This is a genomic window from Paenarthrobacter sp. C1 (assembly GCF_049315185.1).
Taxonomy (GTDB): Bacteria; Actinomycetota; Actinomycetes; order Actinomycetales; family Micrococcaceae; genus Arthrobacter; species Arthrobacter nicotinovorans.
In genome coordinates this window covers 4,004,118-4,114,542 of sequence record NZ_CP186052.1, presented here as the reverse complement: position 1 = coordinate 4,114,542, position 110,425 = coordinate 4,004,118, and the positions used below count along the sequence as shown (strand labels likewise).

Sequence of the window (110,425 nt, the reverse complement as noted above, 5' to 3'; positions counted from 1 at the left end):
GCTCTCCCAGGCTGAGGAAATCCTCAACGGGGTAGAGGTGCCGGCTGAAGAGTCGGTAGCCTCCGGTGCCGCAGCTGAAGCCCAGGCAGCGGAGCTCCGCAACGATCTCCTTCGCCTCCAGGCTGAGTACGTCAACTACCGCAAGCGCGTCGAACGCGACCGCGCCGTAGCAGGGGAGATGGCCGTCATCGGCGTCCTGAACTCCCTGCTCCCGGTGCTGGACGACGTCGACGCCGCACGCCAGCACGGTGACCTCGAGGACGGCCCCTTCGCCGCGATCGCCACCAAACTGGAGAACGCACTGAAGACGTACGGACTGGAACGCATCGCGGACACGGGTGTCGAATTCGACCCCACCATCCACGAAGCACTCATCCAGCAGCCCGGCGAGGACATCCAGGTTGACACCGTCAGCCAGGTGCTGCGCTCCGGATACCGCTCAGGCGAGCGTGTCCTGCGTGCAGCCCAAGTGATCGTGGCTGTCCCGGCGTAACCTCCGCCTTCGCGGATGAGGGGGCCCCGCCCCTACGCGTGGCGGCTAAGTCCTACGGACTCGGCCGCCACGCTCCGGCAGGCCCGATGCCACTCCCGGGCCCCCTCATCCGCTACGGCTTAGAGGTAGTCTCGCCGTACGCTTTGTTTGTTTTAGAAAGGAAACGCTCTTGGCCAGCCAGGACTGGGTTGAAAAGGATTTTTACGCGATCCTTGGTATCGCCAAGGACGCGTCCGACGCGGATATCAAGAAGGCTTACCGCAAGCTAGCCCGGCAGTACCACCCGGATACGAATTCCGGGGATGCTGCTGCGGAGAAGAAGTTCAAGGACATTTCCGAGGCTTACTCGGTGTTGTCGAGTCCTGAGGACCGGCAGCAGTATGACGCCATCCGTGCCATGGGTGGCGGGGCCCGGTTTGCTCCGGGAGCCGGGCGTGGCGGTGCGGGTGCCAACGGTGGGTTCGAGGACCTCTTTGGCGGCCTGTTCGGCGGCGGACCAGGCGCCCGTCAGCCTGCGGGCGGAGGCATCCCTCCGGAGTTTGCCGACTTGTTCGGCGGCGGATTCGGCGGTGCCGGCCAGACCGGTTTCCAGCGGGCTCCGCAGAAAGGTTCGGACCGCACGGCGACCACCACCATTTCCTTCGCCGGCTCCATCAAAGGCACCACGGTGAGCCTGCGCGAAAGCAACGGCAACGTGATCGACGTCAAGATTCCAGCCGGGATCAAGGACGGGCAGAAGGTCCGTCAGCGTGGCAAGGGCAACGTCGGCCCTGCAGGCAACGGTGATCTCATCATCACCGTGAGCGTGAAGCCCCACGATTTCTTCCAGCGCGACGGCGACAACATCCGCATCCACGTGCCTGTCACGTTCGCGGAAGCGGCGCTCGGCGCCACCATTGAGGTTCCAACGCTCGACGGCGACACCGTCAAGTTGCGTGTACCGGCGGGCACACCCTCTGGCCGTACCTTGAGGGTCAAGGGCCGTGGCGTGAAGACGTCAAAGGCGACCGGCGATCTCCTGGTGACCATCGACGTCGCGGTTCCCCAAAACCTGAACAAAGAAGCGGAAGAAGCTGTCAAGGCGTTCGCTGCTGCCACCACTGACGCGAACCCGCGTCGCGACCTGGCCGCGAAGGCCCGGTTGTAAGGAGGCAGGTCATGGCAATCGACGTCAACCAGCCGATCTTTGTCATCTCCGTCGCTGCGGAGCTCGCTGACATGCATCCGCAGACGTTGCGCCAGTACGACCGTCTGGGCATCGTCTCGCCCAGCCGCGCCCCCGGCAAATCCCGCCGCTACTCCCAGAACGACGTCAATAAACTGCGGGAGGTCCAGCGCCTTTCGCAGTCTGGCGTCTCCCTCGAGGGCATCAAGCGCATCCTTGACCTTGAGAACCAGGTGGCCGCGCTGCAGTACCGGGTGGCTGAACTGACCGAGGAACTGTCACGGCGCCGCACGCCGATGGATGCGCGCATCTTCGCGGCGGGAGCTGCCGGCGACGTCGTCAGCCTTGCCCGCGGGCAGCGGCCACGGGGTCGTTCCCAGGCAGTTGTCGTGTGGCGGCCGCGGCCGGCGGAGGACCGTTGATCCCCGCATCAATGCAGCTGGAGCAGGCTTAGCTAGACCAGCCCTCCGCGTTCGCCGATCGCCGCTTCCAAGGACCGGAGGACGGCAAAGGGGACTATCCCGCTGGTCCTCGGGTTCTGCGGACTGGGGTTGTTGCGGATCTCGAAGCGGTATTCGCCGGAGGGGCCCGAGGCTTCAATGACGTGGCTGGTCAGTGAGGCCTTCGGGTCGGCCGTCAGCCGCACCTGCACGCCGTCCCAATCCCCGACGGCCTCAGCCACGGCCGCTGCGACGTTGAGTGAGCGCGGAAACAGCCGTGCCGCTTCCTGGGCTGAGCCGAGGAAGACCTCCAGCGGTTCTGTGGTCGCTCGGATCCCATCGGCTTGCTCCTGTTCCATCCAAGGTTGGACCAGCGTTTCAGGAAGTTTGGTGGTGGAAACCACCACGGAATCGTAGGCGGCTTCCCTTGCGCCGGCTTCAAGGAGGTCGAGCCCGCCCACTGCGCCCGACGTCAGGAACAATCTCCCTGGACCGCACGCGTTCAAGCGTGCTGCCAGGCCCTGGTCGGCAAGGGCGCCGATGGAGGTGATCAGGAAATCTACGCCCGCGCCCAGGATCTTTTCAGCGTATTCAGCCACGGCGGACTGCCCCGCGCACTCCACGATCAGCTCGCAGCACTCCAGGGCCGCTTCCAAGGTCAGCGAAGGGAAGGGGCGTTCGACGGCGGGACGCCCGGTTCCGTTGTCGGTGCGGCTGATGATGCCGGCCAGTTCTGCGCCCACCACCTTGCCCAGGGAGATGTCCTCGGCGACGCGCGCGCCGATGGCTCCGTAGCCGATGATTCCTATGCGGTGGGACGTCATTCCTGTTTCACTTTCCGGCGTCAGCGGTGGGTACTGACTGTCCGTCCTCGAATTGGTCGATGGAAGCGGAAACCTTCCTGAGGAGCCCGCTGAGCTGGGTGATTTCCTTGGCGTTCAGCCCGGCCAGCATCTGGCGCTGTGTGGCGAGGTGCTCCTCGAAAATGGAGTCGATGACGTCTTTGCCGTGCGGGGTCAATTGCGCATAGACGACGCGTCGGTCGGTACGCGTGCGCACCCGCTCGATGAGGTTTTGTTCCTCCATGCGGTCCAGCCTGAACGTGATCCCGCCGGTGGTAAGCATTGACGAACTTGCCAGCTCGCCGGCTGTCTTGCGGTGTGGTTCACCGGAGCGGCGCAGGTTTGCCAGCACGTCAAAGGAGGCCAGTGTGAGTCCGTATTTTTCGAAAACTGAGTTTTCAATGACGCGCTGTTTGATGATGATCTGGGCCAAGCGCCCGAAGACGCCGATGGTACCGGCGTCCAGTCCGGGCTTCTCCCGGGCCCAATCCTCGAGGATGCTGTCCACTGTGTCGCTGGTGTCCGGTTGCTTACCCATGGTGGTCCATTCTCATCGTGGTTGCCCTTTTCATAAATAACTTAGCACTGACTTTCTCAGTACGAGGAAGATTGGTGCGTGAGTCCATCGGGTTTGTCCTGCTTGTCACTCAGATCTGGTTATCTTAGAGTTGAGATAACTAGATCCAAAGAGATAGTTGAATGCGGCGTCATCGAAGACGTCCGCAACAAGGCAGTAGCAACGAGAGAGGTCCATCATGAGTGAAGCTGTTGCAGCAACGGAGACCACACCCGAACTTGAAGCGATGATTGATTCGTCCATCGCTTCAAGGGATACGCGGCAGGTCGATTTCGACACCCTGAAGTTCCAAACGAAGGCCGGCGCCAAGTTCCGTCGTGGTCAGGTCCGTTACATCGGTTCAGGCGCCACGGGGGACCATTCCGGTGATACCAATGTCCTCCAAGCGGAGCATTTCACCTTCTCCAACATGGTTCTCCCGGCGGGATGCGTAGGTCCGGAACATACTCATCCCGATGTGGAAGAAGTGTTCTTCGTTCTTGAGGGACAGGTTGAATTCAGCGTTCACGATGTCGAAGACGGGACCAAGAAGGCGAGCCGGGTTCTGGGTTACCGCGATTTGATCCGTGTACCTGCCGGTGTACCCAGGAGCCTTCGAACGGTCAGCGACGAAGACGCATTGATCTGCGTCATTATCGGCTCCAGGAAGCCGGAGATTCCTTTCTACCCGCCGTCCTCCGAAATGCACGGGGTAACCCGGTAGTACGAGTCGGCAACCAAGTACGCCCGGAGCCTACTGGCAGGCTCCGGGCGTACTTGTGTGTGACCGCGATACCTCAAGCGACAACCGGGTCCTGAAGCTACAGGGCTTCCAGTTTGGCGGCTTGCTCGCGTGCATCGGCCTGATGGATTCTGCGGATCCTCGCTACGCCGAGATCGTGCTGGTACAGATTTTCTTCCCTGTCTGCGTCAGCTGCCAGGGCCTCAAGAACCTCGCGGTCCTGTTCCAGGACCACCCAGTGTTTTTCCTCCAGGGTTGCCTTGTACATGAACCTCCACACATCCCGTTCCCAGTCGGATACACGCCGGGTACGCCAGTGGAAGACGGCGGACGTCTCCTGGTCGATCGGCGTCGACATTCCCACGATTCCGAAAACGCCGCCTGGTCCCGCCGACCGGGCGTACGGAATTTCCAGGTCAACGTAGTCCATGCCCTCGCGGCAGAACTCAACCCAGTCGAAATTGACGCCGCGCTGATCTGTTTTCTCGAAGAAGAATCCCCGTTCCGTCTCACGGATCCGGAACCGCGCACTGGTATCGCCGCCGGACATTGAATGTGATTCACGGTGCAGGAAGGCGCCATGCATGGGGTCCAGAACGTTGTCCATGTAGAAGCGCCAAGGGCCCCTCCACTCGGCATAGTTGGAAAACCAGGCGACGGCGGGATCAGCCAGCCGGTCCGGGACCTTGAATTCCGGTACCTCGGAATCCTCCGTGAGCGGCATGAACGCAAAGATCGTGTCTGCTGCTTCAACAACGGAAAGCGACACCGTGGCAGTCTTGCCTTCCAAGGCACAGCCGGGCATCCCTGGAACGGAAACCACTTTTCCGGTCCCATCCACTTGGACGCCGTGGTACTTGCAAGCAATCCTGTCTCCTAGGTGCTGGCCCACAGACAACGGTGCACTACGGTGAGGGCACCGGTCCTCGAGCATGCGGACCTGCCCCCGGGCGTCACGGAACAGCAGCCAGTCGATGTTCAGCCTTTTGACCTTGACCATGGCTCCCGCACCGACGAACCGCGAGGGGATGATGGGGTACCAGCGGTCGCGAAGGCCACTGGCGGCCAATTCGGCGGCATCCATGTGATGGCGTACGCCCACTGCGTACTTCTTCTTTCCGGCTGGTCGTGATACCGGGGCGCCTGCTTGTCCGGAGGTCGGAGCTGTTGTGATGGTCATGGGCTATTCTCCTAGTCGTCGCATTTCGGCACGGAAGCTTTCTTCGTTCCAGGGCTCGCCGTTCGGTGCGTGCAAGCCGAGGGTGTTGAGTCCCGCAATGACTCCTTCCAAGTCATGCGTCCCCCCGCCAAAGATCTCTGCCAACGCTCCTGACAGCTTCTTCTCGTAGGGACCAAGGGGTTTCCCCAGGCGTGACTGGGCTGGATCCAGATACAGTTCAGGCATTTCCATCCTTTTCGGGTCGGGCGAAGGCGTGCAGGCCTTCTGCGATCTTGATGAACGATGTGGCCCACTCATTGAAGGAACCGGGACGGTTTCGGTGAGCGGGGATCCCGCAATGGTCGATGATGACGAAGACCCCGTTCCGGATGCCTCCGGCCACGCTCTGGGCTTTTGAGATGTCCGTATCGAGGGTTGGTGCTGCTGCAATCACCAGCGTGGGAGCTTGTACCTCGGACATCACGCCGGCCAGCTGGAGATCCTGGGGGTCCACCTCCGGGTCGCCCAGGATGAGGCTCATCACCAGCCCGGGATGGGTTGATCCCAGAATGACGGCGCCCAGGACATCCGGGCCGGTTGCCACGATGTGTACCGGACCGTTCTCCGCTTTCTTCAAGGCAACAGCAGCAGACTCTGCCCAGCCCCGGGCGCTCCCAGCAGCAGCGGAAGCCTGCTCCTCGGCCCACACCCGGGCGCCTAAGTCATCACGCTGGAAAGAGAACCACGAGTCCGTAGTGCCGGAACCACTCAGGCAGACAACGGGGTACTTGGGCATGGACAGCCCATCCGGGGAATCTGTGTCCATGACACGGCCGAGGCCAGGGTCGCTGAAATTCAAAGTTTCCATTCAGGCCTCCTCGTGCCCGGGCTGCGGGATGTGGACGGGAGGAACAAAAGGTCCCGGCTGGGGGACCAGCGCTGTGACGTCAACTTCGATGACGGCCGGTCCGCGGACGTCCAATGCTTCAACCAAGGCTTGGTCGAAGGTCCCCGGTGACTCTACGCGCCAAAACGTCAGGCTGAGCGAACGCGACAACAGCTCGAAGTCGGGAGTTCTGAGATCCACTCCCGCCCGCGCAAATCCATTGGCCTCCTGGAGGTTTCGGAGCACACCGTAACCGCCGTCGTTGAACACCAGCACCACACACCATGCGCCTGAACCGGCCAAGGAAGCGAGCTCTCCAAGGTGGACGGCCAGGCCGCCGTCGCCCACCATTACTGCAGTGGGAACCTCCGGCCGCGCGCAAGCAGCGCCGATGCCCATGGCCAGGCCTTGGCCGATGCCACCACCAACGGGAAAGACGTTGGTTTCCCTTGCGTAGATCGGAAGCAGCCGATTGCCCCACTGGCTGGAAGGAATCGTCACGTCCCTGGCGATGACCGATTCGCGGTGGAACCTTTGACGGATGCTTTCGCAGACCTCGGCGTATCCACCGATGTAACCGGAGAGCTGTTCCCGGACGGAGTAGCGGACCTGGCGGACCCTCTTCGGCCAGGACCCTGCGGCCGGATCGGCGTCGGACTGAAGCGGGCCCCGCCGGGCGTCCAGCTGCCCGTTGATGGCGGCCAGGATGCTCCGCGCGTCACCAAGCAGCCCAACATCGGCGGGATAGACGCGGCCGATGGCGTCGGCGTCGATGTCTATTTGGATATGGGGCGCGGGCAACGCCAGGTGGTAGTGCTTGGTTTCGTTGGATCGGAAGTGCGTGCCGATGCTGAGCAGCAGATCCGCCTCCGCCAGCAACCTTGATGCCTCCGGCGTAGTGGCAAAATTCCCGATGACCAGATTGTGGTCTTCGGGAACAACGCCCCGCCCGGAGTTGCTGCTCAGCAGCCCGGCTCCCAGACGCTCCATGAGGGAGGCCAGCGCTTCGCCTGCTCCGGCAGCCCCGCCACCTGCCCAGATCACCGGGCGCTTGGACGCGGCCAACAATTCGACTGCCTCGTTGAGGGCTTCGGCATCCACCTCGGGGGGAAGCCGCTCAGCGGCTTCGATGGCCCGCTGCTCATCGGGGCGCGCCAGGTATTGCAGGTCAGTGGGCCATTCGATGCTGGAGGGGGAATGCGGCAGCGACTGCAGGTGGGCAATGGCCTCCTCCAGATCGGCTTCGGCGTCCTTGCAGTTGAAGATGGTGCGCGCGTATCCGGAGACGGCGTCCAGCATTTGCAGTTGGCGTGGAACCTCGTGGATAACCCCGCGGTTCCCGCCGAGAAATTCACTGTCGATCTGGCCGGTAATGTGCAGGACGCGGCTTCCCGCCGTCAACGCCTCCACCATGGAGCCGGCCGCATTGCCGGCTCCGGTACCGGTGCTGGTCAGGGCAACACCGAACTTGCCGCTTGCCCTGGCGTAAGCATCGGCTGCATTCACCGCGGCGGCTTCGTGGCGCATGGGGATGAAGGTAAGTTCACGGTCCACGGCTTCCACCAGGGGGAGGTTGTGGATGCTGATGACGCCGAAGGCGGTGTCGATCCCGTGACGGCGCATCACCCTGACCAGTACGTCCCCGCCGTTGGGTCCGTTGGTTGATTGTTTCTGTGACATCGAGTCCCTTTCGTAGCTTGAGTGGTTGTCAGACGTACCGGTTCACGCCGCCGCCGACTTCCACCGTGGTTCCGGTGGTATAGCCGCTCAGTGGCGAAAGCAGCGTGACGATGTGGAAAGCCACTTCCTCCGCTGTGCCGAACCGGCCGAGTCCGATGCCCCTGTCCTTGGCTATTTCGGCACTCCAGTCGGCGTATCCGAGGTCGGACATCGCGATTTCGAAGCGCCGTCGCCACTGGCCTGTATCGATGAGCCCGAGCATCACTGAGTTCACGCGGATGCCGTCCGATGCCAGGTCCTCGGCGATCGAGTGCGTCAGGTTGAGCAGCCCGGCACGGGCTGCAGACGTCGCCGCAAGGCGAAGTTCCGGTTGCCGGGCCAGGATGGCGTTGACGTTGACTATCGCCGCGCCCGGCCGGCGGGTCGTCGACGACGGCGGTTGGCTTACCTCGACGGCGGACGCCGAGCGGGCAAGCGACGCGCGCGCGGAGCGGATCATGTTCCACGCCCCGAAAATCTTGAGGTCGAACTCTTCCCGGAATTGCTCGTCTGTGGTGTCTTCCAGTGTTGCCATCAGCGATCGTCCTGCGTTGCAGACCAGTCCGTCGATGCCACCGAAGCGCTTCAGTGTGGTGGTGATGAAGGCATCGGCAGCGTTCCGGTCCGTGACATCGCAGGATTCCAAAAGGATGGAATCCGGGTCGGCCCAAGAGAATTCGCTGAACGCTTCCTCAAGCCGGTCCACGTCCCGTGCGCATGCTGCTACCCGGGCTCCTTCGCCCAGGAGAAGCCGTGCGGTGGCGAGGCCAACGCCTGAGCTGGCTCCCGTCACCACCACTGTCCGATCTTTCAACTGCAGGTCCACGTACGGTTCTCCTTCTTTTTGATGTTCAAGGGGGTCCTCACTGCGCTGGCTACTGACCCATGACGAATCCGCCATCAACAACGATGTTTTGGCCGGTAATGAAAGCTGCTGAATCCGAGATCAGGAACTGCACCACGCCGGCCACATCGTCAGGAGTCTGCTCCCGGGCCAGGACCCGGCGGTCCTGGTAGAGCTGGAAGCGGTCAGCCGGGACCCGTTCGGTTGCTTCCACCCGGGTCAGCCCGGGAGCCACGGCATTGATCCTGACGCCGGCCGGGCCGGCGTCGCGGGCCATCGTCCGGGTCATGGACAGCACCGCTCCCTTCGACCCCACATAGTGCACAAGCCGGGGTGAGCCATACAGCGCAGCGTCCGAGGCAATGTTCACGATGGAACTGCCGGATTTCACCGCTAACTGCGGATAGAAATGCTTGCTCATCAACCACGTGCCAAAGGCATTGACGGTCATGACCCGTTGGAAGAAGTCGTCATCGAGTTCCCAAAACGCGTCCCCTCCCACCCCGTCGGCAAGCGCCGCATTGTTGACCAGGGCGTGAGCGCCCCCCAGTCTTTCCACAGCCGTGGCCAGCGCTGAGACGGAGGAGGCATCGGAGATGTCCGTGATGATCGCTGTTGCCGAGAGGCCCCGCGATCGCAGGGTGTCCTGGGCCGATTCTGCCAATTGCGGGCTTTTCTCGGCGAGCACAACGTGGTCCCCTCCAACGGCGAGCCGTTCGGCGATGCTGAATCCCAGCCCCCGGCCGGATCCGCTGACCACAACGAGCCGGCTCATGCCTGGCCCGCCCAGAAACGGAGCACGGCGTCGGCCATCAGCCCGGGCTGCTCCTGCAGTGCGGCGTGCCCTGCATCCTCAAGGATTTCGAACCCGGCTCCAGGGATGAGCTTTGACACCAAACGGGACTCCTCGACGCCCGTGACGAAGTCGTCCCGGCCGACGACGACGAAGGAAGGGACTTTGAGCGCAGTCAGGACAACTGTGTTGTTGGTCCGGGCCATCATCCGCGCCGCTGCCGAGTATCCCGGCAGGCGGACCGCCGCCATCTCGCGGCGCACGGTGTCGGCCACCGTCGTCGGCGTCACGGGGGAGACCAATCTGCGGAAGCGCCTGGCGGCAAAAACTTCAGGTCCGACGTCGCGGAGTTCATTGATCCGTTTGAGCATTCTGTCCGCCGATTCCTTCGTCAGGCAGGACCCTCGGGTGCTGCTGGCAAGGACCAAAGAGCGCACCAGCTCCGGATACCGTGCTGCCATCTGCGTGCCGATGACGCCACCCCATGACGTGCCAAAGACGTGGACGGGACCGCTGCCCAGCTCCGTAATCAATGCAGCCGCCACGTCCACATGGTCGTCGTGGACGGACGCGTCCGTGGATTGACCGTAGCCTGGCGCGTCCCAGGAGATGGTGCGGTAACCGTTGTTGCTCAATCGTTCCGCCAGGAGGGCGCATGAGTTGGCGTTGCCGCCGATCCCGTGCATCATCAGGACCGGGACCCCGGAACCGCGCATTTCAATGGATATGCCTTCGGACGACATCCAACGCATGGCCTTGTCAGTGGGTGGCATGGACAGCCTCCATGCTCAGGAAATAGTCACCGGATTCAGGCTGTACCAAGTCGCGGTACCCGGGATCGGCAATGCCCGCCATTGCACTGCGGACGGTTGCCGTGGGCGGTCCCGCGGTTCCCCATTGGTCGGACAGCTCAGGGGTTCGTCTCCATGTGCGGCAGAGCCAACTGTCTTCATCCACTTGGGCAACTTCCGAGGTGTATTCACAAACCAGGTTGTTTGGATCGGTGAAGTAGGAGAAGGTATTGTCGCCGGGGCCGTGCCGGCCAGGCCCCCACTGCGGGGCGATACCGTGCGATTTCAGGCTTCCTATCCCGCGCATGAAGTGGTCGATGCTTTGCATCTCGTAGGCAACGTGGTTGACGGAGGACCACGGCGCTTGGTTGAAGGCGATGACATGATGCTCGGCATTGCACCGGAGGAAAGCCATTTGGTGCTCCGACCAGTCGGAGATCCGCATGCCAAGCACTTGCGTATAGAAATCGGTGGCACGATCAATGTCCACCGTGTTCAGGACAACGTGGGCAATTTTCCGCGGCAGGGCGCGCCTGCCGCCGGGTTCCTGTGAGACCACTGCGTGGACGTTCGCGGACAGTTCCAGCAGCCGCCCTTCGGGGTCCACCAATTGCAGCCCGTAGCCGCCGGCTGCGTCATCCAGGGGACCGGGCTCCCGGAACAGCGGAATGCCAAGGGCTGCGAGTTTGACTGCCGCGACGTCCACGTCCCGTGGAGTGGAGAGGGCGAACGAGATGGAGCCGAGCCCGTTCTGCTCGGCCTGTTCCAGGCGAAGTATGTGGTGGTCCGAACCTGTTCCCCGCAGCCAGAACCTGTCGCTGTCTTCCTCCACGGTGGAGAGGCCCCAGACTTCATGGTAAAAATCCTTGGCTGCGACGGCCCGGGGGACCTTGAGGGAAACCGATCGGAGCGATCGGAGCTTGCATACGGGTTCAGCGGCGAAAAAAGTCATGGACAACCTTCCGGATTGAGTTGGGTGGGCGGATTGAGGATCAGAGGTCCAGGACGAGCTCCCGTGAGCGGCAACGGGAAACACAGACGAACATGGATCTGCTTTCGGCTTGTTCGGCTGGGCTCAGGAGGAAATCCCGGTGGTCGACGTCGCCTTCGACGACACCCACCTCGCACGTGCCGCAAATTCCTTCCGTGCAGGAACTCGGGACGTCGACTCCGGCCTGGTTGAGGGCATCCAGGACCGAGATGTCGGGGCCGACAGTGATGCGCTGGCCGGTGCTCTTGCACACGACATCAAAGCCGGTACTCTCCTCGGCGGTCGCGGAAGCAGGGACCGGGGCCTTGAACCGCTCCAGCCTGAGCCGGGAGGGGTCTTCGAGGGCAGCTTCAACGGCTTTCATGAGAGGTTCCGGACCACACACGTAGACGAGCGCATTTGCGTCGAGGGAACCTACCGCACCGGCAATATCCGCGAAGGTGCCATTGGCTTCGTCATCCGCATGGACTGTCACACGGTCCTGCGGCATGCCGGCTATTTCATCCAGGAACGCCATGGTGGCCCTGGACCGGCCAGTGTAAAGGAGAGACCAGTCCGCGCCATCACTTTCCAGCTGGCGGGCCATGGCGATGATTGGCGTTATGCCCACCCCACCTGCCACCAGTACGTAGCTTCCGGCCTCCTCCAATGAGAAGTTCGTCCGGGGACCCTCCACGTCAAGCAACGAGCCCACTGGGAGGTTCTCGTGAACAAACTTGCTTCCACCACGGGAGTCGGGGGTGCGGAGCACGGCCACCGTCCATGACGTTGAACTCGACGGATCCGAACACAGTGAATATTCCCGGGTGAGTCCATTGGGAAGGCGGAGGCTCAGGTGTGCCCCGGGAACCCACGAGGGAAGAGGGGCTCCTGACGGGTCGGTCAACGTGAGGCTGGTGACGCCGTCGGCCTCCCACTTTTTCTGGTGTACACGCAAAGTGCGGCGTGCAGGGCTGGTGCTCACTGAAGTGCCTTTCATTATTGTTCGACGGCGGGTTGCTGGGCCGCCCAGTCGATGGGCTTTCCGGACAGGTCCAGGTAGATGCTCTTTTGCCGCATATAGGAGCGGATGCCTTCGCGGCCCTTTTCGATGCCCAGCCCGCTTTCCTTGGACCCGCTGAACGGCGTCGAAATGCTGAACTGCTTGTAGGTGTTGATCCACACCGTTCCCGCCTGGATGGCTTTGGCTGTGCGCCATGCGCGGCGATAATCGCTCGTCCAAACACCGCACGCGAGACCAAAGACGGTGTCGTTTGCTTCCCGGACGAGGTCGGTTTCGTCGTCGAAAGGCAGGACCACTGCCACCGGTCCAAAGATCTCCTCCTGGCAAATGGCGGCCGAATTCGACACCCCGCTCAGGATGGTTGGCAGGAAGTAGGCTCCGGCATGCAGCGCCTCATCTTCCGGAGGCCCGCCACCACACAGCACAGTGGCCCCGTCCCGCCACGCAGCGTCCACCATGGCAGCCACACTGTCCCTGTGCTCGTGCGTCACCATGGGGCCCACTTGCGTGGCAGGATCGGAACCGGGACCAACGCGGAGCCGTTTGGCCCCATCGACAAGCCGGTTCAGGACTTCCTCAAAGATCGAACGTTGGATGAAGACCCTCGAACCGGCAATGCAACTCTGGCCGGTCGAAGAGAAGATTCCGTACAGGATGCCGGCCACGGCCTGGTCAAGATCGGCATCGGCGAACACAATCGTGGGCGACTTGCCGCCCAACTCCAACGTGATGGGCATGATCTTTTCAGCGGCAACCGCGCCCAGGGTCCGTCCGGTGGAGGTGCCACCCGTGAACGAGATCTTGCCGACCTGCGGATGGCGCGCCAGAGCGTCACCCACCGTCCGTCCCGGTCCCGGCAGTACGGAGAGCAGCCCGGGCGGCAGGCCGGCGTCGTCACAAATTCGGGCCAAGAGGAGCGAAACCCAAGGCGCCCACACCGGGGGCTTGATGATCACGGCGTTGCCTGCCGCAAGGGCTGGCGCAACCTTCTGGGCGTCGCTGGCGATCGGCGAGTTCCACGGCGTGATGGCACCCACCACGCCCACGGGCTCGTACATCGAAACAGAGAGGTAGTCGCCGCGGGAGGGAGTCAGAGCGTCCTCCAACGTTTCCAAGGCAGCCGCCGTGAAGCGGAAGGTGCCCGCGGCGCTGACGGCGAGGGCTCGGGTTTCAGCGAGCGTCTTTCCGGTGTCGAGGGTCTGCAGCTCAGCAATTCTTTCCGCATTGCCCAGGATGGCGTCACTGATCCGATGCAGCACTGAGGCCCGTTCGTGGGGGAGCATCCGCGCCCAACCACTGTTCTCGACCGCTTTCAAGCCTGCCTGGACGGCGGCATCGACATCATCGACCGTGGCTCCGTGCAACGTTGCGAAGCACGCGCCCGTGGCTGGATCGATTGACTCGATGAGCTTTCCGGCTCCTTGCCGCCACGTGCCTCCGACGTAAATCTCATCGGGTGTTGCAGGGGAGGGGCGCATCGTCTTGCTCGGCGCAGCTCCGGTTTTGTCGGGGTTCATGATCGAGTTCCGTCCGTCATTGATGGTGCGAAAGGGGAGGTCCACTGCCTGGCCGGCCTCAATGGCTGCGGAGCAGGGACGCGACGTGGGCGCGAAGCTCCACGAACCGGGGTTCCTGCTTGGTAGCCACTTGGTCCCTTGGCCGGGGAAGGTCCACCTCAACCGTCTCCGCGACAACGCTTGGAGGCGCTGAAAGGGCTATGACGTGGTCCGCCAGATAGATGCTCTCGTCGATGTCGTGGGTGACGACCAGGACCGTCACCCCCAAGGAAGCGTGGATGTCCAACAGGAGGTCTTCAAGATCGGACCGGGTCTGGGCGTCCACTGACGCGTACGGCTCGTCCATCAGCAAGAGCTTGGGGTTCGATGCCAGTGCCCTCGCGATGGCGGCACGCTGCTGCATTCCGCCGGACATTTGCCACGGGTACAGCTTTTCCTTGCCAGTGAGTCCCACCGCGTCGATCGCCTCTTGTACTCTTTGGCGTCTTTCTTCCACCGGGACGCTCCGCAAAGGAAAAGCGATGTTCTTATCGACGCGCATCCAGGGAAAGAGGGAACGTGAGTAGTCCTGAAAGACCATAGCGAGTCCGTCGGGCACACCTTTGACGGGTTTGCCGTTGAAGGTCACGGTTCCCTGGGTGGGGGTATCCAAGCCACTGATGATGCGCAGGAGTGTGGATTTACCGCAGCCCGAGGGGCCCACGATGACGCTGATCTTCCCGTGGGGGATGCTTGCTGTGATGCTCTTGACGGCCAGATTCTGTCCGTAGGATTTGGTGACCGCCTGCAGTTCGAGTTCAATGGCCTGCTCTGTGCTGGTTGCGCTAGTCATGTTGTTGTGTCGCTCCTCGGTGCCAGGACAAAGCCCGGCGTTCGACGATGTGGAATAAGACATTGAGAGCCACGCCCAGGAGACCAAGGACGATCAGGATGGCCCAGAAATTCGTGTAGTCGAAGGTCCGCTGTGTGGTGACCAGGAGGTAACCCAGTCCGTTCTTGGATTTCTGTAGTTCCGAAATGATCATGATGATGAGGGACAGCGACAACGATGTCCGTACACCAGCAAAGATTTTGGGCGAGGCGCCGGGCAGGATGACGTTGAAGAGCACATCCAAGGGGCGGATTTTGAAGACCGCCGCTGCCTGAAGCCGTTGATGGCCGATCGAGTTCACCCCGTCGATCGTGTTGAACAGAATGGGCCACACAACGCCGAAAGCGATGAGAAAGATCTTGGGGCTATCCCCGGTTCCGAACAGAAGGAAGAACACTCCCAGCAGTGCTGGACTGGGAAGAGAGCGGCCAAGGTGGATCAGGGGCTGGAAGAGCGAAGCCAGCACGGGAACGGAACCCAACGCAATGCCGGCCGCCACCCCGGCGGCTGTTGCCAGGGCCAGGCCTGCCATTGCCCTGGCGAGGCTCGGAATAAGGTGCTGGAAGGTAGCCTCGCCCAGGAAGAGCGATGAGATGTCGGGGCTGAGGAACTCATCGCCGGCGCGCACGAGCGCCGCCCAGGGACTGGCAATAAACAGGCCCGTGCCCGGTCCAGCGGACAGCGCCCACCAAATGCCAACGAGAACGGCCGGAACCACAAGCCGCAGAAGTATCCGGTCAGCTGCGATGCCGGAGCCATGCATGCGCGGTGCACGCGACTTAACGGCGGTGGTCATTGTGCCAGTCCTTTCTTCCAACTGAAGGCTGCTCGATCCACGACTGCGAAGGCGGTGTTGATCAGGACGCCGAGAACCCCGGCGATGAGAGTGGCGGCGTACACGGCGTCCAGGTTCCCGGCGTTGGTGCTGGCGAGAAGGATGTAGCCGCCGATTCCTTGTCCGCTGCCAATCAGCAACTCGGCGCTGACTGTCACGATCAACCCGATGGAAGCTGCCACCCTGACGCCGGTGAAAGCGAAGGGCAGGGCACTCATGAGCCTTATGCGCATCAGAAGTCCCAACGTTCCGACGCCCAATGTTTTGGCGGTAGCCACGGCAGTGGCGTCGGTGCCCCGGACGCCGTACATCGTGTTGAGGAGAATGGGCCACACGCTGGACAGGGCTACCGTGATGGCGATGGGTGCCACGCCTGCGCCAAGCAACAGCACGAGGATGGGTCCGACGGCGATCGACGGCAGGGTTCGGAAGACTTCCACGGGATATTCAAACGCCACGAATACCCTCGGGAAGGCGCCCATCAGGCCTCCGAGCAGGACGCCGGCCACGGCTGCGACTCCGAGCCCAAGCAACCACTCACCAATGGTGGTGACCATTTGGTTGAGAAAGACGGTGTTGGCCGCCAGCCCCGCAGCTTCACCGAAGACGCGGGTGGGGACGGGAAGGCCAGGCTTGGAGATCGCCCCGCTTTGGAGCAGGAGCTCCCACGCCGCCAGGATGCCGAGAGTCCCGAGGACACCAAGGACGAAGATCCTGGTGGGGCCGATGGGGGCCCTAAGGAGCCTCACTGCTTCCCCGGCGTGGTGTAGGTGGACTTGCCGGCATCAAACTTCTTGATGATGTCCTGCTTGATCAGGATGTCCGCCACAGACTGGACTTTCTCCACGCTCATGGCGGTTTCGAAGTGGGGAAGGGCCATGGTGCCGGCAACTTCCGCGGGCACTTTGGCGATGCTTGGCAGCCACTGCCGGAAGTCGGCTTCCTTGCCGGTGATGTCTTTGCCCGCCGCGTAGACGGCATCAACGAACGCCGCCGTGGTGTCGGGGTTGTCCTTAACAAAGTTGTTGCTCGCCACGAAGGTGGAGATGGGAAGGCCGGCGTTGGGGCCGCTGGAAAGGTCGACGACGCGCCGCAGGCCCGCCTTTTCGGCCGCCGAAGCAAAGGGCTCCGGAAGGTAGCCGGCCTCGATGGATCCCGCTTGCACGCCGGCGATCATTTCATTGAACGGAACCTCTACCCATGAGGGCTCAACATTGAGCCCCTGAGAGGAAACGAGGTTCCGGAAAGTTACGTCACCGATGGTGTTGGTGGTGTTGATGCCGATCGTTTTGCCGTCGAGGTCGGTGATTGCTTTGACGGGCGAGTCAGCCTTGACGAAGACGCCGAGGGACTGTGGTCCGAGGCTGCTCGTTAGGACCACCGTGGTGACCGGGGCCCCGCCCTCAACCGCGATGGCGGAAGAGACGGTGTTGGAAAAGCTGAGGTCCAGCTGGCCGGCGACGGCCTGCTGGATACCGATCGGTCCGCCCTGGATTGGTGTCAGAGTGACATCCAGGCCGGCCTTGTCGAAGTACCCGTGGTCTTTCGCCCAATAGACGGCGGCGTAGTCCGCAAGAGGAAGCACGCCGACATTCAAGCTGGTCTTTTCCAGCTTCCCGTCTGCAGTGCCGCCACCTTGGCTGGCCGGTTGTCCACAAGCCGTGAGGGTCATGCCAAGAGCGCTCACAAGTGCAAGCGATGCAAGGAGAGTCTTCCGCATCCGTGTGTTTCCTGTCGCGTCGAGGGTGGCCAAGCACGAGGAAGGATCCAAAGTGGCTTGACGTGAATTTACTCAGTACCAATTGTCTTAGTACTAAGATCTTTTGACTTGACCGATTCTTGCGGATTTTGTGATGCAGGTCAACATACGGGTTTTGTTCGGTGGAGATGTTGGCGGCTGGATTGTGGCACAGGTTGTGGCAGGTTAAGTGCGGTACCGTGCCAATTCGTGACGCTGCCTGCTTGGTTTTGGGCGCGCTCATCCTGGGCCGAACGTCGGAAAGGGAACTGGTCCCGCGACTTTTCTGCCCACTCGCCCGGTGGCAGCAGCATCCGGACAGCGAAGGCCCTGCCTGCCATCCCGGCGACGAGCCTGCTGCCATCAGGAGGAGGCCCGTTCAGTCCGCCACTGTGTCGCCGTGTCTGTGCGCTACTTTCCACACGCCGTCCTCACGGCGGTAAACCTGGGTCGCCCTCAGTGTGTATGTGCGGGCAGTGCCATTCAGGGTGACGGAGGTATGTTCCAAACCTGCCGTGTAGGCCATGTCCCCGATCACGTCGTAGGCCTGGAGTTCGAACTCATAGGACGTGCAGTCGGAAAAGCCGGCCCCCAGCGCTTCGAAGAGTTGATCGAGTTCCCGTTGTCCGTAGGCATTACGGAAAGCACCAAGCACGCTCACTGGCTCCTTGCGGGACCACAGCGCGCGCCGCGGAGCCGGATCACCGTTGTGGAGAGCCTGTTCTGCCTGATAGAGGGCGGATTTGATCCATGCGAGGAAGTCGTCTTTGTCGCTCATAGCCCCAGTATCCTCGCGGGCTGCCAGCCGGTGAAGGAGCAGTGGCCGGAAGGCTGGATCGGGCAGATAATGAAGTCAAAGCACGGCAAGCAGCGTCCGTGCCGGTAGGTGAGCAGCAATGCCGCGACAGGCAAACCTGCCCGTGTGGTGAGGAAGAATCCGGTGTCCTTGTCGGATGAAGAGCGCAGGAGCCTGGAGGAACTGGAGCGGGACCTGGCTGCGACGGATCCAGACCTCGCGCATGAACTGACGTCGGGCCGTCTTCGGGGAGCGAGGGCCCGCGCTGCTCTGGGCGTGCTTGCCGTACTCGGCGGCTTCGTGATGGTGATCGCAGGGATCATCACCCAACTGCTGGTGCTCGGTGTGGTGGGCTTTTTGCTGGCGGGTTCGGGGGCGTACCTGCTATTTGCCGGGACGTCGTTCCGGCGGCGCGGTGGCAGGCACGGCCACGGTCCTGCGACGTAGCGGGTGCAAGCAGCCTGAAGGCAGGCCCTCCGAGCTGGGCTCCTGCGCCCGCAGGCTTGCTAGGGGACAGGAGGTACCGGAGGCTGAACCGGGGTCTCCGTTTTCCTGGCAGGTTCAGGCTCACCGGGAGGCATCATTGTCCGCCATGCCAAGACGGCTCCGGCACCGATGACGCCCGCCAAAAGCGCAATCAACCAGCCCCATAGACGCGATGCAGGCTTCCTGGTCTGACGGGACAACGCGCGCGTAGCCCTCTTCACGGCCTTGGCGGCAGTGCGTCGGGCTTCTTTGGCGGTCTTCCTGTTCCCGGTAAGTGTGAGCATGACGCCGTGAACCACGGACGGGACGTCGGCATGGTTGATCCGGGCCAAGGCCCACCGCACCACGGCATCGCTCTGTGAGCTGCTTCCCTCCGCCGCGTGGGTTACCCATTCCCGGGCGAGATCCTGGACTGCAGGCAAGATGCTCTGCGGTTTGTACATTGCGCAACCCCTAACGGAGAGATGGCCTCGTGTGCCAGCCTACGCTGTGGGCTTGGTACGCAACAGGGAACACTAGTCCCGGATCACCGCGGCCAGCTCCACGGGCTTCTCCAGGCCGGCCCATTGTCCACTCAGGATCAGCTCGTGGTGAAGTTCCGGTGCCGCAGCGGTGGTCGCTGAAGCGTCTGCTGCCACATCCAGCACCCGGGTCACTTTCAACCGCAGCTCGCCTGCATTAATGATGGTCACGCCACTCCCCGATACCGGCGCCGAGGCACTCAAGTCGGGCACGCCGCCGTCGAGCGTTCCGCTGCCCTTGACCGTTACGCTGCTGGGGCGGGCTTCGGGCTCGCCCTCCACCAGCAGGGCCGCCTCTTCCTGGCCGGTGAGGATGGCCGTGGCCAGGGCCTTGACGTAAACCGGGTCGGCGCAGGCGTCGTAGACCCAGCGCTTGCCGAGGACCGAATGGTCCATGGTGCCGATCAGCCATTCCTCGGCGCCACCCAACTCGTGTCCGCGATAGCTGAGGGGAACCTGGTAGATCCGCTCGCCCGCAGCCACCACGTGTGTTTCGAGGCCGACCTCGCCGGCGGGATCGTCGAAGCGGTAGGCGCCGATGAGTTCCGGGGTACCGTCCTGGATGAACCACGGCTGCGTCGGCAGATAGTCAGCGATGATTTCGAGCTTGGTGGGGGACAGGTTTGCTTTGTGTATGATCGCCATGTCCCCCAGCCTAGGGCAGCCCGGATCCTGTCTCTAAGCAGGGTTCGATGCGTGGGCTCGGCTCTGCTCTGTTTACAATCAAAGGGACGTCGACCACTGAGGGAATCATGAAGAAACTCACCACTGTCCTGATCGCTGCCGGGCTGCTTGTCTCGGCTTCCGCTTGTTCCGCTCAGCAGCAGCTGACCACCAAGGAAACCTGCGACCGCGTGAACGTCGCCGCGGCCGGCGGCATCTCGCAAAACCCGAGCCGGACCCTTTCCACCCGTGCAGCGAACGCTGTCCGGCCCATTGAGTCCGTGGCCTCCGACGAAATGAAGCCCGTGGTCACCGCCATCCTCGAATACCTGGACGAGCAGTCCAAGGAGAACCCGAACGAAGAACGGATGGGTGAACTGACCACCGCTTTCCAGGAAGCCGGAGCCAAGTTCGGCCAGCTCTGCACCGCTGGACAGTAGTACTTCCGCTTCCAACGCTCTCCCACCTGATGCTCCCGCGGGCTTGATGGTGGGGGAGCGTTTTTTTGCTGCGCCCGCGCCCTCCGTTTCGATGCGTGGCTGCACGTTCGATGCGGCGCGCGGCATCTTTGGCAGCGATCCAACGAACCGGGCTACCCAAGTTCCGGAACGGTTGCAGTAGGCTCTCCGAATGACCCAACCCGACGCAAAAAAGCGCCTTCTCGCAGCCTATGACCAGCAGCTTCGCACGGATGCGGAGACTTCGGACGCCCTCACGGTCACCGGGAATGGTCCGCTCCGGCTGGCCACGTTCATGGGTGGGCGCGGGTTCATCACTTACCGGGACTTGGGCGGGGCGGGCCGGGATGGCATTCGTCGCCTGGTTGCCGAAGCGATCGCCTATTTCGAAGACCAGCCCGGAATCAGCCGGGTCGAGTGGAAGACGCGCGGGCATGATCACGCCCCGGGACTCCACGAAGCACTTGTCGATATGGGCTTCACCGCTGATCCGCCTGAGTCGATCATGATCGGCGAAGCCCAGGCGTTGAGTGCGGACGTGCCGCTTCCCGACGGCGTGACGTTGCGTCGCGTCGTCGACGAACCGGACGTGCGGGCGATGACAGCGATGCAGGATGAAGTCTTCGGCGAGCCGGTTTCGAACGACATGGCTGATGCCCTGCTGCATCGGATGTCCCTGGACGACACCATGGAACTGTGGGTCGCCGAGGCGGAGGGCCGCGTCATCAGTGCCGGGCGCCTCGATCCCGTGGCCGGAACCGAATTTGCCGGTATTTGGGGAGGTGCAACCCGTCCGGAGTGGCGTGGCCGCGGGATTTACCGGGCACTCACTGCCCGCCGCGCCCAGTCAGCCTTGGCTCAGGGCAAAGCATTTATCCAGAGCGACTCAACCGAGTACTCACGCCCGATTCTGGAACGCTCGGGATTGGTTAAGGTTTCGACGACGACGCCGTACCGCTGGGTGCGCGGCTGACCTCCGCATTGCTTTGGGTGATGGTTGCAATGTATAGATGTATACAAGTACACCTTCTGGACAACCTTCTGGACGACCTTCTGGACGACCTTCTGAACAGCGGCGGCAATTTTGGCAGATCCACAACCCCGGAACACTGGAGCGCACCTCGTTTACAACGAGCTGAAGCGGCGAATCCTCAGCCTCGAACTCAAACCCGGTGAACGCATCTACGAGCCGGCAATGGCCACGGAGCTCCAGGTCAGCCGGACCCCGCTCCGGGAAGCGATCCGTCGGCTGATCTCCGAAAGCCTGCTTGAGCAGCAACCCACTGGTGGAGTGCTTGTTCCGCTGCTGGACGAGAAAGCCATTTCCGAGTTGTACGACGTCCGGGCCGCCTTGGAGTCCCTCATGGCACGGGAAGCATGCGCCAATGCCACTGCAAAGGACCTCGAAGAGCTTCAAGGGATCGTGGCCCGCAATGCCGCGTTGGTGGACTTTGCCGATGAAGCCATGAAGTACGGGGTTGCCCTGCACGCCGCCATCGCCAAAATCGCCGGAAACTCCTGGGCACAGCGCTTTCATGAGCAGATCGCCAGCCAGGTTGAACGGTACCGGTACTTCACCAACAACGCCCCCGAACGTCGTGAAGAGGCGCTCGCCAATCACCGGCTACTGGTGGACGCCATTGCCTCCAAGGACGCGGAGAAGGCGGCCCGGGTTGCCTTCGACCACGTCATTGGTGCCCGCGACGAGACGTTGCGGGTCATTTCCCACAAGGGCCTCGACGTCCAATGATCGGCGAACTGGGCCGACGCTCGTCCACGGCACTGCTTGTCCACTCGGCATTGATCCAGGCAGTGACCTTCCTGGTCCGCCCTGCTGCCACCTATCGGGCCCTTGAACTTGATGTTCCGCCGTTTGCGTTGGGTGTCCTCGCAGCCAGCTATGCGGTTTTCCCGTTGCTGCTGGCGCTGCCCATCGGCGGACTTGTGGACAGATTGGGTGAGCGTCGCCTCATGGCGATCGGGGCCGCCGTCGTTCTTGGTTGTTCTGCTTTCCTGCTGTTTTGGGGAACGTCGGTGGCTGCGCTGGTGGCCGGCACAGCGCTTCTTGGGGCGGGGCAATTGGCGTGCGTGGTAGGCCAACAGGCGGTGGTGGCGAACAACGCGGCGTCGTCGCGCCTGGACTCGGCATTCGGGTATCTGACGTTCGCCGCCTCACTGGGCCAGGCCCTCGGCCCGTTGGCCATCTCAATGGTGGGCGGCGCGACCGTGCACCCGAACACCGAGGCCATCTTCATCCTTTCGGTCGGCATGAGCCTGGTGCTGTTCTTGACCACGTTCGTGATTTCCCGCAAAGTCAGCGGCCGGACAAACAGGGCCAAAGCCAGGAACGCGCCCAAGGGCGGGGCGATCGCGTTGCTGAGAACACCGGGCGTCGCCCGGGCGCTTGCCACGAGCGCGACGGTTCTGGCCGTCGTCGACCTGACCGTCGTTTACCTTCCCGCCCTCGGTGCCGAACGCGGCCTGACGGCGGCCACCGTGGGTCTGATGCTGACTGTCCGTGCGCTGTTCTCCATGGTTTCCCGCATCGGCCTCGGCAGCATGTCGCGCAAGCTGGGACGTATGAAGCTGCTGGTCCTGAGCCTGGCCATCTCCACCGTGGCCCTGGCAGTGGCGGCCATTCCGATGCCGGCCTGGCTGCTGTTCGTTGTCATGGCGTTCCTGGGCCTGGGGTTGGGAATCGGGCAGCCCCTGACCATGTCGTGGCTTTCAGCGCAGGCCCCCGCCGGCCAACGGGGTCGCGCGCTGGCCTTGAGATTGGCGGGCAACAGGGTTGGCCAAGTGGTGCTGCCCAGCGCCATCGGCGTTGTCGCCGTCGGAATGGGCGCGGCGGGAGTGTTCCTGGCGTCTGCAGTTGCCGTGGGCGGAACGATGCTGCTGCTGCGGGGTGTCCGACTGGACGACTGATTTCGCCGTCACGTTCTGCCCCTTGGCCGCACTGCTAATTAGGCGGGAAAGTAAGGGGGCGGTTCGCAATGGAGAAATGCACGGTGTTCGTGATGGCGGATCCGGATGCCTTGCCGGTGCGGTACTACAAGGCGTGGGAGTACTTCCTGCCGGGCGATGAAGTCGACGTCAGGCACGCCGGTGGTGCCCCCACCCCCGGTGTGGTCGTGGCGGTCATGCCGGACGGCAGCGGAATATGGGTCTACATCAACGGCGTCGGGCAACGGCTTTTCGGCGTGGAGGAAGACGTGGACATCACGGTCATCGGGACTCCGGCAGGCGCCGACCGGGAGAAAGCATGAAATCGCACCTGGTGGCGGCAGCGCGCCCCGTCCCTACTCCGCGAACAGCGCAGCCAGGTCCTCAGCGGTCAACGATCCGCCGGCCAACGCGTCGCCTTCCATTACATCCGCGAACAACTGCGACTTCTTGGCCTTCAGCGCCATGACCTTCTCTTCGATGGTGTCCTTCGCGACGAGCCGGTAGACCATCACGTTCCGGGCCTGTCCAATGCGGTGCGTGCGGTCCACGGCTTGTGCCTCCGACGCGGGGTTCCACCAAGGATCCAGCAGGAACACGTAGTCCGCCTCGGTCAGGTTGAGCCCGAAGCCGCCGGCCTTCAACGAAATCAGGAACACCGGTGCTGAACCGTTCTTGAACTCGCTCACGACGTCGCCGCGGTTGCGGGTGCTGCCGTCGAGGTAGCAGTACTCCACGCCTTCCTCGTCCAAGCGCTCGCGGACCTTCCCTAGGAAGCCGGTGAACTGGCTGAAGATCAGCGTGCGGTGGCCCTCGGAGATCACGTCCTCCAGTTGCTCAAACAACACGTCGAGCTTGGATGAGCGCACGCCGGACAGCGAGGAATCCACCAACGAGGCGTCCAGGCTCAGCTGCCGGAGCAGGGTCAGGGACTGGAAGATCGTGAAGCGGTTCTTGTTGACGTCGTCGATCAGTCCCAGGATCTTCTGCCGTTCGCGCTGAAGATGCGTTTGGTAGACCTTCTGGTGCCGCGGGTTCAACACCACTTCAAGGACCTGTTCCTGCTTCGGCGGCAGGTCCTTGATGACCTGCTCTTTGGTACGGCGCATCATGAGCGGACGGACCCGACGCCGGAGCTTGCCCAGTTGCGCGGAGTCACCGTTCTTCTCCACGGGCTTTTGGTAGTTTTCGGCGAACCTCTTGGGGCTCGGGAACAGGCCCGGCGCCACGATGGAGGTCAGTGCCCAGAACTCCATGAGGTTGTTCTCCAGCGGGGTGCCCGTGATGGCCAGCTTGAACCTTGCCGGGAGCTTCCGAGCGCACTGGTACGCCTTGGACTGGTGGTTTTTCACGAACTGGGCCTCGTCGAGCATCAGCCCGGCCCACTGGAACGAGGCGTAGGCATCGTAGTCAATGCGGAAGAGCGCGTACGAGGTGATGACGACGTCGGCACCCGTCAGTGCTTCCGACGGCGCCATGCCGCTCTTCGCGAAAGTCTCACCAACGGTGCGGACCACCAGCCCGGGGGCAAAGCGCTCCGCTTCAAGTGCCCAGTTGCTGACAACACTGGTGGGCGCAACCACCAGGAAAGGAGCCCGGGGGATCACGTCAGCAGAGGCACCCTGCGCAGCGGTCGCTGTCTCAGCGGCCAGGTCCTTCGCCGCGCAGATCAGCGCGATTGCCTGCACGGTCTTGCCCAGGCCCATGTCGTCGGCGAGCACACCGCCGAGGCTGTGCTTGTACAGGAAGCTGAGCCAGTTGAAACCCTCGAGCTGGTACGGACGAAGCTCAGCGTTAAGTCCGGCCGGCAGCGGCAGTCCGGTCACGCCGTCGTCGAGCAGTCCGCCTACAGCCTCGCGCCACGCGGCGGCCTGTTCATCCACGATCCCCAGCTGCGCCAGCTCGTCCCAGAGCCCGGCCTGGAAACGGCTGATCTGCAGGGTGCCGTCCTTGTTGTCCGGGTTGTCCTGCAGGGAACGGGCTTCGTCGATCAGGGCCCGCAGCTGGTGGAGTTCGGGCAGATCCAGCGAGAAGTAGGCGCCGCTGGGCAGCAGCATGCGGCTCATCCCGGCTGCGAGTGCCGAGAACACGGCGGCGAATGAGACGGGTTCGCCTTCGAGTGTGATGACGATACCGAGGTCGAACCAGTCGCCGCTGGCCGTCTCCTTGGTGGAGATGGACACAACAGGTGCTTCGGCGGCTTCGCGGTAGTCGGCGATGTCGCCGGATGTTTCAACGACGACGTCGGGCAGGTCCTTGAGCGCGGGCAGCACCTCTTCCGTGAAGGCCAGCGTGTCCAGTCCACCCAGTTCAGCGGTAGCTGCCAGGCGCGGAGCACCCCAGCCGCCGGTGGCGGACTCGGCGAGCGCCGGGACCACGTCCCACGGCCGGCCGAGTGACTCCAGGATTCGGGCTTCTTCGGGATCGTCGCGGTAGCCGCGGTCGTCGGGGTGGCGCCAGAGTGGCTGGGCCGTGACGAGGGTGCCGGACTTGTAGTGCCACTCCCAGTGCAGCCGAACCTTGTGGTCGTTGCCGTAATTGGCCAGCAGGGACAGTGTGGGGACCGCCAAGGTGGGCAGTTCGACGGACTCGTCAGCGGCCTGCACTGGCGTCGATTGCCGCAGCTTGGGGTAGAACGAGGTGAGGAAGCGGCTTTCGTCTTCGGCCGGGATCTGGAGTGTCTGGCCTTCGGTGACGAATTCCAGCAGCTCGTCGCTGATGCCGCCCTCGATCGGTGCGAGGGTGATCAGGTTTTTCTGCTGTGGCACGCCGGGCAGGGTGTCGCCGGCGTGGGTGAAGAAGATGCCGTTGGCCGGCTTTCCCAGGAAGCCAACGGTTCCCGGGTCCACCGCTTCCCCGCCCAAGGTGACGGACGGCGCGAGCTGCAGCCCGCCGTCGGGCGTTGTGCTTTCGGTTCCGTCCGCGTCAAGGCGCGCCAAACTAAGTCCGACGACGGCGGACTGGGTCTCGACGCGGACGGGCTCGCTCCCAGCGGAGTGGATGAGGGGGATGCCGGCTTTCGCGGCGTCGGCCAGGAGGGTCCACAGGTTCTTGGCGGCGAAGTCGTTGAGGCTCAGCCACATTGCCCCGGAGGGTTGCTGGCGTCCGTTGCTGGAACCGTGCGCGGCCAGGAATGTTTGGAGCCACTCGACGTGGACTTCATTGAATTCGCGCCGGAAGCTGATGTAGCTGAGGTTGTTCCAGGACACGTCGCCGCGGATCCATTTGCCTTTGGCGCCCATCATGACGGGGCGGGCCTTGAGCTGGCGGACGCTGCGCATGGGGTCGCGGCGTCCTGTGTAGGAGAAGTGGGCCGCGGGCTCTTCAATTTCGAATTGGAGGGCGAGCGGGATTCCTGCCGCGCTGGGTGCGGTTCCGGGCTTGGCGATCAGCCTGTTGAGGGCTTGTTCCCAGGCAGGCCGGGCCGAGCCGCCCTGTTCCATGGCGCCGTGCCGCGACGTTTGGATTCCGGGCGCCTGCGACAGGAGCTGGGAACGGATGGTGGGGTGGTCCTCGGCGGTGAAGAGCAGCGCGGCGACGTGCTTGCAGTCCTTCCGGACCGGGCAACTGCAGATACCCACAGTGCAGCTCCAGCCGGCGGGCTTGCGGACCAGTTTGGCCGACGTCGAATAGGGTTGCGGGCCGCTGCCCCGAACCTTGCCGAGGAGGAGCCCGGTTGCCGCGTCGAAGGAAATCCCGCTCACGCGGCTGCCCATGGCATAGGCCAGTCCGGCCGCCAGGGAGCGGTCGTTAATGGCAGGAGTCTGAATGGCCAGTTCCCAGGATTCGTCTGTGTGGGACGGCATGCGTCGGGCTACTTTCGGCAGGAGGTTATCTGCTCAATCTTAGTCAGCAGAAAACAGCTCCCAAACTTCGCCCTCCGTTAACCTCAACCTCGATTGCCGCGCCGCTCCCACGCGTACGTTGAAAGTGTCCGGAGCACCATCAGCTTTCAGCAGTGAGGATTCCCCATGACTACCAACGAGTACCCCGTCGTCCTGAACAAGACCGGATTCGAAGCCGGCAATGCGGATGTTGTGGATTCCAACGTCAACGTCGTGAACCAGATGTACCAGGAGCTCCTCAACAGCGACGAAATCGCGCTCCCTGCGCTCAACAGCTACTTTGTGGATTTCTACCTGACGCAAGCGCTGTCCGGCGGCTTCGCCCAGTACGTCTTCACCGCGCCGGAGCGTGAGGAAGTTGATGAGTATGTCCGCGCCGGGCTCGAAGCCATGGGCGCTGAGCGGCACCTGGATCTCTTCAACCGAACGGCTGCGGCGTTTGACGCGCTGACGGAAGAGGAAGCAGAGGCCTACCTGGACGGCGAACTGGATGAGTCCGAGACTCCCGTTCCCGCGGTTGTGGCCTTGGACGAACTCGACGGCGAGTTCGAAGCCTTGCTTGAGGAAGAGGACATCATCGATCTCAACGCTGCCTACCTGCGCGACCAGTCCGAGCTCCTGGTTCTTTCCGAGGATGAAATCGAGGAACACATCGCTGCCCGCGTGGCCCAAATCCCGGACCTGGCCGAGCGCCAGGCAGAGGCAGAAGAGGAAGCACTCGCCAACGCTCCCGAGTTCGAGGTCATCATCCGCGAATTGTGCGACGTGGCCGGCTACTCCTTGGAGAAGATCACCATGGGCAATCCCAACTACGAGCACGACGGCGTGAAGACCCTCGCCTGGCACTTCTCCACCGACCACGGGGACTACCTCATGATCGAGGACGACGACGAGGCCTTCATGATCCACCCGGAGACGAAGGAAATCATCGCGGCCGTGGAGTTCGAAGAGTCTGAGGAATTCGCGGACGCCTAAACCGCCCCGATGTAGCCGAAAACGCCGGAGCGCTGCGGATTCGCCGTGGCGCTCCGGCGATTTCGGCGCGCTCCGGCGTTCTGGACGTGCTCCCGCGTTGTGGGGCTAGCTTGTCCTGGCCCGGCTGAGCTTGACGAAACCCCAAACTATGGAGGCCTGCCAGCAGACGAGCAGGCCGATCCAGATCCAGTCAAAGCCGCGGTTTGCCGCGTTGATGGCCATGGCTATCAGCCCCAAAGTCCAAGCGACCTCCTGCAATGCAAGGAATCCCAGGTTTGGCGGTGTCTTCGCTGTGTTTTTCGCTGCCATCTTCCCTCCCCAATGAGTAAATGGCAGTCTAACGGACGGGCGAAACCGTACCGGGCTCAGTATCCGGATGCCGCGGCGCCCTTGACCATCTCCCCGCTCGGGCTGACCAGGTACCAGACGCCGCCCACGCCCTGTCCGGTGACGTCGCCGGCCGCTTTGTCCTTGGCGTAGTAGTACAGGGGCATGCCGTTGAGGGTGACTTGCTTCTTCCCGTCAGGCGTTGCGATGGTGCCCACCGTTCCGGTGACGCCGTCAACGCCGGGCGCGTCCGACGTCGTGGTGAAGACGGGCCAGGCCTGCAGGCAGGCGCCGGTGCACGCGCTGGTGCCCGAGTCCTTCACGTCCTTGGTAAAGAAGTAGAGGCTCATCCCTTTGCTGTCCACCACGATCTGCCCCGCGCTGGACGACGCCGTCTTCATCTCAGCACCAGCTGCGGTGCTGGCGGCCGGGGACGAGGACGCCGCGGACGGGGGAGCGGAAGTACTTGTTCCCGAACTGCCGCCGCACCCCGCCAGTGCTGCCGCAACGATCAATGCACCCAATCCAAAGCCAACTTTGTTCTTCATGTCCAGCTCCTTGAGACGAGCCGGTCGGGAGGGCCGGCGCTAACCCCTACGACGCCGGACGGGTGAGAATGGTTCATGCTTGCTGAACCTTTTTGGGGCTCGGCGCGTCGTATAGGCGAAGGGCTGCGGAAACAGGACGAGGAGGTGCCGATGCCGTTGGACGAAGACGTGGTGGCTGCGATTTACCGCGATCACGGCACGGCGCTGAAGAGGTTTGTCATCAGCTGTACCTCGGACTCCCATCAGGCCGACGACGTTGTGCAGGAAACCATCCTCAGGGTTTGGCAGCATGCACCACAGATCACAGGAAGCCTGCGCAGCTACCTCTTCCGGACAGCGCGGAACGTCATCATCGACAACTACCGCAAAGCCCAGAGGCGTCCGCACGAGACCGGCGAATACGACCTCCCGGACAACGCAGCCGCCGAACGCGTGGACGAGCTCCTGAACCGAGTACTCATGGAAGAGGCGTTGCTCCGGCTCAGCGTCGAGCACCGCGAGGTCCTGGTGGCCTTGCACTATCAACGGTTCACCGTGGTGGAGGCGGCGCTTCAGCTGAACATCCCGGCCGGAACAGTGAAATCCCGGGCTTTCTACGCAGTGAAGGCCCTCCGAACAATCCTCGATGAAATGGGGGTGGAACGATGAACGGCAACCCCGTCCACCAATTGCTGGGCGCCTACCTCCTGGGAGGTTTGGAACCCGGCGAAGCCCGCACGTTTGAGGACCACCTCGAATCATGCGCTGACTGTCGGCGTGAACTGGAAGAACTCGCCAGCTTGCCTGCACTCCTGGACGCCGTGCCCGCTGCCGACGCGGTGGCCCTCACCGCCGCCGGGGCCACACCCCTTGCACCGCTGGCAATGGAACCGGAGCCGCTCCCGGAAAAGGTCCTGGTTGACCTGGCGGTCCGAAGGCGGAAATCACGACGCCGGTGGGCAGCTTTTGTTGGCGCTGTCGCCGCTGCTTGCCTCGCGGTCGGGTTCCTGGCCGGACCGTTGTTGAACCAGCCTCCGAAACCGGATGCCAGCTATTCGGTGCAGTCGGACGGCGGTTTGCAGCTGACGGTGGACATGGTCAAGAAGACCTGGGGCACTGAGCTTGAAGTTGAGGGCCGGAGCATGCCGCTTGAGGGCACTCTCTATCTTTGGGTCAAGGGCCGCGACGGCGCCGAAGAGCGCACCTGCGGCTGGACGGCCACGCCGAGTGGACGGATCAAGATCACCGGTGCCACACCCGTTCAGTTGGCGGGGATCGCCGGGGTTGAGCTGCGTGACGAGGCCCAGAAGACGGTGGCGTCCATTTCGGTGCCGTGAAACCAGGTGCCTTAAACCAGGTGCCGTGAAGCTAGGCGCCGGCGCCTTGGGCTTTCAACTCAGCCACCAACGCAGGGTCCTCGCAAGCACGGGCGAACGCTTCGATCCGTCGTTCGATCTCCCTGCCCAGGAGCCAGCCGCCGACTCTCTCGGCGACGGGCTTGATGAGAGCCGGCCGGCACGAAAAGGTGTACTTCCAGACTGCCCGGGTGCCGCCGTCGTCCGGGGTGAACCGCCAGCCGCCGCCGAAGTTCTCAAAAAACCACGGACCGGACACCATGGTCATGCCCACATTTCGCGGGGGAGCGTAGGAGACGTATTCGCTGACCATCTTCAATCCCATGCGCGAAACGGTCCGGGTCCGCACACCCTTTCCGGCTGCTTGGGCACCATCCATGAATGCCTGCGCGGAAATGAAAGGATCCCACTTGAGCCGGAACGCGCCGGTTGTCTGGGAGAGGGCAAAAGCTGTTTCAGGATCCAAACGGATGAAGCGTTCCGCGCGTACCTGTGGCATCAGAATCCCTGCCCTGATCCGAGTACCAGGAACACCATGAAGGCAATGCCGAAGACGTTGACCGCCATGATCGCCAGCCCGATGATTCCAGTGATGCGTCCGGCGTTCATACGCCCGGCCCGGAAGACGGCAATGAGGCCACTGATGACGGCCACAATGGACAGCAGGACGGCCACCCCGGCCAGAACCAGGGCTCCGATCCACCAGGCGTCGTTATCCGGGTTGTAACGGCTTAGTGACGAGGCGATGGCCGCAAGGCCAAGGGGAATACTGACCACCGCGGCAATCGGCGACAAGACTGCGGAGACGATGCTGGTGATGCCGGCGCCCAGACCCCGGGTGCCTTGTCTCTGCGGCTGTTGGTAGTAGTCGATCGGTGGCTGGTAGCTCATGATTCCCCCAAAGTCCGTTGGCTAAAGCTTGCGGTACGTGAGGTCGAAGATCATACGCCCGGCCTCGTGCGCTTTGTTCTCAAAGCTCGTGCGGATCCGGCCCTCGAACCGGGGAGCCCAGCCGCCTTCTTCGTCCACTCCCTCATTCGGGCCGGTGTGCTCGGTACTGACCGGCGCGCGGCCCTCCCTGACGGGCGCACCGCCCACAACGGACTCGACGCCGGACTGCCACACTTGCGTCAACGGGCTCTCCTCGCCGCTGCGCTCGCCTTCGTGCATGTTCTCGAACTCCGTGGATCCCGCCAGGACTTCCCGGACGTGCACGGCATAGTTGGACCAGTCCGTGGCGATCCTCCAGTAGCCGCCCTTCTGGAGGGCTTTGGCAGCAACGGAGGCGAAGGCCGGCTGGATGAGACGGCGCTTGTGGTGCCGTGCCTTGTGCCAGGGGTCAGGGAAGAACACCCATAGTTCGCTGACCGACCCTGCAGGCAGCATCGATTCGAGGACCTCGGGTGCGTTGGCTTCCACCACGCGCACGTTGGTCAGGCCCCGGCTGTTGATCTTGATGATGGTGTTGGCCAGCCCGGGTGTGTAAACCTCGACGGCAAGGAAGTCCTTGTCCGGGTTCTGCTCGGCGGCGTGAACCACGGCGTCGCCCAGTCCGGAACCGATCTCGACAATCAAGGGCGCCTTCCGCCCGAAGACAGCCTCGGCGTCGAAGGTGTAATCCGGGTGCACGGAGGTGTTGGCGACATGACGGGGGACCTGGATGGCCCAGCGCTCCGCGTGCTCTTCCCAAGCCGCCTGCCTCCGACCCTGCAGGCGTGTGCCGCGGCGCACGAAACTGACCGGGCGGCCACCGTAGGTACCGAAGGAAGCCTGGCTGCCGGGGGTGACAGGGCGCGGGGAATCTGGGGTTTCACTCATCCTTTCCAGAATACTTGGGTTCGGGCAGGGGGCTCTGCCGAGGGGGCGGGCGCTTGTCTTTGGACGAAGCATCACCATCAAAATAAGGGGAGTGTTAGGCTCGGCTCCAATGACGCGCTTACTGGTCTTGGAGGCGCTCACTGGTCTTGGGGGAAAGCATGGGAAGCTTGCGGTCATTTGCGTTCAAGTCGGCGGCACTGGGCGCCTTGTTGTTGGGCTCGACGACCTTGGGCGCGGCTCCCGCTGCAGCGGACTACCAGGATTGGGTTCCGCCGATCTTCGGCATGCCCTACGTGGGTTCCGAACTGACCATCGGCAGCGCCGACCATGGGCTGCAGGTGTGCCCGCCCACAGCTGAGGCCCCGCATGGCTTCGTCATGGAGTGGCTGAGCAACGGCGAGCCACTGCCTGCCGGGCGTCAGGGCGAATCCCTGAAACTGCTCCCCGAAGACCGTGGAAACCGTATTTCGTTCACAGCCCACGGCGTGTGCTCCGAAGAGGAAGTTTTCAGGAGCGATGAAACAGCTCCGATCGCCGCCTCCAGCCGTTCCATGGGCTGGACCGGGCGCGGCAACTTTGAGCTCCTGGGCCGCACGGATAACGGCACGTTGGTCCTCTATCCGCATGCTTATACGTCCGAATACCGAATGTGTCCTTCCGGCGCCGGGTGCACCTATTACAACCACACGATCGAAGAACCAAGAGTGGTTGGCCGGGGCTTCGGCATTTTCGACATCGTTTTCTCCACCGGTGATTTCGACGGCGACGGAAACAACGACCTCCTGGGCCGTGACAGCGCTGGAACCCTGCACATCTATCCAGGCGATGGGGAGGGCGGCTGGCTTCCGCCCAGGCAAGTTGGCTGGGGCTGGAACATCTTTGACACTGTCGTCGGCCCGGGGGACTTCGACGGTGACGGAAACAACGACGTCCTGGCCCGGGACTCCGCCGGAGACCTCTACCTATACCCGGGAGACGGCGACGGCGGCTGGCTGACGCCATCACGCGTTGGGACCGGCTGGGACGTGATGAACAAGATCGCCACCCCCGGCGATACCGACGGCGATGGCGCTGTGGACATCTATGCCAGGGACGGCGCCGGCATCCTGCACCAGTACCCCGCAGACGGAAACGGTGGCTGGAAGCCGCCGTCGATCGCGGGCCACGGTTGGGAGCTCATGACCGAAATCAGCGGAGCCGGCGTCTACGAACCGCTCTACGGAAACCGGTACTCGGCCCTGAAACCCCTCAACGACATTGTGGCGATCGATGAAACAGGCGATATGCGGCTCTTCCTGAATTCGGAGTTCGGAGCGGGCCTGTTCGGAAACACGCACATAGGCGTGGGCTGGGGTTACTTCGACACCCTGATCTAGCCCGCAACTGAGGTCGCGTGCTGGTCACAATGACCCCATCACGCGTCCCCAACACGTGGCTGACAGAATAGGACGTGTGACCTCCTCGAAGATGCCCGGCTACCCAGAGAAATCCGTCCTGCCCGAGATTGCGGCCGATGCAGAGATCGATGAAGAACCGGCCGCCGGCCCCACGCAGCTCCGGGGCAGGAGAGGCCTGGTCTACCTGGGCATCTGCCTGGTACTGATCGGGCTGAACCTCCGAACGGTCTTCTCCAGCTTCTCCGCGGTCCTTCCGGAAATAACGTCCGACGCCGGTCTGCCGGGTTGGTCGCTGGTAGTCCTCACCACGGTGCCGGTCACTTTGCTTGGCGTCTTCGCGCCCCTTGCCCCCATCCTGGCCCGCAGGTTCGGCGCGGAACGGGTGCTCCTGGGCGCCATGGCTGTCCTCACTGCGGGCCTGCTGCTCAGGCCCGTGGACGTACCCGGAGTGGGCCATCTCCCGGGGCTTCTCGCGGGCACGGCGGCCTGTGGTGCTGCGATTGCGCTGTGCAACGTGCTCCTGCCGGGCGTGGTCAAGAGGGATTTCCCGCACCGCCTCGGCTTGATGGGCGGCCTCTACACCACAGCGATCTGCGCGTCCGCGGCCTTGGGCGCGGGGTTCACGTATCCGGTCTTTACGGCAACCGGCCAGTGGACTTCGGCGCTGTGGTTCTGGGTGGTGCCTGCCGCCGTCGTGCTTTTGCTGTTCCTGCCGCTGGCCATCAAGCAACCGTCGGTAAGGCACCAAGCCGTCCATGGTGGCGTGAACGTCTGGAAATCGGCCGTGGCCTGGCAAGTGACGATGTTCATGGTGCTGCAGGCGATGATGTCCTTCAGCGTGTTCGCGTGGATGGCGCCGATCCTGCGCGACCGGGGCATCGACGGTGCAACGGCCGGGCTCATTGTTTCGGTGTCGATCGTGCTGCAGATGCTCGGCTCCCTGTTTGCCCCGGCCCTGGCGACGCGTTTCAAGGATCAACGGATCATCAACATGGTGGTGGCGTTGATGACCGGCGGTGGTTTCGCACTGACGATCTTCGGTCCCACTGAACTGATCTGGGTCTGGACGGGTCTCAACGGGCTGGGGCAAGGCTCGCTCACAGCAGTGGCCCTCACCATGATCATGGTTCGCACCCGCGACGCCCACACGGCCGCGCACCTTTCGGGAATGATGCAGGGCGTGGGCTACGGGGTTGGTTCGGTCGGCACTCTCATGGTGGGGCAACTCCATCAGGCCACCGGCGGGTTCGCAGCCGCCGGAATCCTGTTCCTGGTGGTCGGTTCGCTCGCGGCTTTCTTCGGCTACCGGGCCGGCCGCGACCGCTTCGTTTAACGTTGCGAGGCCCACTCTGCGTCCCCACCGCCCGGGTTTGGGAATAGCGTGCAGAGCGGGCCTCGCAACGAAGTAGCTAGACGGTCAGGTCCTTGCCCTTCGTCTCCGGGATGGAGACAGCGAACGCGATACCCACCAGCAGCAGGATCACGGCGTACACATTGAAGAGGTAGCCCTGTCCGATGGTGCCGAGCCAGGTCTGCAGGTACGGGGCCGTGCCACCGAAAACCGCCACGCAGATGGAGTACGGAACGCCGACGCCGATGGTGCGGATGTGGGTCGGGAACAGTTCGGCGTACACGGCAGGGACGATCGCTGCGCTGCCGGCGATGAAGAACAGCATCACGGACATCGACACCGCCAACTGCCACGGAGAGTCCTTGAGCAGCCACGTCATGGGGAAGTGCAGCAATGCAGCGCCAGCGGAGGAGGCGATCAGCACCGGCTTGCGTCCGATCCGGTCCGACATTTTGCCCCAGAACGGCAGCGCCGCGATGAACACCACGTTGGCAATCACGCCGGCCCACAACGCCGCGCCGCGGTCCATCTTCAACGAGGTTGCGGCGTAGCTCGGTGCCACGACGCCCCAGATGTAGTAGACAACCGTCAGGCCAACGGTGAGGCCGATGACCTGCAGGGCCTGCTTGCGGTACTTGACGATCTGCGGCCAGATGGCCAGGCGCTTCTCCTGCGGAGCTTCGGCCTCAAACGCTTCGGTTTCCTTCATCTTGGCCCGCATGAACAGTGCGTAGATGCCCAGTGCGCCGCCGATCAGGAACGGGATGCGCCAACCCCAGGCGCTCATGTCGCCCTTGCTCAGGACAGCGGTGAGGATGGCACCCAGCAGCGTCCCGGCCAGGATTCCGGCGGTGCCGGAGGTGTAGATGAGGGTCGCCCAGAAGCCTCGGTGTTCCTTGGGTGCCATCTCGGACAGGTACGTTTGCGACGACGGCAGCTCGCCACCGTGGGCGAGGCCCTGGATGAGCCGGGCAACCAGCAACATCACCGAGGCGAAGGCGCCGACCGATTCGAACGTGGGCGCGACACCGATGAGGAGGCTGCCCACAGCTCCGAGTGCCACAGCGACGGTCATGGACGTCTTGCGGCCGATCCTGTCACCGATCCAGCCGAACACGAACCCGCCGAACGGCCGGGCAACGAACCCGACGGCGAAGATCGCCAACGTGGACAGCACGGCTGAGGTGGGGTCGGCGCTGCTGAACAACGCGCTCGCGATGAACGGCGAGAACGTGGCGTAGATGGCCCAGTCGTACCACTCGACGGCGTTGCCGATGCCGGTGCCGACCAATGTCCGCACATGCGACTTGTGGGCCTTGACGTCCGTGGACGTTCCAACGGTGGTGGTCATGTGATTCTCCAAGGGGGGTGGGGAGGCTAGTTGCCGGAGAGGGTTGCGATGCGGGATACGGCGAGCTCTGCATACAGCGCGGCACCGTCGGTGAGGACGCCGTCGTCGAACGTGGCGTAAGGGGAGTGGTTGAACGGCGACGTCGTGTGGTCGGCTCCGGGAGCGACGGCACTGAGGCCCACGAACGTGCCGGGGACCTCGGCGAGGACGCGGGAGAAGTCCTCCGAACCGCTCAGGGGAGTGGCCATGCGGGTGTACCGGGACTCGCCGAACATCCCGGCGATGACCTTTTCGGCGGTGGCGGTCTCGTCGTCGTTGTTGATGGTGAGGGGGTATTCCTCCTGGTAATGCACGTCAGCCTCCAGGCCGTGGGCTGCGGCAATACCGTGCAGCAGCCGGGGTACTGCTTCCATCATCTTCCGGCGGGACTCCTCGGAGAAGGTCCGGATGGTGGCTTCGATCCGTGCGGTCTCGGGAATCACGTTGCGCTTGGTTCCGGCGTGCAGGACGCCGACGGTCAGGACGACGGGGTCGAACATGTTGAACTGCCGCGTGACCATCACCTGCAGGGCGGTGACCATTTCGGCGGCGGCTGTGACGGGATCCTTGGCGGAGTGGGGCGCTGAACCGTGGCCCCCCGCGCCCAGCACGGTCACCACGAGGCCGTCCGAGGAGCTGAGCATGACTCCGGGTTTGGTGACGAACTGCCCGTGCGGCTCCAGTGAGGAGAAGACGTGCATCCCGTAGGCGGTGTCCGCGCGTCGGCCCGCGGCGTCTAGGACGCCCTCCTTGATCATGTAGCTGGCACCGTCGAAGCCTTCTTCGCCCGGCTGGAACATCAGGATGACGTCGCCGGCCAGTTGCTCCCTGCGCTCGGCCAGGAGGGTGGCAGCGCCGGCGAGCATGGAGGTGTGGAGGTCGTGGCCGCAGGCGTGCATCGCGCCGTCCACGCGGGAGGTGTAGTCAACGCCGGTGTTCTCCTGCACGGGGAGACCATCCATGTCGGCGCGCAGGAGGACCACGGGCTTCTCAGCCGAAGCGTGGGCCGCACCTCCTCGCAGTACTGCGGTGACCGACGTCGTTTCCTTCCCCAGGGTGATCTCGTACGGAAGTCCGTCCAGTGCCTTGAGCACCTTCTCCTGCGTGCGGGGGAGCTGCAATCCGATCTCCGGTTCGCGGTGGAGGTCGTGGCGGAGGCGGACGATGTCCCCTTGCAGTTCTTTGGCGTCGGCGGCGAGTGTCATGAAGTCTCCTGATCCATAAGGTGATGTGTTCCTTATGCCATTTTGTGGTGACCTGCTTCACATGCTCGAAAACAACTGTAAATATGCATTTTGCTGCTTGCAGCACACGATTCATGCACGCTTCTGGGAGAATCAGCTCATGGAACTCAGCGAAGAAGATCTGCGTTTGGTCAACGCCTTGCAGATATCGCCCCGGATCAGTTGGTCCGACGCCGGCAGCGTCCTGGGCGTCCACGCCACCACCCTGGCATCCCGCTGGGACCGCCTGAGGGCTGCGGGCGCTGCCTGGACCACGGCGCATCTGATGGGCGATCCCAAGGACATGTGCTTGGCCATGGTGGACATCGACTGCGAAATGCACCTCAGGCCCGAGGTGACCGCCGCCGTCGCGCAACTGCCCGAGGTCATCACAGTGGAAGAAGCTGCCAGTAACCGCGACCTGACACTGACGGTCATCACCCAGGACCTGGAACAGTTCAGCACGCAGGTGTTGCCTCGGCTCAAGGAAGTACGGGGACTCACCAAGTACCACACGGCTCTCTGTACACGGATCCACACCAGCGGCTACGCGTGGCGGCTCAATGTGCTCAGCAAGGCGGAACAGCAGGCATTGCGGTCGCTGGCGGGACCTGAATCCGCCAACCCTTCTTCTCCCGACACCGTCGTGGCGCCCTTGCCGGAGACGCACCTGGCGCTCATCCCGTTCCTTGCCCGGGACGGCCGCGCCACTGCGGCCGAGATCGCTCGGGCGCTGGACCGGAATCCAGCCACCGTGCAGCGCCAACTGGGACGCGTCCTGGCCAGCCGCATGCTGTCCTTCCGCTGCGAAATAGCCCAGCAGTACTCAGGCTTCCCCATCACCGTCCAATGGTTCGCCAATGTCCCGGCAGGTCAGCACGAGGCCGCAGCCACCGAGCTCAGGGCCATCCGCAACATCCGCTTCTCCGCATCCACCACGGGGCGCACCAACTTCACCATGATCATGTGGCTGCGCTCCCTGGCGGATGTCATGGAAATGGAGCTCACCATCCAGCAGCGGATCCCCGGCATTGAATTGGTGGAAAGCGTGGTGATGCTCAATACGGCAAAACGGGTGGGGTGGATGCTGAACCCGGACTCGACCGCCACGGGAACAGTCGTACCGCCCTACGGAGACCTGCTGCCGGAGGGCGCCTAAGCCCGCTTCGTGGCCCTCAGGACAGTGTCCAGGGTGGTGCCCGATTCACCGCTGGGACCCGAAGCCGTCCGCGCCCTGTCCGTCAGCACGTGGACGAACCACGGCTCGGTATCTAGCCGCAGGGCTCCCGCCAGCTGCTCCGGAGTGAAGAAAAGCCCGGCCTCGTGGTGGTGCTGGCTCCAGGACGGCAGGCCGTGCGGGTGATGCCCCACCACCAGCAATGTCCCGCCAGGCGCCACAGCCCCGGCGGCCGAGGTGACCGAATCACGCCACGGCAGCAGGGGCGAATGCAGGAACTGTGCCGAGACCAGATCGAAGTCCGGCTGCGGCTCCCATTCCGTCAGGTCCTGCTGCTGCCACGTGATCCGGTCAGCGACGCCTGCTTCCTCGGCGTGCGCGGCCGCGCGTTCAAGCGCGACGGCGGACACGTCCAGGGCGGTAACCGTCCAGCCCTGCTTCGCGAGCCAGATAGCGTCCCCGCCTTCCCCGCAGCCCAAATCGAGGGCCTTGCCGGGCTTCAGGTCCTTGGCTTCGGCCACCAGCTGCGCGTTCGGATTCCCGCTCCAGATCTTCGGCCGCTCCCGATACATGCCGTCCCACATGTCCACGGCGTTGTCCGCATCTTTATGGAGGTTCAAGCCACCTTGCTGGGCGCCTTCGTGGGTGTGTTGGCCGTGCTGGTGGGTGCCGCCGTCGTGCGTGTGTTCAGTCATGACCCAAGCGTGCCAAGAGGCTGCAGCGGAAGGCAATGCCTTTTGCTGTTTCGGCAAAGCCGGCAGGCAGTTTGGCTCTGCAGTCAGTTTGGCTAGTCCGGCAGCATCCACCGTTGTGCCCCGGCGCCCGACGCACCGAGTTCGTCCGACGGGTTCTGGAGCGTGCACGATTTCAAGCTCAGGCAACCGCAGCCAATACACCCGTCGAGGTCGTTGCGCAGGTGCTGCAAGGCCGCGATCCGTTGGTCGAGTTCCTCCCGCCAGCGCAACGACAACCTGCTCCAATCCCTCTTGGTGGGCGTGCGGCCTTCGGGCAATGAGTTCAGCGCCTCCCGGATGTCCTTGAGCGGCAGTCCCACCCGTTGCGAGGTCTTGATGAACGCGACGCGCCGGAGTGTGTCACGCCGGTACCGCCGTTGGTTGCCTGCTGTCCGCTCGGCTTCGATAAGCCCGTTGCGTTCGTAGAAATGAAGGGCCGACGGCGACACTCCGCTGCGCTCGGAGAGCTCACCAATGGTCAGTGGCCGGTGGGCGGAGGCGGTGGGCATGGACCTTCTTCCGGTAGGGGTGTGCTGGATTGACCTCAACATTAGTTGAGGTTCTAGGCTGGCGTCCATGACCTCAGACACCTCAACGGCCGGAATTCTGGGCCGCCCGTACCTCCTTGCCACCGTGGGGGCCTGCGCGCTGGTATTCCTCAGCGCGTTCGAGTCCCTCGCAGTGACAACCGTCATGCCGCTCGTGAGCCGGGACCTGGACGGAGCCAGTCTCTACGCGCTTGCCTTCGCCGGACCACTGGCTACGGGCGTGATGGGTATGGTGGCGGCCGGCAACTGGTCCGACCGTCGAGGGCCGGCGGCGCCCCTGTACTCCTCGGTGGCACTGTTCGTTGCCGGCCTGCTGATCGCCGGCATGGCCGGAACCATGGAGATCCTGGTGCTCGGGCGCTTGGTACAGGGCCTGGGCGGCGGCGCGATGACCGTTGCCCTCTACGTGCTGGTGGCCCGTGTGTACCCACCCGGGCTGCACCCGAAAATCTTTGCCGCCTTCGCCGCGTCCTGGGTGGTTCCGTCGCTCGTTGGTCCGTTCGCCGCAGGTGTCGTGGCCCAGCTGAGCAGCTGGCACTGGGTCTTCCTGGGTGTCGTGGGCCTGGTGGTGCCAGCGCTGCTGATGGTGGTGCCGGCAGTCCGGGGCATGTCGTCCGAGCCTCCCGCCGAAACGGTTCCGTGGGCTCTCGGGCGCATGGGATGGGCGGCGCTCGCAGCTGTTGCCGTCCTCGGGCTTAACCTCTCCGCTGAGGTGCCGGGAGTTGGTGGGGTGATTGCCGTCGTCGCACTTGTCCTTGCCGTGGTGGCTGTCCGGCCGCTGGTGCCGCGCGGGACACTGACCGCCCGGCGGGGACTGCCCAGTGTGATCCTGGTCCGGGGCCTGGCGTCGGCGGCGTTCTTCGGGGCCGAGGTCTACCTGCCGTACCTGCTGACCGAACGCTATTCATTCACGCCCACGTTTGCCGGGCTGACACTGACCGGTGCGGCACTGGCGTGGGCCGGGGCGTCGGCGATCCAGGGGCGGCTTGGAACGCGTCTGGCTGATGACCTCGCCATCAAGATCGGTGCCTCGCTGGTGCTGGTGGCCATTGTCCTCACCCTCGTGACGGCCGCGCTGGCGCTGTCCGCCGCCGTTGCCATTGGCGGGTGGATCCTTGCCGGCGGCGGGATGGGACTGATGTACCCGCGCTTGTCCGTCATGACGTTGGCGCTGTCCACCGAGGAGAACCAGGGCTTCAACAGTGCGGCCATGTCCATCTCCGACTCCCTGGGCGGTGCGCTGTCCCTCGCCGCTACAGGACTGGTCTTTGCGGCATTCACGACGACGAACCCGTTTGCGGCGGTCTTCGCACTTACGGCGGTGATCGCCGTCGTCGGGGTTCTGATGGCGCCGAGGGTCGCCGCCCGCGCGGCCGCAACCAAGTCCCCGAACGTCGAACCGGAGCTCTCGCACCACGCCTGACCCGTTGTGGGGCCCGCTTTGCGCGCTTTGCAGGCCCGGAAGCACGCATAGCAGGCCCCGCAACGCCGGCCGGGTTAGTTGTGGGGCCCGCTTTGCGCGCTTTGCAGGCCCCGAAGCACGCATAGCAGGCCCCGCAACGCTGGCCGATGCAAGGTTCCACCCCCATCACTGCTAAGCTAGGAACACTTGATGTGCGGTGACGCCCTGAAGCAGGTGGCCTGAAAGGCTGCGCGACGGGGCATTTTTCATGTGAGAGGCACATCCTGCGTCGATGAACGCGTTCTATTTGGTCCCGGCCACCGCTGTTGCAGCGAACCGGTAGACCACCTGACTTTTCCTCGGCGAACCCCTGGCCCAACCGGCGTCGGGGGCCGATGTCCGCAACTGGACACCGCCCGAAAGACATGAAGTTTATGACTACTTTTGCTGCCCTTGGCACGCCCAAGGCCATTGCTGATTCCCTCGCTGCAGACGGCATCGAAGAGGCATTCCCCATCCAGGTGAAGACCCTCCCGGACACCCTCGCAGGCCGCGACGTCCTGGGCCGTGGCCGCACCGGCTCCGGCAAGACCATCGCTTTCGCCATCCCGCTCGTGGCCCGCTTGGCCGAGCGCGAAGCCAAGCATTTCCGCAAGCCCGGCCGCCCCATGGGCCTGGTCCTTGCACCGACGCGTGAACTGGCAACCCAGATCAACGCCACCATCGAACCGCTGGCCAAGGCCATGGGCCTGAACACCACGGTCATCTACGGCGGCATCTCCCAGGCACGCCAGGAGAAGGCGCTGCGCGCCGGCGTCGACATCGTCATCGCCTGCCCGGGCCGCCTCGAAGACCTGATCCGCCAGCGCATCCTGACCCTCGAAGCCGTTGAGGTCACCGTGCTGGACGAGGCCGACCACATGGCCGACCTCGGCTTCCTCCCGGTGGTCAAGAAGCTCATGGACATGACCCCCACCCAGGGTCAGCGCCTGCTCTTCTCCGCGACGCTGGACAACGGTGTTGACAAGCTGGTCAACCGTTACCTGTCCAACCCGCTGACACACTCCGTGGACGATCCCCAGGCCGCTGTCACCACCATGGAACACCACGTCCTGGTGGTCAACGACCAGACTGTCAAGAAGCAGCTCATTGTTGAATTGGCTTCCGGCGCCGGCCGCCGCGTCCTCTTCATGCGGACCAAGCACCACGCCCGCAAGCTTGCCAAGACCCTCACCGACGCCGGCATCCCCGCCGTCGACCTGCATGGCAACCTGTCGCAGAACGCCCGCGACCGCAACCTTGCCGAGTTCTCCAACGGTGACGTCCGCGTCCTGGTGGCAACCGACGTCGCAGCCCGCGGCGTGCACGTTGACGACGTCGAACTCGTCATCCACGTGGACCCGCCCACAGAGCACAAGGCATACCTGCACCGCTCCGGCCGTACGGCCCGCGCAGGTTCCGATGGCACCGTGGTCACGCTGACCCTTCCGGAGCAGCAGAGCGACGTCAAGAAGCTCATGAAGGCTGCCGGCGTCGACGTTTCGTTTGAGCGCGTCACTGCCAACTCGCCGTTGGTTGCCGACCTCGTTGGCGAAATCGCCGACAAGGTCGATCCCCGCACCCGTGCAGCACTCCTCGCGGCGAAAGCCCCGCAGGGCGGCGGTACGTCCACCGGCGCGAACGCACAGCGCAAGCGTGCACGCCGTTCCACACAGGCTGCTCCCACGGCCGGCGGCCGTGGTGGTCGCAACGGACGCGGAAAGGTCGCGGCTGAGCCGGTTCGCACCGACGTCAACCGCGCCGAGCGTCGCGCAGCAATGAACGACGACGTCGCCCGCAGCTCACGTGGCCGCGGCAAGTCCGGTGCCACTCACCGCAACGACGTCCCGGGCTCGCAGGGCCAGGGCGGCCGCAGTGGTCGTCCGGCTACCGGCCAGCGCGCAGCTTCGGCTCCTCGCACGGCATCCACCACCTCTACGCGTACCGGTGGGAACAAGGCCGTATGGTCCTCCGCTACGGGTGCTACGTCCGGTGGATCCTACGGTTCGGGTTCCGGCAACTCCGGTCGCGGTGGATCCGGCGCAGGCCGTCCGGCACGCAGCGGTCCCCGCCGCGCTTCGGCTCCTGCTTCGAACGAGCGCCGCGGCCGCTAACCTCCCGTTGTGAGGCCCGCTCTACGCGCTTTCCGGAAGGAATGGAGCGCAGAGCAGGCCCCGCAACTTCAGGTACTACCAGCCCCGGGCGCGCCACTCCTCAAGGTGTGGCCGCTCGGCTCCGAGGGTCGTGGGCAATCCATGGCCCGGGTGCACCAGGGTATCGTCCGGATAGGCGTCGAACAGTCGTTCCGACACGTCGTTCAACAGAGAAGTGAAGCGTGCAGGATCTTTCTGTGTGTTGCCGACGCCTCCCGGAAACAGCGAGTCTCCACTGAAAATGTGGGCCGGCCCGTCCGGATCCTGGTACACGAAGGCGATCGAGCCAGGGGTATGTCCACGCAGGTGGACCGCCGTGAGCTCGATGTCGTCGAACCGCTCAACGTCGCCGTGACCAATCCGGACATCCACCGGAACCGGCAACGCATCGGCGTCGTCCTCTCCCGCTGACGTGGTGGCCCCGGTGACTTCCACCAGCTCCGCCAGCGCACGGACGTGATCCCAGTGCTGGTGGGTGGTTGCTATCCGGACCAGCTTGATGGGCTCGGCCGAATCGCCCGCGGACTCCGACAGAAGCTGCTGGATGGCTGGAAGGTCGTCGGCGGCGTCGATCAACACCTGCGCCCCTGTGGACTTTGACGTCAACAGGTACACGTTGTTGTTCATCTCGCTGACCGAAATGCTGCGAATGGTGACGTCACGTAGTGAGTGAATAAGCGAATCCATTCGTTCAGCCTACGTTCTTGGCTTCGCGGCCCTGCGAGACCCAATTGGGGTTGGCGGAGCGTGAACCCACGACGGCGGCAGCGGCTTGGTCGAGCACCTCAAGGTGCGCTGTTCCCAGTTGCAGGGACAGTGCGCCGAGATTCTCGTCGATCCGGTACGTCTTGCGCGTGCCGGGGATGGGGACCACCGAAATCCCGAGGCGCTGACCTTGGGCGAAAAGCCAAGCCAGGGCTACTTGGGCAGGAGTTGCATCCAGCCCACTGGCTACCTCGCGAACCGCGGCTACAACGGCCTGGTTTGCATCAAGTGCCTCGTCGCCAAAACGGGGGATCTTATGGCGGAAGTCATTTTCGCCAAGATCGCCCGCGCTGACAGTTCCCGTAAGGAACCCACGGCCCAGCGGCGAATACGGCACAAACCCTACGCCAAGCTCCTTGGCTGCAGGAACAACGTTGAGCTCAACATCCCTGCTCCAGATTGACCATTCACTCTGGACCGCGGCAATGGGATGGACGGCGTTGGCCTGCCTGAGCTCCTCGGCTGTCACTTCCGACAAGCCGAGGTGCCGGACCTTGCCCTCACGGACCAGCTCCGCCATTGCCTCCACGGTTTCCACTATCGGAACGCGGAGGTCACGGCGATGCATGTAGTAGAGGTCAATGACGTCAGTGTCCAAGCGGCGGAGGCTCGCTTCCGCCGCTTGCCTGACGTACGGTGCATCCCCGCGGACTCCCGTGTATCCGTCCGCGGGGTTGCCCTCAATTCCAAACTTCGTGGCTACCTGGATCTCGTCGCGGCGCTCCTTGAGGAGCCTGCCCACGAGTTCCTCGTTGCTGCCCGCGCCATACACATCTGCGGTGTCGATGAACGTGATGCCCGCGTCCACGGCGTGCCTGAGTGTTTGCAGGCCTTCCTCTGGGTCGATCCCGCCATAGACCGGGGTCAGGGCCATTCCGCCGAAACCGAGGGGGCTGACCGTGAGGCCATCTCCGAGCTGAACTGCAGTCATGAACGTCTCCAATGCGTGTTTGGGTGCTCTTGAAGGCGTGAACCCGATGGCGCGCTGGGGTATTCCTGCGATTTCTGCGAGCACCGCCTGGCCTCGCGTGGCCTTGCCTGGCTGATTCGATGGTTCGCTGCACAGTGTGCCGTGCGAGCGGCATGGTGTGCAGCGAACCATCGAAACAGGGCGCCAGGGAGCGGGCGCTACTCGGGCTTGGCTACAGCTTTCTCTGCGGGCAGCGCCTTCAGGCCGGCGGCACATCCCACGATTCCGGCGATAAAGAGGAGTTTCAGCGGGCTTGCCGATTCGACGCCCGTGATCATGGCCCAGCCAACGGTCAGCGCCGCGCCGATACCCACCCATACCGCGTAAGCAGTGCCAAGGGGGATGCGCTTCACCGCGATGCCCAGTCCCAGCATGCTCAGTACTGCGGTGACGGCGAAGACCAGTGTGGGCATGAGTTGCGTGAAGCCATTGGAGAGCCCCAAAGCGGTGGCCCACACGGCTTCGAGGAGCGCCGACGCCAGGAGGATGGCCCAGAAGATTCCGTTACCGGTGTTCTTGGTTTTTGTCGTCATGGCTATGCCACCACCTTCAGGCCGACCACACATGCACCGATTCCGGCAAGCAGCAGCAGCCGGGCCGTCGTCGCGCGTTCAACTTTGGTGACCATCGCGTAAGCCGCGGTGAGCACCACGCCTACCCCCACCCACACGGCGTAGGCCGTGCCCGTTGGGATGGATTGCATTGCGATCGCCAGCCCGCCCATGCTCGCAATGACTGCGACCAGGAAAACGACTGTTGGGACGGGTTTACGGAAGCCCTTGGAACGGTGCAGAGCTGCGGCCCAGACGGCCTCGAGAGCACCGGAAAGAATGAGAATTATCCACGACATGACATTTCCTTTGGCCAGTCTTGTCGCGTGCCGGGTACTGAACCGTCGTCCGGAGGTTCCAGAGCGGAACCTTCATTTCAGGCTAGCAACTCCGGCGCGGGGTGGCCACTTCTGGTGGTTAACGTCACCAGATCAGGCGTCAGCCGGCTCCACATGGTCGATCGAGATCACTGCGATAAAGCCCCGCCCGGAGATCTCAGGGCTGCGGGTATCCGAACCCACGACGGCGTCATAGCGAGCCAACTCGACAGGTTCCCCGGGGCTGGTTGCCGGAGCGCCGCCGTCGGACTTTTCCTCAGCAGCCGGCTCTTCCTCGACTCCGGCGCCGGGCGCAACTGTCGCCTTGCCCTCCAGCAGAACAGCCAACTGCCCCTCGAACACCGGGTGAGCCCGTTTCTTGGAGATCTCAACGATCGACGTGTAGCCCTTGAACGCGCCTTCGCGGGCGATGACGTTCAAGTCACGGATATCGCCGGTGGGGAGAGTCGCCGAGGATGCTGCCTCGCCGGAGAAACGGAACGGACGGTATTTCTCGAGCGGGTGCTCGGAGCCGTCCACGGTGAGGAGCAGCAGTTCGCCGTCGATGATGGTGATGACCCGCTCCATGCCCGGGAAAACGGAGAATTCTCCGGCTTTGGAGACGTCGGCGATGCTGACACGCCAATCCCAGGCGCCGTCCTGCGCAGAGGCTGCCTGCGGGTGGCTCGCGAGTTCGCGCGTCACCCCGCCGCCATTGCGCCACGGTTCGGGACGGATGTCAGCAAAACGGATAATCTCCATCCGACCAGCCTAATGGTGGACGCAGGTTCTCCGATGGCAACGCGGCTTGCTAACGTCATATGTGGAAAACGTCGTTTGGGTAGTGAGGGAGGCGCTGGATGTTCGTCAAAGTATGCGGCTTGAGCACGCCCGAATCAGTACGTGAAGCCGTCGACGCCGGTGCTGACGCCGTCGGTTTCGTCCTCACCACCAGCCCGCGGGAGGTCAGCCCGGACCAGGTTCGTATCCTGCTCCCGCTGGTGCCCGCCGGGGTTCATGCCGTGGGCGTTTTCCGGCATGAAGCCGCCGCCGATGCCGTAGCGACGGCCCGCGCGGCAGGACTTTCGTGGGTGCAGCTGCACGGTCGCCGTACTGCCGACGACGTCAAAACAGTGCACGACGCCGGCATGCGGCTCATCCGGGCCGTCACCATGGGTGCCTCCCAGGACGAGTTCGCGGATCTGGGCGAAGACGTGTTCCTGATCGACGCCGCAGTGCCGGGGTCGGGGGAGTCCTGGGACTACGCCTCAGTGCGTGACAAGGGGCTCGAGAGCCGGGCGTGGTTGCTCGCCGGTGGTCTGGAACCCGGCAACGTGGCCTTCGCCGCAGCCGCTGCCGGCGCTTGGGGAGTGGACGTTTCCTCCGGTGTCGAGTCTTCGCGGGGTGTGAAGAACCTGGCTAAGATCCGCGCCTTCGTCACAGCCGCCAAAGCCTGACCCTCCCTCACATCCCTATGGTTTCAACCGGTCCCTTCCTCACGTCCCGCGTGTTTCGGCCGGACGCTTCTTCACGTTCCGCGTGTTTGAACTGGACGCTTCTTCACGTCCCAGGTGTTTCAACCCGATCCTTCTTCACTTCCCGGTGTTTCGGCCGGACGCTTCTTCATTTTCCGCGTGTTTGAACGGGACGCTTCTTCACTTCCCGGGTGTTTCGGCCGGACGATTCCTCAAATCCAGGGCGCTTCGGTAGGGGTGTGGAAGAGGGTTGGTGGGAAGGGCGTGGGGTGTGGAAGAGGGTTGGTGGGAAGGGCGTGGGGTGTGGAAGAGGGTTGGGGGGAAGCCATAGGGATGTGAGCGAGCGTCGGGTTGGGCGGCTGAAGTCAGGGAAGATTCAGGGCAGACCCCTAGGCATTTTGTCAGCCCCGCAGGAGAGAATGAGGACATGAAAACGATCCTTAACGTCATCTGGCTTGTCTTCGGCGGGTTCTGGTTGGCCCTGGGCTACTTCGCGGCAGGCATTATTTGCTGCGTGCTCATCGTGACCATTCCTTGGGGCATCGCTTCGTTCCGGATCGGGGCGTACTGCTTGTGGCCTTTCGGGCGGATGGTGGTTGAGAAGCCGGGCGGCACAGGGGTGTTCGCGCTCCTGGGCAACGTCATCTGGTTGCTGGTGGCGGGTATCTGGATTGCCATCGGTCACGTGGTCACCGCGTTTGCCATGGCCATCACCATCATTGGGATCCCGCTGGCCATCGCCAACCTGAAGTTGATCCCGGTGTCGCTGATGCCGCTCGGCAAGCAGATTGTGCCCACCAACCAGCCGTTCGTCAGCACCTACCGCTAAGGTGCGGCCCCGCTAGGACGCAACAACCGCCCCGGTGCGCAGATCGAAACGGAACGTCCGCTCCACACGCACGCTCCCGCCGTCGGCCTCCACCGTGAAGGCGAGTTCCAGCGTGCTGTGCTCGAGGTCCGACGCCGTAATGGTGTAGGTCGGCGTGAAGTAGAGGACATGCTCGCCGGGTAACAGGTCCGCGGGCGGGAAACCGCCCGCGTTCTGGTGCGGTCCGCGAAGTACGACGCCGGCAGCCGGCTCAGTGCCTCCGTTGCGGACCCGTCCGGTGAAGGCAAGGATGTCCCCGGCTTTGTAGCCGGGGACGATGGGTCCGTAGTTGAGATCCTGGGCTTCCCGGGTGCCGAGAACCTGGTCTCCGGCGTAGCCCTGCCCGATTTCTTTCCACGTTTGGACATCCCATTGGCCGTCGCTGTTGGACGGGATCACGTGGAAGTCGCCGGCGTTCTGCCACACGGCGGGCCGGCCTGGGGTGGTGGACCGCAGTTCCATGTCGAAGACCAGGCATGTGGGCCCAAGCGTAACCCGGGGTGAAGCGGAGAGTTGCCCCGCCAGCTGCTCGGCAGGAATGGACGCGAACACAATCTCCCGGTATCCCTGCCGTTCATAGAGAACCCCGATATTCCCGTTCGGCAGCCGCGCCACGGTGGAGTAGGCCGAGCTTCCCGGGCACAGCAGCAGCTTTGCCGGCCAGGTGGCGCCGTTGTCGGGGGAGAGACTCAGCATGGTGTTCCGACGCAGATGAGGGTCCTGGTTGTTGCTCGCCAGCAGCCAGGATGAAGTCTCCGGCGCCACGAAGGTACCATGCGGCTGACCATCGAAGCGCGTCAGGGACCCGTTGTCGCTGGGATCCGGCAAATCCGGAACAGGCTGCAGCGGGCTCCACGTTTGGCCGCCGTCCTCGGACACTGCAGCCAAGCGGCAGGGCGTGGCCCGTGAATGCAGGAGCAACCGGCCATCGTCCAAGCACACTACTTTGTTCTCGTTCGGCCCCACGCCTGAGGTACCCGGACCGATCAGCTCGCCCAAAGTCCAGGTCTCACCATGATCGTCGCTGAACGCAGACGCGGCCGTGATGGCACCGTCCACCAGCAGCACAAACTGTTGCACCAACCGGCCCGCAAAAGGTCCGGTGTGGATCTGGATTCCCTGTCCGGCGGCGGCGAACAGGCCAGTGACAGCGCCGCGCTTAAGTTGCGCGGTGAGCCGGCGGTGCTGCCAGGTGTCGCCGTCGTCGTCGGAGAAGCTGACGTCCGCGTGCTGCACGTCGTCATCCGGCTCCAATCCGGCAACTGCTTCAAAGAAACCTGCGTGGGTCCCGGCGGCATGGAACATGAAGATGCGCCCGGTGTCGGAGTCCACCAGCAGGCTTGGATCGCCGAAGCCGTGGAGTCCCGAACCGGTGCGAACCAGCTGCTGTGGCTCCCACGTGACTCCGTTGTCGTAGCTGCGGCGCAGGAGGAGATCGATGGGATTGGGGAGGTCGTCCAGGTTGGGCCTGCCGTCATAGGCGGCTAAAAGAGTGCCCCGGGTGCTGATAGCAAGGGCGGGGATGCGGTATTGCCGGTAGCCGCCCACGCCGCGCACAGCCAGGACGTGCTCTACATCGGGGACGGCTAGGGGAACCGATGAGCGGGAAGGGTCCAAGAGGTAGGAGGTCACACCTCTATGCTAGCTGGACGCCAACACTCCCCGATAGGCACCGTCCTGCAAGAGAGCAATTGCGGAACCTGCGTCCAGCTCCGCCGCGATGACGACATCACCCGCAAAACCGGCGTCGATCAGTTCCCGGCCACTGGAACATCCCCGCAGAGTGCCCGCAAGATGCGGTTCCGCAGCATCGAAGGCGGCAGCAGCAGCGGCCGCTTCCGGGGAAAAATTGTGACGCCCGGCAGCCGCGAGCCCGGCAATGAACGCCCCGGCTCCAAGCTCGTCCTCCAAAGCCGGCCGCAGGCTACCGTTGCCCCACTTCTCACCCGCAGCGATGACGGCAATAACGGCACCATGAGGCAGTGTGGCCTGCACCCAATCGGCCGTGGCAGCGGCGTTGCGGAGTGAAACGGCCACCACCTGACGGGCTGAACCGGCCAATTCATGGCTGATGGTGGACCCGTTGGGGGAGGGCAGAACGACCCGGTCGAGTACCGGCGCAGCACTGAGGCTCACGGGCGACAAGCTCAGCCCTTCCGAACCCCGCGGCCCCGCCAATGCGGCCCGGTGGCGGGCCGCGAACTCGCTTGCACCCGCGTCCCTCAGCGGATAGGGAAACACCACCGCCCCGCGATCCACCGCGACGCTCACGCACGTGGTGAACGACAGGACGTCGACCACCACCGCAAGGTCAGCTCCGGGCACTACTGCACGGGCGCCGTCGAGCCCCCATTCAAACCGGACCGAGTACGGAAGCTGCCGTTGCGGCGCTCCGGGTTCGCTGGGCACGCCGCTCACGCGAGTTCGCCCGCTAGGTTCCGGCGGGCGGCGTCGAGCCAGAGGCCCTTGGCCCGTTCGCTGTGGAACAGCGGGTCCAGGCTTAGCAGATGGCGTACGACGGCGGCGCGACCCTTCGCGAAGTCATCGTCGCTGACGTGGGCGTAGTCTTCGCGGACGGCGGCCAGGTAACGTGCGTAGGCCTGTTCGTCGCCGCCAAGGACAGAGAGGTCGGCGTCGCAGAGGAGGGCGCCGGCATGGTCACCGGGCTCAGGGGAGTGGGTGGAAGTGAGCCTGACGAGCCGGGCCACCTCGGCCACATCGGCAGCGGCGAGGCCAGCAGCCGTGAGCCGGTCCTCCGCCAGGATGGCTGAGTCTTCCTCATCCTGACCAGCAACACCTTCATAAACGGCGTCGTGAAACCAAGCCGCCAAGGAGACGGTCCGTGCAGGCAGGGCGGGTTCTGTCAGAGTGTCCAGGGCTTCAAGAACTGCCAGGAGGTGTGTGCGGCTGTGGTATTTCCTGCCGTCCTCGCCCCACCGCTCCAACAGCTCCAGGCCCAGCTCCTCATGGCCGGGGAAGATACTGTTCCAACGCTCCATCAACGGAACTGTCAAAGCTTTACTCCGTTCCCGCGCGGGAATTCGTAGGCCGCTGGCGATGAGTTTGCGGACCAGGATTCTGGCCTCCACGGGGATTGCGCCGGCGAGCACGAGGTCGTCGTAGCGGCGTTCCGGGACGTCATAGTGGTCCCCGTCGAAGGCCCTCTCCGGAACCCCGGCGGCAGCCGCGAACGCATGGAGCTCATCCAGCGACGTGTCCGAGACTAGATGCGAAAAAACTGTCCCGTGCGCGGGCCACAGGGGCGGATCGACGTAGATGGCCATGGCCAAAGTGTAGTCCCGGGAGATCCCTCCCAGTCGCCGGACGGGACGCCTGCAAAGAGGCTTCCGGTCACGGCAACGGGGAAGGAACGCACCCGTGGGACATCATCTATGGCGCCGCCTATCCCAACAACAGCCGGGCACGCTCTGAAGCATCGTGGCGTATCTGCTTAACCGCGGCCACCTCCGTCTCCAGTTCCTTCATGCGCGTGGTCAAGTACTTGTCCAACACCGCGGTGATCTTCGCGTCGAATCCGGTGCTTTCGCGGCAGCCCGCATCGGTGACAGCGATCTTCAGTTCTTTCTGGCCGCCGGCGTCCAATCCCGCAGAGACCGCTTCGCCCGGGTGGCTGTAGGGGAAGGCCGTTGTGGACATGCATTCTTTCCAGGAGTCGACGGCGGTCTGGATCCCGGCGTCCTGGCCTGCAGCGTTGGTGGCGACCATCAGCGAGTTGAAAGCCAATGCGGTGGCCCTCATGTAGTTGTCGGCAGTCCCATAGATGGCGGTGATGCCCTCGGCTTTGCAGCCTCCCCACAGCATTCCCGTACCTGCTGAGGACTGGACTATATTCTGTTCAGGCGAGCCACTGCCGTTGAGGGCCTGCTGAAAAGCGGGATCGGCCATGAGTTTGCCGAGGTCGGAGTCCGGGGCGGGCTCGCCCGGTCCCTTGGGCTTGGTTGAGGCGTATCCCGAAGCCCGTGCAGTCTCAACGCTGAGCGTATCGAAGCCTACGTGCTGTTTGAGATCCACGGATTGCTGTCCTGCGGAAACCGGTGTGTAGTCGTATCCAGCCTTGGCCATGCACCGACGCACGGCTTCGGCCACCCCGTTTTCGGCCGCGGAATCCGCGGACGCGAACTGCTCGGCTGCCAGAGTCACGCCGGACACCGGATGCTCCGCCGGTTTGGTCAGCATGGAGGAGACTCCTGGCGTGGCCGCGGCAGCCAATGTCGCGGCAGCCCCGGCAGTAAGAATCAGTACCCCAATGGTTTTCTTTTTCATCGTTTCTCCTCTGGACGAATTATGGTCGGTTTTTGGCAATGCGGTGGCCGGCCCTGGTGTTCCAGGGCCTGGTTTGGAGCGTGATGATCTAGCCGATCAGCCTGTTTTGGTACGCGAAGGCAACCAGCTGGATCCGGTTTTTGAGTTTGAGCTTGGACAGGATGTTCCCGATGTGGGATTTCACCGTGGCGTCGCTGAGAACCAGGGACGCGGCGATCTCCCCGTTGGCCAGGCCTTTGGCCGCCAGCATGAAGACATCGTGCTCCCGGGCTGACAGGGGTACCAAGACTGCCGTGTTGGACTCTGCGGGAGTGGTGTAGTCCCTGAGCAGTTCATTCGTAGCCGAAGGAGCCATGACCGCGTGCCCGGAGTGAACGGTGCGGATGGTGGCGAGCAGGAATTCCGGTGTCGCATCCTTGGTGAGGAAACCGCCGGCGCCGGCTTGGATGGCGCGGACCACGGCTTCGTCGTGCTGGATGGTGGTGAGCACAATGACCTTCGTACGGCCGCTGCTTTCGGTGATGCGGCGCGTGGCGGTGATCCCGTCCATGACCGGCATCCGGATGTCCATCAGCATCACGTCCGGTCCGACGTCCGCCGCGAGGGCAACAGCCTGCTCACCGTCAGTGGCTTCGCCTACCAGGTCCAGGTCAGGCTGGCTGCCAAGGATCATCTTCAAACCAGCGCTGAACAGGGGTTGATCGTCAACCAATGCGACGCGGATCGGGGTGTCGTTCATGGCAGGATTGCCTCCACTTCGAAGAGTTGGCCGTTGGTGACCGTAGTGAGCCGCCCGCCCGCCGCCGTCGCGCGTTCACGCATACCCGGGATGCCGCGGCCGGTTCCCGACGGCGGCAGTTCAGTCCCGCCGTCGGCCAGCCTTGAGCGGATCTTCAGACGCAGGCCGCGGGGTTCGCGGGCAACCGTCACCACTGCGCCGGCCTCGCGGTCCCCATGTTTGAACGCATTCGTCAGGCTTTCCTGGACGATTCTGTAGACGGTGAGGTCCTCTACCGGGGAGAGACCCTCCAGCCCGGCCGTGTGCAGCTCGACAGGCATCCCGCTGCTCTCCAGGCGTTCGGCCAGGGCCGGCAATTCCGAGGTTCCGGGCGCGGGGCCCTCCAGTTCCGAGCCGAAACTTTGCACGAGCCGCCGGGTTTCCTGCAGTGCGCTCCTTGCCGAAGACGCAATGACGTTGGCCGCCTCCTCCACCAGTTCCGGCTCAGTCCGGTGGACGTAGCGGATCCCTTCCGCCTGGGCTGTGATGACGGCGAGGGAATGCGCAAGGACGTCATGCAGCTCCCGGGCGATCCTGTTGCGCTCTTGTTCGATCACCAAGGCGCCCGCCGTTGATTCGAGCCGGGACTCCGCCTGTTCCTTCGCCATCCGGTTGGCAACGGCCTGCCGTACCGACGCAGCGGCAGCCCATCCAGCGAGGTTGAGGGCCGAGAATGAGGCGAACACCAGGAAGGCGTACACAGCAATGCGGAAGGGGCTCGCTTCGGTCAGCTGTTTGCCGAAAACAAAGTTGATCCACGCGGTGTCGGCGAACCAGTTCACGGTGACCAGCCCGGCTGCGGTCACGGCCGCAACGGGCAGTGGCCACCGCTGCGGTTCTTTCCAACCGAGAGTGGCGAAAAAGAAGAGCACCGGCAAGCACACATAGGGCGTGGCGTCGGACAACATCACGCTCGGGAAGATGCCAAACGCCTGGAAGCCCAAGGCAGCGAAGGCGAAGACGATGGCGGGAACGGGGACCAGTTCGGCGGCTGCAACCGCCGCCGTGAGGGCGACCAGGACCGCGCTCGCCGAATCGAAACTGCGTTCCTCCAGGACCATGAGTGCCACAAGCATGCCAAGGCCCGCCAAGGGTGCGGCTGCGGGGCGGAGGGCCTGGATTCTCGGTGACATTCTTCAACCCTAGGGTGAGCGGTCCGGGCTCGGGCCCCGTTTGGCCCTGGTTCATCCGGGCGGGGGAGCAAGTTCGTCCGAGGTACTGAGAGGCGCGACATGCCGATGGGGGTGCGGCGGCGCGCGGCTCCCGGAGCACAGTCATATTGCGTTTGCGGAGTAGCGCAGCCCACATAAGCGCATTTGCGGGCCTACACTGAATCCATGCCGCAAATACGAATTTCCGAGGCCGCCCGCTTCCTAGGTGTCAGTGACGACACAGTGAGGCGTTGGACAGAGAACGGGACGCTCACTCCGCAGAAGGATCCTGCTGGCCGATTGGCGGTTGATGGCCTGGAACTCGCGACTTTGGCGCGCAGCCAGTCCCACCTTCCGGACGACCCCTCCCGTTCCGGAAGTTCAGCGCGGAACCGCTTCGTCGGCCTGGTTACCGGCATCACCGCAGACAAGGTCATGGCCCAGGTGGAGCTCCAGTGTGGCCCGTTCCGGGTGGTGTCGCTCATGAGCAGTGAAGCCGTCCGGGAGCTTGGGCTGGAACTCGGCTCAGTGGCCACCGCCGTGGTCAAGGCCACCACCGTCATCATCGAAACACCCCAGGGAAAGAGCATCATATGAAGACCCTCCGCATGAAGAAGAGCATCCTGGGTATCTCCGTAGCCGTGGGATTGGCTGGGGCCCTCACTGCCTGTGGCACCACGGCCCCCGCTGCGGCCCCATCGAGCACCAACAGCACGTCCCAGTTGAGCGGGACAGTGACCGTCTTCGCGGCGGCCTCGCTGAAGTCCACGTTCACCCAGCTGGCCAAGGATTTCGAAGCCAGGAACCCAGGCACCAAAGTGAAACTGAGCTTCGCGGGCTCCTCCGATCTCGTCACGCAGATAACCCAGGGGGCCCCGGCCGATGTGTTCGCCTCGGCTGACACCAAGAACATGGCCAGGCTCTCCGACGCAAACCTCGTGGACGGCGCTGCCACCAACTTCGCCACGAACGCCCTTGAGATCGCCGTCCCACCCGGCAACCCGGCGTCGATCGCGTCCTTCGCGGATTTGGCCAAAGCGGACGTCAAGGTGGTCACCTGCGCCAGCCAGGTTCCCTGCGGCGCGGCAACGGACACGGTTGAGAAGGCCAGCGGCATAACGTTGAGCCCCGTCAGCGAGGAATCATCGGTGACCGACGTGCTCGGCAAGGTCACCTCGGGCGAGGCCGACGCCGGCTTGGTCTACGTCACGGACGTGAAGGGAGCCGGCGACAAGGTCAAAGGCATTCCTTTCGCTGAATCGGACAAGGCGGTCAACACGTACCCGATCGCCACGGTAGGCTCCAGCAAGAACAAGGCGCTGGCAGCGGCTTTCGTGGCCGCAGTGACCAGCGACAAGGGCAGGAAGGTTCTGGGAGACGCCGGTTTCGGCGCACCGTAAGGAGAGCATGAAGACCACCACCGGCTACCATGGCGTCCCCCGATGGATCTATGCCGTGGCAGCAGCGGGCGGCCTCCTGGTGGTCCTTCCGCTGGCGGCCATGCTGCTGCGCGTCAACTGGCCGCAGTTCGTTCCCCTGATCACCTCGGAGTCTTCCCTGGCCGCGTTGGGCCTGAGCCTGCGGACCTCTGCCGCCAGCACGGTCCTCTGCATCGTGTTGGGCGTGCCGCTGGCGCTGGTGCTGGCACGCGGCGAGTTCCCCGGACAGAAACTCCTGAGGTCCTTCGTCCTGTTGCCGCTGGTGCTGCCGCCGGTGGTGGGGGGCATCGCGTTGCTGTATACCTTTGGCCGTCAGGGCCTGCTGGGGAAGTCGCTGGAGATGGCCGGCGTCCAGATCGCGTTTTCGACCACCGCGGTGGTCCTGGCGCAGACCTTCGTAGCCCTACCCTTCCTGGTGGTCAGTTTGGAGGGTGCCTTGAGGTCGGCAGGAAACCGGTATGAAGCCGTGGCTGCGACCCTCGGGGCGAAACCCACCACCGTCCTTCGCCGCGTCACCCTTCCGTTGGTCCTGCCGGGGCTGGCATCGGGCGCTGTGTTGTCGTTCGCGCGCAGCTTGGGGGAGTTCGGAGCTACCCTGACGTTCGCGGGCAGCCTGGAAGGCGTCACGCGCACCCTGCCGCTGGAAATCTACTTGCAGCGCGAGACCGACGCCGACTCCGCCGTCGCGCTGTCCCTTGTCCTGGTGGCGGTGGCGGTCGCGGTGGTGGGGCTCAGTTACGGTGGCCGTCGGCGCGCGGCTGCGGCGGTCCAGGCATGAGCTTCGAACTGCGGGCCAGCCTCCGTGCCCGGAACTTCGACATGTCGCTCAGTCTCGCTGACGGTGAAACCGTGGCCATCCTCGGTCCCAACGGGGCGGGCAAATCAACGTTGTTGGGCGTGATCGCCGGGCTGTTGCGGCCCGATTCCGGCTCGGCCAGGATTGCCGGGCGGCAGTTGTTCAACCTCGACGCCGGCACCCACCATTGGGACGCGCCCCACCTGCGCGGTACGGCGCTTCTGGCCCAGGAAGCGCTGCTGTTCCCGCACCTGAGCGTGGTGGACAACGTGGCGTTCGGCCCCCGCAGTGCCGGGGCTTCCAAGGCTGCGGCCCGGGAAACTGCGCAGCGTTGGCTGGCGGAGGTTGACGCTTCGTCCCTCGCCGACAGGAAGCCTGCCCAGCTCTCCGGAGGCCAGGCGCAGCGGGTTGCCGTGGCTCGCGCCCTGGCCGCCGAGCCGGAACTGCTGCTCCTCGACGAACCCATGGCTGCCCTGGACATCCACGCGGCACCGCTGCTGCGCCGTGTGCTCAAACGCGTGTTGAAGGACCGGAAGGCCATCATCGTCACGCACGACGTCCTGGACGCCTACATGCTGGCAGACCGTGTGGTGGTGGTGGAAAACGGCCGGATCGTCGAAGAGGGCCCTACCCGCCAGGTCCTTGAACGGCCCAGGAGCCACTTTGCCGCCGGGCTCGCCGGACTGAACCTCGTCGGCGGTACTCTGGGCCGGGAGGGAATCACGACGCCGGATGGCCGGGTTTTCGCTGGACAGCACGATCCCGGCTGGTCACCCGTTCCTGGCCAGGCAGGCGTGGCGGCGTTCCCGCCGTCGAGCGTTTCCGTCTTCCTGGGTGATGTGCACGGAAGCCCGCGTAACTCCTATGCGGTGACCATCACGGACCTTGAGCCGCACGGCGACCAGGTCCGGGTGCGCGCCAGCGCCGGCACCGACGGCGCGTTGTCCGCCGACATCACGCCGGCAGCCTCCGCAGACCTCGGCCTTGCCCCCGGGATGGAGGTGCGGTTCGTGGTGAAGTCCGCGCTGGTGTCGGTCTACCCGGCGTGAGCCTTAGTCCCGGCTTCAACCGACGGAGGCCGCCGGCACTACGCCGACGGCCCCCGCTCCCGTTTGGGGGATGTTGTGCCAGAACAGGCGGATAGCATCACCGGCCGTCCCAATTACACGCAGCTCATCGGGACTCTTGAACTCTCGTGAAGCTGTAGTGCCGTTGGCGACATCGAGTTCGGCTTTGGAAACTTAGCCTCGCTTGCCGTCGGTCGTTAGGGCTGCGATGAGATCCGGCTCCGTTTCGGGTGATACGGAATCTTTGACGAACCCGTAGGTGTTGCCGTTAGCGTTCCTCGGATACTCGGGAGTCGGCTTGTTCCGGGAAGACGCGACGGAAGAAACTGAGCCACCCGCGGCTACGGCCATGGACGCGCCAGCTCCTAGGCCCAGAACTGCGCCAAAGTCACGGCAATCCCGTAGCTTCGCTTCGGCATGCTTCTAATACTCATGATTTCCCTACCAATTTCCCTGGAGAACATGAAAATATTGGGGCGCTTATTTTCTGTTGTATTTTCTGGATATCACCCGGGCGCCATAAATACTCCCACCTGTGTGGCGCCGTCGCTGAGGTAAACAGGAATTTCCCGTGGAGGTCTGGGAAGGTTCCTGGCTGCTTCTTCGGGAGTTGTCGGTTCGGTCCCCTGCATCTGTGCCGAGTAGGCGTAGCCCTTTGCTCCGTTCGTGGCTACCACTGCGAGCAAGTCCGGGACGCCGCGCCCTGGTACCTCGACGCCGTAGGTCTCGCCCTTCGCATTTAGTTCCCATTCGGTGGCAACTTGAGAGACATACCTGACACTGATTTGCCACCTGTTTCCAGGCTCAGTCGTAATGGTCACCCCTCGTGCTGATGGATCCAAGGGCACGACATACTTTGACCATGCGCCGGGTGTGCCCAAATCTGCCGATGAACACGTGACGTAGGCTCCACCCGGGAAGTTGAACTTACCGACACTGAGGCAGGTCAATTCCACCTCAACCCCGGTAGCCCCTTCCGGGGCTGGTCCAGGGTCCGCTGTTGCTGTGCCGGTGTAGATGGCGGTCGATGGGGTGCTTAGGGCAGCAGTCGTGGGTACACCGGGCGGGGAGAAGAGCCCTGCAGCCGTTGCACCTGCGCCACCCAGCATCCCCGCGCCAGCCAAAGCCCCGGCGAACAAGAACCAACGTCGCCTCTGGGTCCGCGGTTTTGAACTGCTTCGAACCTGAGCAAGGAGTACCTCACGAAGCGCCCGGTCAAATTGCGGATCAATGTGCTTCATGTCGGATCTCCTTTCAGTGCTGGCGAGTGGACGTGAGGAAGTGGCTGCGGCAGCGCAGCCTTCAGCCGCTTGCGTGCGCGGTACATGCGGACCTTTGCGGCCCCCGGTGAAATTCCTATAGCCTCAGCCGCCACCGCCAGGGGCAGCTCTTCGAACACGACAAGGCTGACGAGCCTCAGGTCCAGTGGCTTTAGGACAGTCAGGGCCTGTGCGACCTTCTCAGTCATCAAATCGTGGTTCGAATAAGCCGGGTCCAGCTCCGCTTCGAACGTGCTGTTGCGGGGAATGGCTTCCAGGAGCCTCCGGTGGCGAACCTTTGACCGCTGTAGATTCCTGGCAATGTTTGTGGTCGTCACCAAAAGCCACGGAAGGATCGAGTCGTCAACCAGTCGCACCCTCTCACGACGGCGCCAAAGCTCAAAGAATGCGGCCGCCGTGGCATCCTCGGCATCGTGCGTTCCGACAGTCAGGCGATAAGCATGACGAAACACACGACTGCGGTGACGGTCGTACAAGACACCAAAGGCCTCCGCATCGCCTTTGAGGCTGTCTGCCCACAGGACGCCATCCCCCGGCTGAACGTTCTCCATGCCCTGTATTGTCCGGGAGGCTGCTGATGGTTACACATCGGCAGAAGATTTTTTTTGCGAGCCCGCCGCACACTTACCTACTCCCGGCTTCAACCGACGGAGGCCGCCGGCACTACGCCGACGGCCCCCGCTCCCGTTAGGATTCCAAGCCGGCACATCTTCCCGGAGGAACAGGGAACGGCCTACACGTGTCTGTGGGCACAACAACGTTGGCCCTACGTGCGCAGGGCAAGCACAGGACAGATTCTCTGCTACTCCCGGTACATCCGCTCCGCATAGGACGGCCCGTAGTAGGTCTCGAGATCTTCCAGCGGCGTCTCCGGCTGGGTGTACGCCTGGGCGAGCACCGCGATGCTAGGAAGGTCTTCGGATTCCCACGTTTCCGGCTGCCACAGGCCGCTGCGCATGAAGGCCTTGCCGCAGTGCGTGAACACTTCCTCCACCGAAACCACGACGGCGGCACGCGGCCGGTGCCCCTTGACCACCATCTGATCGAAGAAGTCGGCGTCACGCACAATCCGAGCTGTGCCGTTGATTCGCAGGGTGTCCGTCCGGCCGGGCACCACGGAGAGGATGCCGACGTTGGGGTTCTCCAGGATGTTGTGGAAACCGAAAGCGAGCTTGTTGCCCGGGCGCTCGGGGATGGCGATGGTGTGCTCGTCCAGGACGTGGATGAAGCCGGCCGGGTCCCCTTTGGGCGAGGCGTCCACGCGGCCGTTCGCGTCCGTCGTCGAGAGGACGCAGAAGGGGCTGGCAGCCAGCCATTGGCGGTCGAATTCACTGAGCGCGGTGCGGACCTTCTTACGCACGCGCTCAAGGGGCAATCCGATCAGGGCTTCGAGTTCATCAGCGGTGGAAATGGTGTCCATGCCCCCAGCCTAACCGGGCAGCTATGGACACTGGTTTCGCCGTGGGCAAACATGGAAGCAATGACCACGAAATCAAACTTGAGCGTAGTAGACTCAACTTTGAACGTATTGGTCACACTCCAGAAAGGGAGCACTCTTTGGACGTCAAATTCACTACCAAAAGCCAGGAGGCCCTTTCTGCGGCCGCCATGAACGCCTCAACGGCCGGGAACCCCCAGCTGGAGCCGGCGCACCTGCTCAAAGCCCTCATGGACCAGCGGGAGGGTGTTGCCGTGGCTCTTCTGCGTGCCACTGGCGCTGATCCTGATGCGGTGAGCGTGCAGGCGAGCTCGGCCATCAAGGCACTGCCGTCGTCGTCGGGCACCTCGGTGCAGCAGGCACAGCTGTCCCGCCAGTCCATGCAGGCCATCCAGGCAGCACAGAACGAGGCCGACAAACTCGGCGATTCCTTCGTCTCCACCGAGCACCTGCTGCTGGCGCTCTCCGCCGGAAGTGACGCCGTCGGGAAGTTAATGCGCGACGCCGGTGCCTCCCACGAGGCGCTGCTCGCCGCCCTGCCCGGTGTCCGGGGTGACCGAAAGGTCGACTCCCCGGATCCCGAAAACACCTTCCAGGCTCTGGAGAAGTTCGGCACGGACCTGACCGCCGTGGCCCGTTCGGGCAAGCTGGACCCCGTCATCGGGCGCGACAGCGAGATTCGGCGCGTGGTTCAGGTGCTGAGCCGCCGCACCAAGAACAACCCGGTGCTGATCGGTGAGCCCGGCGTCGGCAAGACCGCCGTCGTCGAGGGCCTCGCCCAGCGCATGGTGGCCGGCGACGTCCCTGAAAGCCTGCGCGGCAAGACCCTCATCGCCCTGGACCTCGCTTCCATGGTGGCCGGTGCCAAGTATCGCGGCGAATTCGAGGAACGGCTCAAGGCTGTGCTCGAGGAGATCAAGAACAGCAACGGGCAGATCGTCACGTTCATCGACGAAATCCACACGGTAGTGGGCGCCGGAGCCACCGGCGAGAGCGCCATGGATGCCGGCAACATGCTCAAGCCCATGCTGGCCCGCGGCGAACTGCGGCTCATCGGTGCCACCACCTTGGACGAGTACCGCGAGAACATCGAGAAGGACCCGGCCCTGGAACGCCGATTCCAGCAGGTTTACGTTGGCGAGCCCAGCGTCGAGGACACCATCGGCATTCTCCGCGGTCTGAAGGAACGCTACGAGGCACACCACAAGGTCGCCATCGCAGACTCCGCCCTGGTTGCTGCGGCCACGCTGTCCAACCGCTACATTTCGGGTCGGCAGCTGCCTGACAAAGCCATCGACCTCGTGGACGAGGCTGCGTCCCGACTCCGCATGGAGATCGATTCCGCCCCGGAAGAGATCGACCAGCTCCGCCGCGCCGTCGACCGTTTGACCATGGAGGAACTGGCGCTCCAGAACGAGACCGACCCCGCCTCCGTCGAGCGGCTCGCCGCAATCCGCGCCGACATGGCGGACAAGAAGGAAGAACTCAACGCGCTCAACGCCCGTTGGGAGGCTGAGAAGGCCGGGCTGAACCGCGTGGGTGACCTGAAGGCCAAGATCGACGAGCTGCGTTCGGCCGCCGACAAGCACCAACGCGAAGGCGACCTCGAATCGGCGTCGCGGATCCTGTACGGCGAACTGCCCGCACTGGAACGTGAGTTGAGCGCCGCAGCCGAGGAAGAGTCTGCCCGCGGCGGTTCGAAGCCCGAGCTGATGGTGGCGGAAGATGTCACCGCCGACGACATTGCCGAGGTCATTTCGGCCTGGACAGGTATCCCCGCCGGCCGCATGCTCCAAGGCGAGTCCCAGAAGCTGCTTCACATGGAAGAAGAGCTGGGCAAGCGGCTCATCGGACAGAGCAAGGCAGTGCAGGCCGTTTCCGATGCTGTGCGGCGTGCCCGTGCCGGCATCAGCGACCCCAACCGCCCCACCGGTTCGTTCCTGTTCCTGGGTCCCACCGGCGTCGGTAAGACGGAGCTGGCCAAAGCCTTGGCCGACTTCCTCTTCGACGACGAACGCGCCATGATCCGGATCGACATGTCCGAGTACAGCGAGAAGCACGCCGTGGCCCGCCTGGTCGGTGCCCCTCCGGGATACGTTGGCTACGAAGAAGGAGGCCAGCTCACCGAGGCCGTACGTCGCCGCCCGTATTCCGTGGTTCTGCTGGACGAAGTCGAAAAGGCCCACCCCGAGGTCTTCGACATCCTCCTGCAGGTTCTCGACGACGGTCGCCTCACCGATGGCCAGGGCCGCACCGTGGACTTCCGCAACACCATCCTGGTGCTGACGTCCAACTCGGGAAGCCAGTTCCTGGTGGACCCGTCGCTGGACGCCAAAGCCAAGCGCGACGCCGTCATGGCAGTGGTCCAGGCATCCTTCAAGCCGGAGTTCCTGAACCGCCTGGACGAGATCGTGCTGTTCGATCCGCTGTCCGTCGAGGAACTTGCGCGGATCGTTGAGCTGCATGTGGCCGAACTGGGCAACCGTCTCCGCGATCGCCGCCTCAGCCTCGAGGTGACCGATGGCGCCCGCGCCTGGCTCGCGATGTCCGGCTACGATCCCGCGTACGGCGCCCGGCCGCTGCGCCGCCTGGTCCAGCGCGAGATCGGTGACCGCCTGGCCAAGGAGATCCTGGCAGGGGAGATCAGCGACGGCGACACCGTGCTGGTCGATACCGCGGCTGATGTGGACGAGCTCACCATCGAGGGTTTTGAGGCGCTCTCAAACCCCGACGGCGGTGCCCCCGCAGGCACGGGCCTCACCGTCCGCAGGAAGTAGCTCCGTCCGGCGCTACTTGTCGAGGAGGTTTTCCTTGATGGTGTTGCCGGAGTCCACCACGATGAAGCAATCAACACGGCGGTCGCCCCTATCCCAGCTGGTGCTGCTGGGGTACACGTTCTGCTGGAGCAGGATGTAGTTGGCGGCCGCTTTGTTGAGCTTCACTGTTTTACATACTTCCCTGCCCTTGTCCCGCAAAGCGGTGGCGCCGGGGAAGGACTCGTCGGCTCCGTAGCTGAAGACTGCGCCGAGCTGGGCCGAGTGTTCTGTTCCGCACTCCACGGCCCTGGCTTCAGTGGCTTTGGGGTCGAAGCTGGCGAAGCAGTCGCCTACCTGGAAATCCTTGGCGTTCGTGTCGCGGGGAAGGGGGCCGGGGGTGGACGTCGCGCTGGGGCTTGCCACGGAGGCTTCGGGGCGGGTGCCGAGAAGGTTAAGCAGGACCCAGATCACCACCCCGATCAGGACCAGGACACCGAGCACGATTCCACCAATGACAAGGCGTTGACGCTTGATCGGATCGCCGTGCTGCTCGGGCTGCCACTCCTGGCCCATGCCCGGCTCGTGCCCTGGGTAGGGCTGGGTTTGGTAGGGCTGTCCCGCAGTGGGCTGCTGGGGCGGATATGGCTGCTGCCACGGGTAGTGCGGGTCCGTGCCGGTGGGCGGTTCAGCAGCCGCTGAAACGTCGCTGTGAACGTCGCTGTGAGCAGGGTCGGGAGCGTCGTCGCCGTCGGTGGCTGCGGTAGCCTCGCCGCTTTCCGGTGGCAGCGCGGGGTCCGGCTGCTCGCTCGGATTCGGTACGAAGTCAGGATCAAGCTCGGGTGCGGGATCCGGCTGGAGGCCTGATGGTGTCGTCAGCGGGGCCGAGTGCGGGGCCGAGTGCGGCTGCTCACCGGAAGCCGGGGGAGGTGTTTCGGGCGTGGGGGATGACCCCTCTTTGCCTTGATCGTGTGGCGAACCATCACGCGGTGAGGTGTTGTCCTGGCTCATATTCCGGGGTGTGCCTTTCCTGCTGTGGAGCCGCATTGAGGCCGACTCTACCCAATTTTCGGCGGGCTTGGAGGTCTCTGCCGTTGGTTTTGGCGGTGTTGGCCCCGGACTCGGGGTTGGAGTGGCGCACAGGCACCCCTGAAAGCATGTAATCTAGACATACGACAAATTGACCAAACATTCCGGGGCCTCACCGATAGCCAAGGTGACCACCTCCGGTCCAAGTACAAAAGGGGGTCACGCCATGGGGCGCGGCCGTCAAAAGGCAAAAGCTACCAAGCAGGCTCGGGACATCAAGTACTACTCCCCGAACACTGACTATTCGGCACTTGAGCGGGAGCTCACGGGTCCGTCCAGTCGTGTCAAGAGCCACTTCCCCGACGATCCCCCGGAGCCGGACTATTCGGCCTACGAGGACAAGTACGCGGAAGATGATGACGACGAGGTAGACACCCGCCGTATCGTATAGCTGTCGCAACCAACAGGTGCCGCTGGCACTGAGTTGCGTACCGCCGTCGTACATAAGGTCATCGCGCATCCCCGGATGCCGTACATCTTTTGAAAAGGGCCCTCAGGGCACGCCGCTCATTGGCGTACCCTGGGGGTCCTTTTCTGCGTAGGCTGGAGTTTCCAGCGCAGCATGCGCTGGGTCAACTATCCCGCAGCTGAGTCGGCCAATGAGCCGCGCACAGATGGAAGCAGGAGTACACAGGCACCATGACCACCCGAAACCATTACGCCAGCGGAGAGCCATGCTGGGCGGACCTGCAGACCAGGGACGTCACGGCGGCCAAGGATTTCTACCAGCGCGTTTTCGGCTGGACGTACAAGGACCTGCCCACTCCCGATGGACGCAGTTACTCCCAGGCCTTCGTGAAGGACCAGTTGGTGGCAGTGATCGCTCCGCAGAACTCCATGCAGGAAGCGGCGGGAACCCGCGGCCAATGGAACATCTACCTCGCTGCCACGGACACTGAGGAAGTGGCCGAGGATGCTGCCCATGCCGGCGGGAAGCTCCAGTTCGGGTCGGAGGCTGTCGCGGATACCGGGGTACTGGCGTTCATCGAGGCCGCAGGTGGCGGAACCACCGGTATTTGGCAGGCCGGAACGCACCTCGGCAGCCACCTCTACAACGAACCCGGAGCGCTGGCCTGGGCCGAACTCCTGACGCCCGAGCCCCAGGCCGCCGTCGGATTCCTCCAGCAGCTGTTCGGATACGAGGTCACCGAATACCCCCAGGACGACGGCGGCAGCTACAGCACGCTGATGGTGAACGGTGAGGAAGTGGCTGGCGTGGTCCCTGCCGGAGAGGGCGAGGAAGCCGGATGGCAGGTGTACTTCGGAGTGGACGATGTCCGCAAAGCCGCCGATGCAGCTGTTGCCGCCGGGGGAGAGCTGCTGGTTGAACCCGATGCCCGGCCGGAGGCGGGGTCGCTCGCTACCATCCAGGATCCGCAGGGCGGTGTGCTGAGCCTGATCCAGGTGTGAAGCACAGCGGGCCGTGGCCATTGATGACGCGCATATTCACTGAGGCCGCGGACATGGACTGACGCTGCCCGGATGTGGGTGTCGGCCGTCCGGATCCTTGGCACCAACGAATATGGGTGTCGCCAGTGACAGCCCACAGGCAATAAAAAGAGCGGCCAGGCAGTTGAGACTGCCGGGCCGCTCCTTTTATAAGGCGATATGCCGCTTAGGCGTAGGCGTTCACCAAACGGACAGCGCCGCCGTCGACGCCCTTGGCACCCTGGACGTAGTCCGGGCCGGTCTTGTCGATCGAGTCGCTGTCAGCCGAAACTGTGCCCATGATCCAGGACGGCAGGCCGCGGTCGTTCAGGCGGGCTACGGCGGCGTCCGCTGCTTCGGCGGAAACGATGGCCACCATGCCCACACCGAGGTTCAGCGTGCGCTCAAGGTCGGCCAGCGGGACGTTGCCGAGCTCGGAGACCAGCTTGAAGATGGCCGGGAGTTCCCAGGTGTTGCGGTCCACCGTGGCGACGAGGCCCTGCGGGAGGACGCGTGCCAGGTTGGCAGCGAGGCCACCACCGGTGACGTGGCTGAAGCCGTGAACGGCGTTGGCCGAGTGCACCGGGAAGGCGCGGGCCAGGTCCAGGCAGTCAGCTGCGTAGACGCGGGTGGGCTCCAGGAGCTCTTCGCCCAGCGTGCGGCCGAGCTCGGAAACCTGGCGGTCCAGTGCCCAACCTGCGTGGTTGATGACGCGGCGGACCAGGGAGTAGCCGTTGGAGTGCAGGCCCGAGGAAGCCATGCCGATCACGACATCGCCGGCACGGACGCGGTCCGGGCCGAGCAGCGCGTCAGCCTCGACGACACCGGTGGCGGCACCTGCGACGTCGTACTCGTGCTCGCCCAGCAGGCCCGGGTGCTCAGCGGTTTCGCCACCCACCAGGGCGGTACCGGCCACGGAGCACGCAGCAGCGATGCCACGGACGATGTCTGCGATGCGCTCGGGAACAACCTTGCCGCAGGCGATGTAATCCGTCATGTACAGCGGTTCTGCACCGACAACGACGATATCGTCCACGACCATGCCCACGAGGTCGAAACCGATGGTGTCGTGGATGTCCATGGCCTGCGCGATGGCAACCTTGGTGCCGACACCGTCCGTGGACGTGGCCAGCAGCGGCTTCTTGAAGGTGAGCAGCTTGGAGACGTCGTACAGGCCGGCAAAACCGCCGACGCCGCCAATCACCGACGAGTTGTGGGTCGCCTTGACAGCGTCCTTCATGAGTTCGACGGCGCGGTCTCCCGCTTCGACGTCGACACCGGCCGAAGCGTAGGTGATGCCGGCGTTGTTCTCAGCGGCGGGGGTTGCGGAGGTCATACAGACTCTTTCTTGTCGGCGTCGGTCAAACGATCAGCGTCGGTCAGCAAATTCTCGAATTCGGCGTCAGGCCCGGGATCGCAGCCTGTGGCGCCCGGCTTCTCGGCCGGATCCTCGGAAGCGTCCACCGAATCGGCCTCGGCAGCCGGTTCCAGTCCGCCAAGATCGGTCCGTTCCAGCAGGTTCTTGCCGAGCTTGTCCGCGTGCGGCAGCTCGATCGGGTACTTGCCGGTGAAGCATGCCGTGCAGAGGCGTTCGCGCGGCTGCTGGGTGGCGCCGATCATGCCGTCTTCGGAGATATAGGCCAGCGAGTCAGCGCCGATGGCCTGGGAGATCTCCTCGATGGTGGCGCCGTTGGCGATGAGCTCCGCGCGGGAGGCGAAGTCGATGCCGTAGAAGCAGGGCCACTGGACCGGGGGAGAGGAAATCTTGACGTGTACCTCAGCGGCGCCGGCTTCACGGAGCATGCGTACAATGGCGCGCTGGGTGTTGCCGCGGACGATCGAGTCATCCACCACCACAATGCGCTTGCCGCGGATCACGGATTCCAAAGCGTTGAGCTTGAGCCGGATACCGAGCTGGCGCAGGGTCTGCGAAGGCTGGATGAACGTACGGCCCACGTAGGCGTTCTTGACGAAGCCGTGCGCGAACGGGATCCCGGACTGCTCGGCATAGCCAACAGCGGCGGGGGTACCGGACTCGGGAACCGGGATCACGAGGTCTGCCTCGTGCGTGTTTTCGCGGGCCAGCTGGCGACCCATTTCAACGCGGGCCTCGTACACGGAGCGGCCGGCAATGGCAGCATCCGGGCGGGCGAGGTACACGTACTCGAAGACACAGCCGGCAGGGGTTGCCTCGGCGAAACGCTGGGAGCGGACGCCGTCCTCGTCGATCGCGATGAATTCGCCGGGCTCGATCTCGCGGATGAAGCTTGCACCAACGGTCGCCAGACCGGCCTGCTCGGAAGCGACAACCCAGCCGCGTTCCAGGCGGCCCAGGCACAGCGGGCGGATGCCGTAGGTATCGCGGGCTGCGTAGAGGGTTCCTTCATCCATGAAGACGAAGCAGAAGCCACCCTTGATCTTGGGCAGCAGCTCCAGTGCGGTCTGCTCCAGGGTCTTGCCCTCTTCGCCCTCAAGGAGAGCGGTCACCAGTGCGGTGTCGGAGGTGTTGCCCTGCTTCATTTCACCGGTCAGCTGGCCGTCGTTGCGCTCAAGGATCATTTCCCGGAGCTCAGCGGTGTTGGTCAGGTTGCCGTTGTGGGCCAGGGCAACCGTACCGGTTGCTGTCGCACCGAGGGTCGGCTGCGCGTTGGCCCAGTGGCTTGCACCGGTGGTGGAGTACCGGCAGTGGCCTACGGCCAGGTGCCCGGTGAGGGTGTTGAGGGTCGTCTCGTCGAAGACCTGGGACACAAGGCCCATGTCTTTGTAGACGTTGATGCGCTTGCCGTCACTGGTAGCAATACCAGCCGATTCTTGTCCGCGGTGCTGCAGCGCATACAGCCCGTAATAGGTGAGTTTTGCTACTTCTTCACCGGGAGCCCAAACCCCGAAGACGCCACAAGCGTCCTGGGGGCCTTTTTCGCCGGGGAGAAGATCATGAGAAAGTTTTCCGTCGCCACGTGCCACTGGTCGATTGTCTCATGTTGTGGCCGTGGTACGTTCCCCCGATTCCTATATGACCCCGCGAAGGGGCAAAGATCAGGCGTGTCCGGCCGAAAATGCGGTGTGTCTCACAGTGGCTCCCCTCAAAAGAGGCGGGCCGGGCGCCCGACCTAGCGGACGTCGTCGTTCTCGGGTCCTTCGTCCGGAACCGAATCCGGGACGGCTTCGACGACGGCCCGCTCGGAGTGCTTGACGCTGACGCGGTCCAGGATCAGGGCCAGGACCGAGAAGAGGATGACGCCGCCGCCGGCGCAGACAATCAGGAAGAAGCCAAAGACCGTGCCGGCATCGAAGGCGGGGTCCGCCGGGCGGCCGTAGGCGATGATTGCGGCCACGATCGCGCCCACCACCGCGCCCAAAATCATGAAGGGAACGAACTTGGGTGCCCGGCGAACGGTGATTTCGCGGCGGGCGGTGTTGGGGGTGGTGTCCTCTGAAGCCATGTCTTCAAGCGTACCGTTCCTCGCCGATGCGACGGTTAATGCCAATGTTCGCGGGGAACATTGGCATTAACCGTCACATCGGCGGGGCGGGTTAGCTGCCGCGGTACGTCGAGAACGCGAACGGGCTCAGCAGCAGGGGCACGTGGTAGTGCTCGCCGGCGTCGGAAACTGTGAAGTGGAGGTCCACTTCCGGGAAGAACGTCTCCGTGCCCAGGCCTTCGTAGTAGGCACCTGTGGCGAAGTTCAGGCGGTAGGCGCCACCGGGAATCCGTTCGGGGCCCAGGTTCTTGATCCGGCCGTCGGCGTCGGTTTCGCCCTTGCCCACCAAGGTCCAGTCGTCGCCGTCGCGGACGTAAAGCACGACGGCGACACCCGCCGCCGGGCGGCCGGAACCGGTGTCCAGAATGTGTGTGGTGACTTGTGAAACGCTCATGCGTTGACTCCTTCGCTGATCAGTCCGGAGAGCCGCAGCAGTGCGATCTCCCGCAGCTGGCCGGCCACGATTGTGTCTTCTTCTTCGGGGGTGTGGGTGAGGCGTTCCTGGAGGGCGGCGAGCATCTCCTGTGCGCTGCGGCCTGCAGCACGGATCAGGAAGACCCTGTCGAACTTCTCCTCGTACGCGCGGTTGCCTTCGGCCAGCGCTGCTGTCGTCTGGCTGTCACCCGGGTCCACACCGGCCTGCTCCGAACGCGACATCGCGGCTTCGGTGGTTTGGGCCTTGGGTCGTTCACCGATCCGGGGGTGGTGGGCCATGGCTGACTCCACCTCGGCAGGGGTGAACGGCTCGGCGGCGCGCTGGGCCTGTCCCAGGAGTTCGTCGACGTTGGCGTAGGGGCGCGCGTCAACGATGGTGTCCACCCAGCGGCTGATGTCCAGGCAGGGGGTCAAGGTCTTGATGGCCTCGTCCCGGTCAGCCGTGTTGAATACTGCAAGCTCCATGCTTGTCATCCTCGTGCAAAATGCTGGCATCCATGGTGTGGGCTATGCGGAACTCCCGCTTTATCGGGAGGAAGTCTGGTGCTTCAAGCTTCCGCATCATGGAACTGTTATTTCAGCATACGTAATTCAGTTAAGCCGAGCGGCCCGCCCGGTGTCAAGAGACTACCTCGCGATGACGCCGTGTGCGCGCTGTCAGGTAGAGCCGATGCGCGGTGATGACCAAGGCCAACCAGGCGATGCCGATGGCCCACGCGGCCAGGACGTCGGTCAGCCAGTGATGGCCAAGATAGACGCGGCTCAAGCCCATGGTGAAGGCGAAGGCTGCCGCCACGACCACCGTGACCACCCGTGCCCGCGTGGTGTTGAGCCGCAGGATGATCAGGTAGGCCACGATGCCTGCGATCACGATCGAGTTCAGGGAGTGTCCGCTGGGGAAGGAGGCTGAATGCTCATAGGGCGGAATTGCGTCGGCTTGGTCGGGGCGGGTCCGGCCGAAGATCGGCTTGCCCAGGATGGTGATCACCAGGGAGCCCAGTCCGGCCGCGAGCATCAGGATGACGGGTGTCCATGAGCGGCGCCGTGTGGCCAGGAAGATCATGATGCCCACGGCAATGATGGGCATGCCCACAGTGCCGCCGATATTTGTGTAGGCCGTGATGGCCGCGTCCACAGCGGGGGACCGGACCGACTTGGCAGCTTCCAGTACGGGGTGGTCGAAGCCTGCGACCCCATCCGCTTCGGTCACTGACTCATACACTTCGCCGAACGCCCAAGCCAACGTCAGGGTGACGCCCAGGCCCACCGCCAGGGTGATGATGAGTGCGGCATATGGGCCCAGGAGTCCTGTGACCCATTCGGCGCCCCGGGCCAAGGTCCGGCCTGCGGGGGACTTCCAGCGCGTCAGGTCCTGTCCGGCAACGAAGCGGTCCTGGTGCACTTCGCCCCGTATGCCCTTTTCTGCGGGCCCGTTTCCTTCAGTCGTCACTTGCGTCCCCTATCGTGGCGGCTTCGGTATTGGTGAGTAACCTTAGCAGTTTGGATTCGGGGGAACCTGGGGGCGGGTCACGGTGCCGGCTGGCCCACTTTGACCACCAGCGTCTCCTGGGGCTGGAGGTCGCTGCCGTCCGGGCCCAGGGGTCGTAGCTGTGGCACCGGCTGACCCGTAGCGTGGGCGAGTAGGACGGAGTGGCGTTCGTTGATGCCGAACGCGTTCCGCTCGCCCCATTGCCGGAGGCTGAGGATCAGTGTGAAGAGGTCGAGCCCGGCACTTGTGAGCTCGTACTCGCTCCGTGTTCCGCGATCGTTGGGAATCCGGGCGAGGATCCCCCTGTCCACCAGGAGTCGCAGGCGGTCCGAGAGGATGTTCTTGGCCACGCCCAGGGACTTCTGGAACTCCGAGAACCGCCGTTTGCCGTCCAATGAGTCCCGGATGATCAGCAAGGTCCACTTATCGCCTACCAAGTCGGCCGTTCTGGCGACGGGGCACTCGGGGTCTGTCCAGTCGATGTCGATTGGTTGCAACATGAAACCATTCTGCCATAGGGTGAGATGGTTGCATATTGAAACCATCTTGTGGGAGGCGCTCTATGAGGAACGGCATTCAGACAAGCACCCCGGCGGGACTGGGCCGTCGCCACTTGCTGTTGCTCGCCGTCGTCGCCGGGTTCATGGTGTCGAACCTCTACTACGGGCAACCCCTGCTTGAACGCATCGGAGCGGATGTGGGAATTCCTGTTGCCGGCGTGGGCTGGGTGGTGGCGTCGGCCCAGGCCGGGTATCTCCTCGGCCTGGTCCTCGTGGTGCCGCTGGGTGACCTGGTGAACCGCCGGGCCCTCATCGCCTTGCAGGTCGGGGCCACCTCGGCAGGGGCCACGGCCGTAGCCCTGGCGTCCTCCCCGGCTGCCCTTCTCGTCGGCTTCATGTTCCTGGGCCTGGCATCGTCCGTGGTGCAGACCATCGTGGCGTTCACCGCCGCCTCAAGCACCCCCGCGCAAAGGGGAGGAAACATCGGAACCGTCACTGCCGGCGTCGTGAGTGGCATCATCCTGGCGCGGACAGTGGCGGGAGGTATGACGGATCTCTGGGGCTGGCGCTCGGTCTATGTCCTCGCGGCCGGAGCTGGGGCGGTCCTCGCCGTCGCGGTCTTCCGTGCCCTGCCGTCCGACAACCGCGACCGGGGAGGGGTGCGCTACTGGCGGGCCGTTTGCTCCGTCGTCGTGCTGACCCGGAACAATCCCGTATTCCGCACCCGGGCCCTGATTACCATGCTGCTCTTTGCGTCCTTCGGCGTGCTGTGGAGCGGTATGTCGCTGCTCCTGGGCAGCCCGGCCTGGAACCTGCCTCCGGGTGCTATCGGGCTCTTCGGGCTGGCCGGGCTAGTGGGGATACTGGCGGCGTCCAAGGCGGGTGCTGCGGCGGACAGGGGCTGGGGGCAGCACGTCACAGGGGTGAGCCTCTTTGCTCTCCTGGGTTCATGGCTCGCCTTGTCCATGGGAAGTTGGTCGCTGCTGTGGTTCATCGCCGGAATCATCGTCCTGGACGCTGCGGTGCAGGCTGTCCACGTCAGCAGCCAGACCATGATCGTGGCCGGGGCTGAAGAGTCAGCCAGCAGCATTATTGGGAGCTACATGGTGTTCTATTCAGTAGGCAGCGCGGCTGGGGCTGCGGCTGTAGCGCCGGTGTTTGACGCCTGGGGCTGGGCTGGAGCCAGCGTGCTCGGGGCGGTCTTCGCATTGCTTGCGCTCGCGGTGTGGGGTGCGGACAGGGTCCGGCACGCCAAGAAGCCGGCGGGCTTGGTTCGCAACAGCCCAGCATGCTGGGGCAGAATGACCTCAACCAGCTGAAGGAGTTCGCCATGCCAGACATTCTGACGTCCAGGTTCCTGTTCGGTCCCGGCCCAAGCAATTGCTACCCCGAAGCCATGGCCGCATTGGCGTACCCCGTACTGGGTCATCTCGACCCTGTGTTCATCGAGCGCCTCGACCACACTTGCGAGGGACTCCGAACCGTCTGGGGCACCTCCAACGCGCGTACTCTTCCGTTGAGTGCCACCGGTTCAGGCGGGATGGAAGCAGCCTTCGTGAACACAGTGTCCGACGGCGACGTGGCAGTCATCGCTGTCAACGGACTATTCGGGGCGCGCATGTGCGAGGTCGCCCGGCGCTGCGGGGCAACGGTTGTTCGCGTGGATCACGAGTGGGGCCAGCCTGTGGACGCCGACCGCGTTCTCTCAGCGCACCCCAATCCCAAGGTCATCGCCGCGGTTCACGCCGAGACCTCCGTGGGTGTGCTCTCCGACATCGCTGCCCTCGGTGCGGGCAAGGGCGACGCCCTGCTCATCACCGACGCCGTCACGTCCATCGGCGGACTGGAGCTGTTGGCAGACGACTGGGGGATCGACGTCGGATACGCCGGAACCCAGAAGTGCCTCGGTGTTCCGCCGGGCCTCTCGCCGTTCACGGTGTCCGACCGCGCCTTCGAACGCCGTGTCAAGGACCCCCGCTCCTGGTACCTCGACATTGGCCTGCTCGGCGGTTACGTTGGCGCGGCGAGCGGAGCCCGGACGTACCACCACACTGCGCCGGTCACGATGATCGCAGGCCTCGAAGCCGCACTGGACCGCATCCTGGCGGAGGGCCTGGACGTTGTGCAGGCGCGGCACCGGGCGGCGGGCACCGCTTTGCAGGACGGGTTGCAGGAAATGGGGCTCGAGCTGTTTGCCGCCGAGGGCTCCCGACTGCCGAGCCTCACCACGGTCAAAGTGCCCGACGGCGTCAACTCGGCTGCCGTCCGCGCCTACCTCCTGGAGAACTTCAGCATGGAGATCGGCTCGGGGGTTGGGGAGTTCGCGGATACGGTGTGGCGCATCGGCATGATGGGCCCGAACGCCAACAGTGCCTCGGTGACCCTGGTGCTCGGTGCGCTGAAGGAAGCGATCGCCAAGGCCTGACGCTCGCTCACATCCCGCGTGTTTGGTCCTGACGCTTGCTCACGTTCTGGGTGTTTGGTCCTGACGCTTGCTCACATCCCGCGTGTTTGGTCCTGACGCTTGCTCACGTTCCTCGGGTTTGGTCCTGACGCTTGCTCACGTTCCTCGGGTTTGGTCCTGACGCTTGCTCACATCCCGCGTGTTTGAACTCGACGTCTGCTCGTCTTCCGGGCCGTGCTGCGGTTACCTGGATACCCGGTTCACTGGAACGCTCGACGGCGGATCCTCCGGGCGCTCCCACGCTGCGTTGCGCTTGGCGAAGGGTCAAGAAAACGCGTTTCGGCTCAAAAGCCGAGGTTGTGACGGAGGGTTGCGTTCAAACACCCAGAACGTGAGGAAGGGCTGGGTTGAAGCGCTTGGGTTGTGAGCAAGGGTTGGGTTGAAGCGCTTGGGATGTGAGTAAGGGTTGGGTTGAAGCACTTGGGATGTGAGGGAGCGTCCGGTTGAAGCACTTGGGATGTGAGGGAGCGTCCGGTTGAAGCACTTGGGTTGTGAGCAAGCGTCCGGCCCAAGCACCCGGGATGTGAGCAAGGGTCAGGTGTTGCGGGTCAGGATCCAGGTGTTCGTGCCGTCCTGGCGCTCGAACGTCACCGTCGTCACCAAAGCTTCGATCAGCGCCAGCCCACGTCCGGACTCTGCCTCCGCATCGGGCATCGAGGCCTGCATGTCGTCGGCGAACGGTTCCCGGGCATTAAAGGCACTCACCCGGGCAATGAGTCGGGCCGGGCGGACGCTGATGTCGACGTCGATCTCCACCGGCTTCTCAGCCACGGGAAGCGCGTGCTGGACGATGTTCGCCGCTGCTTCGATCACGGCGGTGGCGAACGTCATCCTGTCCATGTCGGGCACAAAGGAGGCGTCGTCCCACAGGGAGTCGAGCTCGTTGTGGATGGCTTCGATGGCGTCTTCGTTGGAGGGCCCGTGGTATCCCCGCCGGGCGAGTATGTCAGTCATCGCCGAACGCGGCTTCGGCCGTGGGGTAGGCAGTGAGGACGCGATCCATGTTGGTCAGTTCCAGGACCATTTTGACCTGCGGTTGAACGGCCGCGATCCGAAGGTCACCACCGGCCTGGCGTGCAGCTTTGAGGCAGCCAATGAGCGCCCCCAGGCCCGAGGAATCCATGAAGTCCGTTTCGGCCAGGTTGACCACGACGCGGCTGGACCCGCCGGCCACCACCTCATTCACTACCTCACGCAGCTTGGGCGCGGCCACCATGTTCAGCCGGCCCACGCTCTTCACCTCCGCGTAGGAGTCCTTGACCTCATAGCTAAACGGCATCTGCTTTCCTTTCCTCCGGGCGTTCCGGCCCACCATGCTCGGGCCCATTTTCAGGCACAAAACCCTTGTACAAAACTGCCTTGACCAGCACGCTCAGGACCACGAGGTCGAACGCCACCCAGGCCACGTTCACCAGTGTCCCCAGAGGCTCGGACATTCCGGCGAGCAACCGGATTAGGCCGACAATCAACGCAACAGTCAGCAGCACAGCCACGATGATCTGCGGGCGGATGAGGCTCCAACTCGGGCCGCCGCTCTGCCGCGCCTTGGGGGTGACCGCGAACCCAAGGGGACGGCCGAACCAAACGTTGCGGGCCGCCGTCGTGCAGGCCTTGATCCAGGTGGGGAACAGCGCGAGGCTGTATTGCTGCCCCCGCCAGGTGGGAATCCCGTGCCCGGCCACCAGGAACAGGAGCTGGTTGACCACCATGAACGGGATGAAGCGGATGAAGAAGTCGTAGCTCAAGCTGCTGACCGGAAGGATGCCCAGCGTCAGGTAGATGATGGGAGCGGCGAAGTAAATAACGGCCGCGAAGCCGCTGAGGTAGCTCCACATGGTGGAGAAGTACATGAGCCGTTGGCCCCACGACAGACGACGCTGCACCAGGGGGTTCTCGCGGAGCAGGACCTGGATGGTGCCTTGGGCCCAGCGGAGGCGTTGGGTGAGCATGGTCTTGATGTCCTCGGGCGCCAGTCCGTTGGCCAGGATTTCGTGGTGGTACACGCTCTTCCAGCCCAGGCCATGCAGGCGCATTGCGGTGGCCATGTCCTCGGTGACGGAGATGGTGGCCAGGGGCATGATCGGCTGGGCTTCGTCGGTGCGTTCCACCGAGATGGCGTCCAGGACGGCGTGGACGGACTCGAGCGCACCCAGAGGGGACCAGTCGCGCCCTGACATACGGTCGACGACGTCACTCGCCACGGTGGTGACGCCCGACTCACCGACGTGGGCGAGTTCCATCGCGGCGATTTCTTCGAGGTCGGATTGGAGCGCGGAGAAGTCGGCGGCCACGAGGGTTCGGACGGCGTCGTCCACTTTGCGGCGGACCCGGTAGGTGATCTCGCTCAGGGATGCTCCGGCTTCGAGTTCCTTCTGGGCGGATTCCGTGGCGGCCTCAACCTCGTTCAGCATCTGCTCTACCAGCGGGTTCTCAGCCTCAGCAGAGCGACGCGCCTTCTTGATGGCGGTCCGGGACGCTGCGAGGGCGCGGCGGACGCTCTTCTCCGTGGCCTTCACGTAGCCCACCAGGCCCAGCTGCATGAGCGCTTCCCTGCGCAGGATCGCGTTGGAGCCGCAGAAGAACGCGGCGTTCCAGCCGTCCTTGCCCTGCTGGATGGGGCCGTAGAACAGGGGTGCCTGGCTGCCCAGGGGATCGTCGGCGGGGACGTTGATGAAGTACTGCGGGGTCTGGACCAGGGCCACGCGGTCGTCGTTGAAGTAGCCCAGCGTCTTGTCCAGGATGTCCGGCTCGGGGATCTGGTCGGCGTCGAGGATCAACAGGTACTCGCCCGAGGTGATCATGAGCGCGTTGTTCAGGTTGCCGGCTTTGGCGTGCCGCGGCATGTCGGGCGTCCAGTCCGCGCCGCGCGTCACGTAGCCGATCCCGTGCGATTCGGCGAGTTGGCGCATCTCGGGGCGATCGCCGTCGTCGAGGATCCAGGTGCTGTGCGGCCAGGTGATCTTCTTGGCGGCCAGGGCTGTGGTCAGCACGAGGTCCAGCGGTTCGTTGTAAGTGGTGATGAAGACGTCCACTGTGGCCTTGTCCGGGGCCGGGGGCGGCGGTTTGCGGAACTTGATGTTCCAGACCGTCAGGCCGAACAACATCACGTCAATCAGGCTGTACGTCTCCGCAATCACCAGCGGGACGGCGATCCACCACGCATCCCAGTTGAGCGACGCCATCCAGCGCCACGCCACATAGTTGACGCCCAGAATCACTGTCAGGACAACGATCAACCGAGTCCAGAATCGTGTCACATTCCCCCCCTTTTGCGGCTTTAGTGCGTAGCGTCAGGTCTGCGGCGGACGACGACGGCGGTCACGTCGTCTTCGGCTGTTGCCGCGGGTGCCAGCTCCAGCAGGGCGGCGCACACTTCGTCCGAGGTAGTCCCGGTACGCGCGGCTTTCTCGACGTTCCGCAGGAAGTCCTCCAGGGAGTCGTGGGCGTCCAGCACACCATCGCTGACGATCACCAGGGAATCTCCCGGCTCCAGGTCCAGCTCCGAAGCCGGCCAGTGCTGTCCGTCCAGGATGCCGACGGGCGGACCGGCGGAGATGAGCCTCTGTGCCGCCCCCTCAGCCGGAATGTGCAGCGCGAGTCCGTGGCCGGCGTCGATATAGCTGAGCTTTCCGGACGCGCTGTCCAGCCGGGCGTGGAACATCGTGGCGAACGAGCCTGACTGGTCGAGGTCGGCGGCGATGGTGAGGCTGGCGGAACCGAAGGCGTCATCAATGGCGGGCGTGTCAGCGACGGACCGCATCACGGCACGGACGGTGGCTGCGATCAGGGCGGCGCCCATTCCCTTGCCCATGGCGTCGGCGAAGGTCAGGTGCATGCCGTCGCGGGTCTGGTACCAGTCGTAGAAGTCCCCGCCAACGCTGCGCGTCGGACGGAAGGCGCCGGCGACGTCGTATCCGTCCAGTCGGACTGTTTCGCGCGGGAGGAGGCTTTGCTGCACAACTGCCGCGCGCTCGAGTTCGTCGCTTTGCCGCGTGTCTTCGGCGGGAGCAGCGGGTGTGCGGGCCCGACGGAACAGCGCGCGGATGCGGGCTTGGAGTTCTTTGGGGCTGAAGGGCTTGTTGATGTAGTCATCCGCGCCGGTGTCCAGGCCGTTGAGGCGGTCAATTTCGTCGGCCCGGGCGGTGAGCATCAGGACGTAGGCATCCGAGAATTCGCGGAGGCGGCGGCAAACCTCCATGCCGTCGATGTCGGGGAGGTTGATGTCCAGGGTCACCAGTTCGGCGTTGGTCCTGCGGACGGCCTCGACGCCGGAAAGACCGTCGGGTGCCTCGGTCACCACGAAGTCGAGCTGCTCGAGGACGAGTACGAGGAGGCCGCGGATGTCGGCGTCATCTTCGACGACGACAGCATGGCGAGGGGGCGAGGTTGAGACCATGGCTCCATTAACTAATGATGCTGGGTATTTGTCACGTTTAGTCATGACATATGTAACGCCCGCTCATATGGGTGAGCGGGCGTTACAGGATTTGTTCAGTTATCTGCCCGAGGGTTTCGCTCAAGCGCGCGGGATGTGAGCGAGCGTCGGGTTGAAGCGCGCGGGATGTGAGCGAGGGTTAGACGCCCAGCTCTTCCTTGAGCGCCTGGACGTGGCCCTGCGCAGAAACCTGGTACTGGGTGAGCTTCACGGTGCCTTCGCCGTCGAGGACAACGGTGGAGCGGACCAGGCCTTCGACGATTTCGCCGTCAACCAGCTTCTCGCCCCAGGCGCCGTAGGCCAGTGCAACCTTGTGGTCTTCGTCGGAGAGCAGCGGGAAGGTCAGGGCCAATTCGCCGGTGAACTTGGCGAGGGCCTCGGGGCCGTCCGGGGAGATCCCGATGACGTCGTAGCCGTTGCCCTGCAGGCTGGCGAGGTTGTCGCGGAAGTCGCAGGCCTCGGTGGTGCAGCCGGGGGTGGCTGCCTTCGGGTAGAAGTACACAATGACGTTGCGTCCGCGGTAGTCGGACAGCGAGACCTTGGTGCCGTCGGCGTCGAGCAGCGCAAAGTCAGGTGCTTGCGTTCCGACGAGGAGTTTCTGGGTCATGGCGATCCTTTACGTTTCACCGGCAAACGGCCGGCATTGGTCATTCAAAAAACGGATTGTCTAGAAGACAGAACAGCGAAGTTAGATGCTGTATTCCGCAGGTCCGCGCACTGTGGCATAGGGCCCTGGCACGAACTGGTAGCCGCCACCACGGACGGTGGCGACGGTGTGTCGGGCGGAGCCTAGCTTCCGCCGCACCCTTCCAACATAAACGTCGATCGAGCGAAATGCCGCGCCGGGAAGGTCAAATGACTCCAGGAAACGTTGCAATTCTTCACGACTGATGGCCCGTGAGCAGTTCACCACGAGGTAGCGGAGCAGCTTGTATTCCATGCCAGTAAAGGCCACGGGCTCGCCGTCCAAGAGGACTACTTCAGCGGCGAGGTCCACCGCAAGTTGGCTGCGGCGGCTCGCCAACGTTACGGGCTCGACGGCGGTGCTGCCGCCCGCTGAGGCGCCGTCGCCGCCGTCGGGACCTGTCGTGGAACGGGCCTCGGCGAGGGCATCGGCGAGCGAAAGGGCGCTCGCCCCTCCAGGGGTGGTACCGGCGTCGGCGGCTTCCTGCGGAGTGCCGCCCCAGGAAGTGTCGCCGACGCCGGAGTGCTGTGCCCCGATGGCGGGCCAGATGCGGACTTCCGCCTCCGGGGCAAGTTTCATGGCGCGGGCCAGCACCAGTCGTGCTGCCCGCTCCCAGACCTCAGGATCGATCTCGTCGCCCTCGGCCGGGTTGACCCAAAGTGCCAGGCCGCGCGCGTTCAAGCCGGGCCGCCGCGCGGAAGAACCGCGCGACGGGGGCGGCCCGTAGGCATTGACTGCCATGGCGCTGGACCCTAAACGTTGCCGCGGCGGAGCAGCTTGCCGCCGGGGTTCTGGCCGTCGATCGGGGTGCCGCGCAGGTAGGTCTTGCGGACGACGCCGGCCAGCGGACGGCCGTCGTACGGCGTGATCGGGTTCTTGTGCTTGAGCTTGGTGACGTCTACAACGAAGGCCTCGTCCGGGGCGAAGATGGAGAAGTCGGCGTCGTAGCCCAGGGCGAGCTGGCCCTTGTTGTGCAGGCGGGCCAGGGCCGCGGGCTTCTCGGCCATCCACGAGACGACCTGTTCCAGCGGGATGCCGCGGTGGCGCGCTTCGGTCCAGATCAGGGACAGGCCCAGCTGGAGGGAGGAAACGCCGCCCCAGGCCACTGCGAAGTCGCCGTTTTCCAGGTCCTTCAGATCCAGTGTGGAGGGGGAGTGGTCCGAGACGATGCAGTCGATGGTGCCGTCCTGCAGGCCCTTCCAGAGGAGCTCGCGGTTGGAGGCCTCGCGGATGGGCGGGCAGCACTTGTAGGCCGTGGCGCCGTCGGGGATTTCTTCGGCCATGAGCGTCAGGTAGTGCGGGCAGGTCTCAACGGTGAGGTTGACGCCGTCGCGCTTTGCCGAAGCGATCATCGGCAGCGCGTCGGAGGAGGAGAGGTGCAGGATGTGGGCGCGGGCGCCGGTCCAGCGGGCACGTTCGATGACCTCGGCGATGGCCTTGTTCTCGGCACCGCGGGGACGGGAGGCCAGGAAGGTCTCGTAGTGGTCGCCGCCCGGGTGCGGGGCGCGGTCGATCGCGTGGGAGTCCTCGGCGTGGACGATCATGAGGGAGTCGAAGGACTTGAGTTCCTTCATGTCCTCTTCCATCTCGTCCGCGTCCAGGTGCGGGAACTCGTCCACGCCGGAGTGCAGGAGGAAGCACTTGAAGCCGAAGACGCCTTCGTCGTGCAGCGGGCGGAGGTCGCCCTTGTTGCCGGGGATGGCACCGCCCCAGAATCCGACGTCCACGAACGCCTGGTCCTTGGCGACAACGCGCTTCTGTTCCAGGCCGTCCACGGTGGTGGTGGGCGGGATGCTGTTCAGCGGCATGTCGATGATGGTGGTCACGCCACCGGCGGCTGCGGCACGGGTGGCGGAGGCGAAGCCTTCCCACTCGGTGCGGCCGGGCTCGTTGACGTGGACGTGGGTGTCCACCAGGCCGGGGATGAGGGTTTCGTCGTCTGCGAGTTCGATGACCTCGTTGCCCGTCAGGCCGTTGCCCAGGGGTTCGATGGCGACGATGACGCCGTCGCGGATGCCAACTTCGCGGGCTGCGAGGCCGGCGGTGGTCAGGATGCGCTGGCCCCGGATAACGAGGTCATAGGCGCCGATTGCTTCAGACATTGAGGTACTCCTTGTTTTCGGTCCGTTCCGCCAGGTACACGCCTATGTGCTTCCCTAATTGTTCAAGCAACGGACCTGCTTCAGCGATACATTTTTGGACATCTTTTTCCAGATCGGTCAGTGCGTGGACCGTGTGGAAGCCGGCATCCGTGAGTTGTTCCCGGCTCAGGGTACTCCGGCCGCACACTGCGATCACGGGAACCCCGGCCCTTTGTGCCGCCCGCGAGACACCCATGGGCGTCTTGCCGAGCAGGCTTTGCTCGTCCAGGCTGCCTTCTCCGGTGATTACCAGGTCGGCGCCCTTGAGCCTGCGCTCGAGTTCAGTGAATTCAAGCACGACGTCGATACCCGGCCGCCGCTCTGCCTTCAGTGCCGCGATGGCAATGTAGCCAACGCCGCCTGCGGCTCCAGCGCCTTCTGCCTTGGCGGCGTACTTGGCATGGTGTCCGGTGGTGGCTGCGAGGACGTCGACGAAGTGGCTTGCCGCGGCATCCAGTTCGGTGACGTCGTCCGGCGTCGCGCCTTTTTGCGGACCGAAGATGGCTGGGGCTCCGCTGGCCCCCAAAAGGGGATTGTCGACGTCGGACGCCAACACGAACTCCGTTGCCTCAACGCGGACGTCGAAGTTGGAGAAGTCGATTGTGTCGATGTCCGCGAGAGCGGCACCGCCGCCGGGGAGCTCGTTGCCGTCCTTGTCCAGGAAGACGGCGCCCAGGCCCTGGAGGACACCCGCGCCGGCGTCGGTGTTGGCGCTGCCGCCCACACCCAGGATGATCTTGCGGCAGCCGAGGTCCAGCGCGGCCCGGATGAGTTCGCCCGTGCCGATGCTGGTGGCTTGCTTGGCCGTCTGCGAGGTGGGGCCGGCCGGGAGGAGGGCGAGACCGGAAGCTGCCGCCATTTCGATGACAGCTTCCTGGTCCCGCACCGCGAAGTCGGCCTTCACCGGCTCGCCGAGCGGGCCGGTGACGGTGGTGGTCCGGCGGGTGAAGCCGGAGCCGATGGCGGCGTCGATGGTTCCTTCGCCGCCGTCGGCCACCGGAATGCGTGTCGCTTCAATGCCGTGGCCGAAGCCGGCCAGCAGGCCTGTTGCCAGGTGCTCGGCGACGTCGGGCGCGGACAGCGAGCCCTTGAATTTGTCCGGGGCGATGACAACACGCATTCCGGTGCCTCCTTCCTTTACTTACTTACGCTTTGGCCAGAATCGCGGTGGGTGCGTCCGCCGCGGTCTCTGCCAGCTCTTCGAACTCGTTCACGCCGTTGATCTCAACGCCCATGGAGATGTTGGTGATCTTTTCCAGGATCACTTCAACAACCACGGGAACCTTGAACTCGCCCATCAGTGCCTTGGCCTTGTCGAAAGCGGCGGGCAGATCGTTGGGATCCTCAACGCGGATGGCCTTGACGCCCAAGCCCTCGGCAACCTTGATGTGGTCAACGCCGTAGCCGTTTGTCTCCGGGCTGTTGATGTTTTCGAAAGCCAGGGAAACGTTCTGTTCCATGTTGAAGCCGCGCTGGCTCTGACGGATCAGGCCCAGGTAGCTGTTGTTCACCACAACGTGGATGTACGGCAGGTTGAACTGTGCGCCGACGGCCAGTTCCTCGATCATGAACTGGAAGTCGTAGTCGCCGGACAGGGCAACAACGGTGGCATCCGGGGTGCCCCTCACTACACCGAGAGCTGCCGGAGCGGTCCAACCCAGCGGGCCGGCCTGGCCTGCGTTGATCCACTTGCGGGCACCGAACACGTGCAGCATCTGTGCGCCGGCGATCTGCGACAGGCCAATGGTGGACACGTAGGTGGTGTCGCGGCCGAAGGCCTTGTTCATCTCCTGGTACACGCGCTGCGGCTTGATGGGCACGTTGTCGAAGTTGGTCTTGCGGTGCAGGGAACCCTTGCGCTCCTGGCACTCGGCAACCCAACCCGAGTAGTCCGGCAGGGTCTTGGCTGCCTGGCGTTCGCGGGCCAGCTCCAACAGACCGTCCAGCGCCGCACCGGCGTCGGACGCAATGCCCAAGTCCGGCGAGAACACGCGACCGATCTGCGTCGGCTCGATGTCGATGTGCACGAACTTACGGCCGGCCGTGTAGGTGTCCAGGCCGCCGGTGTGGCGGTTGGCCCAACGGTTGCCGATGCCGATCACGAAGTCGCTCTGCAGGAAGGTCTCGTTGCCGTAGCGGTGCGAGGTCTGCAGGCCAACCATGCCGGCCATCAGCTGGTGGTCGTCCGGGATGGCGCCCCAGCCCATCAGCGTGGGGATTACGGGAACGTTCAGGATCTCGGCCAGTTCAACCAGCTGGGCGGAAGCGCCGGCGTTGATGATGCCGCCACCGGCAACGATCAGCGGGTGCTGGGCTGCGGTCAACAGGTCCAGTGCCTTTTCCAGCTGCTTGCGGGAAGCCTTGGGCTTCTCCACCGGCAGGGGCTCGTAGGCATCGATGTCGAACTCGATCTCGGCCATCTGAACATCGATGGGCAGGTCCAACAGAACCGGGCCCGGACGACCCGAACGCATCAACTGGAACGCCTTCTGGAACGCGCCGGGAACCTGGCCCGGCTCCAGGATGGTCATGGCGAACTTGGTCAACGGCTTGGCGATGGACTCGATGTCCACGGCCTGGAAGTCTTCCTTGTGCAGCTTGGCAACGGGTGCCTGGCCGGTGATGCAGAGGATCGGGATCGAGTCAGCCTGGGCTGCGTACAGTCCGGTGATCATGTCCGTGCCAGCGGGGCCGGACGTGCCGATGCAGATGCCGATGTTGCCATCAGCTGCGCGGCTGTAGCCGTCAGCCATGTGGCTGGCGCCTTCAACGTGGCGGGCCAGCGTGTGGCGGATGCCGCCGTGGGCACGCATTGCTGAATAGAAGGGGTTGATCGCTGCGCCTGGCAGGCCGAAAGCCTCGGTGGCGCCTTCCTTTTCCAGGATGGCGACTGCCGCGTCAACGGTGCGCATCTTAGCCATGGTGTACTCCTTGAAGTCTGTTTTTGGGTGTGCTGAAGCGAGTTTGTGTACAGATAACGCCTTCTAGAAGGTGCTTTCCGTGCGTAAGCTGTACACAAACTCTTTTGCCGTGGGGGCTGGTTACTTCCGGCCGCTGAGCTGGAGGACCTGCTTGAAGAGGCCCGAGTGGTCGAGGCCGCCGTCGCCCTGGTTGACGGTTGCGGCGACGAGCTGGGCGACGACGGCGCCGAGCGGGACGGAGACGTTGGCTTCGCGGGCTGCGGAGGTGACGATGCCGAGGTCCTTGTGGTGGAGGGCCAGGCGGAAGCCGGGGTCGAAGTTGCGGTCGAGCATCTTCTGACCCTTCTGGTCGAGGACCTTGGAGCCGGCCAAGCCGCCGCCCAAGACCTTCAGTGCTGCGTCGGTGTCTACGCCGTAGGCCTCAAGGAAGGCGATGGCCTCGCCGAGGACCTGGATGTTGACGGCCACGATCAGCTGGTTGGCTGCCTTGACGGTCTGGCCGGAGCCGGACGGGCCGACGTGGACGATGGTCTTGCCCACTGCGTTGAGGACATCCTGCGCTGCTTCGAAATCAGCTGCTTCGCCGCCGACCATGATGGACAGGACGGCGTCGATGGCGCCCTGCTCACCACCGGAGACGGGAGCGTCGAGCGGGCGGATGCCTGCTGCTACTGCGTCGTCCGAGAGGCGCTTGGCGACGTCCGGGCGGATGCTGGAGGCGTCGATCCAGATGGTGCCCTTCTTCGCGTTGGCGAAGACGCCGTCCTTGCCGCTGACTACGCCCTCAACATCGGGGGAGTCCGGGACCATGGTGATGACGACGTCGGCGTCTTTGACTGCGTCCGCGATGCTGGTGGCACCCTGGCCGCCTTCGGAGACGAGCTTGTCGATCTTGTCCTGGCTGCGGTTGAAACCGGTGACCGTGTGGCCGGCCTTGACGAGGTTGATGGCCATGGGGAGGCCCATGATTCCGAGGCCGATGACTGCAACGTTGCTCATTGTGGTTCTCTTTCTGAAAGTCTTTTTAGCTCAGGTGTGCTTGTTGAGCCGGGTGCTTAGTTGGCGTTGGCGCGCTGGCGGATGGCCCAGCTGAAAGCCGTCTCCTGCGGTTCCTTGTATTCCAAACCGATGTAGCCCTCGTAGCCGAGTTCGCGGCTGCGGGCGATCCACTCGCCGAGGGGGAGGTTGCCGGTGCCGGGTGCGCCGCGGCCGGGGTTGTCGGCGATCTGGATGTGGCCGAAGTCCTTGGCGTGGTTCTCGATGACGGATTCGACGTCGTCGCCGTTGACTGCCAGGTGGTAGAAGTCGGCGAGGAGCTTGATATTCTGTGCGCCGGACTCTGCCTTGACGCGGGCGATGACCTTCAGTGCGTCTTCGGCGGTGAGGAGCGGGTACTTGGGTGCGCCGCTCACCGGCTCGAGGAGGACAGTTCCGCCAATACGTGCGACGCCGGCAGCTGCTGCGGCGAGGTTCTTGGCGGCGAGTTCGTCCTGCTCTTCAGGGGTGAACTCGTCCTGGCGGTTGCCGTAGAGGGCGTTGAAGGCCTTGCAGCCCAGGTGCTCACCGATGCCGGCTACGACGTCGATGTTGTCCTTGAACTCGGAGCAACGTCCCTTCCAGGAAACCAGGCCGCGGTCGCCGGCAGGCATGTTGCCTGCGTTGAAGTTGAGGCCCGTGAGCTGAACGCCTGCGTCCTTGATGGCTGTTTCGAACTCGGTTACTTGCGCGTCGCTGGGGACGGAGGTTTCGAAGGGCCACCAGAACTCGACGGCGTCAAAACCGGCTGCCTTCGCGGCGGCGGGGCGCTCGAGCAAGGGCAGCTCCGTCAGGAGGATGGAGCAGTTCACTGTGTACGTCATCGTAGGTCCTTCCGAGGAGGGGCTGGGATCTATCTTCCGTTGCTTGGCTGATGCCTTGGTACTCGGCTTCAGATTCCGCTTTGTGGAATTTAGATTCTGCTTTATGAAAAGTTTAGGGAAGGTGGAGGTGTGAGTCAAGGGGGTGGGTGTTTGGGATACCAGAGCCGTGTGGTGCCCAGGGCCGGTAGCCGCACTGCAGGGCTGGACTTCGCACTAATCGTGCAAAGAGCCGTTGCACGATTACGGGTTGAATGTTCGGCGAAGAGTGGGCCAGTGTGGACTCCGTATACCTACTCCGCGCCAAGGTGGTCCGTAGGATTGGCGTTGTGTCAGAAACAACAACAGGCGGCCCACCGCGCCCACTGGGAGTCGGAGACATCGTCGTTGGTCCGAACGATCTCCTTGGTGAATGGGTGGCGGCCCAAATCACTACTATCGATCCTGGTTGGAAAAAGGTTGGTGTGCTTGACCTGAATTGGTCAGGTCCGCAACCGCTATCAATAGATGACTTGGATGCTATTGAGCCGCTCGTATTGACGCACAATTCGTGGAATGGCCGGTTATCGCACGTCAACTGTGACTGGGTGCTTCCCCGGAGCTTTCGCGTCATCGGTAGCCTGCCACTGATCCATGACCAACCCTCGAATAGTTACACCAGCAGTTGGCGAGCAGGGTATCAGTTTGCCCTTCAACGTGCTTGGGACCGGGGCGAGCACGATTGGAAGGAACCAGGGAAACTCGAACTGACGCCAGGGCAGCTGGATCATGCTCTAGTCGAAGGCGCACCTGTTCAAGATGGAGTGCGCAGCCTTAGAGTGACCGGCCTGTCCGAAGCGGACTGCCTGCGGATAGCATCGACTTTTCCCAACCTTAAGAGTCTAGTTCTCGGCGGCAACCTCGGGCAGCTCAGGAACGCCGGAATGCTTAGCCGGCTCGGCCGGCTCCGCGACCTCCTTATCTCCGGCCTATTCGGCATGACGAAGGCCGACTGTTTACTTCCTATCGAAGTTCCCAACCTCGAGTATCTTTACCTAGACAGCGTGCCTCACGAGTACGCCTCCGCGATGCGGAGTCGGTGGCGGACAGAAGCGGCTAACGGCACAAGCGTCAGCATCACCAAGGCACGCAAGCCTGAGTGGGTGCAAGAGAATCTTGAGAACCCGCTTCGCGACTGGGATGGACGCGAACACATAAGTTCTGGTCGCTTCAAGAAAGCTGTGGCGCAATTCAAGAAAACACGAAGCGAGGTGCTCGCAGCGCTCTCAGGCGAGTCCGACGAGTCCACCTTGGGACGATTGGAGGACGTTGGGCATGATTACGCCAGCGCCTTCAATCGCCTCGACGGACGGTCCCCCTTCATTGAGACAGAGGAGCGCGAGGAATTGTTCGATGCGCTCGACAAGGTCATGGCTGAGTCTGAATTGGAGTTGGGTCGTTCCCTCGCGGCCGAGCGGCTGGCCCTTTTGTCGGGAGTAGATGCCGCACGGGACTGGTGAGCCTTGCCTTGCCCTGGGCATCGGCCTACGACGCACGCGACCAAGAAACTCCACCCGCCAGCCCTGCTTGAGGCCCGTCGCGCTGATCCATCTGCTGAGGTGCCCCGGCTCCTACACGACATATGCGTTGTTATCGGCCTTTTGAAAGTGCTGCGTTGGCCATGAGGTAGCACTCAGTTCTGTTCGGTGAGTTGGTTATTGCCTCGTTGGGGCCAGTAACTGACAGACTGGAAATATTCGGTTGCGTCAGCATGCTCTGTGAATTCGAGCAGGTTGCCGATCTTATGCTCCAGGACATCACGTACCTCGCCTGGTGTAGCGAAGAAGAACTCTTTTCGGAGGTTGGACTGGTTCAGGGCACGGGCGGCGAAGTGCTTGTGAAGTTCGTTCTCAAGGGTGACTGCATCTTCGGAGAAGTACAGGGTGTGGATGTCGAATCGGAAGGGGACGGATGCGCCACTGAGTTCGGCTACGCGTTGTTCCGGCTCCAGCCTGCGTGTTAGACCGATCTTCACAACCCCCTCGCCGAAGGCACCGCGGTTGGAGATCACATAGATGTACCCGGCCCTGATATTGGCCGCACGGAAGTCGTTCTGCGCGATGGCCTCGTCGACTTCTCTTAGACGCTGTTCCAGTTCTTCGTCGTGTTGGCCGGAGGCGCCGAGGGCCGCAAGGGCATTGAGAAGGTGTGAACGTTCCTTGTCCAGCCGGGAGCGTTCCTCGGCGAGTTCCCTTTCGACGCGTTGTTCTTCACGCAGGCGTGCGCGCTCTTCACGTTGGGCTTCTTTTTCTTCCTGCTTCTTCATCAGCCAGTCGGCCGTAAGCTCAATCTCTTCGAGTCGGAGGTCATGGAATTCATCGCTGATGTGCATTTCCATGAGCGAGCCGAGCTTGGCGATGGCCACTCGTGACGCTTCCAGACGCCGTTTCGCCGTGATGACGTTGCCGAGTTTGAGTGACCTGATGCTGTTGTCTGCTTCGGCGTTGTATGCCCTAAGCATGAGTTTCGCCAAGTCCTCGGTCATCCGTCTGCCCTTGGCCAAGGAGTTGTCAAAGGTGAACATGTTGGACTTGATGATGGCGCCACCGGCCCGAACCAGGTCCGCGATGCGTGTTTCGATCTCACCTAATCGGTCACGATAGGAGGCTGCGTTCTCAAGCGGGTGATGGTAGCGGTAGATCCCGACCTCTTGAAGTACCAGTCCGTCGTTGAGTTCAACATACGACGCTGCGGCAGCCGGGGTCTGTTCAAGACGTTGCTTCAAAAGGCTGTTCTCTGCCTCGAGGAAAGCGATCCTGGCTGATTCGGAAGACTGACCGCCGGAGGGGGGAACGACCGGTTGGTCTTGCCTCTCGACCGCCGCTGCCGGCGTTGGAGTCAGGTCATTCCTATCAGGATTGGCGGGTAGCCACAATTGCCAGCCCTCGGGTGGGGCCGGCCAGGCTGGATCGGGCGTCCATCCGGCCGGAGGGCGCCACGAAAGCGGCGGCTTGGGCCACCCGGGCGGGGGATTGAAAATCATTGTTTGCTCAGCCGACATCAGGAAGTACGTACTCCAGAGACATTGGCAGGAACCAGACCCAGCGGATTCTTCGAGACTGAAGCCCCAAGATGCTCAAGCGTGGCGGACGGTACGACGGCTGAAAGGTCAATGTCGGCGAAGACGTCACGTGGGACAGCTACGGCAACGAAGGGAATGTAGGTGTCACGGCCCGTCGCCGGGTTGATGGTATTCGTTCCCACTTCCAGTGAGATGCTCTGGATCAATCCGCGCCGGTCGGCTTCAAAAACCTCGTGCAGAGTACGCAACGCGACCTGGTGCACAGCGCCGGCATACCGGTCCTTTGAGTCCTTCTGAGACAACGCAACGGGCGTGATTTCATCCGCTGCTTTGACGTACTTGTAGGACTTGATCGTTGGGACACTGTCCGGGCCCGGCACGAGCGTTCGCAAGGCAAGTTCGGCAGTTGCAGGATTGAACTCGGATTCGTGCTCCACCTCGAAAGCCTCGGGGTACACAGAGTTGGCGAGCACGATTCCAACGTACTCTTGCACTGCGTCGACGACACCATAACCCAAGCCCGCGATCAATTGATCCAGGGAGGCATTGTGTTCGGCGACTTCCGATTCGCGAGCGGCGCACTCGGCTTCGTAGAACTTGCGCGCCTGCGCAAGTTGCTCCTGCCTTTTCGTCTCGGCTGCCGCGTGACGCTCCGCGAGTTGACGACGGCGCTCGGGCAGCTGCTTCATCTCTACCTCCCAAGCACCACGGGCAGCTGCGTATTCCGCTTCAGCCTGTGCCTGCGCTTCAGCCAGCTTCTTCTTCCGGCCAAACAATCCGGTCGGGGGAGCAGGAGGCCGAAACGCCGGCTCTTCGGGATCCAAGAGCACAACGGGCGGAGGCGTCGGAACCTCGAGTGAGCGATCAAAAGGAGGATGCTTGGCCGTCTGCCGCAGTGATTCAAGATCTACGTAGTCGTCAACGTCGAGAGTTGCCTCCAGAAGAGAATCGACTTGGTCGTACAACGCAAAAAGCTCGGCATTCAGTTGCTCGACTTCAGCCTGTTTGGCAGCGATGTGGGCATCGGCAGCTTCCTTCTCCAAACGTTTCCGTTCAGCCTCCGAAGCCCGTTGGAACGCGGCAGTTGCCCGGTGTTCCGCCCTGAGGGCCTGCTCTGCGCGCCGGGCCGCTGCCGCCTGCTCACGGACCGCGGCCCGCTGTCGCTGTTCAGCCAGCCGTGCCTGATGTTGCATTTCCGCAAAGAATCCCCGACGACGCCCCATTACTAACCTTTCACTGAATTTTCGTTCACCATATCAAGGGCGAACGACGTCTTTTGCCCGAACTTCGAGAAACGACCAATGAGAGACAGAAATAGTGGTTTATGTGAATAAGAAGCAGCCTCTAGGGTTGGGTTATGAGCATGGATGTCATACAAGTGGAAGTCGTCGGCCAGTCCTGGTGGTCTGCAGCGCTTCCTGTCCTCGCGATCGTTATCTCCCTTGGCTCGCTGGGAGCAACCTTGTGGTTCCGGTTTCGAGATGATGCCAGGCTCCGGCTGCGCGCTGTTCGTGGGTATCTGTTCGGTGCCGGGCAGGACGACAAGATGTTCCTCTATCTTGAGGCTACGAACCAAGGCAGATCCGGAGCCACTGTTCTGCAGTCCCTGCGTTTAGTACTCGCAGACGGTTCTGCCCTGTCGAGCATTAATCCCACTGTTCGCGATACGCAATTCCCAGCAACCCTGGCAGCAGGACAGAAGGCCCAGGTACTGATGCTGATGAGCGAGGTTTCCACCTATCTCGGTGCCTCGCTGGACAGTAAGAAGGTCGTGCACATAGAAGCCGAGACGGGACACGGGATAACGAGGATGCGGTTGAAACCCAAGCAGTTGAGAAAACTAGTTGGACGCGGTGAGACGACGTAGACCTTCGCTCCCTGATGGCCAAAAGTATTTCTAGCTGTTCGAGAGGCTCGGTTATGGGAACATACGGAATGCAGGAAGACTGTGCACACCGATATAAGAGGTGCCCTGAATGCCCGAAACATTACTAGGGCGTGATCATAGGCTCAGGCACCACACGCTCAGCCGCAGAGTTTGAGGGCAGCGTCGGTGACGGGGGAGAGATCGATTCTGAGACCGGGGGCGATGGGATCTGGTGCCCAGATCGGCTCTGCTCCTGGATATCCGCCGTGGTCCTTTGCAGTGCCGTTGGCTGCGTATTTCTTGCCATCCGGCGCTTCTAACGTCGCTACCTGCAGCGAACGTCCTGACACCGTGATCCGTTCACAACGCGCGACGACGTAGGTCACCGTCAGGGGCCATTTATCGCCAAATTTGGTGCTGACGAGCAGTCCAGGATTATTGACCAGCTCATCCGGGACATTGACCGTGGTCGGTTGTTTGGGGTCCTTCGACGCATATTCGGCACACAGGCCGGTCTCGGGCGAGCCCACTGTTTCATCTGGGAAGCTCACAATGACGTATCCGGCGCTGCCACCTTTCTTATCGATTCCTCCGCCGGGCGCCCAGGTGCGGTCGACGCAGACTTCAGTTTCGTTGACCACGACGCCTGCAAAGGTCATACCTTCCCATATGGGCGCGTCGGGCAGCTCAGCCTTTGCGGCTGCCTCTGCCTTCGTCACTCTCTCAGTTCCGGTGAGCGTGATTAGTGGGCTGGATGAGGGCGAGGAGGTGCGCCAAGTAGCACCCGCGGATGCCGAGGAGTTCACATCAGCCGGCGTGGCACAGCCGGCGAGTAGAAGAGCCACTGCAATTGAACTGACACTTAAACCCTGAAAATTCCCCATGGCTTCACTGTATATAGGCGCAGGCGCGCTACGCTGGCTTTTTCAAAAATGCTTCTCCCTCGACTGCGGGGTCCGTGTGCTGGTGTGGTTGACAGCGCTTCCGTTCGCTGCAATCGGACACTGTTTACGCCGATGTAGAAGGGTGCATCCCGACCAGCAGCTAGAATTCAGCCAAATCACCGTTCAAACTGGGGGCACCTCCAAATGACTTATCCCTATCCCGACATGCCATCTGCGCCACAACCTCCCAGCACTCCCAGGGCCCTGATCATCACGTTAATCGTCATTGGATCACTGGCTATCGCCTCTGTGCTTGGGGCGTTCATCTTTTTCGGCATTCAAGGTTCCGCCTCCGCGGCACAGGAATCACGAGCCAGTACTGCCGCGTCATCCAGGGCAGCAGCAAGCCAGTCAGCCGCAGCAGAAGCTGCCAATAGAGCGCGGGCCCAGAGGGAGGCCGCCGCGTCACTCGCCAAGGCTGAGGCGGAAAGGGCCAAAGCAGATCGGATAGCCATGGAGAAACAAGGTTGGACATACGTGTCGGACTACCTCTACTTCGCCACACCAAATGAAAATTACCTCTGCCCATCCACTCGGTACGGGTGTACCTACATGGTCGTGACGAACAACAAAGCCGGGGGATGTCCACGAGGGATCGGCGTTCGAGCGTCGTTCATCTCGGCCAGCGGTGTGTCTGTGCACAACGGTGCACGTACAACAGGTGCACTGGCCCCGGGCGAACAGGCTCAGCTCGACTTCACCGATCTATCAGGTCAGGGTGCCTCATTCCGTGTGGACTCTATGTCTTGCTACTGAAGATATAGCGGACTCGAACTCTCAAGGTCAAAGATGATGCCTTTGCCGATTAGGCCAGCGGACTGGCTTGGCGTGTCATAAGGACCCATGATCCGGAGAGTGACCAAATGGGAGGTAACGTGTATTTACATGTATCTGATATGGGGGTTTTGGGTTGTCGGAGGTTGCTCGACTTAATCGGTATGAGCTCGCTGAGCGGTATCCGGACAAAGCATGGCGGGAGAAGTTGCTTGACCTGCTTTCGTTGATCAGCATTCTTCGTGAATGCATCATTGAAAAGTCATACAAACCCTCTGAGGTGTTGAACGCTGCCATTGTGCTGACTCCCGTCGGGACAAGAGTTCGGTCGCAGCTCACCACTCGGGAGAAGGTCAATGCAAAAGATGCCAACGTTTTGACTCTACTGGGGCTCGTCCACGTCGAGCCTCTAGTGGATATCGAAAAGATCGACTTGGACCTCCTGGCCAGTGCTATTTCTTCTGAAATTGAGGCGGGCGCTCTGCGTTTTCCTTTCATTTTCGGCCGCGAGTTGTACGATCGTGCGTCTGATCTGTTTCCCGAGGAACGGGACTTCCTCGGACATCAGGACACTTTACGTTTACTTGAGGGGACGCCCCAGGGAGTGTTTCAGGCGGGCCCTTACCTGTTTGGTCCCTATGGAATCAAGCGTCGTTCCTTTAAGAGGAGGCTCTCGCCAACTACTTCGATCCCGCTGCAACACTGCGCCGACACGGCGTGTGGGCTTGTCCACCGTGTCCAATTAACGACCAGCGGGGACGCAGGCGTCAATAAGTCGCGTCCGTCGTTGACGAAGATACTGGATCAGATCAACGAGCACCCCTCCGAATGGAACAGGTTTGTTTCCGATTTCACCGAGGATGAGTTCAACCCCTACGAGGTCGAGAACGCTGCAACCCTCTGTAACTTGATTGGTGACGCTTTCAGTGATCCTGAGCTCAGATCGCTCATTACACACGCAGCGTCGACGACTCAGGGACAACTCCAGACAGCTACGACGGAATTGGGTCTTGAAGGCAAGCTCAAGGATGTTGTTCCGGCCATGAATCGAGCTCAACTCTTGCAACTGCTCTTCATGCTCAATGATGAGACTCTGGCTGCAGTTCTCGACTCGGCTGTTCGTGAGGGCGTGATCCTAGTACCCGCCGATGAGATTCGGAGGCCTCGAGTCAACGGTAGGGTCCGGTCCGGGGCCTGGAGGCTTAGGGCCCAACTCAGCCGGCTCGGTACGCGAGCGGTGAGCGCTGACACTGACCTTCCACTTCTGCGGCTCTCGTCGTTAGCACGATCACTATTCGATAATGAATCAAACGATGAGATTGACGAGCTTGCTTGGATTTTGAGGGGAACTCGTGGTGATACTGCCCGGGAACGTCTAGAGGAATTCCTAAGGACTTCGCATCCCAAAGACATCGTAGAGACTCTCGTCCTGTCCAGGCGGTCGAATGCTAGTTCCGTCTGCAAGGATCTCGGCATACCACTCGAGCAGCGGGACCCCGCTCTGCGCGATGCAATCCTTTGGAAACTGGGCTTCCCACTTCCGAAATCCAACGATCTCAGGGACGAATACTGGCAACTCCATCATTCCTTGGAGAGCCTTGCCAAGACAGCCGCGGTGGACCTCGCGAGCACAGCTGAAGGCCTAAGGGCTGCCTCTTCGGACTATTTCGTCTGCCTAGAGAGGTTCCTTTTCGACTCCCTATGCTTTGCCACGTGGGGGCTTTTGGTCGATCATTACGCCAGCGATGACCCGTTTGTGTACCTGCAATCGACGGCACAGGACTTCACGATTGACACCTTGAATGCATCCGTTGATCACGACGAAGATTTGAACCGTCTTTCCAAGGAACCAGTCCTGAGTTCAATCGTCGAAGGCTTCTTTCGACTTTCTCGACTCCTGAAAGGGTTACGTGAGAGTCCGGAGGGCCACCGGCGGGACGAGAGCTCGTATCCCAAGTATTCCAAGAAGACTGATTTGCAGCAGTTCCCCTTCCTGCATCTGCACCCGTTCCTGGACCTCCTTCCTGAATCTCAAGTGAGGCTTGTGGAAGCTCTGGCTGAGGTCGGAAGCGGACTCAACGACTCCGGAATCATGTCGGCAAGGAACGGTCTGCACCATGCAAAACAGAGAGTACCTACCGTGGGGGAAGTGGAAAGTGCTTTGCGGAAAGCTCGAGTAGCCCTTGACCAGCTTGAATCTATCGGCTGTGTCCGTGGAACGTTCGCGATATCTTCATCCCAAATAAACGCTTGGGGAGCTGCCACGACCACAATGGTTTCGAATGGACGAACGATTAGCTTCTCTTCGCCTTCGGCGTTCGAGTGGGCAAAGTTGCCGAGCTTGGCCGTGCCGAACTATCTGATGCAAGGTGCTGTCTTCGCTCCGCCCAACGAGATGCTCCGGTTCCGTGAGGGGTTTGCCTCTGACTATCGCGACTACTGGCTTGGTTACCCGAGGCGGCCTGAGCCAGGAACGCGCCTTGTCTCGGAAGCAGCCGACTCATCCGCGGCTCCTGTTGAGACTGGTTCTTACGCGGCTTCAAGGGTGGGTTAGATATATTTTCAGCCAGACGGTTGGACGAATCGAGGGGTATTTTTGACGTTCTATCTGTTGGGCCCAAGCGGGGCCGGCAAAACAACACTTGGCAAATTACTCGCTGAAAAGGGAGTCATCAAATTTCTAGATTCGGATGACGTGCTCGGCGATCGCTACGACCAGTGGGAAGCCGTTGAGAAAGAACTAGAGCTTTGGGACTCACACACCGAGGCACTTCCCCTTGTCGTGGCAGTTGGTGCAGGTACACAGAACCTCGATGGACACACACCGGGTCAGCCCCTCAAGCAGTGGCTCGCAGATGATCGACGCGAAGGGGTGATCGCCATACTCTGCGACCCTGAGGAGACCCTGAAAAGGAGATCCGGGCATCATCCATCACTGCAGTCCGTTCATGGAATGGAGTTCGCCGAGGCAAGAGTGGAATTATACGAGCTGGCAAGTGAATCCATAAAGACGACGGGCCGCAACAAACCTGAGTCGGCTGATGAATTGCTTACCGCGCTGGGAACAATTGATAGTAGATGGAAACCCCACTTCCATAGGCACCTGAGCGCATCCGATCAGTCGATAGAGCAATAAGCCGGCCTGAACTCACCGATTTCACTTTGAGGGTAGTCTCCCTGGGTAGGCAGAAGCGAGCGGTCAGGAGCACACTCTATGAACGAACGGCGCGGACCTTCAGCGGTACCGCAGGCCGCCAGAGTGCGGGGCCGACACTTTTCGCATTGGGTCGACCCATCCGAACACTCAAACGCCGTGGACAAACTGACAAAGCACTTGTCTTACTCATGGAGTGCATTGAAGCGACTGAAGGGGATCAAGCCGGCCCCTTTCCTGCGCCCTGGTACACACATGGCAGGCGGCGGTCATATTTCGGCAACGGCGCGACTACCTTGCTGAGATCGAGATCCTTGAGCGGTGGGTCAACACCACACACGGTAATCCCCTCGAGTGGGGCGCGGGTGCACGCCGCATGTTTCCCAGACCGGAGCGGGCGCGAGACCTTGCTCAAGGGATGTCGTGTTGAACGTGCGGGCTCTCTCATTAGTGGATCCTTTGACAGGAACCCTCTCCAAAGCTCATGAATCGGTATGCCTCCGTACCAAGATTTTGCAACGTCCAAGCAAACTGTCTCATTTTAGTTTTCTCAATGTGGATGAGTTCACGCCCTCAGCGAGATTTTGGGAGCTTTGTTCATTCTTGATGTCGCTGTTCTGACGAGGGGCGAGCCCGTCAACAGGTCGGTTCACCTACGACCGCTCGCACTGATCGCGCCAGCCATCGAATTGCGACTGATCGTCAGGCACGCTCGGTTTCCATACTCCGGCTAAGCTGAGGAGCGTCGCTGGGCATGCCACGGCAATTGTGCAAAAGCCGCAGAATCGCTCGCGGAAGGACGAAAGAATGGCTCGAGCGACAGTTCAGGACGTCGCTAGAACGGCGGGTGTGTCCGTCGGGACGGTGTCGCGCGTCCTGAATGGGAGCTCGGCGGTCAGCGCCTCGGCGAAAGAAAAGGTCAACGCCGCCATCAAGGAGCTCAGCTACCGCCCGCTAGCATCAGCAAGAGATCTCCGAAGAGACCGCACCATGCGTGTCCTGGCCCTCGCCAAGAACTTGGACTCCCTCGTGATCAGCGAAGTCTTCCGGGGTGTGGGTGACGCCGCCGCGGATTCGGGCTACGTCAGCCTCATCGCAGCCACGGACGGGGACCTGGATCGCGAACAGCAGCTCGTGGACATGCTTCGCAACGGTTCCGTGGATGGGCTTGTCATCTTCTCGCCAACGATGCCGGACGACGAAGTCAACACCGTCGCCGAGCAAATGAGTGTTGTACAGGTCTGTGAAATCGTCGACGCCGAGGCGGCATTCGGGGTGTCCATTGATGACCGCCAGGCTGCCTACGACATCACCAAACATCTGATCGACACGGGCGCCAAGAAGCTGGCCATGCTCGCGCACAGGGGTGCCCGCTCAGGCCGGCTGCGCGAGGAAGGATTCCGCCAGGCCCTCACGGAAGCGGGCTTGGAGCCGGACCAGATCCTGTTCGGTGAAGGCAACTTCGGCTTCCACGCCGGCCGAACGCTCGCTAAGAAGCTTCTCAAAGCAAATGACCTCCCCGACGCCGTCTTCTGCGGCACTGACGTAGTCGCAGCGGGATGCGTCCGCGAGCTCACGGACGCTGGCCTTAAGGTTCCGGAAGACATTGCCGTAGCAGGTTTCGATGACTCCGCCCAAGCAGAGATGTGCGTCCCGGAACTGACCACGGTCCGCCAGCCCGCCTACGAGATGGGCCGCGTAGCCTTCGCTGAACTCCTGGAGCGGATGACCGTCGAGGGCTCGCATCGCAAGGGGAGAACCTTCCTCCCGCACGAACTCGTCATCCGGGACTCCACCAAATAAAGAGGGTTGACAGCCCTCCGTGGTCCCTGTCACACTACTTTGGAATCGATTCCACGGCCAATAGGCCGATTTTTCGAAACACATTTGGAATCGATTCCACGAACCATATGCACCACCGGCAAAGAAGCCACCCTCAGCACGCGGGACAGCCCAAACGCGCACTGAACGCCACCCACCCACAGCCACCAAAGGAGCCACTTGTGGACTTGAACCGACCTACTTTCCCGCTCCAGAACAAAGCCGCAACAAACCGAAAAGCCCTAGCCGCAACCGCAATAGCCGCCGTCCTCCTCCTCAGCGCGTGCGGCGGGGGAGCAGCACCCCAAGGTGCCGAGCAAGCAGCAGCTGCCGACCCGGCGTCGGGCGCTAACGCCAGCGGTGCCGTGAACATCTGCGGCGTCAAGGACGCGAGCGGTATCTACAAAGGCACGGCGGAGGCGTTCACGAAGGCGAACGGCAAGGTCACGGCCAAGTACACCGAAATCGGCGCCACCACGGATGAAGCCCGCACGCAGATCGTGCAACGGCTCGAGGGTAAGTCCACGGAGTGCGACCTCTTCGTTACGGACGTCATCTGGACCTCCGAGTTCGCCTCCCAGGGCTGGCTGCTGGACCAGACCAAGTTGGTGGAAGCCAACAAGGACCGGCTCATTCCCTCCACTGTGGAAACCACCAAGTACCAGGACAAGTACTGGGGCTCACCGTTCTTCACCAACGCCGGGTTGATCTACTACCAGAAGGACAAGGTAGCCAAGCCCGAGTCATGGCAGCAGCTCTACGCGGAAGCCGCCAAGGCGCCCGGCAACGGCTACGTCTACCAAGGCAAGCAGTACGAAGGCCTCACGGTGAACTTCCTCGAAATGCTCTACAGCGCAGGCGGCGAAGTCCTCAACGACCAGGGCGACGTCAAAATCGACTCCCAGGAAACCCGCGACGTCCTCAACTTCATGAGCGACGGACTCAAGAACGGTTCAGCCGACCGCGCCGTCCTGACCTACAACGAAGACCCCGCACGCCTCGCCTACGAGTCCGGCGACTTCGGATACCAGCGCAACTGGCCGCACGTCTACCGCCTGCTCAATGCAACACCGCTCGCGTCCAGCTTCGCGGTTGCGCCGCTGCCGGCATGGGAAGGCGGCAAGGCCTCCGGCGTGCTCGGCGGCTGGAACCTCGCCATTTCGGCGCACTCCACCAACCAAGCCGGAGCTGTCGCGTTCATCGACTTCGCCACCACGCCGGACTGGCAGAAGCACGTGGCCATGGACTACTCGCAGGCCCCGGTCAACGAAGCTGCCTATTCTGACGCGGCTGTGCTAGAAAAGATGCCGTTCGCCACGGAACTCCTCGCCTCGGTGAAGGGTGCCAAGCCGCGCCCGATCTCCCCGGTCTACCCGCAGATCAGCCAGGCGATCTACAAGAACGTCTACGCCGTCCTCTCCGGTACCACCTCCACCGAGGACGCCGTGAAGAAGATGGCTGACGAAATCACCACCGCCAAGGCGAGCTTCTAACCATGGCCCTCAGAACAGTCTCGCCAAGCCGCGGCCCAGCGAAGACAAGCGGCCGCGACCGCGCCGAGCGCAAGCTCGCGTTCCGCATGACCGCGCCGTCGCTGGTCATCATGGCGCTGGTTGCGGCGGTCCCCATCGGCTACGCGATCTGGCTCTCGCTGAACCAGTACAGCGTCCGCACCGCCGGCCTGTCCCGCTTTGTTGGCCTGGAAAACTACATCAACGCCCTCGCAAGCCGGGAGTGGTGGGCTGCATTCGGCCAGACCTTCCTCTTCGCAGGCCTCTCCGTCACCCTGGAACTCGTCCTCGGAACGGCCATGGCGCTCCTGCTCAACCTCGCGTTCAAGGGCCGCGCCGTCCTGCGCACCGTGGTGCTGCTGCCGTACGCGATCATCACCGTGGTCAGCGCCATCACATGGCAGACGATGTTCCAGCCCAATATGGGCCTGGTCACCAACGTCCTCTCCGCGCTGGGCCTGCCGGGCGGCGATGTCGTGTGGCTCGGGGAGCACGGCTATGCGATGGCCGTGATCGTCATGGCCGACGTCTGGAAGACCACGCCCTTCGCGGCGCTCATCATCCTGGCCGGCCTGCAGGTCATCTCCGCCGAAACGTACGAGGCCGCGGAACTCGACGGCGCCAGCAAATGGCAGACCTTCGTCAACATCACCCTGCCGCTCCTGCGTCCGGCGATCGTCCTCGCCGCGATCTTCCGCACCATGGACGCCCTACGAGTCTTCGACCTGCCGTTCGTCCTCACCCGCGGAGCCAACGGCACCGAATCCATGTCCATGCTCGCCTACACCCAACTGCGCGAAAACCGGCTGGTGGGCGAAGGGTCGGCGCTGTCCATCCTGACCTTCCTCACCGTCATGGTGGTCTCGGTCATCTACGTCCGCTTCGCCGGCGGCAACATCCGCGACGTCGCGAAGGAGGAACAATGAGCACGCTGACTGCAGAACGCCCGACGCCGGAACTCGCCACGTGCGCCAAGGCACCGAAACGTCGTCGCTTGCGTGGGGAGGCGAAACTGCACCCCATGGTGTGGGTGTTCGTGGTGGCGGTCATGGGCTTCTCGCTCATCCCTTTCTACTGGCTGGTCAACACCTCCCTTAAGAAGGGCGCGAGCCTGTCACAAGGCGAGCTCTTCCCGAGCCAACCGACCCTGGAGAACTATCTGGTGGTCTTTCAGAACTCCGAGTTCCTCCTGGCCTTGCGCAACTCGGTGATTATCGCCGTCGTGACTACAACAGTGGCGCTGGTGTTCGCATCCTTCGCCGCCTATGCGCTGGCGCGGTTGAAGATGCGCCGCAAGGCGATGATCCTGACGCTGATCCTCTCGGTCACCACGTTCCCGGCCATCGCCATCGCAGCCCCGATGTTCTCCATCTGGCGCGAAATCGGGCTGTACGACACGTTGCTCGGCCTCATCATCCCGAAGCTGACGTTCGCGTTGCCGCTGGCGATCTACACGCTGACGTCCTTCTTCAAGGAGATTCCGCGTGAGCTGGAGGAATCGGCGTACATGGATGGCGCCACGCCGTTCACAGCGTTCCGCAAAGTCATCCTGCCGCTGGCGGTCCCCGGCCTGGCGACGACGGCGATCCTGGTGTTCATCTCGGTCTGGAACGAATTCCTCCTGGCCGTCACCTTGACCACCTCGCCCGAAGCCCGGCCCGTGCCTGTCGCGATCGCGTTTTTCAGCGGCACCAGCGAGTTCGACCAACCCCTCGGCACCATCAGCGCCGCGTCGGTGATCATCACCGTGCCGCTGGTGATCCTCGTGCTTCTGTGCCAGAAGCGCATCGTTTCCGGCATGACGGCCGGCGCGGTCAAGGGCTGACCCCGTCACAAAATCCAAGAACCACCCACTGACTCCCAGAAACCCGGAAAGAACAGGAACAACGTGAGCATTCAGCAGCAGGCCCCGTCCACAACCCTCAAAGTGGGAGTTGTGGGCATCGGTTGGGCCGGCCAGCAGCACCTCAAGGCGTACAGCAACATCGACGGCGTCGAGATCGTCGCCGTCGCGGGCATGGAAGCCGACCTCCTTGCCCAGCTGAAGGGGGAGTACAGCATTCCCCACGCGTTCGCCCGCTGGGAGGACATGATCGAGCTGGAAGGCCTCGACGCCGTCAGCGTCGCCGTGCCGACGTTCCTGCACGCACCCATCGCCATTGCCTCGCTCGAGCGCGGACTGCATGTGCTGAGCGAAAAGCCGTTGGCGCGTAACGCCGTCGAGGGTCAACAGATGGTGGACGCCGCCCGTAAGGCAGGCCGCGTCCTGGACGTCGCGTTCAACCATCGCCGCCGCGGAGACATCCAGGCGCTCAAGGAAGTGATCGACGCCGGCACGCTGGGTCGCCCGTACTACGCAAAGGCGTCGTGGCTGCGCAGGCAGGGCATTCCGATGCTGGGCAGCTGGTTCACCAACCCGGAACTCGCCGGCGGCGGACCCCTTGCTGACATCGGGGTGCACGTCCTGGACTACTCGCTGCATCTCCTCGGCGAGCCCAAGGTGCTGGCCGTTTCCGCGTCGACCCATTCCGAACTCGGCCCGCGCGGCCTCGGCGGCAACGCCCGGTACACGGCGTCGAACTCCAGCCACAAGTTTGAAGTGGAAGACTTCGCCTCCGCATTCATCCGGCTGGAAGGCGGCGGAACCCTGATCCTGGAAGCCGGTTGGGCCACATACCGCGACGAGCGGGACCTGATGGACTTCACCGTTTACGGGACCGACGGCGGCGCGGACTTGCGCTCGGTCGGCGCCTCCGAGAACCCGGTAGCGGACGTCCACGTCTTCACCGAGAAGGACGGCGAAAACGCGGACTTCGAAGTGGTGGCCGAACCCGGGCGAGCCCACCAGGCCGTCGTCGACGACTTCATCGCCGCTGTGCGCGGCGGCGAGACCGTGTGGGGAAGCCACGACGGTTCCCTCGCCCTCAGCCGGGCCCTGGTGCTCGATGCCTGCTACAAATCCGCCCTTGAACAACGTGAAGTGGTGCTCTGAAATGTCTGATGCGAAATTGAAGATTGTCGTCTGGAACGAAGCTGTCCACGAGGCCCGCAACGAGCCCGCAACCATCGGCGAGATGTACCCCGAAGGGATCCACGGCGCCATCGCTGCCGGGCTGCGCGGCTTCTACCCGGACTCCGAAATCACGACGGCGACACTCGCCGATCCCGAGCACGGTCTTTCTGAAGAGGTGCTGGAGCAGACTGACGTGCTGCTGTGGTGGGGGCACATTGCGCATGGGGAAGTTGCCGACGAAGTGGTGGAGCGCGTGCAGCGCCACGTCCTAGGTGGCATGGGACTTGTGGTGCTCCACTCCGGGCACTTCGCCAAGATCTTCACCCGGCTGCTGGGAACCACCTGCTCGCTGAAGTGGCGCAACGAGGGCGAACGCGAGCTGGTGTGGACGGTCAAGCCTTCGCACCCGATCGCAGCCGGCATTGAGAGCCCGATCGTCATTCCGCAGCAGGAAATGTACGGCGAGCTGTTCGACATTCCGGAGCCCGACGACCTGATCTTCATCAGCTCGTTCACCGGGGGAGAGGTGTTCCGTTCCGGCGTTACGTTCTCCCGGGGCAAGGGCCGGATCTTCTACTTCAGCCCCGGCGACCAGGAATACCCGGTGTACCACCAGCCACAGATCCAGAAGGTCATCGCCAACGGTGTCGGCTGGGTGGCCCAGCCCGGTGTCTTCCGGGAGTCACCCGAGGTTTCCAACCCTTCACGGGGCTGGTTCGAGGCCTAAAGACGATGAGTACTCCTCTTCCTAGCGGCCGTCCGTTGGGCGTGGCCGCCATCGGTTACGCCTTCATGGGGAAGGCCCACTCGAACGCGTGGCGGAACGTGGCCAGCTTCTTCGACGTCCCGGCCTTCGAGCAGAAAGTGCTGGTTGGCCGGGACGCCTCGGCGGTGGCCGATGCCGCTGCCAAGTACGGTTGGGCCGAGTCAGCCACGGACTGGCGTTCCGTAATTGCGCGGGACGACATCGACATTGTGGATATCTGCGCGCCCGGGTGGATGCACGCGGAGATCGCTCTGGAAGCTCTGGCCGCCGGGAAGCATGTGCTCGTGGAGAAACCGCTGGCCAACACTCTGGAAGAGGCCGAGTTGATGGCTACCGCCGCAGCTTCGGCGCGGGGCCGGGGTGTGCAATCGATGATCGGCTTCAACTACCGCCGCGTTCCTGCACTTGCATTGGCCCGCGAACTGATTGCCGAAGGGCGTCTTGGAACCGTGCGGCACGTCCGTGCCGCCTACCTGCAGGACTGGCTCTCCGACGTCGAAACCCCCATGAGCTGGCGGCTCCGCAAGGAGACGGCCGGCTCCGGAGCGCTGGGCGACATTGCCTCCCACGCCATCGACCAGGTCCAGCACCTCACGGGCCAAACCGTCACCGAGGTGACCGGAACGTTGCGGACTTTTGTGACCGAACGCCCCGGTGCCGCTGGGCTGGAGAAAGTGACAGTCGACGACGCCGCGTGGGCCACTTTGGGGCTGACCGGCGGCGTGAGTGCCTCCGTGGAAGCGTCACGAGTGGCTACGGGACAGAAGAACTCTTTGAAGATAGAGATCTACGGGTCTTTGGGTTCGTTGACGTTCGACCTGGAGAATCTGAACGAGCTCGGTTTCCTGGACGCTACAGTTCCCGTGCGGGAGCAGGGCTTCCGGCGGATCCTGGTCAACGAGCCCGAGCACCCTTACGCTGCGGCGTGGTGGCCGCAGGGCCACGTCATCGGTTGGGAGCACACGTTCACGCACCAGGTCCGCGACTTCCTCCTTGCCGTTCGCGACGGAAGCGAGCCGTCGCCGTCGTTCGATGACGGGCTGCAGATCCAGCGGGTGCTGGCCGCCGTCGAAGAGTCGGCGCGGAACAGGAGCACGGTGACTGAGGTACGGGAGCGGGTTGGCGCCAGGGCGTGAATCTGCGGCGAAGTATTTTCCTTCTCACGAACTCCGGGTTCGCGACCGGCGGCCCATTTCATTCAGCTGGCTTTTCTGGCAAAAAACCCTGTGCAAGGGCAGTGTCAATAGCCTTAGGCGACGGCAGCGAAGCTTGTTCCTGGGCAGGCAGGGCGTCGTAGGTGTAGGAGCTCACTGCAATGGGCTGCGACGATCCGTCAAGGGCATAGCGAACCGTCCGTTCGTGCTTTGAGCCGCAAACGAGGATTCCCACGGTCGGTTCCATGCCCGGGAACCGCACCATGTCATTTATGGCGGCGACATAAAAATTCAATTGACCGAGGTGTTCCGGCCGGAATTTGCCTGATTTCAGTTCAACGACGACGAAACGGTTTGTCGGCACGTGAACCAACAGAAGGTCGATGTAGAAGTCTTCTCCGTCAACGTCCAAGTGGTACTGGCGACCGTAAAACGCAAAGCCGCGGCCAAATTCGGCCAGTGTCTGCGACATCCGAAGAGTCATTGCTTCTTCTATCGCAATCTCTTCTGCCTCCTTTGTCAGCCCAAGAAAGTCCAGGACCAACGGGTCCTTGGCTAGGTCGGCAGCAAGGTTTGCGCCCTCGCCGGGGAGACGATGTTCGAGATTGTTCGGTGCTTTCCCCGTGCGATCACGAAGACGGGTCAGGACTTGATGTTGAAGTACCGGAAGCGTCCAGCCATGCAGCGCCGCCTGAGCCGCGTACCGGTCCCGCTGCACGGGATCCCTTAGCTTGAGTAATTCGATGATGTGGCCCCACGGCAATTGTGCAAAGCTGCTTTGCACTCCCGAGTCCGGCCAATCCCAAGCTGCGGCAAAGGCCCTCATATAGAAGAGGTTGCGTCGGGAGAAGCCCCGCATGCTGGGGAATTCACTCCGCAGGTCGTTTGCAAGGCGATCAAGCACTTTAGTTCCCCACGGTTGGGTAGTTTGTCGATCGAGGATTGTGCGCCCAATACCCCAGTACAACTTCAGCATCGCCATGTTAACCACGCGTTGGACGCGGCTCTGTGCCGTTCGCACTTGATCCTTCACAGAGGCAAGAACCTCGGCGTATGGACCTGGTAGCTCGGGGTGAATCGACTTCATGGTGGAAACCGTAGCCTGCCCCTCCGACAATCAAAGCTCATGCCCAGCAGTGAGTAGATCCGGCTGCGGCGCCGAGTGAACACGCTCGGTCGCAATTGTGCAAAGCGGCTTTGCACAATTGCGACCAGACGAACGGACCACATGGCCCATGTTCTTGGACGACTCACCCGAGCCCGCCTGCCTCCAACAGCAGCCACGCCGGCGAATCACCAGCTCACGGCTGCCATGGGAACCCAGACATCGAGTTTAGGTATGACAAGCTCGCGCCGCTCCGGGGGGACAACGCGTGGTCCGGCGTCGCTCTTCAATCCCGGGCACGCGGCGGCCCTGCTGGTTGTCTAGGGGTATGGAACAACGCTTTGTGCGCTACCAGTCGACTGCCACTGATGCCAAGGGGCGGTATCTCGGTATCTTCGCCTTGGCGAACCGATTGGCGAAGGAGGGAAGCCTCAGCGCCGAAGATTGGGGCAGCTGGCGAAGGGCAAACGATTTTTACGACGCGGCTTACGTCACTCCTGAGGCATCGTTCTATGCAAGGCCGGGTGCGCAAGCGTGGTTCAAAGTGTCGGCCACTCACCTGTTGGAGAAAACGGATTTCTACATCGATCTTCTGCGCCGACATGATGTTCCCTGCAGGGCTGTCTACTCAAGCGATCCGGGCAACGTCCTCTATGAGGACGATGTTCAGGTTGTCGTCATTCCGTACGAAAGGGAGCTCTAATCAATGCAATGAATCCATTGATGGGTCAGGTCTGCTTTCGGCTCGCGATCACGTCAGAAAGCTGCTGCACGTCGGCGGGGTTCGCGTCCGTGGCAAGTGCAACGTAGTGGTCCATGACGGCTGGCCGGTAGCGAACTGGCAACGTCTGTCCCGGAGCAAGCCGGGTGAGGGCGGTAATCGTCAGACTTTCGTCTGCGATACCGCGGAACGAGATGCCGTCGGCGGTCTCCACGTCGAGCATCAGGACAACGCGCGGGTTGCTGTTGACCTCGCGCCAGTCGACGAGAACACCAAGCGCCAGCGTCCCGTTGCGCAGTTCCGCATTGCGCCTCCGCGCTTCACCGCTGAGGAGCGGGTTCGGGGCGACGCCCGGGAAATTGGGGCCGACGCCGAGGGACTCCCGACTCAGGTCCGGCCTGAGATGCTCCACCAGACCGTTGAGCTTCTTCTTAGAACCGAACATTTCTGACCTCTTCCCCCATCAGCGGTGCCGAATTTTCGGCGCTTTGCTTCGCCCTCACGGCGATTCTATGCCACGAGCATTCCCGGTCGGAGTTGCTACAGGGGCCGGAATGGTATCTGTGAGCCTGTGAACACACCTCCCGAACCTGCTTCGAATGTTTTGCTTCGAATCGTTGCCGTGATGAGATTGCCTGAACTGATGGGGGTCCCAATGCACTGGTACGAAAAGCACAGCAGTTTGTGTCCAAGCCGAGGCAACCTAGATTGGTTGAATGCCGAAGGAGATCTGCCGTACTTCACGGGCATGGATGCTACTGGCTGGGAGGACTCCACCTGGATCCTCAACGCGTTCTACGAACTCCCGTCCAACCGAACGCTTCCGACTAATGATGAGTTGCGTAAAGCCAGCATAGTGGCGGGTGATGAGGAACCCCTGATGTTTGGCGAGGTCAACCTTGACGAAATGACGATTGCTACGGGGAGCCAACTTGGATACGCGAAAAGGCCGCCGGCAGATTGGCAACGGCGGACGTGGGCGGAAATGCTACTCCGGTTCCCGCACCCCCACCCAGCTGGAGGTCCCCCACCGTGTTACCGATGGTTTCCCGCAACAGACTTCCCGGCAAATATCCAGTTGCCCACCGAAGGTTCCATGTCTGAGGAAGACTTCTCCGAGCTTATCGATGTCCTTTCGAGGTATTCGCCCACCGCCGATTGCTCTGTTTATTTCGCAAACGTATTCAGCACCTATCCGGACCCATGCGAAGCACCCGTGTATGACACGAACTTGACGAAGCTCCCCTCCCTTATTCGAGAGATCAGCGAAGATCGCCAAGTCTTCACACCCGCGAACATCTGGTCATCCGATAGATCCTGGCTTGTTTACACCGATTACGATCTTTGGGCGACCAAAGTCAGCAGCAGCTCAGAACTCATCAACGAACTTCGCGCCAACCCGCTTCTTGAAACCCTCGACTGGGCGCCGGGTGGCTCGTCGAGTCTCAGCCCCGGTAAAAGCTAGCCATGGCCTCCTTCGCGGGACCTGCCATTGTGGACGGACGTAGTCCATCGACCGGAAGTCGCGCAGTTGTCGCATCCCAGATGGCACCCCAAAACGTATCGTCGTCAAGGTCGACGCCGGACGGACGACGGATGAACCAGTAGAATCCGCGGGGTCTTGGCGGGATTCCCGCGTCGGCCAGATAGGCATCGACGTCATCGTCGATGGATGACAGATCCGCTTCTGTCAGCGGGAATTGCTGTCTCTGTTCTTCGCCCTCAGGCAGGCGACGGGCAATGGAACCATTACGGCCACCGGATGCTGCGAGTATCCTCGCAACGTTGCCAGGACCGGCGGCCCAGGCGATTAGGGCGCCCCAGCCATTCTCCGTAGCCAGTATCCAATCCTGTGGAGGCTCCTGCAGTTCAGTGCACTCCCACGGGTCGTGAGTCATGTTCACCATCTTTCATCCTTGATCGAAGCAAGCAAATCCCTGGGTCGATACAGAATGGGTTTTCGAGCGGCTGCCGTACACCTGTCATCCGTCGGTGCTGGGCAACAAATCTGGCACACCATCCAACGTCCAGGAAAATTGCCGATGGTCTGCTTAGCATTGGGTCTAACGACTTCTTGGGGGAGCAATGAACTTGAGTCCGGCTTTTGGAATTATCGGAATTCTTTACGCCGTCTTCGTGATCGTGGTGGCCGTCCTGGCGGTGTATGCCTTGGTCTTGACCATTATCTTCTTACGACTGCGCATCGCTGAGTTGAAGAGGGCTGCGCGCACTGGGGATGGCTGAGACATTCCTTCAGCCACCGGTCGAGTCTGGCTGCGTTACTGGGCCATCTGCTGCAGAGCAACAGGGATATACGTGACCACGTTGAGCAGGGCCCAGGTGGCAAGTCCATAGCCGACTACGAGGGCCAGAATCGCCAGTGTGCGACCCCTCTCGTTCTTTCGACGGATCTGATTCAATGAGACGTGTCCGGCCCCGACGGCAAAGGTTGCGAGAATGCCTAAGCCAAAGAACCAAATCCCGGAAAAGGCAAAAGCGCCCAAGAGAATTGCCAGGATAGCCAGTTTGTTAACCCGCGTGCTGGTCAGCGGTGCCGATGTAGATGACAAACTCACAGTTTCCCCATTTCGTAAGTGTCAATTCAGTCTAGCCTCGAAGCGGATGCTTACGGGGGCGGGTTCTCGGAGAAGGTAAACGATCAGAGTGACCCCTGCCGCAGCAAGTTCACCCGTGGCCGTCTGCCTCCAAACCCGGCACCACAGCAGCAACTATTGCGTCGTTCTCCGCTGACCGTCGGCTCTTCAACCACAACGCCGACGTCCGCCACGCCGATCCTTTCCGTTGCCTCGGTCCAGGAGCGATGAAGGACTACTTGAGCTGCCGTTTGTAGGCCACGTAGGTCGCAACCATGCCAACGGCAGCGGTCAAGGCCAGCCAGGCCATCAATGGATTACTGAAGAACGCGATAACGGAAGTAACGAGTAGCGCCGCGGCTGCCGTAAGGGTCAATAACTTCATCTGGCCAGGATGCATCAATCAACAGCGCTCACGAGCAGAAGATACAGGAATTGAGTGGCAGTTTGGCTGCCTCTAGGTGCTCGCCAGGTCAAAAATGAGTGTCGGTCAGAGCCGTCGAGGTGGTGGAGCGGTCACCAGCCTGCCGACAAGGGCGCCCCATGATGGTGCGCAACGGGTAGCTGTATCACCACCTAGACGACCGCGGGTCACCACCTAGATGACCACAAATCGCCACCTAATTTGGGCAATCCACCACCTAGTTTTCAAACTTTGATCCTGTGCAAGCAATTCCATTCAGTTAGATGCCGATAGGTGCGGTGTTCACCGCAACCAAATTTGGATGCAAAAGTATCCAATTACATCGGAGGAAATTTGAAGAAGAATCTCTTGATGTCCACAAGGGTGGTCTTGGCCACGACACTGAGCGCTTGTCTCTTGGCAGCCGGTCTGGGGCCTGCTGTGGCCGATGACCACCGGGGTGGTTCACGCGCGATCGAACACACACGGTCGAATCCGTTGAGGGGCGATGCCAAATCGCCCATCGCGACCGTACCGGTTGCGGGCACTGAAATAATTACAACCGACGAACAATCGCAAGACAGCATCTCGGTATCGCTTCCCGGGACTCCTGCGCTTCCCGACGACGTGGATCTAAGCGGAGTACCGGCTGGGCTCTTTCATGGCGAGGATGCTCCGCTGGTGAGCACAGCGCTGCCCGGGGCATCGGTCACCGCCTACGCAACTGAGTACGGAAGTCAGTCCATCATCAGCATCGAGGGTGAAGCGGCGCCCCACGAGTATCGATTCGATTTGGATCTTCCTTCAGGGGCGTCAGCAGAAGTGAACGCTGACGGTTCTGTTCGTATCGTCGACGCCACCGGCAAACCGCTGGGTCTGGTTCAGGTTCCGTGGGCATACGATGCCAACGGGGCGAAGGTTCCCACGTCGTTCTCCCTGTCAGGTTCGGAGCTCGTCCAAACAATTGCCCATGATGCCTCTACGGCTTACCCGGTAAAGGCGGATCCAAGTATCCAGTGGATTCCGTGGCCGGTGCTCGCCGTCTGGGGCGCGGAGATAAAGGCCTTCAGCTCCATTTCAGTCGCACTTGGGGCTGGTGGGGCATGGGCTGGATGTACCTTCACGCGGCTTTCCGGAGCGCTGTCTAAGATTGTTAGCCAGATCTGT

The 110,425-nt window shown here is 63.0% G+C and carries 113 protein-coding genes and 1 riboswitch (2 of these 114 only partly in view); of the genes, 43 read left to right on the top strand and 70 right to left on the bottom strand.

Annotated features, from left to right (window positions below; all coding sequences use genetic code 11):
• From ACNAOU_RS19225 to ACNAOU_RS19215, 3 genes are all read left to right on the top strand, one after another.
• Positions 1–493, top strand: the 3' portion of a protein-coding gene (locus tag ACNAOU_RS19225) for a nucleotide exchange factor GrpE (protein WP_018778258.1). Its footprint begins 167 nt before the window's first position; 493 of the gene's 660 nt are visible here — the last part of the coding sequence; the start codon falls outside the window, past its left edge; it ends in the stop codon at positions 491–493.
• 169 nt (positions 494–662) lie between these two features.
• Complete coding sequence (locus ACNAOU_RS19220) at positions 663–1,640, top strand: DnaJ C-terminal domain-containing protein (protein ID WP_018778259.1); 978 nt, start codon at positions 663–665, stop codon at positions 1,638–1,640.
• Positions 1,641–1,651: 11 nt separating this feature from the next.
• A complete protein-coding gene (locus ACNAOU_RS19215; protein ID WP_018778260.1) occupies positions 1,652–2,080 on the top strand; it encodes a heat shock protein transcriptional repressor HspR in 429 nt (142 codons plus the stop codon).
• 32 nt (positions 2,081–2,112) lie between these two features.
• On the opposite strand, the gene ACNAOU_RS19210 is transcribed toward ACNAOU_RS19215, so the two are convergent.
• Both ACNAOU_RS19210 and ACNAOU_RS19205 read right to left on the bottom strand, forming a co-directional pair.
• Positions 2,113–2,922 carry an aspartate dehydrogenase domain-containing protein gene (locus ACNAOU_RS19210; protein ID WP_422757518.1) on the bottom strand — a complete coding sequence of 270 codons (810 nt, stop codon included), beginning with the start codon at positions 2,920–2,922 and terminating at the stop codon, positions 2,113–2,115.
• A gap of 7 nt (positions 2,923–2,929) precedes the next feature.
• Positions 2,930–3,478, bottom strand: coding sequence for a MarR family winged helix-turn-helix transcriptional regulator (locus tag ACNAOU_RS19205; protein ID WP_018778262.1), 549 nt, complete (start codon positions 3,476–3,478; stop codon positions 2,930–2,932).
• Between the two features lie 217 nt (positions 3,479–3,695).
• Here ACNAOU_RS19205 and ACNAOU_RS19200 point away from each other — a divergent pair, with 217 nt between their 5' ends.
• Positions 3,696–4,220, top strand: a complete 525-nt coding sequence (locus tag ACNAOU_RS19200) for a cupin domain-containing protein (RefSeq protein WP_018778263.1) — start codon at positions 3,696–3,698, stop codon at positions 4,218–4,220.
• Between the two features lie 97 nt (positions 4,221–4,317).
• Here the strand turns inward: ACNAOU_RS19200 and ACNAOU_RS19195 are convergent, their stop codons facing one another.
• The 15 genes from ACNAOU_RS19195 to ACNAOU_RS19125 form a co-directional block, all read right to left on the bottom strand.
• Positions 4,318–5,418: a Rieske 2Fe-2S domain-containing protein gene (locus ACNAOU_RS19195; RefSeq protein ID WP_422757517.1), complete on the bottom strand. Its 1,101-nt coding sequence runs from the start codon at positions 5,416–5,418 to the stop codon at positions 4,318–4,320.
• Positions 5,419–5,421: 3 nt separating this feature from the next.
• Positions 5,422–5,643, bottom strand: a complete 222-nt coding sequence (locus tag ACNAOU_RS19190) for a recombinase-like helix-turn-helix domain-containing protein (RefSeq protein WP_018778265.1) — start codon at positions 5,641–5,643, stop codon at positions 5,422–5,424.
• Positions 5,636–6,265: an alpha/beta fold hydrolase gene (locus ACNAOU_RS19185; protein WP_422757516.1), complete on the bottom strand. Its 630-nt coding sequence runs from the start codon at positions 6,263–6,265 to the stop codon at positions 5,636–5,638. The genes ACNAOU_RS19190 and ACNAOU_RS19185 overlap by 8 nt, the downstream gene beginning before the upstream one ends.
• Entirely contained in the window at positions 6,266–7,963 is a 1,698-nt protein-coding gene (locus tag ACNAOU_RS19180) for a thiamine pyrophosphate-binding protein (protein ID WP_422757515.1), read from the bottom strand.
• Between the two features lie 28 nt (positions 7,964–7,991).
• Entirely contained in the window at positions 7,992–8,828 is an 837-nt protein-coding gene (locus tag ACNAOU_RS19175) for an SDR family oxidoreductase (protein ID WP_189076244.1), read from the bottom strand.
• Positions 8,829–8,877: 49 nt separating this feature from the next.
• The gene (locus ACNAOU_RS19170) at positions 8,878–9,621 is read right to left on the bottom strand and encodes an SDR family oxidoreductase (RefSeq protein WP_055972697.1); all 744 of its coding nucleotides are present in this window, start codon (positions 9,619–9,621) and stop codon (positions 8,878–8,880) included.
• Positions 9,618–10,412 carry an alpha/beta fold hydrolase gene (locus tag ACNAOU_RS19165; RefSeq protein ID WP_189076243.1) on the bottom strand — a complete coding sequence of 265 codons (795 nt, stop codon included), beginning with the start codon at positions 10,410–10,412 and terminating at the stop codon, positions 9,618–9,620. Before ACNAOU_RS19165 ends, ACNAOU_RS19170 begins: the two co-directional genes overlap by 4 nt.
• Positions 10,399–11,382 carry a VOC family protein gene (locus ACNAOU_RS19160; protein ID WP_039243035.1) on the bottom strand — a complete coding sequence of 328 codons (984 nt, stop codon included), beginning with the start codon at positions 11,380–11,382 and terminating at the stop codon, positions 10,399–10,401. The genes ACNAOU_RS19165 and ACNAOU_RS19160 overlap by 14 nt, the downstream gene beginning before the upstream one ends.
• 40 nt (positions 11,383–11,422) lie before the next feature.
• Positions 11,423–12,385 (bottom strand): PDR/VanB family oxidoreductase, encoded by a 963-nt coding sequence (locus ACNAOU_RS19155; protein ID WP_209783749.1) that lies wholly within the window; start codon positions 12,383–12,385, stop codon positions 11,423–11,425.
• 14 nt (positions 12,386–12,399) lie between these two features.
• Positions 12,400–13,941, bottom strand: a complete 1,542-nt coding sequence (locus ACNAOU_RS19150) for an aldehyde dehydrogenase (protein WP_345799336.1) — start codon at positions 13,939–13,941, stop codon at positions 12,400–12,402.
• Between the two features lie 58 nt (positions 13,942–13,999).
• Entirely contained in the window at positions 14,000–14,773 is a 774-nt protein-coding gene (locus tag ACNAOU_RS19145; protein WP_039243034.1) for an ABC transporter ATP-binding protein, read from the bottom strand.
• Complete coding sequence (locus ACNAOU_RS19140) at positions 14,766–15,608, bottom strand: ABC transporter permease (RefSeq protein WP_275776412.1); 843 nt, start codon at positions 15,606–15,608, stop codon at positions 14,766–14,768. Before ACNAOU_RS19140 ends, ACNAOU_RS19145 begins: the two co-directional genes overlap by 8 nt.
• Positions 15,605–16,396 carry an ABC transporter permease gene (locus ACNAOU_RS19135; protein ID WP_039243033.1) on the bottom strand — a complete coding sequence of 264 codons (792 nt, stop codon included), beginning with the start codon at positions 16,394–16,396 and terminating at the stop codon, positions 15,605–15,607. Before ACNAOU_RS19135 ends, ACNAOU_RS19140 begins: the two co-directional genes overlap by 4 nt.
• Positions 16,393–17,319 (bottom strand): ABC transporter substrate-binding protein, encoded by a 927-nt coding sequence (locus ACNAOU_RS19130; protein ID WP_227453580.1) that lies wholly within the window; start codon positions 17,317–17,319, stop codon positions 16,393–16,395. The genes ACNAOU_RS19135 and ACNAOU_RS19130 overlap by 4 nt, the downstream gene beginning before the upstream one ends.
• A 445-nt stretch (positions 17,320–17,764) precedes the next feature.
• Positions 17,765–18,163: a nuclear transport factor 2 family protein gene (locus ACNAOU_RS19125; RefSeq protein WP_018778278.1), complete on the bottom strand. Its 399-nt coding sequence runs from the start codon at positions 18,161–18,163 to the stop codon at positions 17,765–17,767.
• Between the two features lie 162 nt (positions 18,164–18,325).
• On the opposite strand from ACNAOU_RS19125, the gene ACNAOU_RS19120 reads away from it, so the two are divergent.
• On the top strand, positions 18,326–18,628 hold the full coding sequence (locus ACNAOU_RS19120; protein ID WP_026267248.1) for a DUF3040 domain-containing protein: 303 nt from the start codon (positions 18,326–18,328) through the stop codon (positions 18,626–18,628).
• A gap of 59 nt (positions 18,629–18,687) precedes the next feature.
• Here the strand turns inward: ACNAOU_RS19120 and ACNAOU_RS19115 are convergent, their stop codons facing one another.
• Both ACNAOU_RS19115 and ACNAOU_RS19110 read right to left on the bottom strand, forming a co-directional pair.
• On the bottom strand, positions 18,688–19,110 hold the full coding sequence (locus tag ACNAOU_RS19115; protein WP_039243029.1) for a hypothetical protein: 423 nt from the start codon (positions 19,108–19,110) through the stop codon (positions 18,688–18,690).
• Between the two features lie 72 nt (positions 19,111–19,182).
• The gene (locus ACNAOU_RS19110) at positions 19,183–19,833 is read right to left on the bottom strand and encodes a CG0192-related protein (RefSeq protein WP_422757514.1); all 651 of its coding nucleotides are present in this window, start codon (positions 19,831–19,833) and stop codon (positions 19,183–19,185) included.
• A gap of 107 nt (positions 19,834–19,940) precedes the next feature.
• On the opposite strand from ACNAOU_RS19110, the gene ACNAOU_RS19105 reads away from it, so the two are divergent.
• The 5 genes from ACNAOU_RS19105 (at position 19,941) to ACNAOU_RS19085 (ending at position 23,575) form a co-directional block, all read left to right on the top strand.
• Positions 19,941–20,291: a hypothetical protein gene (locus ACNAOU_RS19105; RefSeq protein ID WP_018778282.1), complete on the top strand. Its 351-nt coding sequence runs from the start codon at positions 19,941–19,943 to the stop codon at positions 20,289–20,291.
• Positions 20,292–20,481: 190 nt separating this feature from the next.
• Positions 20,482–21,282 (top strand): GNAT family N-acetyltransferase, encoded by an 801-nt coding sequence (locus ACNAOU_RS19100; RefSeq protein ID WP_422757513.1) that lies wholly within the window; start codon positions 20,482–20,484, stop codon positions 21,280–21,282.
• Positions 21,283–21,393: 111 nt separating this feature from the next.
• The gene (locus tag ACNAOU_RS19095; RefSeq protein ID WP_039243027.1) at positions 21,394–22,059 is read left to right on the top strand and encodes a GntR family transcriptional regulator; all 666 of its coding nucleotides are present in this window, start codon (positions 21,394–21,396) and stop codon (positions 22,057–22,059) included.
• Positions 22,056–23,234 (top strand): MFS transporter, encoded by a 1,179-nt coding sequence (locus ACNAOU_RS19090; RefSeq protein WP_422757512.1) that lies wholly within the window; start codon positions 22,056–22,058, stop codon positions 23,232–23,234. Before ACNAOU_RS19095 ends, ACNAOU_RS19090 begins: the two co-directional genes overlap by 4 nt.
• A 68-nt stretch (positions 23,235–23,302) precedes the next feature.
• Positions 23,303–23,575 carry a hypothetical protein gene (locus ACNAOU_RS19085; protein WP_422757511.1) on the top strand — a complete coding sequence of 91 codons (273 nt, stop codon included), beginning with the start codon at positions 23,303–23,305 and terminating at the stop codon, positions 23,573–23,575.
• Positions 23,576–23,608: 33 nt separating this feature from the next.
• Here ACNAOU_RS19085 and ACNAOU_RS19080 read toward each other — a convergent pair whose 3' ends face one another.
• Positions 23,609–27,058, bottom strand: a complete 3,450-nt coding sequence (locus tag ACNAOU_RS19080; RefSeq protein WP_275776398.1) for a DEAD/DEAH box helicase — start codon at positions 27,056–27,058, stop codon at positions 23,609–23,611.
• A gap of 165 nt (positions 27,059–27,223) precedes the next feature.
• Here ACNAOU_RS19080 and ACNAOU_RS19075 point away from each other — a divergent pair, with 165 nt between their 5' ends.
• On the top strand, positions 27,224–28,072 hold the full coding sequence (locus tag ACNAOU_RS19075; RefSeq protein ID WP_275776396.1) for a DMP19 family protein: 849 nt from the start codon (positions 27,224–27,226) through the stop codon (positions 28,070–28,072).
• 105 nt (positions 28,073–28,177) lie between these two features.
• Here ACNAOU_RS19075 and ACNAOU_RS19070 read toward each other — a convergent pair whose 3' ends face one another.
• Both ACNAOU_RS19070 and ACNAOU_RS19065 read right to left on the bottom strand, forming a co-directional pair.
• Positions 28,178–28,381 carry a hypothetical protein gene (locus ACNAOU_RS19070; protein ID WP_055972672.1) on the bottom strand — a complete coding sequence of 68 codons (204 nt, stop codon included), beginning with the start codon at positions 28,379–28,381 and terminating at the stop codon, positions 28,178–28,180.
• A gap of 56 nt (positions 28,382–28,437) precedes the next feature.
• Positions 28,438–28,947 carry a hypothetical protein gene (locus tag ACNAOU_RS19065; protein WP_064722529.1) on the bottom strand — a complete coding sequence of 170 codons (510 nt, stop codon included), beginning with the start codon at positions 28,945–28,947 and terminating at the stop codon, positions 28,438–28,440.
• Positions 28,948–29,097: 150 nt separating this feature from the next.
• Between ACNAOU_RS19065 and ACNAOU_RS19060 the strand changes: the two genes are divergently transcribed.
• Together ACNAOU_RS19060 and ACNAOU_RS19055 are read left to right on the top strand one after the other, a co-directional pair.
• Positions 29,098–29,595: a sigma-70 family RNA polymerase sigma factor gene (locus tag ACNAOU_RS19060; protein ID WP_275776393.1), complete on the top strand. Its 498-nt coding sequence runs from the start codon at positions 29,098–29,100 to the stop codon at positions 29,593–29,595.
• Positions 29,592–30,263 (top strand): anti-sigma factor family protein, encoded by a 672-nt coding sequence (locus ACNAOU_RS19055; RefSeq protein ID WP_275776391.1) that lies wholly within the window; start codon positions 29,592–29,594, stop codon positions 30,261–30,263. Before ACNAOU_RS19060 ends, ACNAOU_RS19055 begins: the two co-directional genes overlap by 4 nt.
• Before the next feature lie 31 nt (positions 30,264–30,294).
• On the opposite strand, the gene ACNAOU_RS19050 is transcribed toward ACNAOU_RS19055, so the two are convergent.
• From ACNAOU_RS19050 to trmB, 3 genes are read right to left on the bottom strand one after another with little or no spacing between them, the layout of a single operon-like run.
• Positions 30,295–30,780, bottom strand: coding sequence for a type II toxin-antitoxin system RatA family toxin (locus ACNAOU_RS19050; protein ID WP_275776389.1), 486 nt, complete (start codon positions 30,778–30,780; stop codon positions 30,295–30,297).
• Positions 30,780–31,172, bottom strand: a complete 393-nt coding sequence (locus tag ACNAOU_RS19045) for a hypothetical protein (RefSeq protein WP_018778294.1) — start codon at positions 31,170–31,172, stop codon at positions 30,780–30,782. Before ACNAOU_RS19045 ends, ACNAOU_RS19050 begins: the two co-directional genes overlap by 1 nt.
• Before the next feature lie 21 nt (positions 31,173–31,193).
• Positions 31,194–32,099, bottom strand: coding sequence for a tRNA (guanosine(46)-N7)-methyltransferase TrmB (gene trmB, locus ACNAOU_RS19040; RefSeq protein WP_039243016.1), 906 nt, complete (start codon positions 32,097–32,099; stop codon positions 31,194–31,196).
• Between the two features lie 158 nt (positions 32,100–32,257).
• Between trmB and ACNAOU_RS19035 the strand changes: the two genes are divergently transcribed.
• Both ACNAOU_RS19035 and ACNAOU_RS19030 read left to right on the top strand, forming a co-directional pair.
• Positions 32,258–33,475 carry an FG-GAP repeat domain-containing protein gene (locus tag ACNAOU_RS19035; RefSeq protein WP_275776384.1) on the top strand — a complete coding sequence of 406 codons (1,218 nt, stop codon included), beginning with the start codon at positions 32,258–32,260 and terminating at the stop codon, positions 33,473–33,475.
• A 91-nt stretch (positions 33,476–33,566) separates the two neighbouring features.
• Complete coding sequence (locus ACNAOU_RS19030; RefSeq protein ID WP_275779982.1) at positions 33,567–34,829, top strand: CynX/NimT family MFS transporter; 1,263 nt, start codon at positions 33,567–33,569, stop codon at positions 34,827–34,829.
• Positions 34,830–34,905: 76 nt separating this feature from the next.
• Here the strand turns inward: ACNAOU_RS19030 and ACNAOU_RS19025 are convergent, their stop codons facing one another.
• Together ACNAOU_RS19025 and ACNAOU_RS19020 are read right to left on the bottom strand one after the other, a co-directional pair.
• Positions 34,906–36,198, bottom strand: coding sequence for an MFS transporter (locus ACNAOU_RS19025; protein WP_018778299.1), 1,293 nt, complete (start codon positions 36,196–36,198; stop codon positions 34,906–34,908).
• 26 nt (positions 36,199–36,224) lie between these two features.
• Positions 36,225–37,442 carry a M20 metallopeptidase family protein gene (locus ACNAOU_RS19020; RefSeq protein WP_189076230.1) on the bottom strand — a complete coding sequence of 406 codons (1,218 nt, stop codon included), beginning with the start codon at positions 37,440–37,442 and terminating at the stop codon, positions 36,225–36,227.
• Positions 37,443–37,581: 139 nt separating this feature from the next.
• Here ACNAOU_RS19020 and ACNAOU_RS19015 point away from each other — a divergent pair, with 139 nt between their 5' ends.
• On the top strand, positions 37,582–38,619 hold the full coding sequence (locus ACNAOU_RS19015) for an Lrp/AsnC family transcriptional regulator (RefSeq protein ID WP_110505263.1): 1,038 nt from the start codon (positions 37,582–37,584) through the stop codon (positions 38,617–38,619).
• Here the strand turns inward: ACNAOU_RS19015 and ACNAOU_RS19010 are convergent.
• Positions 38,616–39,332 carry an SAM-dependent methyltransferase gene (locus ACNAOU_RS19010; RefSeq protein WP_275776378.1) on the bottom strand — a complete coding sequence of 239 codons (717 nt, stop codon included), beginning with the start codon at positions 39,330–39,332 and terminating at the stop codon, positions 38,616–38,618. The genes ACNAOU_RS19015 and ACNAOU_RS19010 overlap by 4 nt on opposite strands.
• Positions 39,333–39,424: 92 nt before the next feature.
• Positions 39,425–39,949, bottom strand: coding sequence for a redox-sensitive transcriptional activator SoxR (gene soxR, locus ACNAOU_RS19005; protein WP_081623354.1), 525 nt, complete (start codon positions 39,947–39,949; stop codon positions 39,425–39,427).
• On the opposite strand from soxR, the gene ACNAOU_RS19000 reads away from it, so the two are divergent.
• Both ACNAOU_RS19000 and ACNAOU_RS18995 read left to right on the top strand, forming a co-directional pair.
• The gene (locus ACNAOU_RS19000) at positions 39,948–41,342 is read left to right on the top strand and encodes an MFS transporter (protein WP_422757509.1); all 1,395 of its coding nucleotides are present in this window, start codon (positions 39,948–39,950) and stop codon (positions 41,340–41,342) included. The two genes, soxR and ACNAOU_RS19000, sit on opposite strands and share 2 nt — an antisense overlap.
• Positions 41,343–41,755: 413 nt before the next feature.
• Positions 41,756–43,474, top strand: a complete 1,719-nt coding sequence (locus ACNAOU_RS18995; RefSeq protein ID WP_018778305.1) for a DEAD/DEAH box helicase — start codon at positions 41,756–41,758, stop codon at positions 43,472–43,474.
• A 75-nt stretch (positions 43,475–43,549) separates the two neighbouring features.
• On the opposite strand, the gene ACNAOU_RS18990 is transcribed toward ACNAOU_RS18995, so the two are convergent.
• The 5 genes from ACNAOU_RS18990 to ACNAOU_RS18970 form a co-directional block, all read right to left on the bottom strand.
• Entirely contained in the window at positions 43,550–44,200 is a 651-nt protein-coding gene (locus ACNAOU_RS18990; protein ID WP_422757508.1) for an MBL fold metallo-hydrolase, read from the bottom strand.
• 4 nt (positions 44,201–44,204) lie between these two features.
• Positions 44,205–45,209: an aldo/keto reductase gene (locus tag ACNAOU_RS18985; protein ID WP_275776369.1), complete on the bottom strand. Its 1,005-nt coding sequence runs from the start codon at positions 45,207–45,209 to the stop codon at positions 44,205–44,207.
• Between the two features lie 197 nt (positions 45,210–45,406).
• Positions 45,407–45,781: a DMT family transporter gene (locus ACNAOU_RS18980; RefSeq protein ID WP_018778308.1), complete on the bottom strand. Its 375-nt coding sequence runs from the start codon at positions 45,779–45,781 to the stop codon at positions 45,407–45,409.
• Between the two features lie 2 nt (positions 45,782–45,783).
• Positions 45,784–46,098: a DMT family transporter gene (locus ACNAOU_RS18975; RefSeq protein ID WP_064722538.1), complete on the bottom strand. Its 315-nt coding sequence runs from the start codon at positions 46,096–46,098 to the stop codon at positions 45,784–45,786.
• Positions 46,099–46,107: 9 nt separating this feature from the next.
• A riboswitch (guanidine-III (ykkC-III) riboswitch) is annotated at positions 46,108–46,173 on the bottom strand.
• 57 nt (positions 46,174–46,230) lie between these two features.
• The gene (locus ACNAOU_RS18970) at positions 46,231–46,878 is read right to left on the bottom strand and encodes a HutD family protein (protein WP_193590063.1); all 648 of its coding nucleotides are present in this window, start codon (positions 46,876–46,878) and stop codon (positions 46,231–46,233) included.
• Between the two features lie 98 nt (positions 46,879–46,976).
• On the opposite strand from ACNAOU_RS18970, the gene ACNAOU_RS18965 reads away from it, so the two are divergent.
• Complete coding sequence (locus ACNAOU_RS18965) at positions 46,977–47,573, top strand: phosphoribosylanthranilate isomerase (protein WP_422757507.1); 597 nt, start codon at positions 46,977–46,979, stop codon at positions 47,571–47,573.
• A 445-nt stretch (positions 47,574–48,018) separates the two neighbouring features.
• Positions 48,019–48,420, top strand: coding sequence for a YccF domain-containing protein (locus ACNAOU_RS18960; RefSeq protein ID WP_018778312.1), 402 nt, complete (start codon positions 48,019–48,021; stop codon positions 48,418–48,420).
• A gap of 12 nt (positions 48,421–48,432) precedes the next feature.
• Here the strand turns inward: ACNAOU_RS18960 and ACNAOU_RS18955 are convergent, their stop codons facing one another.
• The 6 genes from ACNAOU_RS18955 to ACNAOU_RS18930 all read right to left on the bottom strand — a co-directional run bounded on the left by ACNAOU_RS18955 (position 48,433) and on the right by ACNAOU_RS18930 (position 54,654).
• Positions 48,433–50,091 (bottom strand): sialidase family protein, encoded by a 1,659-nt coding sequence (locus tag ACNAOU_RS18955; protein WP_422757506.1) that lies wholly within the window; start codon positions 50,089–50,091, stop codon positions 48,433–48,435.
• Positions 50,092–50,100: 9 nt separating this feature from the next.
• Positions 50,101–50,877: a 2-phosphosulfolactate phosphatase gene (locus ACNAOU_RS18950; protein WP_422757505.1), complete on the bottom strand. Its 777-nt coding sequence runs from the start codon at positions 50,875–50,877 to the stop codon at positions 50,101–50,103.
• Positions 50,874–51,743, bottom strand: coding sequence for a DUF4031 domain-containing protein (locus ACNAOU_RS18945; protein WP_193590059.1), 870 nt, complete (start codon positions 51,741–51,743; stop codon positions 50,874–50,876). The genes ACNAOU_RS18950 and ACNAOU_RS18945 overlap by 4 nt, the downstream gene beginning before the upstream one ends.
• A 118-nt stretch (positions 51,744–51,861) precedes the next feature.
• On the bottom strand, positions 51,862–52,743 hold the full coding sequence (locus tag ACNAOU_RS18940) for a hypothetical protein (RefSeq protein WP_422757504.1): 882 nt from the start codon (positions 52,741–52,743) through the stop codon (positions 51,862–51,864).
• A gap of 88 nt (positions 52,744–52,831) precedes the next feature.
• Positions 52,832–53,482, bottom strand: a complete 651-nt coding sequence (locus ACNAOU_RS18935; RefSeq protein ID WP_422757503.1) for a response regulator — start codon at positions 53,480–53,482, stop codon at positions 52,832–52,834.
• Positions 53,479–54,654, bottom strand: a complete 1,176-nt coding sequence (locus ACNAOU_RS18930) for a sensor histidine kinase (protein ID WP_422757502.1) — start codon at positions 54,652–54,654, stop codon at positions 53,479–53,481. Before ACNAOU_RS18930 ends, ACNAOU_RS18935 begins: the two co-directional genes overlap by 4 nt.
• A 204-nt stretch (positions 54,655–54,858) precedes the next feature.
• On the opposite strand from ACNAOU_RS18930, the gene ACNAOU_RS18925 reads away from it, so the two are divergent.
• Genes ACNAOU_RS18925 through ACNAOU_RS18910 form a run of 4 tightly spaced genes read left to right on the top strand, consistent with a single transcriptional unit; the run spans position 54,859 to position 57,956 of the window.
• Positions 54,859–55,269, top strand: coding sequence for a TOBE domain-containing protein (locus ACNAOU_RS18925; protein ID WP_018778319.1), 411 nt, complete (start codon positions 54,859–54,861; stop codon positions 55,267–55,269).
• Positions 55,266–56,072, top strand: coding sequence for a molybdate ABC transporter substrate-binding protein (gene modA / locus ACNAOU_RS18920; protein ID WP_422757501.1), 807 nt, complete (start codon positions 55,266–55,268; stop codon positions 56,070–56,072). Before ACNAOU_RS18925 ends, modA begins: the two co-directional genes overlap by 4 nt.
• Before the next feature lie 7 nt (positions 56,073–56,079).
• Positions 56,080–56,889 carry an ABC transporter permease gene (locus ACNAOU_RS18915; RefSeq protein ID WP_018778321.1) on the top strand — a complete coding sequence of 270 codons (810 nt, stop codon included), beginning with the start codon at positions 56,080–56,082 and terminating at the stop codon, positions 56,887–56,889.
• On the top strand, positions 56,886–57,956 hold the full coding sequence (locus tag ACNAOU_RS18910) for a sulfate/molybdate ABC transporter ATP-binding protein (RefSeq protein ID WP_422757499.1): 1,071 nt from the start codon (positions 56,886–56,888) through the stop codon (positions 57,954–57,956). The genes ACNAOU_RS18915 and ACNAOU_RS18910 overlap by 4 nt, the downstream gene beginning before the upstream one ends.
• Before the next feature lie 1,255 nt (positions 57,957–59,211).
• Here ACNAOU_RS18910 and ACNAOU_RS18905 read toward each other — a convergent pair.
• Positions 59,212–59,805: an RNA polymerase sigma factor gene (locus ACNAOU_RS18905; protein WP_193590054.1), complete on the bottom strand. Its 594-nt coding sequence runs from the start codon at positions 59,803–59,805 to the stop codon at positions 59,212–59,214.
• Positions 59,806–60,056: 251 nt separating this feature from the next.
• Positions 60,057–60,674, bottom strand: a complete 618-nt coding sequence (locus tag ACNAOU_RS18900) for a pyridoxamine 5'-phosphate oxidase family protein (protein WP_055972618.1) — start codon at positions 60,672–60,674, stop codon at positions 60,057–60,059.
• Positions 60,675–60,811: 137 nt separating this feature from the next.
• Between ACNAOU_RS18900 and clpB the strand changes: the two genes are divergently transcribed.
• Positions 60,812–63,469: an ATP-dependent chaperone ClpB gene (gene clpB / locus ACNAOU_RS18895; RefSeq protein ID WP_422757498.1), complete on the top strand. Its 2,658-nt coding sequence runs from the start codon at positions 60,812–60,814 to the stop codon at positions 63,467–63,469.
• 12 nt (positions 63,470–63,481) lie between these two features.
• On the opposite strand, the gene ACNAOU_RS18890 is transcribed toward clpB, so the two are convergent.
• On the bottom strand, positions 63,482–64,456 hold the full coding sequence (locus ACNAOU_RS18890) for a septum formation family protein (RefSeq protein WP_422757497.1): 975 nt from the start codon (positions 64,454–64,456) through the stop codon (positions 63,482–63,484).
• A gap of 244 nt (positions 64,457–64,700) precedes the next feature.
• Between ACNAOU_RS18890 and ACNAOU_RS18885 the strand changes: the two genes are divergently transcribed.
• Together ACNAOU_RS18885 and ACNAOU_RS18880 are read left to right on the top strand one after the other, a co-directional pair.
• On the top strand, positions 64,701–64,925 hold the full coding sequence (locus ACNAOU_RS18885; protein WP_018778327.1) for a DUF3073 domain-containing protein: 225 nt from the start codon (positions 64,701–64,703) through the stop codon (positions 64,923–64,925).
• A gap of 248 nt (positions 64,926–65,173) precedes the next feature.
• A complete protein-coding gene (locus tag ACNAOU_RS18880; protein WP_422757496.1) occupies positions 65,174–65,944 on the top strand; it encodes a VOC family protein in 771 nt (256 codons plus the stop codon).
• A 205-nt stretch (positions 65,945–66,149) separates the two neighbouring features.
• On the opposite strand, the gene purM is transcribed toward ACNAOU_RS18880, so the two are convergent.
• The 7 genes from purM to ACNAOU_RS18845 form a co-directional block, all read right to left on the bottom strand.
• On the bottom strand, positions 66,150–67,298 hold the full coding sequence (gene purM / locus ACNAOU_RS18875) for a phosphoribosylformylglycinamidine cyclo-ligase (protein ID WP_055972608.1): 1,149 nt from the start codon (positions 67,296–67,298) through the stop codon (positions 66,150–66,152).
• Positions 67,295–68,926: an amidophosphoribosyltransferase gene (purF, locus tag ACNAOU_RS18870; RefSeq protein WP_055972604.1), complete on the bottom strand. Its 1,632-nt coding sequence runs from the start codon at positions 68,924–68,926 to the stop codon at positions 67,295–67,297. Before purF ends, purM begins: the two co-directional genes overlap by 4 nt.
• A gap of 146 nt (positions 68,927–69,072) precedes the next feature.
• On the bottom strand, positions 69,073–69,405 hold the full coding sequence (locus ACNAOU_RS18865) for a hypothetical protein (protein ID WP_422757495.1): 333 nt from the start codon (positions 69,403–69,405) through the stop codon (positions 69,073–69,075).
• Between the two features lie 91 nt (positions 69,406–69,496).
• Entirely contained in the window at positions 69,497–69,838 is a 342-nt protein-coding gene (gene uraH / locus ACNAOU_RS18860; protein WP_193590050.1) for a hydroxyisourate hydrolase, read from the bottom strand.
• Entirely contained in the window at positions 69,835–70,344 is a 510-nt protein-coding gene (uraD, locus tag ACNAOU_RS18855) for a 2-oxo-4-hydroxy-4-carboxy-5-ureidoimidazoline decarboxylase (RefSeq protein WP_422757493.1), read from the bottom strand. The genes uraH and uraD overlap by 4 nt, the downstream gene beginning before the upstream one ends.
• A 154-nt stretch (positions 70,345–70,498) precedes the next feature.
• Positions 70,499–71,329: a phosphatase PAP2 family protein gene (locus ACNAOU_RS18850; protein WP_422757492.1), complete on the bottom strand. Its 831-nt coding sequence runs from the start codon at positions 71,327–71,329 to the stop codon at positions 70,499–70,501.
• Positions 71,330–71,406: 77 nt separating this feature from the next.
• A complete protein-coding gene (locus ACNAOU_RS18845; RefSeq protein ID WP_422757491.1) occupies positions 71,407–71,868 on the bottom strand; it encodes a winged helix-turn-helix transcriptional regulator in 462 nt (153 codons plus the stop codon).
• A gap of 62 nt (positions 71,869–71,930) precedes the next feature.
• Here ACNAOU_RS18845 and ACNAOU_RS18840 point away from each other — a divergent pair, with 62 nt between their 5' ends.
• Together ACNAOU_RS18840 and ACNAOU_RS18835 are read left to right on the top strand one after the other, a co-directional pair.
• Positions 71,931–73,187, top strand: coding sequence for an MFS transporter (locus tag ACNAOU_RS18840; protein ID WP_422757490.1), 1,257 nt, complete (start codon positions 71,931–71,933; stop codon positions 73,185–73,187).
• Between the two features lie 11 nt (positions 73,188–73,198).
• Positions 73,199–74,293, top strand: coding sequence for a pyridoxal-phosphate-dependent aminotransferase family protein (locus ACNAOU_RS18835; RefSeq protein WP_422757489.1), 1,095 nt, complete (start codon positions 73,199–73,201; stop codon positions 74,291–74,293).
• A gap of 573 nt (positions 74,294–74,866) precedes the next feature.
• On the opposite strand, the gene ACNAOU_RS18830 is transcribed toward ACNAOU_RS18835, so the two are convergent.
• The 11 genes from ACNAOU_RS18830 to ACNAOU_RS18780 form a co-directional block, all read right to left on the bottom strand.
• On the bottom strand, positions 74,867–75,286 hold the full coding sequence (locus tag ACNAOU_RS18830; protein WP_039242974.1) for an ATP-binding protein: 420 nt from the start codon (positions 75,284–75,286) through the stop codon (positions 74,867–74,869).
• Positions 75,279–75,611, bottom strand: a complete 333-nt coding sequence (locus tag ACNAOU_RS18825; protein ID WP_018778728.1) for an STAS domain-containing protein — start codon at positions 75,609–75,611, stop codon at positions 75,279–75,281. Before ACNAOU_RS18825 ends, ACNAOU_RS18830 begins: the two co-directional genes overlap by 8 nt.
• Positions 75,601–77,589 carry a glycosyltransferase family 2 protein gene (locus tag ACNAOU_RS18820; protein WP_422757488.1) on the bottom strand — a complete coding sequence of 663 codons (1,989 nt, stop codon included), beginning with the start codon at positions 77,587–77,589 and terminating at the stop codon, positions 75,601–75,603. Before ACNAOU_RS18820 ends, ACNAOU_RS18825 begins: the two co-directional genes overlap by 11 nt.
• A 20-nt stretch (positions 77,590–77,609) precedes the next feature.
• Positions 77,610–78,728: a PP2C family protein-serine/threonine phosphatase gene (locus tag ACNAOU_RS18815; RefSeq protein ID WP_064722771.1), complete on the bottom strand. Its 1,119-nt coding sequence runs from the start codon at positions 78,726–78,728 to the stop codon at positions 77,610–77,612.
• Positions 78,729–78,906: 178 nt separating this feature from the next.
• Positions 78,907–79,374, bottom strand: coding sequence for a thioredoxin-dependent thiol peroxidase (gene bcp, locus ACNAOU_RS18810; protein ID WP_422757487.1), 468 nt, complete (start codon positions 79,372–79,374; stop codon positions 78,907–78,909).
• Positions 79,375–79,455: 81 nt separating this feature from the next.
• The gene (locus tag ACNAOU_RS18805) at positions 79,456–80,193 is read right to left on the bottom strand and encodes a winged helix-turn-helix domain-containing protein (protein ID WP_422757486.1); all 738 of its coding nucleotides are present in this window, start codon (positions 80,191–80,193) and stop codon (positions 79,456–79,458) included.
• Positions 80,194–80,204: 11 nt separating this feature from the next.
• Positions 80,205–81,554 carry an allantoinase AllB gene (gene allB / locus ACNAOU_RS18800; protein WP_144649355.1) on the bottom strand — a complete coding sequence of 450 codons (1,350 nt, stop codon included), beginning with the start codon at positions 81,552–81,554 and terminating at the stop codon, positions 80,205–80,207.
• A complete protein-coding gene (locus tag ACNAOU_RS18795) occupies positions 81,547–82,713 on the bottom strand; it encodes a glycerate kinase (protein WP_055972577.1) in 1,167 nt (388 codons plus the stop codon). The genes allB and ACNAOU_RS18795 overlap by 8 nt, the downstream gene beginning before the upstream one ends.
• A gap of 25 nt (positions 82,714–82,738) precedes the next feature.
• Positions 82,739–84,514 carry a glyoxylate carboligase gene (gcl, locus tag ACNAOU_RS18790; RefSeq protein ID WP_422757485.1) on the bottom strand — a complete coding sequence of 592 codons (1,776 nt, stop codon included), beginning with the start codon at positions 84,512–84,514 and terminating at the stop codon, positions 82,739–82,741.
• A gap of 120 nt (positions 84,515–84,634) precedes the next feature.
• Positions 84,635–85,513 carry a 2-hydroxy-3-oxopropionate reductase gene (locus ACNAOU_RS18785; RefSeq protein WP_422757484.1) on the bottom strand — a complete coding sequence of 293 codons (879 nt, stop codon included), beginning with the start codon at positions 85,511–85,513 and terminating at the stop codon, positions 84,635–84,637.
• A gap of 56 nt (positions 85,514–85,569) precedes the next feature.
• A complete protein-coding gene (locus ACNAOU_RS18780; protein WP_422757483.1) occupies positions 85,570–86,373 on the bottom strand; it encodes a hydroxypyruvate isomerase family protein in 804 nt (267 codons plus the stop codon).
• Between the two features lie 326 nt (positions 86,374–86,699).
• On the opposite strand from ACNAOU_RS18780, the gene ACNAOU_RS18775 reads away from it, so the two are divergent.
• Positions 86,700–87,869, top strand: a complete 1,170-nt coding sequence (locus ACNAOU_RS18775; RefSeq protein WP_422757482.1) for a hypothetical protein — start codon at positions 86,700–86,702, stop codon at positions 87,867–87,869.
• Positions 87,870–88,042: 173 nt separating this feature from the next.
• Here ACNAOU_RS18775 and ACNAOU_RS18770 read toward each other — a convergent pair whose 3' ends face one another.
• Positions 88,043–89,134: a DUF4041 domain-containing protein gene (locus ACNAOU_RS18770; protein WP_422757481.1), complete on the bottom strand. Its 1,092-nt coding sequence runs from the start codon at positions 89,132–89,134 to the stop codon at positions 88,043–88,045.
• A gap of 275 nt (positions 89,135–89,409) precedes the next feature.
• Positions 89,410–90,624, bottom strand: coding sequence for a hypothetical protein (locus ACNAOU_RS18765; RefSeq protein WP_422757480.1), 1,215 nt, complete (start codon positions 90,622–90,624; stop codon positions 89,410–89,412).
• A gap of 164 nt (positions 90,625–90,788) precedes the next feature.
• Between ACNAOU_RS18765 and ACNAOU_RS18760 the strand changes: the two genes are divergently transcribed.
• Positions 90,789–91,298, top strand: a complete 510-nt coding sequence (locus ACNAOU_RS18760; protein WP_422757479.1) for a hypothetical protein — start codon at positions 90,789–90,791, stop codon at positions 91,296–91,298.
• A 158-nt stretch (positions 91,299–91,456) separates the two neighbouring features.
• Here the strand turns inward: ACNAOU_RS18760 and ACNAOU_RS18755 are convergent, their stop codons facing one another.
• Complete coding sequence (locus ACNAOU_RS18755) at positions 91,457–92,182, bottom strand: DUF2511 domain-containing protein (protein ID WP_422757478.1); 726 nt, start codon at positions 92,180–92,182, stop codon at positions 91,457–91,459.
• A 338-nt stretch (positions 92,183–92,520) separates the two neighbouring features.
• On the bottom strand, positions 92,521–92,697 hold the full coding sequence (locus ACNAOU_RS18750; RefSeq protein WP_422757477.1) for a hypothetical protein: 177 nt from the start codon (positions 92,695–92,697) through the stop codon (positions 92,521–92,523).
• Between the two features lie 545 nt (positions 92,698–93,242).
• Between ACNAOU_RS18750 and ACNAOU_RS18745 the strand changes: the two genes are divergently transcribed.
• From ACNAOU_RS18745 to ACNAOU_RS18705, 9 genes are all read left to right on the top strand, one after another.
• Positions 93,243–95,570, top strand: coding sequence for a hypothetical protein (locus ACNAOU_RS18745; protein ID WP_422757476.1), 2,328 nt, complete (start codon positions 93,243–93,245; stop codon positions 95,568–95,570).
• 42 nt (positions 95,571–95,612) lie between these two features.
• The gene (locus tag ACNAOU_RS18740) at positions 95,613–96,152 is read left to right on the top strand and encodes a shikimate kinase (protein WP_422757475.1); all 540 of its coding nucleotides are present in this window, start codon (positions 95,613–95,615) and stop codon (positions 96,150–96,152) included.
• 825 nt (positions 96,153–96,977) lie between these two features.
• Positions 96,978–97,973, top strand: a complete 996-nt coding sequence (locus ACNAOU_RS18735) for a LacI family DNA-binding transcriptional regulator (RefSeq protein ID WP_422757474.1) — start codon at positions 96,978–96,980, stop codon at positions 97,971–97,973.
• Between the two features lie 200 nt (positions 97,974–98,173).
• Positions 98,174–99,484, top strand: coding sequence for an ABC transporter substrate-binding protein (locus ACNAOU_RS18730; RefSeq protein ID WP_422757473.1), 1,311 nt, complete (start codon positions 98,174–98,176; stop codon positions 99,482–99,484).
• A gap of 2 nt (positions 99,485–99,486) precedes the next feature.
• Entirely contained in the window at positions 99,487–100,428 is a 942-nt protein-coding gene (locus ACNAOU_RS18725; protein WP_422757472.1) for a carbohydrate ABC transporter permease, read from the top strand.
• A complete protein-coding gene (locus ACNAOU_RS18720; RefSeq protein ID WP_422757471.1) occupies positions 100,425–101,327 on the top strand; it encodes a carbohydrate ABC transporter permease in 903 nt (300 codons plus the stop codon). The genes ACNAOU_RS18725 and ACNAOU_RS18720 overlap by 4 nt, the downstream gene beginning before the upstream one ends.
• Positions 101,328–101,390: 63 nt before the next feature.
• Positions 101,391–102,494: a Gfo/Idh/MocA family protein gene (locus ACNAOU_RS18715; RefSeq protein WP_064722756.1), complete on the top strand. Its 1,104-nt coding sequence runs from the start codon at positions 101,391–101,393 to the stop codon at positions 102,492–102,494.
• Between the two features lies 1 nt (position 102,495).
• A complete protein-coding gene (locus tag ACNAOU_RS18710; RefSeq protein WP_079582114.1) occupies positions 102,496–103,242 on the top strand; it encodes a ThuA domain-containing protein in 747 nt (248 codons plus the stop codon).
• Between the two features lie 5 nt (positions 103,243–103,247).
• Positions 103,248–104,417 carry a Gfo/Idh/MocA family protein gene (locus ACNAOU_RS18705; RefSeq protein WP_422757470.1) on the top strand — a complete coding sequence of 390 codons (1,170 nt, stop codon included), beginning with the start codon at positions 103,248–103,250 and terminating at the stop codon, positions 104,415–104,417.
• A 58-nt stretch (positions 104,418–104,475) separates the two neighbouring features.
• On the opposite strand, the gene ACNAOU_RS18700 is transcribed toward ACNAOU_RS18705, so the two are convergent.
• A complete protein-coding gene (locus tag ACNAOU_RS18700; protein ID WP_422757469.1) occupies positions 104,476–105,522 on the bottom strand; it encodes a PDDEXK nuclease domain-containing protein in 1,047 nt (348 codons plus the stop codon).
• 346 nt (positions 105,523–105,868) lie between these two features.
• On the opposite strand from ACNAOU_RS18700, the gene ACNAOU_RS18695 reads away from it, so the two are divergent.
• A complete protein-coding gene (locus tag ACNAOU_RS18695; protein ID WP_422757468.1) occupies positions 105,869–106,243 on the top strand; it encodes a hypothetical protein in 375 nt (124 codons plus the stop codon).
• A 25-nt stretch (positions 106,244–106,268) separates the two neighbouring features.
• On the opposite strand, the gene ACNAOU_RS18690 is transcribed toward ACNAOU_RS18695, so the two are convergent.
• Positions 106,269–106,706, bottom strand: coding sequence for a hypothetical protein (locus ACNAOU_RS18690; RefSeq protein ID WP_189076696.1), 438 nt, complete (start codon positions 106,704–106,706; stop codon positions 106,269–106,271).
• Positions 106,707–106,832: 126 nt separating this feature from the next.
• Here ACNAOU_RS18690 and ACNAOU_RS18685 point away from each other — a divergent pair, with 126 nt between their 5' ends.
• The gene (locus tag ACNAOU_RS18685) at positions 106,833–107,726 is read left to right on the top strand and encodes a hypothetical protein (protein WP_422757467.1); all 894 of its coding nucleotides are present in this window, start codon (positions 106,833–106,835) and stop codon (positions 107,724–107,726) included.
• Here ACNAOU_RS18685 and ACNAOU_RS18680 read toward each other — a convergent pair.
• The 3 genes from ACNAOU_RS18680 to ACNAOU_RS18670 form a co-directional block, all read right to left on the bottom strand.
• Entirely contained in the window at positions 107,707–108,168 is a 462-nt protein-coding gene (locus tag ACNAOU_RS18680; RefSeq protein ID WP_394524577.1) for a DUF5956 family protein, read from the bottom strand. The two genes, ACNAOU_RS18685 and ACNAOU_RS18680, sit on opposite strands and share 20 nt — an antisense overlap.
• Before the next feature lie 372 nt (positions 108,169–108,540).
• Positions 108,541–108,837 (bottom strand): DUF4190 domain-containing protein, encoded by a 297-nt coding sequence (locus tag ACNAOU_RS18675; protein WP_018778763.1) that lies wholly within the window; start codon positions 108,835–108,837, stop codon positions 108,541–108,543.
• A gap of 253 nt (positions 108,838–109,090) precedes the next feature.
• Entirely contained in the window at positions 109,091–109,240 is a 150-nt protein-coding gene (locus ACNAOU_RS18670; RefSeq protein WP_156369767.1) for a hypothetical protein, read from the bottom strand.
• Between the two features lie 336 nt (positions 109,241–109,576).
• Here ACNAOU_RS18670 and ACNAOU_RS18665 point away from each other — a divergent pair, with 336 nt between their 5' ends.
• Positions 109,577–110,425, top strand: partial view of a hypothetical protein gene (locus ACNAOU_RS18665; protein WP_306878232.1) — the 5' portion only. The gene runs 153 nt beyond the window's last position; 849 of the gene's 1,002 nt are visible here — the first part of the coding sequence; it begins with the start codon at positions 109,577–109,579; its stop codon lies off the right edge, out of view.

What these genes read in the sequence shown, in the direction of transcription:
- ACNAOU_RS19205 (WP_018778262.1), bottom strand. Translation starts at nt 3,478, where the DNA reads ATGGGTAAGCAACCGGACACCAGCGACACAGTGGACAGCATCCTCGAG.
- ACNAOU_RS18905 (WP_193590054.1), bottom strand. Translation starts at nt 59,805, where the DNA reads ATGGAGAACGTTCAGCCGGGGGATGGCGTCCTGTGGGCAGACAGCCTC.
- ACNAOU_RS19025 (WP_018778299.1), bottom strand. Translation starts at nt 36,198, where the DNA reads ATGACCACCACCGTTGGAACGTCCACGGACGTCAAGGCCCACAAGTCG.
- bcp (WP_422757487.1), bottom strand. Translation starts at nt 79,374, where the DNA reads ATGACCCAGAAACTCCTCGTCGGAACGCAAGCACCTGACTTTGCGCTG.
- ACNAOU_RS19020 (WP_189076230.1), bottom strand. Translation starts at nt 37,442, where the DNA reads ATGACACTCGCCGCCGACGCCAAAGAACTGCAAGGGGACATCGTCCGC.
- ACNAOU_RS19100 (WP_422757513.1), top strand. Translation starts at nt 20,482, where the DNA reads ATGACCCAACCCGACGCAAAAAAGCGCCTTCTCGCAGCCTATGACCAG.
- ACNAOU_RS18755 (WP_422757478.1), bottom strand. Translation starts at nt 92,182, where the DNA reads ATGGGGAATTTTCAGGGTTTAAGTGTCAGTTCAATTGCAGTGGCTCTT.
- ACNAOU_RS19015 (WP_110505263.1), top strand. Translation starts at nt 37,582, where the DNA reads ATGGAACTCAGCGAAGAAGATCTGCGTTTGGTCAACGCCTTGCAGATA.
- ACNAOU_RS19045 (WP_018778294.1), bottom strand. Translation starts at nt 31,172, where the DNA reads ATGAGCTACCAGCCACCGATCGACTACTACCAACAGCCGCAGAGACAA.
- ACNAOU_RS18825 (WP_018778728.1), bottom strand. Translation starts at nt 75,611, where the DNA reads ATGCCGTTTAGCTATGAGGTCAAGGACTCCTACGCGGAGGTGAAGAGC.
- ACNAOU_RS18970 (WP_193590063.1), bottom strand. Translation starts at nt 46,878, where the DNA reads ATGGAGATTATCCGTTTTGCTGACATCCGTCCCGAACCGTGGCGCAAT.
- soxR (WP_081623354.1), bottom strand. Translation starts at nt 39,949, where the DNA reads ATGGACGCCAGCCTAGAACCTCAACTAATGTTGAGGTCAATCCAGCAC.
- ACNAOU_RS19085 (WP_422757511.1), top strand. Translation starts at nt 23,303, where the DNA reads ATGGAGAAATGCACGGTGTTCGTGATGGCGGATCCGGATGCCTTGCCG.
- ACNAOU_RS19055 (WP_275776391.1), top strand. Translation starts at nt 29,592, where the DNA reads ATGAACGGCAACCCCGTCCACCAATTGCTGGGCGCCTACCTCCTGGGA.
- ACNAOU_RS18995 (WP_018778305.1), top strand. Translation starts at nt 41,756, where the DNA reads ATGACTACTTTTGCTGCCCTTGGCACGCCCAAGGCCATTGCTGATTCC.
- ACNAOU_RS18840 (WP_422757490.1), top strand. Translation starts at nt 71,931, where the DNA reads ATGAGGAACGGCATTCAGACAAGCACCCCGGCGGGACTGGGCCGTCGC.
- ACNAOU_RS18705 (WP_422757470.1), top strand. Translation starts at nt 103,248, where the DNA reads ATGAGTACTCCTCTTCCTAGCGGCCGTCCGTTGGGCGTGGCCGCCATC.
- ACNAOU_RS19150 (WP_345799336.1), bottom strand. Translation starts at nt 13,941, where the DNA reads ATGAACCCCGACAAAACCGGAGCTGCGCCGAGCAAGACGATGCGCCCC.
- uraH (WP_193590050.1), bottom strand. Translation starts at nt 69,838, where the DNA reads ATGAGCGTTTCACAAGTCACCACACACATTCTGGACACCGGTTCCGGC.
- ACNAOU_RS18910 (WP_422757499.1), top strand. Translation starts at nt 56,886, where the DNA reads ATGAGCTTCGAACTGCGGGCCAGCCTCCGTGCCCGGAACTTCGACATG.
- ACNAOU_RS19215 (WP_018778260.1), top strand. Translation starts at nt 1,652, where the DNA reads ATGGCAATCGACGTCAACCAGCCGATCTTTGTCATCTCCGTCGCTGCG.
- uraD (WP_422757493.1), bottom strand. Translation starts at nt 70,344, where the DNA reads ATGGAGCTTGCAGTATTCAACACGGCTGACCGGGACGAGGCCATCAAG.
- ACNAOU_RS18980 (WP_018778308.1), bottom strand. Translation starts at nt 45,781, where the DNA reads ATGACGACAAAAACCAAGAACACCGGTAACGGAATCTTCTGGGCCATC.
- ACNAOU_RS18725 (WP_422757472.1), top strand. Translation starts at nt 99,487, where the DNA reads ATGGCCCTCAGAACAGTCTCGCCAAGCCGCGGCCCAGCGAAGACAAGC.
- ACNAOU_RS18945 (WP_193590059.1), bottom strand. Translation starts at nt 51,743, where the DNA reads ATGGCCATCTACGTCGATCCGCCCCTGTGGCCCGCGCACGGGACAGTT.
- ACNAOU_RS18865 (WP_422757495.1), bottom strand. Translation starts at nt 69,405, where the DNA reads ATGGCTTCAGAGGACACCACCCCCAACACCGCCCGCCGCGAAATCACC.
- ACNAOU_RS19210 (WP_422757518.1), bottom strand. Translation starts at nt 2,922, where the DNA reads ATGACGTCCCACCGCATAGGAATCATCGGCTACGGAGCCATCGGCGCG.
- ACNAOU_RS19165 (WP_189076243.1), bottom strand. Translation starts at nt 10,412, where the DNA reads ATGCCACCCACTGACAAGGCCATGCGTTGGATGTCGTCCGAAGGCATA.
- gcl (WP_422757485.1), bottom strand. Translation starts at nt 84,514, where the DNA reads ATGGCTAAGATGCGCACCGTTGACGCGGCAGTCGCCATCCTGGAAAAG.
- ACNAOU_RS18720 (WP_422757471.1), top strand. Translation starts at nt 100,425, where the DNA reads ATGAGCACGCTGACTGCAGAACGCCCGACGCCGGAACTCGCCACGTGC.
- ACNAOU_RS18765 (WP_422757480.1), bottom strand. Translation starts at nt 90,624, where the DNA reads ATGCAACATCAGGCACGGCTGGCTGAACAGCGACAGCGGGCCGCGGTC.
- ACNAOU_RS18815 (WP_064722771.1), bottom strand. Translation starts at nt 78,728, where the DNA reads ATGGTCTCAACCTCGCCCCCTCGCCATGCTGTCGTCGTCGAAGATGAC.
- ACNAOU_RS18975 (WP_064722538.1), bottom strand. Translation starts at nt 46,098, where the DNA reads ATGTCGTGGATAATTCTCATTCTTTCCGGTGCTCTCGAGGCCGTCTGG.
- ACNAOU_RS18695 (WP_422757468.1), top strand. Translation starts at nt 105,869, where the DNA reads ATGGAACAACGCTTTGTGCGCTACCAGTCGACTGCCACTGATGCCAAG.
- trmB (WP_039243016.1), bottom strand. Translation starts at nt 32,099, where the DNA reads ATGAGTGAAACCCCAGATTCCCCGCGCCCTGTCACCCCCGGCAGCCAG.
- ACNAOU_RS18805 (WP_422757486.1), bottom strand. Translation starts at nt 80,193, where the DNA reads ATGGCAGTCAATGCCTACGGGCCGCCCCCGTCGCGCGGTTCTTCCGCG.
- ACNAOU_RS19125 (WP_018778278.1), bottom strand. Translation starts at nt 18,163, where the DNA reads ATGAGCGACAAAGACGACTTCCTCGCATGGATCAAATCCGCCCTCTAT.
- ACNAOU_RS19050 (WP_275776389.1), bottom strand. Translation starts at nt 30,780, where the DNA reads ATGCCACAGGTACGCGCGGAACGCTTCATCCGTTTGGATCCTGAAACA.
- ACNAOU_RS19065 (WP_064722529.1), bottom strand. Translation starts at nt 28,947, where the DNA reads ATGAAGAACAAAGTTGGCTTTGGATTGGGTGCATTGATCGTTGCGGCA.
- ACNAOU_RS19080 (WP_275776398.1), bottom strand. Translation starts at nt 27,058, where the DNA reads ATGCCGTCCCACACAGACGAATCCTGGGAACTGGCCATTCAGACTCCT.
- ACNAOU_RS18890 (WP_422757497.1), bottom strand. Translation starts at nt 64,456, where the DNA reads ATGAGCCAGGACAACACCTCACCGCGTGATGGTTCGCCACACGATCAA.
- ACNAOU_RS19070 (WP_055972672.1), bottom strand. Translation starts at nt 28,381, where the DNA reads ATGGCAGCGAAAAACACAGCGAAGACACCGCCAAACCTGGGATTCCTT.
- ACNAOU_RS19160 (WP_039243035.1), bottom strand. Translation starts at nt 11,382, where the DNA reads ATGACTTTTTTCGCCGCTGAACCCGTATGCAAGCTCCGATCGCTCCGA.
- ACNAOU_RS18795 (WP_055972577.1), bottom strand. Translation starts at nt 82,713, where the DNA reads ATGCGTGTTGTCATCGCCCCGGACAAATTCAAGGGCTCGCTGTCCGCG.
- ACNAOU_RS19190 (WP_018778265.1), bottom strand. Translation starts at nt 5,643, where the DNA reads ATGCCTGAACTGTATCTGGATCCAGCCCAGTCACGCCTGGGGAAACCC.
- ACNAOU_RS18845 (WP_422757491.1), bottom strand. Translation starts at nt 71,868, where the DNA reads ATGTTGCAACCAATCGACATCGACTGGACAGACCCCGAGTGCCCCGTC.
- ACNAOU_RS18965 (WP_422757507.1), top strand. Translation starts at nt 46,977, where the DNA reads ATGTTCGTCAAAGTATGCGGCTTGAGCACGCCCGAATCAGTACGTGAA.
- ACNAOU_RS18985 (WP_275776369.1), bottom strand. Translation starts at nt 45,209, where the DNA reads ATGACTGCAGTTCAGCTCGGAGATGGCCTCACGGTCAGCCCCCTCGGT.
- ACNAOU_RS18885 (WP_018778327.1), top strand. Translation starts at nt 64,701, where the DNA reads ATGGGGCGCGGCCGTCAAAAGGCAAAAGCTACCAAGCAGGCTCGGGAC.
- ACNAOU_RS19090 (WP_422757512.1), top strand. Translation starts at nt 22,056, where the DNA reads ATGATCGGCGAACTGGGCCGACGCTCGTCCACGGCACTGCTTGTCCAC.
- ACNAOU_RS18785 (WP_422757484.1), bottom strand. Translation starts at nt 85,513, where the DNA reads ATGAGCAACGTTGCAGTCATCGGCCTCGGAATCATGGGCCTCCCCATG.
- ACNAOU_RS19115 (WP_039243029.1), bottom strand. Translation starts at nt 19,110, where the DNA reads ATGTACAAACCGCAGAGCATCTTGCCTGCAGTCCAGGATCTCGCCCGG.
- ACNAOU_RS19030 (WP_275779982.1), top strand. Translation starts at nt 33,567, where the DNA reads ATGCCCGGCTACCCAGAGAAATCCGTCCTGCCCGAGATTGCGGCCGAT.
- ACNAOU_RS19185 (WP_422757516.1), bottom strand. Translation starts at nt 6,265, where the DNA reads ATGGAAACTTTGAATTTCAGCGACCCTGGCCTCGGCCGTGTCATGGAC.
- ACNAOU_RS19105 (WP_018778282.1), top strand. Translation starts at nt 19,941, where the DNA reads ATGAAGAAACTCACCACTGTCCTGATCGCTGCCGGGCTGCTTGTCTCG.
- ACNAOU_RS18925 (WP_018778319.1), top strand. Translation starts at nt 54,859, where the DNA reads ATGCCGCAAATACGAATTTCCGAGGCCGCCCGCTTCCTAGGTGTCAGT.
- ACNAOU_RS19180 (WP_422757515.1), bottom strand. Translation starts at nt 7,963, where the DNA reads ATGTCACAGAAACAATCAACCAACGGACCCAACGGCGGGGACGTACTG.
- ACNAOU_RS19145 (WP_039243034.1), bottom strand. Translation starts at nt 14,773, where the DNA reads ATGACTAGCGCAACCAGCACAGAGCAGGCCATTGAACTCGAACTGCAG.
- ACNAOU_RS18780 (WP_422757483.1), bottom strand. Translation starts at nt 86,373, where the DNA reads ATGACGTACACAGTGAACTGCTCCATCCTCCTGACGGAGCTGCCCTTG.
- ACNAOU_RS18880 (WP_422757496.1), top strand. Translation starts at nt 65,174, where the DNA reads ATGACCACCCGAAACCATTACGCCAGCGGAGAGCCATGCTGGGCGGAC.
- ACNAOU_RS18835 (WP_422757489.1), top strand. Translation starts at nt 73,199, where the DNA reads ATGCCAGACATTCTGACGTCCAGGTTCCTGTTCGGTCCCGGCCCAAGC.
- ACNAOU_RS19010 (WP_275776378.1), bottom strand. Translation starts at nt 39,332, where the DNA reads ATGACTGAACACACGCACGACGGCGGCACCCACCAGCACGGCCAACAC.
- ACNAOU_RS19110 (WP_422757514.1), bottom strand. Translation starts at nt 19,833, where the DNA reads ATGGCGATCATACACAAAGCAAACCTGTCCCCCACCAAGCTCGAAATC.
- ACNAOU_RS19060 (WP_275776393.1), top strand. Translation starts at nt 29,098, where the DNA reads ATGCCGTTGGACGAAGACGTGGTGGCTGCGATTTACCGCGATCACGGC.
- ACNAOU_RS18700 (WP_422757469.1), bottom strand. Translation starts at nt 105,522, where the DNA reads ATGAAGTCGATTCACCCCGAGCTACCAGGTCCATACGCCGAGGTTCTT.
- ACNAOU_RS18710 (WP_079582114.1), top strand. Translation starts at nt 102,496, where the DNA reads ATGTCTGATGCGAAATTGAAGATTGTCGTCTGGAACGAAGCTGTCCAC.
- ACNAOU_RS18690 (WP_189076696.1), bottom strand. Translation starts at nt 106,706, where the DNA reads ATGTTCGGTTCTAAGAAGAAGCTCAACGGTCTGGTGGAGCATCTCAGG.
- ACNAOU_RS18930 (WP_422757502.1), bottom strand. Translation starts at nt 54,654, where the DNA reads ATGTCACCGAGAATCCAGGCCCTCCGCCCCGCAGCCGCACCCTTGGCG.
- ACNAOU_RS19075 (WP_275776396.1), top strand. Translation starts at nt 27,224, where the DNA reads ATGACTACCAACGAGTACCCCGTCGTCCTGAACAAGACCGGATTCGAA.
- ACNAOU_RS19035 (WP_275776384.1), top strand. Translation starts at nt 32,258, where the DNA reads ATGGGAAGCTTGCGGTCATTTGCGTTCAAGTCGGCGGCACTGGGCGCC.
- ACNAOU_RS18960 (WP_018778312.1), top strand. Translation starts at nt 48,019, where the DNA reads ATGAAAACGATCCTTAACGTCATCTGGCTTGTCTTCGGCGGGTTCTGG.
- ACNAOU_RS19170 (WP_055972697.1), bottom strand. Translation starts at nt 9,621, where the DNA reads ATGAGCCGGCTCGTTGTGGTCAGCGGATCCGGCCGGGGGCTGGGATTC.
- ACNAOU_RS18680 (WP_394524577.1), bottom strand. Translation starts at nt 108,168, where the DNA reads ATGGTGAACATGACTCACGACCCGTGGGAGTGCACTGAACTGCAGGAG.
- ACNAOU_RS18900 (WP_055972618.1), bottom strand. Translation starts at nt 60,674, where the DNA reads ATGGACACCATTTCCACCGCTGATGAACTCGAAGCCCTGATCGGATTG.
- purM (WP_055972608.1), bottom strand. Translation starts at nt 67,298, where the DNA reads ATGACCTCCGCAACCCCCGCCGCTGAGAACAACGCCGGCATCACCTAC.
- ACNAOU_RS18760 (WP_422757479.1), top strand. Translation starts at nt 90,789, where the DNA reads ATGAGCATGGATGTCATACAAGTGGAAGTCGTCGGCCAGTCCTGGTGG.
- ACNAOU_RS18830 (WP_039242974.1), bottom strand. Translation starts at nt 75,286, where the DNA reads ATGACTGACATACTCGCCCGGCGGGGATACCACGGGCCCTCCAACGAA.
- modA (WP_422757501.1), top strand. Translation starts at nt 55,266, where the DNA reads ATGAAGACCCTCCGCATGAAGAAGAGCATCCTGGGTATCTCCGTAGCC.
- ACNAOU_RS18990 (WP_422757508.1), bottom strand. Translation starts at nt 44,200, where the DNA reads ATGGATTCGCTTATTCACTCACTACGTGACGTCACCATTCGCAGCATT.
- ACNAOU_RS18915 (WP_018778321.1), top strand. Translation starts at nt 56,080, where the DNA reads ATGAAGACCACCACCGGCTACCATGGCGTCCCCCGATGGATCTATGCC.
- ACNAOU_RS19130 (WP_227453580.1), bottom strand. Translation starts at nt 17,319, where the DNA reads ATGACCCTCACGGCTTGTGGACAACCGGCCAGCCAAGGTGGCGGCACT.
- ACNAOU_RS19195 (WP_422757517.1), bottom strand. Translation starts at nt 5,418, where the DNA reads ATGACCATCACAACAGCTCCGACCTCCGGACAAGCAGGCGCCCCGGTA.
- ACNAOU_RS18670 (WP_156369767.1), bottom strand. Translation starts at nt 109,240, where the DNA reads ATGAAGTTATTGACCCTTACGGCAGCCGCGGCGCTACTCGTTACTTCC.
- ACNAOU_RS18935 (WP_422757503.1), bottom strand. Translation starts at nt 53,482, where the DNA reads ATGAACGACACCCCGATCCGCGTCGCATTGGTTGACGATCAACCCCTG.
- ACNAOU_RS18940 (WP_422757504.1), bottom strand. Translation starts at nt 52,743, where the DNA reads ATGAAAAAGAAAACCATTGGGGTACTGATTCTTACTGCCGGGGCTGCC.
- allB (WP_144649355.1), bottom strand. Translation starts at nt 81,554, where the DNA reads ATGTCTGAAGCAATCGGCGCCTATGACCTCGTTATCCGGGGCCAGCGC.
- ACNAOU_RS18735 (WP_422757474.1), top strand. Translation starts at nt 96,978, where the DNA reads ATGGCTCGAGCGACAGTTCAGGACGTCGCTAGAACGGCGGGTGTGTCC.
- ACNAOU_RS19140 (WP_275776412.1), bottom strand. Translation starts at nt 15,608, where the DNA reads ATGACCACCGCCGTTAAGTCGCGTGCACCGCGCATGCATGGCTCCGGC.
- ACNAOU_RS18750 (WP_422757477.1), bottom strand. Translation starts at nt 92,697, where the DNA reads ATGGCTATCCGATCTGCTTTGGCCCTTTCCGCCTCAGCCTTGGCGAGT.
- ACNAOU_RS19200 (WP_018778263.1), top strand. Translation starts at nt 3,696, where the DNA reads ATGAGTGAAGCTGTTGCAGCAACGGAGACCACACCCGAACTTGAAGCG.
- ACNAOU_RS19000 (WP_422757509.1), top strand. Translation starts at nt 39,948, where the DNA reads ATGACCTCAGACACCTCAACGGCCGGAATTCTGGGCCGCCCGTACCTC.